Source organism: Patescibacteria group bacterium (genome assembly GCA_028716665.1).
In the GTDB taxonomy this organism is placed as follows: domain Bacteria; phylum Patescibacteriota; class Patescibacteriia; order UBA2591; family JAQUPP01; genus JAQUPP01.
Genome location: JAQUPP010000001.1, coordinates 230,686 through 346,028, shown reverse-complemented (window position 1 = coordinate 346,028; position 115,343 = coordinate 230,686). Strand labels below are relative to the sequence as shown.

The window sequence follows — 115,343 nt, the reverse complement described above, 5'->3', positions numbered from 1 at the left end:
ACCGGTCTGAAACGGCAAAAAAACGCACAAATCATAAATAACGATAATATTTTTGCCGAAGAAATTCAGAGCGGGAATAATATAGCTTATTGGCGCGAAAAATAAATTCGGCTTTTTAAAAATTAAATCAATTAACACAAAAAAGTGCCAAAAAATATCCGGCACTTTAATTATTCGCGGAGAAAAATTAGTCGGCAAGGGCTTCTTATATTCTTGATTTAAATAAAGAATATATTGGTTAGATTTATCCAATCTAAATAACTCCTCCAAAACATTAATAGTAAATTTTTCTTTGCCGACCGGTTCCCCTGCCGTTAACGGTCGGGCATCAATGGCAATTTTCATAATCAATAAATAATTAAAATTTGTGAGCAATTTACGGCATTATCGGAGTCATAACATGCTAAAAATGAATTTTAAATTTACGCCTTAATTTGTTGATTATATTTTTAAATAAAAAATATTGATCTCTTAAATTCAATCTGTTGTATTTCCAAGTCAATAAACAGGCTTGTTTTAAATATTGCAGAAAAGGCGTGTTTTTGGGAATCAACACGCCAAAGCGTCCGAATTTGGTATTTACCATTTCATAAACCAATGCTTTGTCTTCTTTGGAAAAATCTTTTGTTTCAAAAATAATATTGACTTTATCTTTACTGTCGGCAAAATGAAGCGCGTCTTGCGGATTGCCGATAAAAAAATTATTTCTATGCGCCCAATTCCAAACTTCTGTTTTGGGATAAGGAACCAACATGCTGAAAAAAGCATCTATGCCGAGTTGGTGGGCAAAATCTATGGATTTTTTCTGAGACTCGATTGAATCGTCAGGTAAGCCGATTATAAAAAATCCCGTAACAAGTAAACCGGCTTGTTTGAAAATTTCAATTCCCTTTTTAATCTGATCTAAAGTTTCTCCTTTTTTAATATTAGTAAAAACCTTTGGGTCGCCGCTCTCTATGCCGACATTAACGCTGTAACAACCTGATTTAAACATCAGATCGGCCAATTCTTTATCAACGCGATCCGCTCTCACGCCATTTGGGCAAGACCATTTAAATTTAAAATCGTTTTGAATCAATAACCGGCAAATTTCTTTAGTTCGGTCAACGTCAAAATTAAAATTATCATCAATAATCTCAAATCCTTTAATATTATATTTATCAATCGCCCATTTTAACTCTTCAATAACGTTTTGGGGCGATCTTTTCCTGAAAATTCTTCCGCTGATTAAGGGGACACTGCAATAGATACAATTGTAGACACATCCCCGACTGGTTAATAACGGATAAGCAGAACGAATAAATTCTTGGATATTTTTTGGAAAAAAATCGTAGTCCGGAAAAGCAAGTTCATCTAAATTTTCAATCAGAGGCGGAACTGAATTTAATTTATTTTGAAAATTTTTTTTCGTAATCACTCCTGGCAAATCTTCAATTGGTTTTTGTTCGTCCAAATATTGACAGACAACCGGAATTACTTGTTCTCCTTCGCCGACAAAAACTATATCAAAAATATCTTTTTGTATTAATTCTTGCCAACACAAGGTTGCGTGAGAACCGCCGACCATTAAAGGCAATTTCGGCCATTTCTTTTTTATTTCTTTGGCCAATAATTCTGCGTTTTTCATGGTGGCTGTTTTTACCGAGAATCCGACAAGATCAGCCGCTCCGTCTTCTATAATCTTAAATACCTGTTGATAATCAAGATCTTTATTATTTAAATCAATAATTGACGGATTATGACCGTTTTTTTGCAACGCCGAAGCAAGATAAGCAATTCCTATATTAGGATATGCTATTTGTTTATTGACCGCTCCCTGCCAACCTTGGGGATCAATAAGTATTATTTTAGCCATTGTTTTTTCGAAAAAATAAAAATTAACTAATTCAAACGGCGAACAAAAGCAGATTCTATGTCGCAGGCTTCATTGCAAGGCAAAGAGCAAATGACGGGTTTGTTCCAAAATTTGAATGTACCCGAAAAAAGATTGCCTAAACAAAAATCCTTGCTGACGTCAAAATGTTTATATAATTTTGACGTATTGTAATAAAATCCGGATTGACAAGCGTAACAATCACCGTTGGGCAAAATTATAAAATGCATTGAACCGGCATAACATTTTTGAGGACCCGTATTATCTTTAAAACCCATTTTGCGAAATTTTTTAGCATATTTCTTTATTAATTCAATTTCTTGAGATGAATATTTATAAGCGGGGTCAATATACGGATCAACATTAAAATGGACTCCGTGTTTTTCAAAAAATAATTTTAATTCCGGTATGAGAGAAATCTTTTGAGGATAACCGACAAAATTAATGAATACGCTAAAATTCGCTTTTTTTAATTTCAATACCCTCTCTTTAAAAATTTCCACGTCTGCTTCATAAAGATGAAGACTTGCCGTTATCTGTATTTTTCTAGAAACCCTATTAATAAATTCATCAACCGGCAGAGATAAATTGGTGGTAATATTGACAATATGTTTGGAGGGTAAATTATTGATCAAATCAATGATGCCCAGATTAAGAAATGGCTCTCCGCCGCTCAAACTAATAATCAATGGCGGCAATTTTTTAAAAATATCCACCCACTCGCTCCAAGAATGTTCACATTTCTTCGGATATATATCCGAATAGCCGGCGCGACTGATAATACAGTAAGGACATTTGTAATTACATTGATAAGAAAGATAAAAAACCGCGCTTTTCCGCCGAACAACATATCTGCGATAGAAATATTTAAATTGACGAAAACAATTTTCCGGGAGTATATTTTTAATCTTTTTTTTAATTCCAAATAAATTCATAAACATTATTTAATAATTTATACTTATTTTAATTTTTCTAAAAATTCTTTAATTTGAGGATCTTCCGGCACTAATTTCAAAGCTTCTTGTCCATATTTGCGAGCCATTTCTAAATTACCTTTTTCTTTATAAAGCACACCGATCGCCAATGGCCATGTCGGATCTTCAAGATTTAAATCATAACCGTGCATATTTTTTTGAATAGCCGTATCCAAATCGCCTCGAATATAATAAATGTCGGCGATCTTTTTCCAAACATCAATCCGACCCAAAGGCATAAGTTCTAGAACCTGACTATACGCTTCTTCTGATTTTTTATAATCTTTTAAATTAAAATAAATTTGGCCGAATTTATCATAGAGAGTGGATAATTCAGACTTCACCATCTCGCGATGAAGATCATTCATTTGAGGATTATTCAAATCAGGATATAAAGAAAGTGATTTTTCGCACATTTTCAAAGCTTGAGACCAATTTTCCTGATAAATTTTTACCTGGCACCAATCATTGTAAATTGCCGCCATTTTGGGCGACATTTCCGCCGCTTGTTCAAGGGTATTTTCGGCCAATAAAAAATCATTTTGATTCTTAGTTAATTTCGCTTTTTGACCATATATTCTGGCCAAATACGTTTTAACCTCAAAAACCTGGTCTCTCTCAGGAATTTTTTTCATCTGGTCAATGGCCAAGTCGAGAATTTTAATTTTTGAATCAGTGCTTTTATAAAAATCCAACCCGCTTAATAAATTCATTGCCCAAAATTGCTGATAATACGGTTCTTTGGGTTGATATAATAAAACTTTCTCATAATTTAATAAAGAAACCGGCCAGCTGTTCCCCTTACGATAAGCAATTGCTTCTTTTAAATAATGATCAGCCAGTAAAATTTTAACATTAAAAAACCACAGGCTTGAGCCGAATAAAATAATTATTACTGCTATTAAAATAATTTTATTAATTCTCATAGTTATTCATCTTTTTCTTCCGTTAATAAATACGATTTCAATACAATCGCCAGGTAACCCCAAAAATAAACAGCCGTTGGAATGACATGGAAAGAAAACTGCAAAGAAACAAAATAACCGATTAGGCCCGTAAGCAGAACTAATATGGCGGCCCGGTTAACCGGTTGTTTGATTAATTGATTTATTTTTCTTAACCCAAAATAAAAAGCGCTGCCAATCAAGAACAAATAACTGATTAAGCCCAAAAAACCTGAGATTAAAAGCGTGTCCAAAATGTCATTATGCGCCCGATCCGGATAACTGTTAATCGCTTCCAAAACCGCAAAATCAGGCTGATAATAAGGAATAAAAAGAAATCTTTGAATTTCCGGTCCATATCCTAAAATCGGCGCTTTCTCGATCAGACCCAAACTTATTTTCCACCAAATTAACCTAAGCTGGCCGGTCTCGGAAAAATTAGTCAGAGTTTTCAAACGAGAGATTAAAAAAGAATCGCTCTCTCGCGGAGTGACGGGATTAAAATTCAAATAAATAACAAATAAAATAATTACTGCCAATAAAATCAATAAAATCAATGATAAACGTTTTTGTTTTTGAAAATAAGCCCAAATAATACTGAAAAAGAAAAAAGCAATAAAAAAACCAATCCATCCTCCGCGACTTTGAGTTAAAACTAAAATAATAACAGATCCGAATAGCAAACAAGCAATCAGGGGTCTTTTAAAAATTCTATCAAAAAGATTATTGTTTGATAAATGTTCTTTGGCTTTCAATAATGCCCAAAAAATTATCGGCATCACCAATAAAAGCCAAGAAGCTAAAAAATTGGGTTGTCCTAATGTGGAAAAAATTCTGTAACTGAAAAATGGCGACTCACTCCAATAAAACGGATCAAATCCCAAAATTTGCAAAAAACCGTAAATAACCACGGCGGTTAGAGCGCCAATAATGACATAAAAAATTCTGTCGATCTGTTTTTTATTTTTAAGATTAAAAAATAAAATCGAAAAAAAAGCAAAAAAATGAAGCCAGCTGATATACCCCATTTTACGTTGATAATAACCCCAAAAACTATGGTAAGGAGATCTGGAAAAAATTGTCGCCAGACCGAGAATAATGATAAAAATAATCGCCGGCAAAATAAATTTAATTTTTTGCCAGTATTTCTTATATATTTCCATCCAAGGCAAATCAGACTTGGGCTGAATAATGATTCTTATCAGCCAGACAAATAAAATAATTTCCGTTAAAACTTGAAATAAAAAATATTCTCCGACTTGCCAAGTGCCGTAAACCCAAGGACAAAAAAATATCGGGCTTAAACCAAAAATTAGAAGCCAGCCGGCTTCTATAATTTTATCTAACGTCTTTGATAAATTCTTGAAATTAATAACCATATTCGCGCAAATTAACGGACAATTACGGATCAGCGATATTTTTGGAAGTTGCCCAGTGCAAACCGGCTTTCATATTAGCCACTTTCTTTGCCAAACAATATCTGATTGCGTAACTTGAGCCATCGAATTTGGCAAAATAAGTATAGTCTTGATCGTAAGAATTATTTTCTTGGCCGCATACTCCCTCTGTTCTTGGAAATGGAGCAGTTGGAACTATTTCCATATAAACAACTTGTCCGCAAGATTCATTAAAACCTTGCGGACTATTGTCTAAACATTTTCCACCTAAACCTTGCGGAATATTATTAATTGGATATATTCCTTGATCTAAATAATAAAGTTGTAAAGCATTTCTGAGTCGTCTAATATCGGAAAGGCGTTCCGCATCTCTAAGCCCCATTTCTCCGCCAATAATCGCTTTAACAATAACAACAGTTAAACCGATTATAATAATAATAACAATGAATACTTTCAAAAAACCAAATCCGCTTTTTTTCATGAGAGAAATTTAAATCTGTTCTAGATTATAAACCATCGACTAAACCGGCCGGAGTAGCATGATGAATTCCAGCGCCTAATTCGCCAGTTTTGGCACCAAGACACCATCGGATATGATAACTTGTGTTAGTAGCGCCACCATCAATCGCGTAAGTATAACTTGAGTTAGGAGTAGAGCAAGAGCCATCATTCATCGGAGCAGGATTTGTCGGGATTAAACCCATATAAATAGGAGCGGTGCAAGAACCTTGTGCGGCAAAACCACCGTTACCTAAACATTTACTTCCATCCAAAACAGTAGGAGCAGGAGCATCTGGATATTTATCTTTATCCATATAATACAATTCTAACGCGGTCTGGATTTGTTTAACATCCGCGACGCGACGAGCATCTCGAGCTTTGGCTCTGGCTTGATTTAAAGAAATAATAGCTAAGGCAGCCATTAAACCCATAATCGCCACGACAACTAACAACTCAATTAAGGTAAAACCTTTTTTATTCTTCTTTTCCATAAATAATTTAAAATTAAAAAACCTTTACTAAAATAGGACTCTTTAAATCTTATTATAAACTTATCCACGATTAAAACAACCAGGTTATCCACAGTCCTTTGTTTTCTTGCTACGAATTACAAATTTAATATTCCTTGCTCAATTTTGATTTTTTGCTATAATATTACTACTGTTATTATGTTTAAAAATGACTCTCGATGACAAGCCATAAAATTGATTTAATTAAAAATCTTGAGGATAACCAAGATATTCCTCAAGCTAAAATTCAACCAAAAAAAATCAGACTGTCTCGTCCGATTTTTAGAATACTGGTAGTGTTGGCAGTAATTATTGCTTTATTCTCAACCAATACCATTATTTCGCAAAGCAGTTTAATAAACGATATGGGACGAATTTCTTTTTGGAAAAACGCGGTCAATCTGATTATCAGCAGAGATCAAATACTTCAAGGAGAACTTTCAAACCGAGTTAACATTTTAATTCTTGGCATTGGCGGAGAGAATCATGACGGACCTTATTTGACCGATACCATGATTTTAGCCAGCTATAAACCATCAACAAAACAACTGTCTCTTTTGTCCATCCCCCGCGATTTATATGTGCCGATTCCCGGTTATGATTGGCAAAAAATAAATGCTGCCAATTCATTGGGGATGAAAAATGGCAATGGAGGCAAATTGGCTTCGCAAGTCGTGAGTAATATCTTCAATATTCCCATTCATTATTGGGTAAGAGTTGATTTCAATATTTTTAAAAAAATCGTTGACGAATTGGGAGGAGTTGAAGTGAACGTTGATAAAACTTTTGTTGATTATCAATTTCCCGGCGCGGGATACAACTATCGGGTGATAAAATTTGAAAAAGGCTTGCAAACAATGGATGGCGACAGAGCCCTGGTATTCGCCCGTTCAAGACACGGATCAAATAATGAAGGTTCTGATTTCGCCCGCTCCAAGCGGCAGCAAAAAATAATTTCCGCCATTAAACAAAAAGTGGAAAAATTGAATTTACTGTCCCAGCCGGCGAAAATTTTAAGATTTTATAATCTTTTCAAAGATAACGTCAGTTCAAATCTAAGTTTTAATGAAACCGTCAAATTGGCCAAATTGCTTTTAGCCGTGGAACAAGGAAATATCAGCAGTCAAATAATCGAAATTGACCCAAAGGGACCGCTGAAAAATGAAATTGCTTCAAATGGCGCTTATATTTTAAAAACAAGAACCGGAGATTTCAAAGAATTGGCCGCGATGGCTAAAAATATTTTCAATCCGGAAACATTTGTTTCCAACACCACCCCTGAAACACCGGAAATTATTGCCATTCCAAAGATTATTGTTTTAAACGGCACTACGATCAATAATTTGGCTAAAGAAATCGGAGATACGCTTTTGTCCGACAGTTATGAAGTTGTCTTTACCGGCAATACTCCGACCCAAGATTGGACAAAAACCGTTATTTTCCCGAAAAAATCCAATCAACCGGGAGCGCTCAGCCAGCTTCAAGAAAATTTAAATGCCGAAATTATTCAAGAAATGCCGGCTAATTTAAAAACTCTTACCAGTAGTTATGATTATGACTTTTTAATTGTTCTGGGGGAAAAATAAAAAAAATATTATGTATAAAGTTGCTTTAGTGGGTCAAGTCAATGTCGGAAAATCGAGTTTATTTAATCGCCTGATTTCAAAATCAAAGGCGCTTGTTTCGTCAATGCCCGGAACAACCAGGGACAGAAATTATGATATCTGTTCTTGGCAAACCAAAAAATTCATTTTGATTGACACCGGCGGATTGATTAATGAAAAATCAGAACCGTCGAGTCTGGAAAGAGAAGTTGAAAAACAAGTTTCCGTAGCGATTAAAGAAGCGGATCTTCTTCTTTTTGTTTTGGATGTTAATGAAAAAATTTCTCACTTTGAATTAAAATTAAGCCAGATAATAAAAAAATCCAAAAAACCGTTTTTTGTAATTTTCAATAAAGCGGATTCTTTGAAAAAAAGAAATTTTCTTGACGAACTCAAATGGCAAAGATTAGGAACCAATCAAGCTTACCCTGTTTCGGCCGTTACCGGCATCGGGACCGGAGATTTATTGGATGAAATCATAAAAACGCTTGAATCTTTCGGCGATCAACCGGAAAAATTTGAAACATCCGCGCCGTCCAGCACGAAAGTTGCGATTTTCGGCAAACCGAATGTCGGCAAATCAACTTTGATAAATAAATTAATCGGAGAAGAACGGGTAATCGTTTCCAATATCCCCCACACCACCCGCGAGCCGCAAGATATTTTAATTTGCCATAATGAAAAATTCATCACTTTGGTTGACACGGCCGGTGTTCGCAGAAAAAGAAAAATTCAATCAGAGATTGAACAAACCGGAGTTAAAAAATCAATTTTTGCCGCTCAAAAAGCCGATATTATTATTGATGTTTTTGATGTTAAAGAAATTATCAGCCACCAAGACAAATCATTGTTAAACTTGGCCACGGAAACGGGCAAGGGATTGATTTTGGTCATTAACAAATGCGATGAAATTTCCAATTTTGAAGCTAAATTTGACAAGTTTATCAGATATTACCAGCAAGTTTTCGCTCAAGCCAGCTTTGCGCCGATCGTCTTTATCTCGGCCAAAACGGGAAAAAATGTAAACATAATTTTCAATCTTATTGAGCAAGTGGAAAAAAATTCCAACCGCTTGATTGAGAAAGAAGAACTTACTGAATTTTTCAAAAAAGTTATCAGCGATAAAAAATTCGAGCAAAAAATTTGGAAAAAAATCAAAATCAGTCAAAACTCGGCAAAGCCTCCGACATTCAATCTAAAAGCTTCGCGCAATACATTAAAAAGAAAATTAATCAATCCGGCTCAAATAAATATTTTGGAAAAAGAAATAAGAAAGCACTGGCAATTTGAAGGAACTCCCATTAGAATGAATTTAATAGGTTAATAATAAATATTATGATTTTTATTATCGGTCTGGGAAATCCGGGCGAACAATATAAAAATACCCGCCATAATATCGGGCAAAAAATAGTAATGGATTTTGCCAAAACTTTTGATTTTCCAACTTTCAAATTGAACAAAAATTTTAAAGCTGAAATCTCAAAAAAAGGCGAAGTTTGTTTGGTTATTCCAACCACATTTATGAACGAATCCGGACTGGCGGTTAAAATTCTAAATTCTAAATTCCAAATTCCAAATTCCAATCTGTGGGTTATTCATGATGATATGGATTTGCCATTGGGAAAAATTCGGATTTCCATAAATCGCTCGTCTGCCGGTCATAATGGCGTTCAGTCAATTATTGATAATTTAAAAACGAAAAATTTCGTCAGATTCAGAATCGGCATTAATCACTCCGCTCAAAATCAATCCCGACGCCAAGGGGTCGGGACTCCGACCAAAGCGTCGGAGAAAGCTATGGATTTAGTTTTAAAAAATTTCTCTGTCGGCGAAAAAAAACTTCTCAAACAAACAGAAGAATCAACTGTTGAAGCAATCTCTGCGGCTCTGGAACAAGGAATAGAAAAAACCATGAGTTTATACAATTAGTTTTTGTAAGAAAAAAGAGCTCTCAATTTTAATCTTACTTGATTAAAATCTCGAGCTCTTTATTATTACGGAGTTACATATCCTGTTCGAGTAACTTCTTCGCATTTAATGGTTATTTTGTGTTTTTTCCCTGGTATGAATTCTTTGTTTTTAATAACCGAGGAATTTCCTCCTATGTTTTCATGAAAGACATTTAGCCACTCCTCATATTCATTTGTCTCCTTCTCAATCAGGACATCTGCGCCATTTTCATTATGATTATCTATTTTAATCTTTGGCAATTCTCCTGGTTTGGCATAATAAAAAGTAACGGTTATGTCAAGATCGGGAAATTCCACTATTTTTGACTCTGGCGTGGTTGTCACCTGTGTTGGAGTTTGTGTACACCCTGCAAAAAGACATATCACTAATATACCCATTACTATCAAAAGTTTTTTCATTTTATCCTCCTTTTTCTCCTATTTTTTCTATTCTCTAATGTAAAATGAATTACTAATATAAAAATTATTAAAATTACTATCAGATAATTCATTCCTGGCATCTTTGTCCTCCTCCTTCTTCTTCGAAACTACTTTTTTAGTTTTTAATTTTAAATGAACTTTGTACAAATACCCGCCATTGGATTTGAACCCCAGTAGTAGAACTTCGACAAGCTCAGTTCACTACGGGGCAAGGCCAATGACCTCTTCCCTTAAATCCTCCACTTTTATGTCTATCAGCCCAAGGCCTACGCTTGACAAACAAGATCAACCTTGAATTGCGACTACTTCCCAGTTAGGAGGGATGACTGGTTTTGTCGCTGATAGACAGAAAAGTGAAGAATTTATTTTATTTTCTATATAAATATTAGCATATTTTTTGATTTTTGTCAAGCCCCTCACCTAGAATACTGATGAATACTACGTTTTATTATTTACTAATTTCTACATAAAATATTTACATTTTTATATGAATAAAAAAACGGGCAGGTTTTCATCCTGCCCGCAACATAATAAGTAATCATCATATCAAAACTAATTTCTTCACCATAGTTTTATCGCCAATTTTAAAACTTGCAAAATACATTCCTCTTGGCAATTTTTTGCCATTTTCATCCCGGCCGTTCCAAGAAAAATTCTTAATCATCTTAACTTTTTGACCGCTGAGGTTGTAAATCTCAATCAAAGAATTTGCCGGCGCATTGAATTTGCAAAAATCGTAGAACGGATTTGGGAAAGCAGAAACTAAATCCTTTATTTTCCCCGGTTCTTCCGCGGCAATATCTTCTCCACAAGAATCAATTATAACCTGTTCCCCATTAGAGTCCAGATACCAAATATTATCCATGTAAATACCATAAGGATTAGAAACATCATTTACCAATATGTTAATAGTAAAAAATAGAGTATCTATCGTTCTAGGAAAAAGACCATAATTGTATTCTTTCCTGAATGGCCCGCATTCCTCTTGTGTCCAAGACGTATCTGTCCACATGGAATTGTCGGCCTCAAAAATACTATCATTATTTAACATGAAGGGATGTACCCTGATTTGATAAACTGAATCGTCATTTTGGAAACCTTTAATCTCGGCATTCAAAAAAAGAGTATCACTTTGAATCTGAATTGGCGGGTTAAACACTTTCATAAACATACAGTCCCCGCATTGCATATTCCCTGATATATAGGTGATTTTTAGGCTTTGCCGGCTGTTAAAAAGATTCCCGTGTTCTTGAGAAATCTCTACAGTATTTGTGTTGCGAAACCAATCCTTTGAATAACGCGCTTTAATAGCTGATGGCGCATTATTTGAATCTACTCCTACCCAATCAGATTGTGAAAAAACAGATCCTGATAATAAAACCGATAAAACTACAATTAGTAAAATTTTAAAGAACATTTTTCCTCCTTCTTGCCACGCCGTAACTTTCTAAGCGTAGGCGAGTTTTATTTAGCTAAACATTATTGTTCAAGCTATTTATTATATCATTTAAGCATATTTTAGACGTTTTGTCAAGCCCGTTATTATCTTTTTAGGCTTTAGGAATTAATTTGCAGCTTTACAAAAAGAAAAGGGCAAGCCCATTACCGACCCACCCTTTTAAAATATCTTAAATTTAAATATTTGACAATCTTATCCAATTCGTTCCATCTGAAACCATTGTTCTTGTCTGCCATTGAGTGCCTAATTGATAAGTCAGCGCAACTCCATCTATTGTCTGACCTGATGTCGTGGTATAACCGCACTGATTTGCTGAACTGTCTATTTTTTTTATCGTATATTCTCTTCCGGCAATACCCACTGCGGTGGGAAGAGTAATTACAAAACCTCCTCCGGATGCATCACATAATATAATATCGTCCGAAGCGGTTGCCGTATAAGTTGAAGTTTTGGTTACTATTGCTCTCGTGAAAGAACCATTAACATGAAGAGTGGAATTCGGCGCGGTTGTTCCGATACCGACTTTGCCGGTAGCATTTATCGTCACGTTCGGGCCGCTGCCATTATTGTAAAAATTTATAGAATTATCCGCCGGCTTAAGATAAATTAATTCTTTGTAAGTATCCGCATCAGTTATGCCGGAGCCGCCACTATCCGCATACATATACAAACTTTTATCTCCGCTGGTGCCTCCCGTAAATCTTGCGACTTTTGCTCCATGACCGCCCGTAACATCAAGTATGTACGAAGGCGCCATTCCAATACCGACATTACCCGCGCTGTCTATAACCATTCTTTCAGACAAGACCGTTCCGGCAGTAGAACCCGCATTGGTAAAAAAATGAATTTGTCCTTGCCCGGGATCGGGAGCAAATCCGATCGCTCCTCCTCGATAACCATTTACACTGGTTTTGGGTTTTCCAGTAGTCGTATCTAAATCAATATTTGAACCAATAAAATTTTCACGCCAATAGGCTCCCACATTTGTACCGCCAACTATATTTACCGGAACATAAGATCCGCCAAATTTAAAACTCGCCCCAATATAACTGCCAGTGTCAGCCATACTTAATTTATATCCGGGATTCGTCACGCCAATACCAATATTACCGGCAACAGTCAAAGAACTGGTAAATGTATTTGCGCCAAGATCAAGATGATAATTTGAATTAACGCGATCATAAAGAATATTCAATTGAGCATTACCGTTAATATCCAAATCAGCGGCCGGTGTTGTCGATCCAAGACCGACATTGCCTTCAAAATAATTTTTACTTAAATTTCCTTGAGAATAAATGCCATACCCTTCAACACCGGTTAATACAGTTGCCCTTATTGCTACCCCAGAATTACCTGATGAACAATTAGTCACACCAACAATAGCGCCACCCGTTGCATCATCAAGAGGCCAAGAGCATTCTCCGCTTCCCATTTCTCCCAAAATACCATAGCCACTTCCTCCATTGGCTCGCGCCACTCCCCAAACACCTCGAGTATAACCTTCGCCATAAAGACCGGCTGAATTAACATTGCTGGCTTGAATAAAAACACCCGCCGGTTGAAAAGGCAAAACACCATGACTCCAATCTCCATATCCATCATTTCTCTCAATAACTTCCAAATGATGCGTTGGTCCGGTTGTTCCGATACCGACATTATAGTTAAAATAACCTATTCCCGCTACTTCCAATTTACCAACAATTGCCAAATCATCTGCGCCGCTTGCAAGACTTGGAGAAAAACCGGTCGGACCGATTCGGGTATATGTATTGGCAGTTTCGGGATATAAAATTGCAATACCCTCATTCTGAGTATTTATGAGAAAACTTGAAATTCCTTTTGAACGAATATCTCCCGCAACATCCAGTTTGGCAGAAGGTATTGTTGATCCGATACCGACGTTGCCGGAATTATTATTATAAATATCAACACCATTGGACATCCAAAGACCAATCGCGCCCGTGCCCGTGGCAATTGAATCAACATATTGTTTTGTCGTGGCATCCGTGGATTCTTCCGGAGTGCCTAAATTAAAAATTTTCAAGGGCGTGGTATTTCCCATTTTTATCGCTTTGTCGGAAATAATATATTGACTCGGCACGGTTGCTCCCGCTCTTTCTATTCCCAAACAAATAACAAATAAAAAAACCAGAAAATAAATAAGTTTTGAAGATAAAATTAATTTTTTTCCACTTTTGCCAAGGGCTTTGGCGGACTTCATTTTATTGCGCATAATATTTTTATAAATAATAAATCTTATTAGTTCAACTATTATCATTTAAGCATATTTTAATGGTTTTGTCAGCCCCCTTTTTCTTTTTAACCCTGAAAAGGCTTTATTGTCGATCTTTTAAGGGATTGACAAAATCAAAATTTTATGCTAAGATTAATTTATAAAGGGTACTAGACCCTGTGTTGCCAGCGCTCGCTCGGAAAAGAAAATAAATTTTCTTTTCCCTCGCTCGCTTGGCAATAAATGACTCGAAAAAGGGTCATTTTCAAACAAAGGGGGATAAAATGTTTAACCTGTTCTTTACAATTTTATTACAAGTTTCTAACTTTACACCAAAAGCAACAGCAGATTGGACAATGCTTTTCTATATCTGTGGGGATGGTAATTTACAAGAAATTACTGAAAAATATTGTAAATCCATAATTAGTAATATGGATTTCGTGGGTAAATCTTATCCAGTAAATGTCGCCATAGAAATAGATGCTTTTGACGACAGCATACCAACTCGAAGATATTATTTATTTGGGGATTCATCAGTAGAAGAAATTATTGATTCTGAAATTAATATGGCTGATGAAAACGAACTGATAAAATTTTCGCAAGCGGCGATTCAAAAAATGGGTACCACATCTAAATATGCCCTAATACTCTACGGCCATGGCTGTAATTGGCATGGTATCATTCAGGATAAAAATCCTTTTGATTGGATGAGTATTCCCAATAAAAGATTTAAAACAGCGATTACGGGAGTAAAACAAGCAATCGGTCAAAACATCAATATTCTCGGATTAATGGCCTGTCAGATGCAGCAGTGGGAAGTTCAACAAGAATTATTAAGTCTCGTAGATTTGACAGTAGGTTGCTGGACAACTGCTAATGCCCCCCAGAGATTGACTTATTTCATTAGACTGCTTGAAAATCCATCTTGGTGTCAAGAAAGTTTGGCCGTAGCGCTTGCTAAGACAGATGGATTCTCGGCAATCAAAACTTCGGGAATAGATCAATTAACTCAGGATATTAACAGTTTAGCATTGATTCTAAAAACAGAATCAGATAGTGTTAAACAACAAATTATCGATGATGAAATTCTAATTAACGACGTAGGATATATTAACGAAAGAACAAGATTGGGAAGTTTTGCTATAAAACTTCGCGATGATCCATTACTTTCTGTTTCAATCAGAGCAATAGCTAATAACATCGTCAAAGATATTGATGAGATGATTGTTTATGATCCAGCCTCACAAAAACTTCAAGAAGTAATTGGTATTTATTTCCCGCAGACAGCTAGAAATTACGATACGACTTATAATGGGCTTTCATCCAGTGTAAATACCAATTGGGACGAGTATCTGAAAACTAATAATTTCCCATATTATTGGTACTTTGGTCGGTCGGATGATTATTATCATCCATATTGGAATCCTACTATCAATGACACGATTAAAGAAAAACATTATTGTTTCTCAAATGGCGGAATCAAGGGCACAAGATTTCATTTCAATTATCTTGATTTGGCAGATGGAGATACGATTGTAATTTCTGATAACAAAGGAAAAACTTTCCGATATACGGGCAAAAAAGGAGAATTTTTTACTCCAAGAATGGATACTATCGTCACAGTTGAATTCAGGGGACAATTTCCCATACCGCAAAATTGTTTTTGTTTAGACAATTTTAGCTGGACATCGGATGAAGAAATTATCGGCATCGCAGAAACGGAAGAAAAAATTCAGATAACCACAGATTTCTCCGTTTGGCCAAACCCATTCCAAAAAGAACTGCATATTGTAAATATGGGTTCAGAATCGGAAGCGACTATCTATGACATATCCGGAAGGGTTGTCAAAAAATTATCGCCGAAAGAATCAGTTTGGGATGGCGAAGATGAGTTAGGGAAAACGATTAATTCAGGAATTTATTTCCTGAAAATCGGAAAGAAAAGTTTGAAATTTGTAAAACTTGTAAATTAAAACAATCCCTCCGCTTCAAAATATCAAGTGGAGGGATTTTAAATTAATTCAAATTAAATAGAGGATGTGGCTTAAAAAAGCTCATCCTCTATTTTAATTAAATTGTTAATTATGAATTAACGTATTAACGAGTTATAAATTCTTTAATTCATTAATCCGTTAACTCGTTAATCTATTTAACATGCATCACGCCTTTCTCGCCTCTCTGGGAATGACCCGGAACATCACAAAAGAAAGAATAATCTCCCTTGGCTGGTGCTTTAAAAGTAATCGCCCGAGTTTCGTGTCCGGCAATACCGATTGCCACGGCGGATAAACTGGCGTCATCAAATTTAAAAACGTGAGTTTTCTCATCACCGGCAGTAACGGTTAAAGTGACAACTTGACCGGCTTTGACGGAAAATTCATTCGGAGTAAAACCGCTGGCAGTTACGTTTAATTGAACTGAACCGGCGGGAATTTCTGTTTCAGTTAAAGATTTTGATTGTTTCGGCGCTTCAGGCGCACCAGGCAAAGCATCTTGCTTAACCGGCGTTCCTTCCGGAGTAACAACTTCGCCTTCCTTGGTGACAAAACTTGTCCCAGGCGCGGCTTGTTTGGCTCCTTCAACCGGAGCGATCGGGGTTTCAACATTTGGAGTTGTCCCTGGCGTAACCGTTTCTTTTGGCACGGTTGTTTTAATGGTTTTTTGCGCAGGCATATTCTTCACGAGAATAATACCAACCACCACGAGTATCACGATAATGACGATTGTCAAAATTGTTTTTTTGTTCATAACTTTAATTAGATTATTAATTTATAAATTAACGGATTATAAATACTTAATTAATTTTCAATTTCTAATTTTTAATTTTTATTAAATTTTCAATTCTTTAATTTTTAAACTTTTTTATCCAGGGTGTTGGTAATTTTCTGAAAAATCAGATGAAATTCATGGGCTTCTTGCCAAAAAATTCTTATTTTTTCTTTCAATTCAGGATGATATTTAGCCAATATCCTTAACCAATATTTTGCTTCATTGGCCTCTTTTTTTGCAAATATATATTTTATTGCGAAAATCCTTTTTTGAGCTGGAAGCATTAGCTTCGCAATAATTAGCGCCGATTGAAGTTATGGCACGCGCTAATTGAGTAATAATATTACGATTAATATCGTCTCTCTTAATGCTTCTTATGAATTCTATTATGTCTTCGCTGAATTTGGCTGTTCTTTCTTCTAAATTATATTCCTTGTTTTTCGGGTTTGAAAATTGATTCATTTAAAATTCAATAGAAATTAGAAATTGAAAATTAGAAATTAGCTTATGTTCTTTATTTTCATAACTCGTTAATTCTTTAATAATCAATAGATTACTTATTGCAGACATCTGCATCGGGTTTTAATTGACAGACAACATTTTTCAAATCTTCGATTTCTTTTTGTTGTTCTTTGATGGCATTTACAGTTAATGCCGTAATTGATGTATCGTCCAAGCTCCAATAACCGCTATCCTGCAAGGCGCTGGCTTCAGGTAAAACACTTTTTACATTCTGCGCCGAGAATCCCACATGAACGAAATCTTCTCCTTTATAAGAAAATTTTATCGGATTAATTGCGGAAAGCGCGGCAAGTCCGCCTTGATAATATCCATAAATATTTTTCAATCGCTCATCAGATGTACAAATAATATCACCTGAAGTATTTGCGGAAAGAGTACCGGCTGTTTTACAAGCTGATTGGCGAATAGTTCCAGTAACATCCAATGCTTGTCCCGGATTTGTTATCCCGATACCGACTTTGCCAGCGGTTGTTACTCTTAATCTTTCTGTTGGAAGCGTTGCTCCATCTGTCGAATCTCTTGTCCCGATATAAAAATCTCCCTTTGTAGCACCGGAACCGTCTATAACTTTACTTCCGATAATAACTGGTGCTACTGTATTGGCTACTCCGAAATCAATTTCACTAATTGTATTAGTGGTTCCATCTCCTGCTCTGACATTCAATAGATGACCGGTAAATTGTGTTGTGTTATTTGTCGCCGAATAAACATTAAATTTAGAACCAAGTGATCCGTTATATCCTACTGTTACTGTATTTGCCCCACCATCAACAAAAAACATATTTGCGTTATCATTGCTTTCTACGCGAAAATCCAAGTCAGCGCTGTTGTCATTCAAGATTGTTCCTGTTCCGCCTAATAACCTCATATAAACTGTACCTGTATTTAAAAAATCGAAATAATTCACTCCGCCCGAACGCATAGGATAAATCCCGCAAGTCTCGGCCGCTGTTTCGCTGTCCTTCCATGCAATTCCACCATAGATTGATGAAGCATCATTTGTCATATTAATCTTTATCGCTGTTGCGGCATCTCCGTAGCTTCCGGCAACTTGTGTTCCTTTGATGTCTAAATATGTTGCTGGCGTAGCTGTTCCGATTCCAAGCTTACCATCACTCGTAAATGTAACTTTTTCAGATCCTGAGGTCAAAAAATGATGCCCACCCACTACGCTGTCATAATAAGTTTCCGAGCTTGCTTTGTATAATTGCCATCCATTTGTATTGGGCGATGAAAAAGTTCCAGCTCCTATTGAATAAGTATAATAATAATCGTCAACTCTCAATGGAATTACAGAAGATGATGACGAATAAATATGAAGTGGATTTACCGGCCCGGTTGTTCCAATTCCAACCTTACCATCTGAAGCGATTCTTATTCTTTCTGAATTATTAGTCATTACTTTTAAATTACCATCACTCGCCCAATCTAAACCGGTATCAGTATCGCCAATAGCTAAATCTATTCCCGGTGCTGTTGTTCCAATACCAATATTGCCACTAACTATTAAACTATTTGAAGGTGCGGCGCTAGCCCCGGCATAAGAACCAATAGCCATATTACCCGACACGTCCAGTTTGGATAACGGAGTATGATTTGCTAATCCAATTCCAACCTTACCGGAGCCAGTCATTACAATTTGTGTCTGTCCATTATCTTCACTACCATAAGTAAGCTTAAATTTTCCTTCATCAGAATAATCTATTCCCATTTTATAAAGCGCTCCCGAAGTATGAAATTGCATCATTGCATCATCGCTAGCTGAAGCGCTATATCCTTCAATTAATAGACCATCGGTTCCGTCAAAATTATAAGCACCTATTGTGCCTCCATAAACACTTAATTTATTACCCGGATTTGTCACGCCAATACCGACATTACCGCCCGCAGTTGTGGGGTTTAACACTAAGGGCACAGAATTATAAGTTTGAACTTGTCCATAAGCTCCGGATCCTTCCACTGACATTCTAATAGCCGATGTAAGCAACGGACTCCCACCAGCAGGACCCGTAGACATAATAGAACCATTAACTCTTAATTTATCTATAGAAGCAGTTGTATAACCGATACCGACATTGCCTTCAATTATTGCTCCGCCGTCGGGAGCAGCTACAGCAGCATAAGTTTCATCAGTGCCGATTGAAATTCCGCCAACACCCGCTCCGGATAAAATTGCTAATTTACTAACTGGATCCGTCACCCCGATACCGACATTGCCGGAAATAATAGCTCCCTCTGTCGGTGGGGTAATGTCCAGTCCACCTACAGTCAAACTGGGTGCATAAACATAACCTCCAAAACTAGAATGACCACCACTATCAAGTCCTAAAGTAGCACCTGAACCATTATTGGATTCTAAATACAAATCACCATAAGACGTGATACGATTAATATCACCATTGTCAGTTCTAAAAACCATTCCTTCACTGGAAGCTCCAGTCGTAGAAAGAATCAACCATTTTTGTCCACTACCGCCAGTGGATTTATTAATTTGTAAAATTGCCGTCGGATCCGTTGTCCCAATACCGACGTTGCCGGAAACAGCAGAATATTGATTATTGCCGGAAATTGTCCAGTCGCCATCGCTGATAGAAGTGGCAGGAGACCAAGTAGCTAAACCAACTGCATCCGAAATTAAAATTTTACCAGCGCCAGGTACCCCTCCTCTGATTTTTATTTGGCCATTAACATCAAGATTTGTTGATGGGATTGTTGTTCCAATGCCGACATAACCAGTAGAAAGCAAAGTTTCAGTAATAACGGCTCCTGGAGCAAGATGAAGTTTTTGAGTACCTTCTGTTCTAATAACTAAATCATTTTGACCACTGTTTGTAGCTAAATTACCAGCTGCACCCGCAATACCAATACGAGCATAAGCAGTACCTGCCGAAGTTGCGAATTTAAGTACAGGACTAATATTTGATGCTGCTCCTTGAATTTGAATACCTTGATCATTAGTACTCGTATTAACTGTTAATACCATGCCTGGAATCGTCGTCCCAATACCGACATTGCCGGTAGTTTTTTTGACTGTCAAATAATCAGCAACTCCTGTCTCTCTGATTGTAAAATCTCCCACATTCGGATATCCGCTAAATAATCCCCAGCGTACATCTCCGCTCTGACCACCTTTAATATATTGAGCTGAATAATTATTAGTGCTTACAATTTGCGATGCCACAACCCCTGAACCATAAACATCAAGATTAAAACCCGGAATTGTTGTTCCTATTCCGACATAACCGTCTGTTTTTAAATATATTCCACTAGGCATGGTATTATCCGCACCTGTGGCAGTAATTCCTATACCCTTACGAACTCCTGAACCATTTTTATTGGAAGTAAATATAAAATCATCAACAGTTTGATATAAAGAAAGATATTCATTATTTGCACCACCGTTATTAGACCATATTGTTGAATAATTGGTATCCGGTGTTACGATTGAAAGTTTTGCTCCCGGATTTGTTATTCCAATTCCGACGCTTCCGGCAAAATAATTATCATCACTTCCAGAAGCATATACAGAACCATTGGAATATAATCCCCAACCCGTACCACCTGCGGCAGGATTAAGAAAATAACCGATTGGATCACCACGAGAATAATAGGTATTCGCCGCAATATTGCCATTAACATCTAATTTTGTAGCCGGTATTGATGATCCGATTCCGACAGTACCATCCAAAATAGCCGCATAATCATTTCCATAAGCATAAATACCAATCGCTTTATTTCTATTACTGCTATAAGTGCCATAAAAATAACCGCCATAACTGTTATAAGAAGCGTCATTGGTTTTTCCTTGTCCATAGACACCAATAACATCAGCGCCGGAACCTGTATAATTACGCCCAACTATACCAATATTAGCCGAAGGTAGCGTTGCCGTGCTGCTATAATTATTGGCAACTTCCAATTTTGCGACCGGAATTGTTGTTCCAATACCGACGCTATTACCAATAGTAGTTAAATAAATATAGCTGTCAGTAGCCGTCCAACCAGTATTTGTTAAAACTACTGATTTAACATATCCTTGTGTCGCGGCGTTATCATCATCTACCGGAGTAGCTAAATTAAAAATCCCGTGCTCATTCATGTCTAAATATTTCAGCATATCAATCTGATCATTGTCCAGCGGATCAGCTGCCCTTACTTTTTCTACTCCCCAATAAGAAAAACAAATTAAAATTAAAAAAATCGAAAAATAAATAATTTTTGAAGAAAATATTTGTTTTTTCATATATTTAAACAATCAATTTTATACTTAAAAATACTAACTTTACTCTTATATTGTATCCCCTTTTTATGGGTGGGTCAATAATATAAAGTGGATAATTAAAAAATGCAAAATGTAAATATCAAAAATTAAAATTACAATTCAAAATGTCAAAATTATTTCTTACCCTTGAGAGTTAAAATGCTGGAAGCCAGAATATTGGCTATTTCTATCAGTTCTTTTAATGACCACTGCAATTCATTTTTATCTCCTTTGTCAGTATCTCTTAATAATGTCAGCCAAACCTTAGATTCATTGGCTGATTTTAAAGAATGAGTGAAAAAATTAATAAAATCTTTCTTTGAGCTGGCTGAGTTTGCCTCAATATAATTTGCCAAAATGCTTGTTCCACTTCTTAGAAGCTGTTTTCCCAAGACATTACATACGGAGTCTTTGGGAAGCTTGTCTATAAACTTGATTAATCTTAAAACCCAGTTATAAAGGCGTTTTTTGAATTCATTTTTAAAATTTACATTGTCATTTTCCATTTTGATTTTTCAATTTTAAATTATCAGAAAATTCTATTTATACCAATACCAAAGATAGATTGAGTTTAAAACCGGGACAGTATAAGAATCATTGGAATTTGGCGTTAAAATAATTTTATAGCGAAGGTCATTGCCAACTGTCTTAAAAATAACCGGCTTGCCTATTTCCGCTTTTTCCCAATTTTTTCCGCCATCATTTGAAAGCCAATATTCTGTTTGAGCGCTGTCTATTTTGCCTTGTAAATTGGTGATTTGAGCCGCTTTAATTTCAGTTACGGAAAAATTAATTTTAGCGGAAACGATTTGGCGAGGTTTGGATAAATCAAAACCCAAATCGTTAAATTGATAAATTTTTGTTCCGCCTGACGGTACCCCGGCAATAAGATAGCCTGAATCTTGATTTTGAGGATAAGGAATAATTTTTAAAAAATCGGGATTAAAAGTAAACCAAAATTTCGGATCAATTCTGACATTGGTTCCGCCTCCCCAGCGAATAATGGAACGGTCTTCATTTTTTATGTAAATTGAATGAGAAAGTTGATAAAGATGAAACGGCTTATTGGCTGAAATTCGCCAACCAAAATCGCCGGATAAATCAATCAGTTTATTTTGAGGAGTAATTTCATAGGCCTGAGTAAAATAACTTCCCCAAAAAAGAAAAATGTTTTTATTTTTTAAAATTAAAAGTGACGGCCGGCCCGGATATTCGGCCGTAAAAGTGATACCTTTGTTATTTAGAGTTTCATTTTTAATTTCATTAATCTCATATTGATACAAAGGCGCGGACTCAGACGGACTTGACGCGGACTGACGCGGAATTTTCTTAGATAGAACCACCAGCCAATTTTCCGCTGATAATCCCTTAGAAATAACCACTTGATCAGGATTATTTTCTTTTAAAGATTTTGTCAAATTTTCTAAAGTCGTTAAACTGCCATTAGTGTCAACTTTAAAAATAGTTAACGGCTCGCTGATGGCAATTAAACAATTTTTTTCGCCGCATTCTATTTGAATATCTTTAAAAGATGAAATCGGCCATGATTTTTCAGCTATTAATTCAATCCGTGGATGATCTGTTTCTGAATCCGTAATTTTTAAAATATCAATTTTAAGATTGTTGGCTTGCCCTGAGCCGTTTGGCACTGAGCTCACGGCCGAAGTGTTGGTTGAAGGGTCTTGGCTGAAAAGCAGCCAATTTGAAGATGAAGTAATTTTTTCCAAACCGAGAATTGACGCGGTATCACTAAGACCTAAAGTTGAAAAGTCAACCCGTTCGGCAGACTCAGGGTTGATGTTGAGCAAAGTCGAAACATCAAATTTTGACCAGTGATTTTCTTTAATCTGCCAAATCAACAATTGTTTTTTCTGACTGATGCGGTGAGTGCCGACAAACAGAGCAAAATCACCTTCAGAACTGATTTTTTCCGGAATAAAATTAATTAAAAAATCACCGGCCGAAACTTCTTCAGTATCTAAAACCGGCGGGAAAATAAGATTTTGGCTGGTCCAATCAAAATATAAATTGGTCCGAGTTGTATCCAACCAAGCCTGGCCCGAGAATGAATCACTAAAAGTGGCCGAAGAATATTCGGAAAGAGAATTTTTCGCCCCTTCGACGGGCTCAGAGTTAGTCCCTTTGACAGGCTCAGGGTTAGATTTTGTTTCCGGCTGCGGTTCAGTATTATAAAAAAATCCCGGCGCTTGAGCGTTTTTGGCAAGCAAAATTATCGCAAGCAAAACTAAAATTATAAAAATAAAAAATAGTAAAAAATGTTTTATTCTAAATTTTTTACTATTTTTTTTAATCATAAGGGCAAAACCCTTTAAAGTTACTCTGTAATAAACATTTGGCCAACTTCCTTGGAATGATCCGGATTGCTGCAAGCAAATTCATAAGTTCCCGCGATCGGCGCATTAAAGGTAAGACATCTTGTTTCTGTTCCAATAATAGTAATCACCAGCCCGCTTAAACTCGGATGACGAAAATTAAGACTATGCGATTTATCATCAAGTCCCACTAAGCAAAGAGTTACTACTTGGCCGGCCTTGGCCCGAAATTGAGAAGGTTCATAACCATTTTGAGCGCTCACTTTTATCGTCAAAGCTGATTTAGGAATTTTATTTTCTTCAATCGGCGCGGATGGTTTTGGGGTTTCTTTCGCCCCCGGGGCAACGCCCTCCGGACTGGCTATTTTTCCTTCATCAGTTAAAATTTTTCCTTCTCCGGTAACCGGACTGGCACCAGGCACAATCGCTTTCGGTTCTACAATTTGCGAAAGATTTAATTCCGGGGCGGCTACAGTTCCTTCAGGAACTACCACGGGAGTTGTTTTTTCTCCCTGGCCTGTGGCAGGAATAGTTGATTTTTTGGGAAGATTTAAAATAACGATAACTGCGCCAATAATCACCACGACAATTATAATTATCCAAATAATTTTTTTGTTCATATATTTTATAATTAGATTATTAATTATTCTATTTGATAATAAATGAAGCTTTTTCATTTTGGTCTTTAGATAAGGTTGGCCAATTTTGCCAATCAAATCTTTTGCCGGTTAAACGGTAAGAAAATTCAACCATTTTGTCGCCGCGAATAATTATTTTATCGCCTTCAATCAAATAATATATATCAGCTGATTCTCCATAAGGGGTAATCAATATATCCACGTTATCGCGCGAGAAATCCACTGCATTCCTCCAAACCCATAAGTCAGAGCCAATCTCTATTTTATTAAAATCAATTATGTATTCGTATTCTGAAGTTTTTGTTTCAAAAAGTTTTGCTTTGCCGGTGTATTCTTCTTTCACTCCGCCAGCAATTGAAGCGGCATAAGTCGCATACTTTTTACCATTAATTTCATAGACCGGATCAATGGTTGCAACGGTAAGTTTATTAACATTTGTAATATTTCTATCACCATCAGGAGCATCTAGCATGTCTATTTCACCAACAGCCAATTGCCCCCAAACACTTAAAAGATTAGAAGGTACCGTTGTCCCAATACCAACATTGCCGGCAAAATAATCATAAGTTTCTCCAGTACTATAAATACCATATTTTGTATTACCTCCTGCCCCAGAAAAATTAGACAAATCAGAATAAAAACCAAAGGCATTACTGTTAGTTGGACTTCCTCGTAAAATAGAAACAACACCTGCCGCATTAGTATTCCCCTCGGTTGCAGCAGTAACATCTGACCAAGCACCTATATAACCGCCATAACCACTTTTCCAGTCAGTAAGGCCATATAAATTAACATTACCCGTAACAGGTCCGGCTATCACCCCAAATCCCAAATCTCTAGGATATTGACCAGCCGGAGCATAAAAATCATAGTTCCCCTTTGTATTAACAACGCTTGTACCAGTAGTATTATACCCATTTACTTGTAAATTATGTGTCGGGCCTGTCGTTCCAATACCGACATAGCCGGTAGAATATTTAATTGCCATGTGGTCGGTAGCGCCTGCTCGGAATCTTAAATCAGATGCGCTATCATTTGTTGTATAGGTTCTCCATAAATCAGTGCCTGCTTGAGCGTAAAGATAGCCCATGGTGGTGCTATTATCCGGTCGGTGAGTACGAATATTCCCAGAATATACTTCAAGTTTTTCTAAGGGGTTTGTTGTTCCGATGCCGACATAACCAGTACTATTAATTCGAACCTTTTCACTATTACCTCCTGTAGCAAATTTAATAATTCCCGCAGCATTATCTGCCATTAGGGTTAATCCACCAGCCCCATTAAAATATGTAAATCCACCATTTGCAGAAACGGCACCATAGGCGTCATGAGTAGAACCATATAGTCCTTGAGTGTAGGCACTACCTAAATCATTAATCATAAATACCTGCGCAGCTCCAGCAGAATTGGCATTTTCAATTTTTATATTTGTATAAGCTGCTTGGTCTTTTTTAAGATGCAATAATTCTACTGGCACTGTCGTTCCGATGCCGACATTGCCGGAATTAGCCTTATAAATATTGCCAGTCATACTACCTTGCCAAAGACCAACACTGCCCGTTGCGATAGCATCAACATAACCTTTATTCGCGGCATAAGTATCAGGATCGCCAGCTCCCAATGGCGTTAAACCGGTAATATAATGAGAACCGCCGCCTTGAAAAGTAAGTCCGCCGCCATCAACAACTAATTTATTAGCACTTGGTCCAGTTGTCCCAATACCGACATTGCCCGTATTCGGTTGAAGAATTAAATTTCCGCCATAAGCCAAGCCACTATCGCTGGTTTGTAAAATTGCCGCTCGATTGGCTATGGTGGCCGCTCCTGTAATTGAAAAATTCAGTTTAAAGGGATTTGTATCATTGGTCACCATGTTAATTGCATCGCGCTCTGTGGTATCGGTTTTTGCGTATGGTATGGCTACGGATAATTGCGATATTGGCGCGGTTGTTCCAATGCCGACATAACCGCTCGTGCTGATTACCATATCATCAGTAGTGCCTGCTCGCCTGAATACTAAATTATCATTACTGGCAGTGGCATTCATACCCACAAACCATTTCTCTGAAGCTTCTCTGTCTAATCGCAAACCGGTATAGTAATGGGTTGTGTTATTATTATTAATTCTGGTTATAGCCGCATCTCCGGAATCCCAAACATCAAGTTTATATCCCGGTATTGTCGTCCCGATGCCGACTTTGCCGTTATTTGCTATTCTGACTCGTTCTAATAATCCATCTGAACCTCTTGTTGTAAATCTTAAAGAAGCATACGCACCTGCCGCATCGCGCACCCCTGCAATTTTAGTTCCCACAGTTGCCGTATCTGTTGAAGTAATAAAATCAATAGCTGAACCATCTTCATTGGTTCCGCTATGCGGATCTAATGTAAGAAAAGTAGTAATACCTCCACCGCCAACTGCTTTATAAATATGCAACGGTGAAACCGGTACTGTTGTCCCAATACCGACATTACCCGTTGACAATAAAGTCATTACATCTGGAGATGCTGCTCCAGTAGCTTGTAATGTTAAAGTTTTACTGCCAGCTGTAAGTTGTCCAATTTTCCACTCTTGTTGTCCATCTTGATATAAATCAAGATAAGGAGTGGTTGAACGACTTTGGACATAACTATCACTGCGAATATAGCTAGTGGCTAAAATTTGTCCATTTACATTTAATTTATACGCTCCCGGATCCGTTGTTCCAATTCCGACATTGCCGCCATTTGGTTGCAACACGATATCCCGATAACCAGTATTCTGCTCGACTGATTGGAGTGAGTAATAAGAATCTGCTCCTGCCGCAGACCTACCAATAATAAATTGAAAAGGATTTGTCGCATCAGAACTGCTAATCGCGACTAACGCATTATCAGCCCCGGATTTTGCTGTATTGTTGATCTGTAATTTATACCCCGGAACCGTTGTCCCGATACCGACTTTGTCAGTAAGAGTCGTAGAATAAAGATATCCATTTCCACTATCGCGGGTCCAATAATTTCCACCCACAAGATTAGTATAAACGCCACCATGTTCTGAAACCTTAAATACATTGGCCGTTGAATCAAAATATATTCTGCCTTGACCCGCAGGTGAAGTTGAAGGAGCAGCCATACCTCGAGCGGTTAAAGCACCATTAATATCTAAGACCGTAGTCGGGATTGTTGTCCCGATGCCGATGTTGCCACCGGATAATACTGTCATTCTATTTGAACCTGCTGTATAAATATTAAAGGAATCGGCAGTATCTCCGAAATTTCCCAATTTCCAAGTATCAGCCCCCGATGTCTTATATATAACACCACCATAGGTAGTGTGAGTACCTTCTAATCTAAGATAAACGGCTTTAGAAGCAGCCGTTGCGCGAACTCCAACATTAATATCATTTGTATTATCTACCACATCTAACTTGTATGCCGGAATTGTTGTCCCGATACCCAAATTCGCGCCTGTCATTCTCATCATTTCGCGATTTGAACCGTCATTGCCGTAAAATGAAATAAAACCACCGCCGCCGAGGCTTCCAATCCTTAATTCACTCCCTGAGGCATAAAGATATTTTGTCGTTCCGCCATTAAGATATAAATTAGTTCCAATTTGGACAATGCCATTGACTGTCAATGGATATCCTGGAACTGTTGTTCCGATGCCGACATTGCCAGTAGAATATTGAATTGTCATATGGTCGGTAGCGCCTGCCCGGAATCTTAAGTCAGATGCGCTATCATTGGTTATATAAGTTCTCCATAAATCATTAACTCCTTGAGAAAAAAGAAGGCCCATAGTAGCGCTATTATCCGGACGGCGAATATTAATATTTCCGGAATATATTTCAAGTTTTTCTATCGGACTTGTTGTTCCAACACCTAAATTACCCAGCTTGCCCTGGCTGGTTAAACCCTCATTAATCGGCGGCGAAGTATTTCCGTCCGGCGGACTTAAAGTCGGTTCTGTCCAGGCAAAAACAACCATTGCGCTGGCACTGATAATTAAAATAGCGATAAAAAAACTTTTTACTAAAAATTTATTAGTTATCGCTTTATTGGAAATTTTCATATTTTTATTAAAAATTCTTTCTGAGAATTTTAATTATTATACTATTAAGTATATTACTAATTATAAAATTTACAATTCTTTAAGGGTGGATAAAAACATTAAAAAAATTATATCCCGAATTTCTGCCACTTCGGATAATTGTCATTTATCTGACGTTCGTAACCGCCATAGAATCCTTCCGCCGTGATATTTACACCAATCGGCAGGGTAGCGGAATTTGGTTTTAAAGTATAAGTGCCGGTTCCGCCTGAATTATTTATTCTAATTCGATAATAATTTGTCGGAATAGACGGACTAAAAGTAATATCCTGTCCGGTAAAATTCGAGTAAAAAATTTGATTTTCCGTAGAAGAACATCCGTTACTGGAAGCGGTACATTGATAAAAAATCAAATCACCAAAACCATCGCCCGTCCGATCAATTCTCAAGGCCGTAGGATAAGCCGTGCTGTTTAGATCCAAATTCAATTGAAAGGATTCTCCTTCTCCCAAAGAAATTATCCAAGGATCACTATTTGTTATATCAATACCCGTATCGGGATTTTCAACGTCGATGCTAACACTGGCTGAATAAGTCGCGGAAGTCGCGCCATAAATTATACTGCCCTCGGTAACGGTGGTAACACTGGCGTAATTTTTAAACACTCCATAAATCGCTTTTTCAACCGCGGTTTCAGCGGCAAAAAAGGCTTTTTCGGAAACTTCAGCGCCTTTGACTATCTGCGTATGTCTAACAATAGTTTCTCCAACGATAACCGTGCCCGTTAAAATAGAAGAAATAATCAAAAGAATTAAAATTATGGAAAGACCATCTTTACTAGAATTTGGTCCGCCAGCTGGCGGATTGGAATTTGGAACCAGTTTTAGTATATTTTTATTTTCCATATTTTATGTTATTTTCTTATTTTTATTTTTTCTAAATTCTATATTCTAAATTCCAAATTCTATTTTTTGAGCTCGTATCTCTGGGGAACCGTCTGCTCAAGAATTATTTGTTTTTCACCGGGTTTCTCAATTAAAGATTTTAATTTTAAAATTATAGTAACCCGAGGATGAATATAAGTAATAGAACCGGCCGTAAAAGGATTAGTAAACGGATTGATATAAAAATCAAGGCGCTCAACACCCAAATTAGCCATAGTTATTGTTTGATAAGTATCGCCCGTGGAGGGACAATCATTGGTCGTGCAGTCAACACCTCTGCATATTTTTAGGACACCTCTGTTTGCATTATTCGGATCAAGACATCTTTTATATCTGATTTTATTCGGCGTCGCACTAAAATCAAGTAAACATAATTTTGCCACTCTTGATGAAGTATTGTCTCCTACTTTCAGGGTGCTCACGTTTATAATTCCGCAATCTTTCTCATCACTATCGCCATATTCATCATAATCTATTTTATTGGCGCGGATATCTTTCACAATCAAGCTCATGATATACTGCCCATCTTCCTGAAGATTCAATTGCCCCAAACTTTTACTGCGCGTGCCGATAATATTAATATAAATACCAACTGCTGATAAGATCACTACTACTAAAATACTTAAAGAAATCAAAAGCTCAATGAGGGTGAAACCCTTATTACTAGAATTTGGAATTTGGAATTTGGAATTTGGATTAGAACTTAGAATCAATTTAGATTTTTTAATAAAAGCATTCAATAATTTATGAACGCTTGTTATTTGCCCAATAGCTTCTCTAAACTCTATTTGATCTAAATATTTTAAATCTTTGGCTATTAAAAATTGATTTTGGACTTCAGTCAGTGAGCCAAGAGCCATATAATAAAACTGTAATTTTTCTTTAAAACTTTGTCTGGAAAATCCTTCAGCGATATTAGACGTAATTGAAACTCCGGCTCGACGCATTTGATTTGTTAAACCAAAAAGTTCTTCTTTTGGAAATTTTTTGGTAATTTTATAAATCAATAAAATAAGCTTATGGCTTTCCTGCCACACCATCAAATCAGTAAATGATTTTATTATTGTTCTTTCTTCCATATTTTAAATTTTTTGTTTTTTATTCTAAATTCTAAATTCCATATTCTAGATTCCATCTTTATCTCCAATCTGTTAAATGAGTTTTAAGTTCAATACTGTGCGGTCTTCCTCTCTCTGTCCAATAAACCGTGGAGGTAATTATTTTTTCGCAATCTCCCACGTTAAGACAATTTCCGCCTAAAATATCGCCATCAGAAATATTAATTAATCTGCGATAAATCGTTAATGTATTACTGCCGGAATCACGAGTATAAACATCATTACCGGTTATATAAAGACTGCAATTATCACATGCACCAATTGTAGCGGAATCGGCTGCGGTTAAACTGGAATCGTCGTAATCAACTATCCAATTGCCATTTGTCATACCATAAGGCCAGGTTTGATCCGGATCCAATCTTTGGCTACTCCTGATGGCATTAATAATTTCAACCCCTTCGCGAGCCAAATTTGTCGCTATCACTCTTTCCGAGGTTTGTCCGCTTAACATTAAATTGCTTAAACCTACAGATAAAATAGCCACTATGGCGACCGTGATCATGCCAATAGCAACAATGGTCTCAATTAAACTTTGCGCGCTGCGTTTCATAATTTATAATTTTGATTTCTAAAATAATTTTTAAGATTTTGATTACTATGGCGACTTGCGGACATCAACTTCGCCATAAGCCTTAATTCTCACATAAGCATTTAAATTTTCTTGAGTTTGAGTGAGGATTAATGTTTTCGGATCCCCAAGTTGGCTTCCATCAACATAAATTGTACTCTGAGGTGGAATAAAAATTATGGTCGTTCCGGTCGGACTCGCTTCCACATACTGAGTAAAATCAAAAGATTGAACAACCGTATCTTCGGCTTCATATAAATGACTGGAGCCTAAATTATCATTAACAAAAAGTTTATAAGAATTAGTTGTAATATAAACGCCGTATCCATCGTCCGGCCTGATCCCATTAATTTGCTGGCCGCTTAAAGACATCATTTGGGCCTGTTTAATAACTCCTGCTAATTTTTCCGCGTCGGAATTAATATTTACGGAACGACCGCCGCTTCTCATATTGGCAAAAACCATCCCGGCAATTAAAGCTGTAATACTGATAACAACAACAAGCTCAATAAGAGTGAAAGCTCTTTTACCGGAATTTGGTCCGCCAGCTGGCGGATTGGAATTTGGAATCGGTTTTAGTATATTTTTATTTGCCATATTCTAAATTCTAATACAAGTACCAATTAATTATTTGTTGACCGTAAAAAATTGCGGCAAATGTTCCGATAGCCAAAAACGGCCCCAGGGGAATCATGCTTTTTATTCCTTTCTTTTTGCCAATCAATAAAATTAAACTGATTAAAGTGCCGACAATGTAAGAAATAAAAATCGCCACTGCCAACTGTGACCAATTACCCAAAGCCATGCCCATAAAAATACCGATTCTATAATCGCCCAGTCCAACTCCTTTGCCTTTGGTTATCCAATATTGGAGAAGAAAAAAAAGAACAGCGATTAAAACAGTTAAAAATATTTTAATCGCCGAATAACCGAGCAATAAATCCAAGACAAAAACTATTCCGGCCGAAGGCAGAAGAACAACATCTTCAATTTCAAGATATTTAAAATCATAAACAAAAGTAAAGATTAAAACGGCTGAGATAATCCAATAGCGAAAAAGTGAAATATAAAATATAGAGTCTAAAATATGAAGCCTGGAATCTAAAATTAAAAAAGAAAATACAAAAAGAAGACCAGTCGCCAATTCAACTATCGGATACTGCCAAGAAATTTTTTGATGGCAATGACGGCAACGCCCTTTTAAAAAAATAAAACTTAAAACAGGAATATTATCATACCCGGCAATTTGATGGCCGCAATCAGGACAAACAGAACGTCCTTGAATTGATTTTTTAATATGCAAACGCCAAATCAAACAGTTCAAAAAACTGCCGATTGACAAGCCAAAAATAAAACTGAAGAACCAATAAAAAACATTCATAATGACTTAATTATAACAAATTTTCCTCTTTCTTACCACCCTTATAAAGCAGGCCTGCCAAAAAAACGGTTAACGGCATAATAACCAATAAATTGCGGCTGCTGGCCGTGCTATCTATCACAAATTGATAAGCCGAAGTAAAAAGATAAATAAATAAAAAACCGGTCAAAGCGCCAAAAATAATTAAAAACAAATAAATATTAGGTTTAATAAAAACTTGTCGCCAATTTAAAATTAAAATTATCAAAAAAATGCCAGGCCAAATATGGAAAGAATGAAAAATAAATAATTGCTCCAAAATTTTTGAAAAAATTTCGGGATGAAAACCGTTTAAAAATACGGCCTCCGGAGAAAGATTGCTGTAACCGAAACCGAAAATTATTTTAAAAAGAAACCATGGCAAAAAGAAAATCAAAAAACAAAAAATAAACAACAAAAAACTTTTAAATTTAAATTTTATTATTTTTTCAAGAATCAAATAAATTACGAAAACAATAATTAAAATACCGGCCAAAATCAATCCTTCGTTTTTAATCCAGGTTGTTAATCCGGCAAAAATACCGGCCAAAATCAGGTCGGTTTTGTTTTTATTTTTAAAATATTTAAACAAGGAAATGGCGGCCACGGTAAAATAAAAAGCCAAGGGCAAATCGCAATAAGCGTTAAAACCGTGATAATTTAAAAGCGGCAGAGTAGCCAAAAACATGGTAAAAATCAAAGAATTTTGACGGCCGATTTTTTCTTTTAAACTTAAATAAACAAAACCGATTAAAGCCAAAAAATAAAAAGCAAAAATTATGTTTACTAAAACATCATTTACCTGGCCCATGCCGAAATAAGTCCAAGCCATCAACAAAGGAATATGAAGAGGATAATTAATATGCGAATCGCCGCCTAAAAATATATTGGAATCCAAGTTGAAAAAGTTTTTAATTTCATAAAAAATCATTTTTGCCTTAAGACCGTAATTGGCTACAGCGTCAAAATTTATAATCGGCCGCATCATACTGGTGGAAAAAACATAAAAAACCTGGAAAAGAATAATTAAAATTAAAATCATTTCCAACCAATTAAAATCAAACCGGCGCATTTTAATTTTCGGCATTTTCCAACGCCCGCCCAAGAATATGTAAAATATTAAAATCAAACCGGCCAAAATTGAAATAAAAATTATAAAATATTTAATAGGCAAATTTAAAAATCCCCAAAAAAACATTAAAAAAGTAAGTATTCCGGTGCCCAAGCCAAAAGACAAAATCATTAATTTAAAAAAATTAAATTTTTCTTTTTGACCTATTAATGGTCTTAAAATACCCCAGCCTAATAAACCGGGAATGAATAAAAATAAAATTAATTTCAATATATTCATATCTAAATCTTTTTTAAAATGAATTGATTTGGCGCAAATTCGCGATATTTTTCAAAATTTTTAGGTATTTCTTTTATTTCTAAATTAAAAACAAGAATATAATCTGCCCTGAACAAATAGGTAGTTTCAACCCATAAATTCGGATAAAGCCAATATTTTGTCCAAAATTTTAAAGTATTATCATCGGGTAAAAAATAAGCGGTCTTTCCAACAGGAATTTCTTTTTGGACAAATTGCAAAAAATCATACAAATCATACCAATTTGGCGGTAATTCCGTTGACCGCATTGCTCTTATTGTTAAATTGGTGCGTTGAACAGCTAAATTTTGTCCGAATAATTCTTTAAAATCTTTTTTTAACAATTCTGCTTCAATACCAAACCAGCGTAAAGAAGTAATCAGCCAAAAAATCAACAGAAAATATAAAAAAGTTTTATTAAAATTTATCTTGTGGCGATATTTAATTAAAAAAATTCTACTAAAAATAATAATTATAACAATAGCCAAAATAATAATAAAATAAAAATATAAAGAATCAAAAATTCCGGCAATATTATACTCCGGAATAACGTTAATATAAAAATATTGTTTAATCGGTAAAGAAAAATAATTTTTAAAAAATTCAATCATGAAATTTATACTTAATAATAGTAAAAATAGCCTTTATTCCATCAATCCATTTGATTTTTTTTCCTTCAGTATAAGTTCGGCTTCGATATGAAATAGGCAGTTCTAAAATTTTATAACCTCTACGCAAAAATTTAGCCGTCATCTCAAGCTCCATCTCAAAACCATTTGATTCTAATTTTAAATTTTGGGTAATTGATTTTTTAAAAACTTTATAGCAAGTCCAGGGATCGGTAATTTTCTGACCGTAAAAAAGAAAAAACAAAAAGGCGATCAAACGATTACCCCAATAAAATATTTTATATTTTGCTTTTTGTTTAATTAAAAACCGCGAACCGTAAACTATATCCGTTTTTCCTTCCAGAATCAGTTGAATAAGTTTTGGTAAATCTTGTGGATTATATTCCAAATCCGCGTCCTGAACAACAATTATTTCACCGCTCGCCTCTTGGAATCCGCGTCTCAATGCCGCTCCCTTGCCAGAATTTTTATTTTGAAAAAAAATTCTGATTTTAGAATTTAGAATTTGGAATTTGGAATTTGTTTCGGATTTTGGATTTAGAATTTCGGATTTTAATAAAGCAGCAGTGCCGTCAGTAGAACAATCGTCAATAATAATAATTTCGTAATCACAGCCAAAATTTACCACTTCAAGGCGTTTTAAAATTTCCAAAATCGTTTTCTTTTCATTGTAAACCGGGATAACAATGGACAATGTCATAAGAGATATTTTATAACAATCACACGATTAATCAATGGCCGAAATATGAATTATTTCTCAATTTTTAAGATTAATTTCCCGTTTTTGTCAATAAAAACAATGTCGCCGTTTTGATCTGTTCTTAATATTTCTGCGCCAACTTCTTCCAAGCTTGTTAAAGCCCTCAAGCTGGGATGTCCGAATTTATTATTTTGGCCAACCGAAATAACGCCGTAAATCGGGCTGATTTTTTCCAAAAAATTCAAATCCGAAGAATATTTGGAACCGTGATGCCCGACTTTTAAAACCTGTGATTGCAAATCATAATTATTGTCCAATAATATTTTTTCTATTTCACTGGTGGCGTCGCCGGTAAAAAGAATTTTATTTTGATTATCAACCAACTTAAAAACCAAAGAATTGGGATTATTATCGTCTTTATTGGATTGACCGGCCAACTCTTGAATCGGCCACAAAAAATCCAAATAAATTTTATCATTCAACCAAATTTTTCGCTGTTCTGAAATAATAACAGGCGTAATATTTTTTTCTTGAATTAATTTCTTCCATTCGAAATAAAGAGAGTCAGTTTCTTCAGTATTGTTGGTTACGATTTGATCAACCGGCCAGCGTCGCAGAACTTCAACCAGGCCGATCAGATGATCGGGGTCCGGATGAGTCAAAATCATTAAATCAATTTTTCGGCGAGTAATGGGAATATATTTATCCAATTTATAAATAACATTTTTGTCCGGCCCGCCGTCTATTAGAATATTCTTCCCTTCCGGCGTCTGTATCAAGGCTGAGTCGCCTTGCCCGACATCAAAAAAAACAACTCTTAAAGAATTATAATTATTCTGGGTCAAAATCAACCAATAACCCAAAATAACCAGATTAATCAATAAAAGTCCGGTGACTGAGAAAATGATTATTTTAAGAATTTTTGGACTGAGTTTTTTGAGCATAAATTAACCACCAAACAATAAAAAAATATAAAATTAAAGCGGCAATCAAAGGAAAATTGATAATGATGGGCGAAAAATAAAAAATCTTGGCGATTATTTTCACCGTTAAAATCAAAAAGGTTAGACCGAGCCAAATCGGCCAAAATAAAATTTTCGCCAAAAAAACAGAAATTGTTCCGAATAAAATAAAAAATATTCCCAAAAACATTAAAACCGGAATAATGGGCAAAATTAAAATATTCGCCAAAGGCGCGGCTAGCGATAAGGTGCCGAAATAATATAAAATCAAAGGAAAGACAAAAACCTGAGCGCTGAAAGTGGCTGACAAGCAATCCTTAATCGGTAAATACCTAAGATTGGGTATTTTTTTAAAATATTGATTAAAAATCGGAGTAAAAAATATTAAACCCAAAATTGAAGCGAACGATAATTGGAAGCCGATGTCTAGAACTAAAAGTTTCGGATTAATTAAAAGCATAATCGCCGCAGCCCAAATAACAATTCTTAATCCTGACTGGGGACGGCCGATTTTCTGGGCATAGAGAATACCCAAGCCCATAATCGCCGCTCGAACTGCCGCGGCGGGCGCACCAACCAAAATAACAAAAAATATAATTAATATTGCCGCCAGCCAAAAAGCTATTTGACGGCGAATCAATAAAACACTGACAATAAAAATCATTATCAATTGAGATAAAATCGCCACATGCAATCCGGAAACTGATAAAATATGGGTTGTACCGGTTGTAGAAAACCAATTTCTGACTTCTTGAGGAATTTGGCGCTGAAGCCCCAATAATAAAGCGGAAAAAACAGATCCTTGGGGTTCGGAAAAACTTTGGTCAATTAGATTCTTTACCTGATTTTTAAATAAAAATATTTTTTGATATAAAAAATTTCCCTGATTATGATTTAAGTTTGTTATTTTTGGAAAATAACAAACCGAATAAATATCATTAACAATTGCCGCATTATTTTTAAATCCATTATCAAGCACGCCCTTAAGTTGACAATCAACTTCCAATAAATCGCCATATTGATAATCAGAATAAAGCGGTGCAGAAATTAGAACCTTACCTTTAAATTGATTATTATTTATTTTACCGACAGTCAGTTGGGTTTTGTCCGTTTTCACATCCGGCTCACTGATAACTTGTCCCTCAAAAATAAGATTTGTGTTATTGTAAAAAGCCACGTTATTTTCATCAATTTTTGGAAAACTTAAATTATAACGAATAACACCCAAAGTAAAAAAGATGACAAAAAAGACAAAAGGCCAAATATTTCTAAATGGCCTTTTTAAAACGCAAAAAAATAAAATTAATAAAAATACCGGCAAATAAACGAAAAATGGCAGATAGAAAAAAGAGGCTAATCCAATGCCCCCGATAAAAAATAGCAAACAATAAAAAACTATTCTCGAAACAGCCATATAACTCTCTTGAAAAAGAAAAACAAAACACCCAAAGCAATGCCGCCGCTGTCCAGCCAAAGATCTAAAAACGAAGGATCACAGCAAACTCCTTCCGCCACATATTCATGAAAAATATTAAATATGACAACAATCAATAACGTATACCAGATATTAATACGGAATAAATATAAAAGGACAAGAGTCAAAATAAAGAATCCGACAAAATGAAAAATATTTTCCGCCGCCGTATTTCCATCACAAGTAATAAATTCTTTTAAATTACTGAATGTTTGAGCAATAGGCGGAGATATCCAAAAAATAAAAAAGTTTTTAAAATTATATTGAATTCTTTCTAACCCGAATTGAGCGACAGGTTTAAATGTTACCCCATCAGAAAAATAATTGTAATTATAACCTTTATGCTGGCGGCAAATCGAATCATAATTTCCCACTACAAAAAAATCAACTAAAAATAGAAGGATTAATAAAACAAAAAATAATATTTTAAATCTCATTTTAGGCATATTTTATTCTACAGTCACACTCTTGGCTAAATTTCTGGGTTTATCCACATCACAGCCTCTTAAAACAGCCATATGATAAGCCAATAATTGAAGCGGGATAACGCTTAAAAGCGGGGTTAAAAATCCATTGGTTTTGGGAACATAAATGACATTTTCCGCCATTTTATTAATTTCTCCATTCCCTTCAGTGGCAATGGCGATAATATTTCCCCCTCGAGCTTTCACTTCTTCAATATTACTGACGACTTTTTGATAAATAACATCCTCTGTGTCAGTGGCGATGACCACTACCGGCATATTTTTATCAATCAGGGCAATCGGCCCATGTTTCATTTCCGCCGCCGGATAACCTTCGGCATGAATATAAGAAATTTCTTTTAATTTTAAAGCTCCTTCCAAGGCGGTTGGAAAATTATAACCGCGACCCAAGTAAAGAAAATTATTAAACTTATAATATTTTTTGGCGATTTTTTTAATTTCTTCATTTTTATCAAGAATTATTTTTATTTTTTCCGGAATCTCACTGATTGCTTTAATTCTTGATTCTATTTCTTCTTTCTTTATTTTATTCCTATTTATTCCCAAGAGCAAGGCCAATTCCGCCAAAACCGTAACTTGCGAAGTAAAGGCTTTGGTTGAGGCAACTCCGATTTCCGGTCCGGCATGCAAATAAATTCCGGCATCGGTTTCCCGAGCAATTGTTGAACCAACCGTGTTTACAATTCCAAAAACGTGTCCACCGGCTTTTTTTATTTTTCGAAGCGACTCCAACGTGTCCGCCGTTTCTCCGGATTGAGAAATAACAAAATAAGCCGTTTCATTATTAATGGGTACATTTTTATATCTGAATTCAGAAGCATATTCAATTTCGGCCGGTAAAGAGGCTAAATGCTCAAATAAATATTCGCCGATCATTCCGGCATGCCAAGAAGTTCCGCAGGCCAAAAACACCACTCTTTTTACATTGGTTAAAAAATCCAACCAATCCGTGATACCGCCCAATTGAATTTTATTTTCATTTATTAAAACTCTGCCGCGAATAGCATTTTTAATCGTTTCCGGCTGCTCAAAAATTTCTTTCAACATAAAATGATCAAAACCGCCTTTTTCTATTTGCGACAGATCACAAGAAACTTCATCCGCTTTTTTCTGAATCGGTTGATTGTCAACCGTAGTAACCTGATAACCGTCTCGAGTTAAAACAGCGATTTCTCCGTCAGCCAAATAAATTACCTTACGAGTATATTCAACAACTGCGGCCGGATCCGAAGCCACCAGATATTCTCCCTCCCCTATTAAACCGATAATCAAAGGACTGCCCATTTTTGCGACAACCAATTTATCCGGTTCGCGGGAAGAAATAATAGCCAAACCATAAGCGCCGTCAATCAAACTTAGAGCTTTTTGCGTTGCGGTTAATAAATCTTTTTGATAATATTCTTCAATTAAATGCGCAATCACCTCTGTGTCGGTTTCTGAATAAAAATTATGACCGCGTTGTTCCAGCCATTTTTTTAAAGTTCGATAATTTTCAATAATTCCATTATGAACCAAGAATATTTCTTTTTTACAATCAAAATGCGGATGAGCGTTAATTTCATTCGGTTCTCCGTGAGTGGCCCAGCGAGTGTGGGCAATTACCAAATTACTGGATAATTGTTCTTGCCCGATTTTTTCTTCCAAATCTTTGACTCTGCCCTTAACTTTGATTGAATTAATTCCATTTTTTGTTAGCACGGCTAAACCGGCCGAGTCATATCCTCGGTATTCCAATCTTTTGAGTCCTTGCATCGCAATTGGCACTCCATTTTTCAAGCCAATATAACCTACAATTCCACACATAATAAATTATTTTAAAAAATTATACATTACGAATATCTAGCAAAAAACTTGTCTTTTATATTCTTCTAAAAATTGATTTAATATATTTTTCAAGTGTTTCTTTTCTGTTTCATTTAATTTCAAAACTCTTTTTGTTTTTCTTAAAACAAGCGCTTCTCTGATATACTTTATGCCCCTAAAATACGGATAATATTTGGCCAGCATTTTCGGTATATCGTCTTTCTTGGATATTACTCCCTTGCTTAACAAGAGCCTATCACTGAGATTGATAATATAATTAACCCACTTTCTCGGTTCTCTTCTGTAAATATTCCAACTGGGATTCAGATTTGTGGCATGATAATATTCCGCTCTTAATTCGCAACCTAAATCCCTCTTAATTATTTTTTTAATATCGGGCACCGAATTAGCGATATTCATTCCGACCAATAATCTTGTTTTTTTCTTTTTTATATTGATTAAGTCCAAATTACCGATAAATCTTGTGGCTTTATGATTATTTTTTACTCTATTTTGAAAATCTTCATATGACCTAACAACGCATTGAATATCTATATGATATCTCTCAGATATATCTGTAAAATTAATTTCTTTAATTTTATTAAAATTTTTAACAAAAATTGAAAGATCATAATCGCTATACCCTTCCACAAAATCATAACTGCCATAACTTCCTTCCGCCAATAAAGCAACTAAATTTTTACCCAAAAAACTTTTAGCGCGTCGAATAATTTCTTTCTCCATTTGATTGACAGTCTTTCGGCTTGTTGGATACATATAAAATCAATTATTGAGTCAATTGTATTATTTTTTAAATTTAAGATAACTTTCAATTATTTCATCCAGTTCGCCGTCTAAAATTTTTTGAGCATCTGATGTTTCATAACCGGTCCGCAAATCTTTAACCATTTTATACGGATGAATAACATAAGAACGAATTTGATTCCCCCAAGACGCGGATTTGAATTCACCCCTCAGCCGTTCTTTTTCTTCTTCCTGCTCAGCCTGATAATATCTGAAAAGTTTTGATTTTAAAATTTTAAGAGCTTTTTCTTTGTTTTGAGATTGACTTCTTTCTGATTGGCAACTGACGGAAATTTTTGTCGGCAAATGAGTGATTCTGATGGCCGATTCTGTTTTTTGAACGTTTTGTCCGCCGTGTCCGGAAGCCAAAAAAGTATCCATTCTTAAATCATCAGGATTAATTTCAATTTCCACCTCTTCTATTTCCGGTAAAATTTCAATCAAAGCGAAAGAAGTGTGGCGCATTTTTTCCGCATCAAAAGGAGAAATGCGCACCAAACGATGAACTCCTGCTTCGCCTTTTAAAAAACCGTAAACATAATTTCCCTGAATTTCCAAAGTAACGCTTTTTATTCCCGCTTCAGTGCCGCGCGATTGATCAATAATCGCCGCCCGCCAATTTTTTTTCTCAATATATCTCAAATACATTCTCAAAAGCATTTCTGCCCAATCTTGCGCATCCACTCCGCCCGCGCCGGCAAAAATTGATAAAATCACATTTTCTTTGTCGTATTTTCCGCTGAAAAAAGTGGTTTTTTCCAAATTTTCCAATTCTTTTCTGATTAAATTCAATTGCTCTTTAATGTCTTCTCTTAAATTTACTGATTGATCTTTCTCGTCTTCTTGGGCTATTTCCAAGAAATCTCTAACCGACTTTTCTATTTTCTCCCATTTTTCCACTTCTTCTTTTAATTGGCTGAATTCACGCGATTTTTTTTCCGCCACTGTTCTGTTTTGCCAAAAATCCGGTTCAGCCATTTCAAATTCAATTTCCTTTATTTTTTGCTTTTTTTTATCAATGTCAAAGACAGTCTCGGACCTTTCCGAGCCTCTGCTTAAAATCTTTTAATTCAGCGATTAATTCCTGCATATTAATTATTATAAATCATTGTAAGAGAAAAGCAATCCCCTGTTAATTTGACTTTTTTTTAGCTTCATTTATAATTGAAAACAGTTATTTTCAAAAAGGAGGAAAAGATGAAAAAGTTAAAGAAGGTGACGAAATTAGGAAAATTAAAAGAAATACTTAAAAACATTTCTGTCAGTGAAAAACGAAAAAACTTTTTAAAAGGATTCCGCCCAATTTCTAAGGAAGAAAGAAACTATAGATGCGCGATATCTGCTCAAGCTGAACTAGAAAAAGATTCTTCAAAATTACCTTGGGAAACAAAAAGATTCATTGGTTGAGTTAAATGTATGGGAGGAAGAATGAAAAAACTGATTTCAATTCTGGTCCACTGTATTCCAACTGCCGTAATTATGGCAATCTTGTTCACCCCAATCAGCACTCTGTTGTTTATCGCCTTTGTTGTCCCTTTTATCGCGCCCCCTAAAATCTGGATCGTCTTTGTTATTCTTGCCATTCTTATTATTGCCACCATTATTGTCAGGGTTATTGCCATTGCCACTGAACTCAGGGTTAAAAAATGGGTAGTGTTTGTTTTATTATTTTTTGAAACAGCGGTATTCTGGTGGATATTCTATTTATATGCTGTATATTTTTCATCCTAAATAAACAAAAAGAGTCCTTATAATCAGGACTCTTTTTTAATTTAGAGATTCGAAAAATACAAAATTAATTGTTTATCAGCGTTTTAGGCGAGAGGGTTGACAAAAACCGAAAAATTTGCTTAAATAATAGTAACCAAACAAAAATGGTTTGGGGAAATATAGTACTTTTACAAAAGGAGGAAAGATGAGAATCAATAAGATAAAGATTTTTTGCGTACTTATCGCTTTATTTGTATTGACTTTACCGCTAAGGGCGATTGATTTTGAAATAGGCGCGATGTATAACCAGGGAAAAACAAATCGCTTGGTTACATTAAGCCAGCCATATAAAGAAGGAAAATTGAATTTAAGGCTGAAAGCAGAAAAAATAGAAAATTCACTTTTGGATTTTCAAGCAATCTGCGCTTATCCTTTAAGTAAGGGATATTCTTTAAGTGCTGTTGAAAAAATAAATGTGGACCCTTCGTTTGAACCCATACAATACACAACAAGTATTGGAATTGGAAAAACTATCGGTAAAGGAGATATCTCGATCAATGAGGCAATTAGCTTTAAAGCGTACTCAAATAAAAAGAGTTACTCGACTCTGATTGGTTCTTCATACAAGCTTGGAGGAAAAGCGAAGCTTTGCTTAACAATAATAATTCCTTCAGCAACTCCAAACAAACAGGCATTTAAAGGAACTATTATTTATAGTTTAAAATAAAAGGAGGAAAAAATGAGAAAAATTCTCACAATACTGGTAATTTCAGTAATAAGTTTATGCGCGATTGGAACGGTTTCATTTGTATCTGCAACCGAATGTCGCAAGGATACAAATAATCCCTTTATTACTCAATCTGTTAATAATCAGTCTAAACCAAGTACATCAGCTACTGCGTGGCCCACTCGCCAGAAAAGGATTATTCCTATAATAAAGCCCAGGTCAACTTCTTTACCGATCATCTCCTCTAAGACAGATCATAATCAGTTGGAGAAAATGGACGCGTTACAAATAGCAGAACATCAGAGGAAGATGATAACTAAGATAGATGGGGATAATCGTCCATGTAATATGTATGATCTTGCCACTATAGATTATCTTAGAGCTATTTATTATCAAAATGAACAGATAGTACAACAGCATGATCAAATGATAAAACAAAACGAAGAAGTTATTGGTCTTCTCAAAAAATTCTTTTTTCAATAACGTAAATCAAAAGAGTCCCAAAAAATCGGGACTCTTTTTTAATTTGTCAGAATGATTTTATCCTTTGCCCCATCAGAAATTCATCAATCGATTCCTGATGCAGAAAGTCCAAGAGCGAAGACGCCTCTGGCTCTGGTTGTTTTAAAAAGAAAATTTTTTGTTAAATTTCTAACGGGGTAAATATTCTTCTAATTCCACCTTAACTGTTTTTTCCGCGCCTTTGTGTAAAATTTTTAATTCCACTTCATCTCCGGGTTTAAGATTTTGAATCGTTTTGCTTAAAGAATTCTCTTCAGTAATTTTTGCGCCATTAACTTCTAAAATAATATCGCCTTCTTCAATACCCGCTTTATCGGCCGGTCCGCCCGGGATAATGGCCAATTCAGTCTGATCACTGCCGCGCAAAACTAAAGCCCCGTAATTAACGGATAAATTATTTTTTTTAACTATTTCTTCATTAATTAAAACATACCTTACGCCCAAATACGGCCTGACAATCTTACCGTATTTTTTGACGCTTTCAATCACTTGCTTGGCCTGATTGATCGGAATGGCAAAACCTATCATTTGCCCCTGACTGTTAATGGCGGTATTGATACCAATCACTTCGCCATGAGTATTAATTAATGGTCCGCCGGAATTACCCAAATTAATCGCCGCATCTGTTTGGATTACATTTTCCAAGACTTCTGACAGACCGGCATTATCACCAGCCACCACCCGTCTGCCGACACCGCTGATCACGCCCTTGGTAACCGTGTTTCTGTATTCGCCCAAAGCATTACCGATAGCAATAACTGTTTGACCAATTTGAATTTTTTCAGAATCACCCAATTTAACTTCAGGTAAATCCTTAATTTCAATCTTTAAAATGGCAATGTCATTAAATGGATCTTGGGCTAAAATTTTCGCGTCATATTTTTTCCCGTCATTTGTCACAACCGTGTATTCTGCGGTTTCATCGCTGGCCACATGCTTGTTGGTCAAAATCAAACCATCCTTGGAAGAAACAACAAATCCTGTTCCGCCGCCGACTTCTTGTTTTTGTTTTTGACTGCTATTTGGAGTTGGAGTAGGCGTGCTCTGTCCAAACCAGTCATTGAATAATTCATCAAAAGGACTGGTAGTATCGCTATAATAAGTGGTTACATATTTTGAAACAATAACATTAACCACGGCTGGGCTGGTTTTTTTAACTGCGGAAACAATGTCGCTCTCCTCTTGATTGCCTAAAATAATCGGTGCGATTGTATTGGTTGGATCTATTTGGCTTTGAGTCGCAACCTGAGACGAAGAGTGAAGAATAGTCGGAGTAGAGTAAGAAACAAATTTAGTCAATGCGTAACTGCCGGCATAAAATCCTGTTACCGCGCCAGCGGCAGCACCGATTAAAATACTGATCATAATTATCACTACCACCGGTCGAAGCGCCAAAGTAAAAGTTAAAAAGGGTGGTGATTTTTTTTGTTCTCTCGGTTTTTCCGTCCAGATAACTTGGGCTTCATCTGCCCCCAAAGAATTATCTATTGGTTCATTGTTCCTAAATATTTTTTTGAACATAAATTTTAAGATAATTTTATTAACTTTAACTAATAATTATATTATAAACCCTTATTTCAAAGGATACAATCCCAGTTTTTGAACAATCATATTCTCGCTTCTATTTGAAGACAATACGGTTTTATTTTTTTAGCAGTTTCATTAAACCATTTTTTGGAATACGGTTTTATCAATCCTGTCTTTTTATCTATTACGTCTTTAGGATTAAATTGGTTCAAGGCATATTTCTTGGCGCCTTTTATTTGTTTGGCAATTTTTAAAATATCATCTTGATTCAACAAGCCCGGGACAACCGTAGTTCTAAATTCATAATCAAGTTTTGAGGCGATAATCATTTTAATGCTTTTTTTGATATTTCCCAAATTAACCGATTTTTGAGAAAGCTGTTGATATTTTTTTGATTCCAGCGGCGCTTTAATATCCATGGCTATGTAATCAATCAGTTTATTTTTTATCAAATATTCAATCGCGGCCGGATTTGTCCCGTTGGTTTCAATCCCAACTACCAATTCTAATTCTTTAACTTTTTTAATAAATTCAATCAAAGGAGACTTCAAATTAAATGAAGTAAGCGGTTCTCCTCCGGTGATTACCACACCTTCAATCATTTTTTTATTTTCTTCCAAATATTGCAGAACCTCTTTCTCGTCAATGTCAGGTAATTCTTGAGGATGCAAGACTAAAGTTCTATTATAACAAAAAGGGCAGCAAAAATTACATCCTCCGACAAAAACGACCGTCGTAATTTTGCCCGGCCATTCAATAAAAGACTCTTTTCGCCAACCCTTGAATATCATAATAATGCTGTTTAAATCCAATCCGCCACTATTTTAAAGTTGGCGGATTGAAAATTTAAAATTAAAAATTCTATTATAGAGTAATATCAAATTCTTGTCTGTCTTGATATTCTTCTTGCTTCCCTTTGTTCCATTGTTGAACCGGACGATAATAACCGACCACGCGAGAATAAACTTCGTTTTCAGCGCCGCATTGCGGACATTTGAATTGTTCACCGCTTAAATAACCGTGATTCGGACAAATACTGAATGTCGGCGACAAGGTAAAATACGGTAAACGGAAATTCTCAAAAACTTTTTTAATTATTGTTTTTACCACCGAGATATCATTGATTCTTTCTCCCAAAAAAGCATGAAAAACCGTGCCACCGTTATATTTTGTCTGAAAACCATCTTGAGCTTTTAAAATCTCAAATAATCCGTTTTGATCATTAACCGGGAATTGAGTGGAGTTAGTATAATACGGCACTTCTTTTCCGGCAGTGATAATATCCGGATATATTTTTTTGTCTTGTCTAGCCAAGCGATAACTTGTCCCTTCAGCCGGAGTAGCTTCCAAATTATAAATATTACCGGTCTCATTTTGGTATGTCACCAATTTCTCGCGCATAAAATCTAAAACTTTTAGAGCGAATTCTCTGCCTGGCTTTGAAACAATATTTTCGCCCATAAAATTAATCAATGCTTCATTCATGCCGATTAATCCGATGGTTGAGAAATGATTGGCCCAATAATTGCCGCGCAATTGTTTGATATTTCGCAAATAAAATTTGGAATAAGGATAAAGTCCTTTTTCAATCAATTCTTCCAAAGTTTTTCTTTTAATTTCCAAACTTTCTCTGGCTAAATCCATCACTCGACCAAGTTTCTCAAAAAATTCTTGATCAGTTTTGGCCAAATAACCGATTCTTGGAAGATTAATTGTTACCACACCGATAGAACCGGTCAATGGAGCTGAACCAAAAAGTCCGCCGCCGCGATGATGAAGTGTTTTTGTTTCCAATCTGAGACGGCAGCACATTGAACGGACATCTTCCGGGTTTAAATCAGAATTAATAAAATTAGAAAAATAAGGTATGCCGAATTTTGCCGTCATTTCCCAAAGAGGTTTTAAGGCCGGATTTTCCCAATCAAAATTTTTAGTGATATTGTAAGTCGGAATCGGAAAAGTAAAAATTCTGGAATGAGCATCTCCCTCGCACATTACTTCGGCAAAAGCCCGATTAAACATATCCATTTCTTTTTGGAATTCACCATAAGTTTCTTTTTGAAGTTTGCCCCCGATAATTACCGGTGATTTTGCCAGGGCCTCGGGCGGAGTCAAATCAATAGTTACATTTTCAAAAGGCGTCTGGAAACCAACTCTAGTTGGAACATTGCAATTAAATAAAAATTCCTGCATTGCTTGTTTGACTTGCGGATAAGTTAATTTGTCATATCTGATAAAAGGAGCAAGGAAAGTATCGAAAGAAGAAAAAGCGACCGCGCCGGCGCATTCCCCTTGAACAGTATAAATAAAATTAACTATCTGACCCAAGGCAGCTCTGAAATGTTTCGGCGGTTTTGAAGAAATTTTTCCAAAAACACCAGTGAAACCCTGAGATAAAAAATCATAGAGATCCCAACCCATGCAATAAGGAGCCAAAATGCCTAAATTATGAAGATGAAAATCGCCGCTTTTAACCGCATCGCGAATTTCCCCCGGATAAATTTTATGCAACCAATAATTTTTTGTAATGGTGTTTGAAATATAGTTATTCAAGCCTTGAAGAGAATAACTCATATTGGCATTTTCTTTCACTTCCCAATCTTTTTCGCCCAAATATTGATCCACGACTGCCACGTTTTCCATGGACAAAGCCATGTCTCTTATATTACTGTGTTGTTCTCGATATAAAATATAAGCTTTAGCTTCTTTAACCAAATCCGATAAAATTAAAACTTCTTCAACGATATTTTGAATGTCTTCCACGCTTGGAATAATATCTCTAAAACGTCGTCCAATAATTTTAACCACTTTAGCGGATAATTTTTTTGATATGTTCCCGTCTTTTCCGGAAACAGCCGTAATGGCCTTAAAAATTGCGTTTTCAATTCGACTTTGATCAAACGGCGCCAATTGGCCATCTCTTTTTTTTACTTTGGTTAAAGGAGCGATTTTTTTCATAGGCTTAATTTTAAATTATTATCAAATTATATTAAAGATTTAATTTGTTTGAAAACTTCGGGCAAAAGCGGAGATAAAATATGACTGAATTTTACCAGAATCGGAGCAATATTTGAAGAGGCTAAAAGTTTAGCCAACCAATTCCCCCAAGGAAATTTGCTTAAAAAATCTAAAACTAGACCAATCGACAGTCCTCCTTCTATTAAACCAAAAATTCCTCCGCCTAAATGATTAATGGGTTGTAGAAACGGAATCAGAGACAGTAAATCAAAAATTTTATTTATAATTTTGAATATTAAAATTACAATAAAACGAGCAATAATAAAAATCAGAATAAAAGCAATAAGCCTTGAAATATTCTGATTATGAATTATTGAAACTAAAAAATTTGAAGCAATTATATCATACCAACGGGTGGCAAAAGTTACGCCCAAAATTAAACTGATAATTCCGCCCAGACTGGTAACCAAGCCTTGCCAAAAATTAAACCAAATAAAACCAAAAAGGACTAATAATAAAACTAAATCAAAAAATGTCATAAATTTTAAAATTAGTTAATTATTTAACACTCTCAATTTTCGGAAATAAAACTTTTCCTTGGCTGACTTTTTCAAAATTTACTTCACCGAATTTTTTTATTTCTGAAAGACTTTTCTTGTGTTCCTGATTTAAAATTCCCAAAGATTCCAATATTAAATTACTCTTATCCGGCATAAACGGCCAAGCCAAACATGATAAATGTCGTAAAGATTCAAGTAGATTATATAATACATCTTTCAGTTTTTCCGGATTTGTTTTTGACAATTTCCAAGGTTCTTCCTGATTGATATATTTATCGCAGAAAAAAATCAAATCATTGATTTGCGCAATAGCTATTTCAAAATGCAGTCCGTCCAAAGCTTTTTCGTATTTTTGCCAAACAGAATCAATTTTTTCTTTGAATTCAACATTAATAATTTTGGAAGAGACAAATTCCGAGCCGTCTTGAGCTAAAGTCAAAACTCGTCTGACTAAATTTCCTAAACCATTGGATAAATCGGAATTATATTTATCATAAAGTCTTGACTCTGAGAGATCTCCGTCCTGGCCAAAAGGAAATAAAGAAAGCAATAACCATCTTAGAGAATCAGCGCCAAAAGTTACAGCTAATTCTTCCGGATTAACTCCCGTGCCTAAAGATTTGGACATTTTTTGGCCATTAACGGTAAAAAATCCGTGAGCAAAAAGTTTTTTCGGCAAAGGCAATTCCAGAGCCAAAAGAAGTGCCGGCCACATTACGGCATGAAAACGTAAAATATCCTTGCCGATTAATTGCACCTCCGGCGGCCAAAATTTCGGCAATTTTTTAACGTCGCCATCCCAATCAATACCTGATAAATAATTAAACAATGCGTCAACCCAAACATAAATAGTTTGTTCTTTGTTCAGTGGGAATTCAATACCCCATTTTACCTTTTTTCTGGAAACAGCCAAGTCTTCTAATTTTTCAGATTTTAAAAAACCTAAAATTTCATTTTTTCTTTCTTCCGGTTCAATTAAAAATTCATTACTGGAAATCAATTTTAACAAAATATCCTGAAAGGCTGATAATTTAAAAAAGTAACAATCTTCTGAGAGTGTTACTAATTCATGATGATGAAACGGACATTTACCGTCAACCAATTCTTTGGGCGTATAATATCTTTCGCAATCTATACAATAAAGCCCCTGGTAGGTTCCTGTATAAATTAATTTTTTTTCAAATAATTTTTCCAAAACTTTCACTACTGCTTTTTCATGCTTTGGATCCGTGGTTCTGATAAAATTATCATGAGAAATTTTTAAAACATCCCAAGCTTCTTCATATTTGGCGGAATTTTCATCGCACCATTCTTTTGGAGTTTTATGATTGGCTTCAGCGGAAATAGCTATTTTTTCACCATGCTCGTCAGTGCCGGTCAAGAAAAAAACTTGATCGCCTTTCATTCGATGAAATCGCGCTAAAACATCAGCCGCGATTGTCGTGTATGCTCCTCCGACATGAGGCTTATCATTAACGTAATAAATGGGAGTAGTGATATAAAATTTATTATTCATATTTGATTATTTTATATAGTTTGTTATAGTTTAAATAGATCTTTAAAAGGAGGAAAAAATGAATAAAATTCTATTTTGGGGATTAATCATTATCAGTTTAATTATTCCTGTTAAGACTGCCTGTTTTATTTTCACACCGACTGAAGAAGATTCTTGGGCCTCAGATAAAGCTTGGCACTGTTTCGCTCATCTTGGTTTTACTTCATATATTTGCCTTGCCGATAAATCAGAATGGCCGACAGAACAATATTCTCAACTGCTTTCTTACGCGTTTATGAGTTCTGTTGTTTTCGGAATAACCTATGAAACAACAAGCGGTTTTTATCCTTTGATAAATGATGGATTTTCTGTAAGAGATTTTATCTCCGATGTAGGGGGGTCTTTTATCGGGGTAGGTATTATGCTCGTATATCGTAAACCCGAATCTCACTTTTTGCAACAAATCACCACAGAATACAGAAAAAATAATTGGCTGAGATTTGGGGTGAATGGCATAATCAGCGGAGCTCATTATGCTATGGAAAAAACTATTGAACCACCGGGCGTTATTTCTGATAAAGATTTATTTTGTTACACTTTTTTTGCCACTACTATTCCTGATATTTCTTGGACTGCAAATCAACTGCTGTTTTTCCCAAAAAAAGAAAATATTCATTGGCAAAATACTGTTTTTGATATTGTCGGCTCACTTGTCGGAGTGGCAATCGCCAGTCAATTCAGCGCTTATAATCCGAAAATAGCTGAAAAAATTACTCCGACCTGGAATTCTCATTTGTAATTCTTATCAAACCCGTGCTATATAATAGCGCGGGTTTTAAATTACAATAATTTTTAAAAAACAAAAAATTATTTTTTAGCCCTGACCACGACCACAAATTCTCCTTTGATTTCGTTCTTGGGCAGGTTGTTTATTATATTCTCAGCCGTTCCCCGATAAATACTTTCAAATTTTTTCGTCAATTCTCTGGCAACCATTAATTCCCTGTCTTTAAAATTTTCCAAATTCGCCATTTCATTTAAAGCTTTTAAAATCCGATAAGGCGATTCATAAAAAGCAAGAGTATATTTGAATTCAGCTGCTTGTTCAAAAAATGTTTTCCTCCCCTTTTTATGAGGAGGAAAACCTAAAAAAATAAATTTGTCGGTTTCAAATCCGGAGATGCTTAAAGCTGAAATAACAGCAGCCGGTCCGGGAATGGAAATAATTTTCAAATCAGGTAATTGCGCAACCAAATGACTGATTAGTTTATTTCCCGGGTCGGAAATACCGGGTGTGCCGGCATCACAAATCAAGGCCAAATTTTTACCCTGTTGAATCAATTCCAAAATATAGTCCATTTTAGATAATTTGGAATGCTGGTGATAACTGATGGTTGGAATTTTTATTTGATAATGATCTAAAAAAATTCGGCTATGACGAGTGTCTTCGCAAAGTATAAAATCTGCCTCTTTCAATATTTCTAATGCTCTTAGGGTAACGTCCTGTAAATTTCCAATAGGAGTGGCAACAATATATAACATAAAATTATTTTGTTGGTAAACTAAATGGCGGTTCTCCTCGTTTACTGCCTGTTTTCTTAACCAAAGGAACTCTTGAAGCAATAACCGGAAAATGATAAAGCGTTGCCAATTCTTCAATATTTAAAATATCTTTTTTACTTGGTGATGAAATAGTCAAAAAATCTAAAAACTTTTTCCAATCTTTTTGGGATTGCGATTCAATTTTCCAGTTACCCCCTCTTTTCTTATAAGCGGCCATAATCGCCGTCTGTTTGGGACTGGAAGACTTGCTGGTTTCATACATATTAATAAGCGTTTTTGCCGTTTTATCCGGCATCAATCCATTCATATCCAAAGTATTAACCGTATTTAAAGCACCCAAAACACCAATTACTCCTCTGGATTTATTGAATACTTCTTTTTCCGCGATATAAATTATTCTCATTTTTGTTTCAAAAGAAATTTTAGAAGCTTTATTTTGAATCGCTTCAATAATTTTTCTTTCTCCCGGAGAAACCGTTTTTTGTTTTTCCGGCGAACTTGAACCCGCAGTCGGAGGAGTTATAATAGTCGCGGCTTGTAAAAATTCAATCGGTATATTAATTAACTGTTCGGAAATTGTTTTTTGCGATTTAACTTTTTCTCCCATTATTTTTTTAATCACAGTTTCTGATTCTTTTTTGGTTCCCTTGGCAGAAACTTTAATAATAATCTGTATCCAAACTTGTTCGCCTTCTTGCAGTTTTCCTAAAATTTCCAACATATCAATCATTGGATCTTTTAACTCTCCGCTCATGGTATGTTCGAAATTTGTATATGTCCTGATCGGATAAGCATTTTTATTGTAAAGAGTGAAATCCGCTCCCCATAAATCATATTTATCATTCGGAAATTTATCGGGCATTTCTTTTGTGTAATCTTCCACTTCTACTATCTCAGCGTCCGGATAAGACGCATAAATCGCCGCTTCGGCCAAATCTCGAAATTGAGACGCAATTCTGATAAGAAATTGAATATGGGATGCCACACTAATAATTTCTACGGAAATAGGAAGTTCTGCCGGTCCGGTACCTTTGGCGCCGGACAGATAAGCGAACATTCTTTCCACTGCTTCCGGTCCTTGCTCGTTATTCCTTGGCACATCAAGAGCCAATAGAACATATTCTTGTTTGGACACGTATTGATCCTGAAGACGCTTACTATAATTATGCATAGTAATCCTGAAAATCAATGATAAAAATAATAGCCCTAAAATAGCTAAAATCATCATCGAAATCAGCGGAAAAAGCGGATGAGTGATGATTGTTACTAACCATTCTGCATTGATGGTAATATCCATACCCAGTATATCATCTTCCAGAGCCAAACGCTTTCTGATTGCGTTTATACTCTTGAAGTCTTAAACCAAGGAATCGACGTCCTTGGGTGCCTTTTAGATATTGTTCACGGCGTTTGGCATCTTGTAAATTTGAGCATGCCTCATAATAAATAAGCTTTAAGGGTAAACGTAGTTTAGTGGCGGAAGATAGGCCTTTTTTATGTTCTTCTATCCTTTTCTTGAGATTTGAGGTAAACCCAATATACTTTTCCCTATCTTTGGAGCTTTCCAAAACATAAACGTAATAGAAGAATATACTGGAAGTTGTATTACTGGGCATATTATATTATTTTAACATTAACAAAAAAAATTACAATCCTTCTTTGGACAAGGTTTCTAAAATATCTTTTTGCTTTCTGGTTAATGACTTGGGTATTTGAATTTTAACCGTAACAATATGATCGCCTCGGCCGTGAGAATTCAAATGAATAACTCCTCTTCCTTTTAAACGGATTTCTTGACCCGATGTAGTACCGGGCGCAATTTTTAATTTTACCATTCCGTCAATGGTTTCCACTTCAACCACTCCGCCCAAAATTGCTTGAGAAACGGAAATTTCTTTTTCGGATAAAATATCATCTCCTTGGCGATTGAAACGAATATCTGAAGTTACTTTAACTCTAACATATAAATCTCCGGCTCGGCCGCTTTTTTTACCCGCTTCGCCCTGACCCGATAATCTGATTGTCTGCCCGCTGCTGATTCCGGCTGGAATTTTTATTTTAATTTTTGAAAATTGTTTTACTCTGCCTTCGCCCCGGCAATGACTGCATTTTTTTTCCGCAATTTGTCCTTCGCCGTGACATGACGAGCAAACTTCAGCGCTTTGAAAAGTTCCTAAAAATGTTGATTGAGTTTTAATTACTTGTCCTTGTCCGTTGCAAGTTTTACAAGTGGAAAATTTGCTGCCCGGTTCCAAACCGTTGCCACTGCATTTTTCGCATTTAACATATTTTTCAAATTCAATATCTTTTTCAACACCAAAAACCGATTCAAAAAAATTAACCGTTATTTCTATTTCAATATTCCTGCCATGTTGTGTCCTTGATTGATGGGTTTGACCGAAGCCCCAGCCCGAGGCTGGTCGTCCTTGGGACGAAAAAAAACTGTTGAAAATATCTCCCAAATCTCCAAAACCAAAATCTTCTCCGCCATAAGCATTTCCTCTTTCGCCTTGATTTTTCATTGCCTCGGCATAACTGGCAAAATCACGGAAATTATCAAAACCGCTAAAACCGCCTTGAGTTTTGGCATTTTTAAAAGCCGAGCCGTATTCTTCATACAACTTTCTTTTTTCAGGATCAGAAAGAGTTTGATAAGCTTCGCTTATTTCTTTGAATTTTTCCGCATTACCACCCGGTTTATCCGGATGATATTTTTGCGCCGCCTGGCGATAAGCCCTCTTTATTTCTTCTTCCGAAGCGCCCTTATCAACCCCCAATATTTTGTAGTAGTCAGTCATAAATTAGAATTCTAAATTAATATTTATTTTAATTATACTATTTTTTTTCTTAAAGTCAACACCTACATTACTTTTTAAAAAAGTAATAAGAACTCGTAATAAATAGATTTTTATTTTTATTAAAATTAGTAATTTATTTTCTATACTTCTTTATGAAAATATCTATATCTACATTTATCTTGAAACTTTTTTCCAAATGCAAAAGGAGCCTTCCATTATGTATAGAAAGGCTCCTGATTATTTACTTATTATTTTGAGCGAGTTTTAAGCGGGTCTTCTGAAAAACCTCGAGCGAAATTCTTAAGCTGGAAAAGAAACTGCTTCCTCCCATGACTATTCATGTTCTCAGGTTCATTGGGCATAGAGGAAAGAAGAACCATCTTTTCTGTGTCACTTAGCTCCGTTACACTGCAACCCATAAGCATTGAAATAGCCACAGTAAATCCCTTTTTGAAGTACAACTCGGGGAAAACCCGTTGACGGTATTCCCAATCTGACTCACCCTCTTGTCTCGGAAGATCAAGTCCCTTAAGGTTATACGTCAGAGTGTCTCCCTCATATAAACTTGGAATTATACCTGTTTTAGTAGATCCAATAAGATTAGCTTCTTTAATCTTTTTAAGTTTTAATATACTCATCTTAAAAAAGAACAAAAAAAGAACTGTCCAAGCTATTAAAAAGCAAAACCCCACCTTATCGCCATGTTTAAACTCAAAAATACTCATCATAACAGTAGTAGCAACCGACGTACCTATGGCAATTATGCAGACCTTCCAACTTATACTTTTGTTGTTCCTTGCCACAACACATACAATCCAACAGCTCACAACAACCACTAGTGCTGCTATTTTCACTATTAGTAATATCTGATTAAACATTTTCCCCTCCCTTTTTTAAGAACGGTTATTATGTTTAAATAATAGCATATTTTTTGGGTTTTGTCAATAGAAAAAGAGGCGGTTTTGATGACCGCCTCTTTTGTTTTAATTTTTATTTTTCAATTACTGTGCCGTTGAAAGGTCTTCCTTCCAAAAAATTGGCTAAATTCTGGAGATCAGTCCCCTTTAAACAAGCGACTGTAAGGCCTAATTTCTCTGCCAATTTACTGGCAATTGGGTCAAAAGGCTTATTTAAACCCGGCACCCATTTTGTGCCAACAATTTCCTTGCGAAAACGGCTCCAATTAATTTTTTTAATTGGCTGAGCGTCAGAAAATTTCCGCGGATCTTTGTCATAAACATAATCAGTATTGCTCAGATTTATTACCGTATTTGCCTCATAAACCTCGGCTAATTTTGTCGCCACAAAATCAGTGGATCGGCCCGGTTTCCAACCGCCGGACAAAAGAATTTTTTTGTTAAAAACAATTTTCTTTGTCGGGTCAGTAACTACTTCCGGCATCACCAAATCGCCAAAAACAATTTTTATTAATTGAGCGTTAACTCTGGTGACGCTAATACCCAACCAATCCAAATTTTCCGGAGAAACGGAGAAATCTTTTGCCATTTCTTCATTAAGAATACGGCAAAGTGATCCACCGCCGGTAACAATAATAAACTGTTTCCCTTTTTTAATTTCAGTTTCAATTAATTCCTTGAAACTTTTTAAAAAGGGAATGTCCGGCCGACCTTCTTTAGTGAGGATAATTGATCCTCCTAAACTTAAAACTACAATTTCCTTTCTTTTCATAAAAATACCTCCTATTTTGCCCAATTTTTCGAAATTTTTTCTTTTAAAAATTTCGCTACAAATTGGAGCACCCCGTACAAATCAATTAATAAACTATTTTTTAAAATAGATGAAGCCGAAGGCGTGTACCGCGCAAATGGCTTTCTATTTTTAAAAATTTTATTCGGATTTGCTGCGTGGGTTGTTTTAGTTATTGAAACTATAACATTTTATCAGAATTTGTCAAGAAAAAATAAAAACGGAAATAAAAGAAATTATATTTCCGATAATAATTACCCGCCAATGCCACGGGGGTGGAAGGAATCGAACCCTCATCAACGGTTTTGGAGACCGCTATTCTACCATTGAACGACACCCCCAAAGCTCTGGCGGGGTTTATTTTACCATTAAATAAAACTACTATTTCGTTTCTTTGTGCAAAACGTGTTTTCGGCAAGAACGGCAATATTTTTTCAATTGAAGACGTTCCTTAATTGTCTTTTTATTCTTTTTAGAATAATAGTTTATCTTGTGGCACTCTGTACATTCTAATTTAATCAAATTTTCTTGAGACATATATTTGAATTAACAATTAAATAAAATTAAAAAATTATTTATAAGCCGTCCCTCGGGATCGGACCGAGAACCTACAGTTTACAAAACTGTTGCTCTACCATTGAGCTAGGACGGCAAAAAATTTAAATCATAATAAATTTCCTGTCCATCCCGACGCTCCATTGGAGGTCGGGACTCCGACTCTAAAACGTCGGAGTTGAGCTAGGACGGCAAAGTGGGTGGGGTAGGATTTGCACCTACGAAGACCGAAGCCAGCAGATTTACAGTCTGCCGCATTTGACTACTTTGCTACCCACCCAAAAAAGCCCAAGGTCGGGATTGAACCGACGACCTACTCCTTACCATGGAGTTGCTCTACCACTGAGCTACTTGGGCAAATCGGATAACTATTTTAAATATTCTACTTCTTTTTTCTAAAAAAAGCAAGGGCCTTGAAGGCAATTTTTGATGATAAATTTTTCAGTTTCCAAAAAACATTTTTCGTGTTTATTTTCAAATTATCTCTTTTTATTCTAAGCCTATACACCACTTCAATAATTTGCCTGTCTATTTTTTTATCTAAAAGATCTTTTTTAACTTGAGCAATTTTTTCCTGGGGGACTTGAGATAAATCAAGATTGGATATCAAGGGCAATTTCGGTTTAATTATAAAAATAATGCCTCCGAGAGAAAATATAAAAATAATGAAGAGAATAATATTGATTAACATTTGAAATTTAAATTATTATTTAGTTTTAAGACCGATAGCCTCAATCATTTTAACGAATTCTTCCGCTTTTAAACTCGTATTGCCGACTAAAATTCCGTCAATAATGTCTTTCTCAATAAATTGACCGACATTTGTTGAGTCAATTCCGCCGCCGTAAAGTAAACGAATGTTATTTTTTATTAACGGTAAAGGATAAAAATCAATCATTCTTTGTTGAATAACTTGATTTGTGTATTGGGCTTCTTCTTGGGTCACGACTTGGCCGCTGCCAATAACCCAAATCGGTTCGTAAGCGACAATTATTTCCTGATCCGCTTTTAAAACATTTCCCTCTAGAGCTCTGGTAACTTGATTGATAATCACGTAATCTTTGGCTCCATTTTGACGTTCTTCAAAAGTCTCGCCAACACAAAGAATCGGAGTTAATTCGCTTTCCAAAACTGTTTTTATTTTGTGATGAACCATTTCATCGGTTTCTCCCAAATTCTGTCTGCGCTCCGAATGGCCGATAATAACATATTGACAACCTAATTCTTTTAATTGATCAGGAGAAATTTCTCCGGTAAAAGCTCCTTTATGCTCCCAAAAACAATCCTGTGCTCCCAAAAATAAATTAGTCATTTGATTTTTTCTGTTAAGCAAAGAGAAGCTGCCTTTTAATTTTTTTGAAATAGATTCCAAGGCAAAAAATGGCGGACAAAAAATAATATCAACTTTTTCCGCAATTGTTTTTATTTTTCCAAGACGATTCAAAATGTCATCCATTAAGGACTCTCCTTCCTTTAATCCCAGTTGCATTTTCCAATTAGCGATGACAATCGGACGTTTCATATATATTTAAAATTATTTGTTTATTTGTTCAATTGTTGATTAGCCCAAAAAATTAAACTTTTTGCTTCTTGAAATCTATTTTCACTTGTTTTTGCCCCCAAAATTATTACTGCCAAATTATGATTGTCTATTTGGCTTAAAGCGGCTAAACAATAATCACTTTCATTAATATAACCGGTTTTAGCTCCTTTAATATTGATAAAACTTCCCAGCAATTTGTCAGTGTTTTGAATATGAAGATGAGTCAAAGATTTATCCGATTTTATTATTTGAACATCATAATCTTTTTTTTCAAGCGCTTCTCTGATTTCCGACCTCTCCATTGCTTCAACAATTAATTTTGCCAAATCTCGAGCCGTAGAATAATTTTTCGGATCAAGTCCGGTCGGTTCTTCAAAGTGCGTGTTAAGCATTGATAAATCTTGCGCTTTATTATTCATTAAGTCAATAAAATTTTTTCCGCTGTCATTTGATACTACGCGAGCTAAAATTTTCATGGCATTATTGGCTGATTTTATCAGTCCTCCGTAAAAAATATCTTTAACTGTTAAAATATCTCCTTCTTTGACCGCCAAACTTGCCGGTTCGAGTTGATTTGACAATCCTCCACTTCCCACCGAATCTTCTTTTTTTACTTCTATCGTATCATTCCAAGTTTTTGTTTTATTTTCCAAAAAAACCAAGGCAGTCATCAATTTGGTAATACTGGCAATGGGCAATTTTTCTTCAGAATTTTTTTCAAATAGAACTTTACCCGAATCAACATCTATAACAATGGCACTCTTGGCCGTTAATTTTGGACCGAATGAATAAGGAAACTCGGAAATATTAACCGGTGTTTTAACTGCGTCTTTTAAAAAATTAAAATTACTCAAATTATTTGATGGAAAAAAACCGATAATTATTGACAGAAGCAAGGAGACCATAATAGTTTGTAGTTTTTAGTTGACGGTTATGGTTATTTGGTTATTCATTTTGAAACTGGAAACTAATAAACTAAAACTAAGAACTAATAACCAAAAACTGTTTAATTTATATCTTTTTTACTACCCTTCCGACCCTATATATAGTGTACCAAAAATTAGAAAATGGTAAATCAAAAGTTCCCGGATAAATAACTTCTTCACCGTTAAATCCTTTTTTAAAACGAGTTACACCCGGCCATTTTTTTTCGTCTATTCCCCAAAAATCATAATAAAAATAACCGTTTTTAACAGCTTCCTGAATAATAAACCAATGCAAAAGATAAGGTGCCATCACATTGCGATGAAGATTTGAAGAAGCGCCGTGAAGATAAGTCACCGTTTTTGAAGAGAAAATCATCAAATTGGCTGCCAAAATTTTATTTTCATATTCGGCCACGTACAATCTGACAAATTGCGGATTAAAATTCAAAAGATGAGAATAATAATTATCCGGGTGCGCCCTGAATTGATCGCGCAGAGAAGTTTCTTTAAGAAGTTTTAAAAAAACTTCCGCTCCTTCTCCTGTTTTTTCATATATTTTTACGCCTTGTTTTTCGGCTAAACGAATATTATATCTGGTTTTAGAATGCATTTTGGTAAAAATTTCATCACTTGTCTTTTTTAAATCCAGAATCACTGTTTTTGACGGTTGGACATCAGAAATCCGCTTAGAATTTGGAATATAGAATTTGGAATTTGGAGACTCAATTCGCCAAAAAATCGCATTTTCTTGCTTAGCCAATTCTTTTATTTTTTCCAATAATATTCCATATTCTAAATTCCATATTCCAGATTCTTTCAGTATTGGCCCGCGCGGAGAATAAAAATAATTTTTATTAAATGGCAATTGATATTTTATGATTAAAGCGGCGGCGATAATTTCATTGCCTTCGTAAACAGCCATACGCCAAATTTTTCGGCCGAGATTTTTTTGGAATTCTCCCCATTGCCAAGATTGTAAAAATTGTTCTCCGTTTAAGAGAACAAAATCGTCCCATTCTTTTTGATTATTGATAGAAGCAATTGTCATCTTGATTTCATAATACAAGAAAAAAAGCATTATGTCAACTAATAAAATTAATCACAAAAAAGAATCCCAACGCAAAACGTTGGGATTCTTTAAGACGCCAGCTAGCGGATCGGAACAAAATTGAAGCATAAATGCTAAGTAGTCATCCAGTCTACTTAAATAATTTTTAATTTATCTTGTATTTCTATAGAAGCTTCAATAATAGCGTCTGGATTTTCTCTCACCGCCGCTAAAATAATTTCTTTATTATTCTAATATCCATAGAGGCCATCATCTAAATTGTGCTTTGTCCTTTCGTCATCCGTCGGGTAGCCACATTTCTCTGCCGCCAAAATAACTTCTTTATCATTCCTAAGTTCCTCTGAGGCATATAGAAAGGTATTGACTGTTTTTGTCATTGCTGCCAAAACAAATTTTTTATCACTCCTAAGTTCCTTTGAGGCATGTTCAAAGGCATAGTAGTCTTGTTTTATTGCTGCCAAAACAATATCTTTGTCATTTTTAAGTTCCTCTGAGGCATATTGAAGAGCATGGCCATCTTGTTTCACTGCTGCCAAAACAATATCTTTGTCATTTTTAAGTTCCTCTGAGGCATATCCAAGACCCAAATCGTCAGAAGAGTTAGAAAAATTAGCTGCTCTTGCTTTTATTACCGCTAAAATAATTTCTTTATCATTTCTAAATTCATCTGAAGAATATTCAAGAGCCCTACTATCTTGTTTCACTGCTGCCAAAACAATATCTTTGTCATTTTTAAGTTCCTCTGAGGCATATTGAAGAATATAACGCTTAGAAGGGCCATCTGCTTTTATTGCCGCTAAAATAAATTCTTTATCATTCCTAAGTTCCTTTGAGGCATGTTGAAGAGCCTGACTATCTTGTTTTATTGCTGCCAAAATAACTTCTTTATCATTTCTAAGTTCAGCCGAGACATCCATAAGGGCGAACTCATCTTTTTCTATTGCTGCCAACAACTTGTCTCTTTCTAAATCATATCCTTTTGCTTCTTCTTTAACATTTTTTTTAACATTCCCACCACCTTCAATGTTATTAGTAAATTCTTTATGGATTAAATGATTTTTTTCCATATATTTTTTATTTACTTTTAAAAATTTAATGATATCTTTAACCTTTAATTTGTGCTTCTATTTTACTCTAAAATTGTAGCAAATTTTAAACTTTTTGTCAATCCTATAGTTATACGCCTATCATATTTTTTAAACTCCCCTTCTTCCTTTTAGCGCTTCGGTTAAAGTAATTTCGTCCGCATATTCTAGTTCTCCTCCCAAAGGCAAGCCGCGCGCTATTCTGGTTAGTTTTATTTTACTGCTTAAAATTTTATCTTCCTTGATTAAATTAGTAATATAAAGTATTGTGCTTTCGCCTTCTATGGTGGCGTTTAAAGCAAAAATTAATTCTTTAATCGGAGAATTTTTCAATCTTGTCAATAATTCTTTTATTTTAATTTGTTCCGGACTTTTGTTTTCAATCATGTCAATCAAGCCGCCAAGAACGTGATAAGTTCCTTGATATTCTCCTGTTTTTTCTATGGCCATTAAATCTTGCGGCTCGGCAATGACCGCCACCACCGAATGATCGCGATTTTTATCTTGGCAAATGGAACAAATATTTTGATCGGAAAAATTTCCGCAAACGCTGCAAATGTGAATATTTTTAATTCCTTCAAGACTCAAAATCAATTTTTTTATATCTTCCGGACTTTTTCTTAATAAATAAAAAACGAACCGCTGAGCTGACTTCGGTCCTATGCCGGGGAATTTACTGAATTCCTCAATTAAATTTTTTATGTCTTTTGGGTAGAACATACTAAATTTGTCGAAATTTACGCCCCCTCCTTTACTCCATCGAAAGCCTTTTATTTTACAATATTCCGTAAGCGAAGCGGCTTCGCCTTTTATCCTAACGATTATCGAAAATTTATCATTGGGATAAAGGAGGGGGAAGGTTTTGTTGCTCCGACTTAACGTCCGAAGACAAAACTCTTTAGAATGGCCCTGATTCTTCAATATCACTGCTATCTCCTTCCAAATTATCTAACATTTTTTTGTCTAAATTTTTATAACTGGCTGTTTCCGCTTCAAAATATAATTTAACAATTCCTCCGGCCGGGCCGTGACGATGTTTGCCAATATGAATTTCCGCAACATTTTTTTCTTCAGGCGGACAAAATTTAATGCTTTTATCCATTGCTTTCCGATAAATAAAGAGAACCACGTCAGCGTCTTGTTCCAAACTGCCGCTTTCTCTTAAGTCAGCCAATTTGGGAATAGCCGGAGTTCTCGCTTCCGTGGCGCGGGAAAGCTGAGAAAGAGCCAAGACCGGAATATTAAGTTCACGGGCAATAGCTTTAAGCGCTCGAGAAATTTCTGAAACTTCTTGAACACGATTTTCAGTACCGCTGGCGCCTTCCATTAATTGTAAATAATCTATAATCAATAAACCGAGTCCGTGTTCTGATTGCAATCTTCTGGCTTTTGTTCTGATTTCATTCACGCTCGCGGTTGGCGAATCATCAATAAAAATAGGCGTTTCAGCCAAAACACTGAAAGCTTCTCCCAATTTTTTAAAATCTCCGTCGCCGTCTTTGGCAATATTTCCTGTTCTGATTTTCCAAAGATTAACCCCTGCTTGAGCGCAAATTATTCTGTCGCAAATTTGATCTTTTGACATTTCAAAACTGAAAATTCCCACCGGAATTTTATGATAAACGGCCGCGCGTCTGGCAATATCAAGAGCCAAGGCGCTTTTTCCGATAGAAGGTCTGGCGGCCAAAATAATCAGCTCAGATGCTTGAAGTCCGGCTAGAACACTATCAAGATCCGTAAATCCGGTCGGAACTCCTCTTAATTTTTGATCGCCGCGATGCAAAGCGTCCATTCTTTCGAAAGCTTCATCAAGGGTATCTTTTAAAGAAACAAAGTTTTGTTTTAAAAATTTTTGAGAAATATTAAAAAATTTATGTTCAGCCCGATCCAAGACATTTGATGTGTCAAGATCTTCTTGGTAAGCCATTTGATTGACTTCTGTCGTAGCTCTGATAATCTTTCTTAGGGTTGATTTCTTCTGAACAATCTGAGCGTAAGAAACTATATGACTTGAAGTCGGAACGCTGGAAGCCAAAGTAGCTAGATAGCTTCGTCCTCCCACCATATCCAATTGTCCTCTTTCTTCCAAACGATTAACAATGCTTAAAATATCAACCGGCGTATGCTGAGCCCAAACTTCGAGCATTGACTCAAAAATTATTTTATTGATATCTTTATAAAAATCTTCGGCATTGATAATATCGGCAATTTTAATAATCGCTTCTTTATCAATCAAGAGAGAACCGAGAAGAGCCATTTCGGCCTCAATATTTTGCGGCGGCAGTTTTTCAAACACCGGAGTGATATCTGGCATAAAAATGAGTTTTAGGACTTTACAAATTATTTTTCTATTGTATAATAATTGAATAATTAATTCAAGTTTTTTTTACACATCTTGTTAACATTTAAAAACATCAATATGTTGCAAAAAATTGTAAAAGGATACGAAATTAATTTTGAAGAGGATGCCGTCAAAGGTGTTGATCATCTGGCCTATATTCTTTCATATGAAGAATCGGGTTCTCTTTTCCAAGCCGCTCGTTTAGCCGGACACACGGACTTTGAAGATCGAGGCGGCCGAAATTTCATTTTGGTTCATAACCCGAATGGAAGTTTTGAATTAAAAGTCAGGAACGAGTAAAAATAATCCCGCCACTTTTGCCCCCATAGCTCAACTCCGACGTCTTAAGAGTCGGAGTCCCGACCTCTAGAATAGAGTGTCGGGGTGGATATAAAATTTATTATAATTAAAATTTGCCCCCATAGCTCAATGGTAGAGCAGCTGCCTTTTAAGCAGTTGATATAGGTTCGATTCCTATTGGGGGTATAAAACAAAAAATCACAGAATTTTATCTGTGATTTTTTGTTTTTTTAAAATTACATTTTGACAATTCATTCTTTAATTGCTAATATTATTAGATTATGATTTGGCTATATATTTTAATCATTATTGGCTGCTGCGTAGTTTTATTCAGAAGCAGCATGTGGATGGTAAAATCTTTAAATTTTTTGGCGAATTATTACCAAGTGCCGGAGTTCGCCATGGCTTTTGTTTTGGCCGGTTTGGCCACTTCCTTGCCTGAATTAACCGTGGGTATTTTATCCGGCTTGAATAAAGTTTCCATTCTTTCTTTCGGAAATGTTTTAGGCGCCAATTTTGCCGATATTACTTTGGTTTTGGGCCTGCCTATTCTTTTGATCAAAGGAGTTAAAATAGAAACAAAATTTATTAAATCCGATATCATATACACTTTTCTTGTCCTTATTTGCCCCTTAATACTTTTGTTGGACGGGCGAATTTCCAGACTGGACGGCGCGGCTTTAATTATCATTTACATTTTATATGTCATTTTCTTGTTCCAGCGAAAATCAGAATCGTCTGAAACATTTGTAAAAAAATCAAAAAAAGATCTTTGGAAAAATATTTCTTTGTTTATTTTGGGAATAATTTTTCTTTTAATCAGCGCTAAAATAATCGTCTGGGCTTCTCAATTAATCGCCCAACAACTGAATGTCCGCCTTTTCATTATCGGAGCATTTTTACTGGCCTTGGGCACGACTATGCCCGAATTGTCTTTTAATCTAAAAGCGGCTAAAAATCACCCTGATATGATTCTGGGTAATATTTTGGGATCAGTGGCGGTTAATTCTTCTTTGACTTTGGGAATCGTGGCAGTTATTTCGCCAATTGTTATTTTAAATATTCAAATGGTTTTAACCACTGTCATTTTTCTGCTTGGCGCTTTCATTTTTCTTCTTCTTTTCAGCCGAACTCAAAAACAACTTTCTTGGCGCGAAGGATTGGTACTGATTTTCATTTATGTCGGATTTTTAATCACTACATTAATAAGACAATAATTTAAAATACACAGAAAAATAAAACCGCATCTTGCTTTTTTGCAAGATGCGGGATTTTTTAATTTCTTAAACTCTAAGGATTTTTAGGCTGAATGGCCGTTGTAATCCCGGTATGATCATATCGATTATCCTCTCCTTTGTCCCCATAACAGACAACCATCAGCTTACCGTTACCCTCCGTACCAATATGAACGCGGCTTTTATATCTATCCGTAGAAGACGTACGAATCAAAATTCTTTCAAACAAATGTTGATTATTGGCCATAAAATATCCAATAATAGTATAGACCATTGCTTGAGCGGTAGGAATTTCTTCATCGCCTCTAAGAAGTATCTGTTGTTCTTGCCAATTCTTGGAAAACGAGCTTTCAATGGGTGTTTTGCGGATTAAATGCCATCCTGTTCTGCAAAAATTTTTGATAAGAAATGGTTGATTTTTAGCATTTGCCAATATATCTGTGTCAAACAATTCTGGATGCCTAGTTTCAATCTCCATGATTGAAAGCGGAAAAATAGCTACTAGAATATGAGTTTTCCTACACTCTTTAAGTATTGCCTCGGAAAATGGAACTCCTGAAAATATCGCACATTGCTGACGACTCGGATCAACTCCGAAATGTTTAATTGCTTCATCAACCCCAAAAAAGTTTTCATCGCCCATAATTTCGAGAGCTCGTTTTTGGGAAGTTGTCGGTTCAAATCCGCCATTAATCATAAGTCTTGCTATCTGTCTAGTAAAAGATTTGTCCGTGCGAAGACGGTCAAAAATTTTACACGGATCGCCCCCCTGTAAAAAAATATCTGCTTCCAACATCCTAATACTCTCTTCAAAGGCTCCCTTGGTCATATTCCAAACGCCCTTGGCTTTTTGGCTTGTGTTCATCACACATCACCTCTTTTTGTTTTTTCCCATGTCTCGCCTTGACGAGACTTCAGGAAGATTTTACCTGATTCCGTCAGGATAACGGTTTATCTCATCCCTGAGATAAATTTTTTTAAAAGAACTTTTACAAAAATTATAATTACATTATAACAAAAAATTCAAAAATGTCAACCCCTCGACAGAAAAATTAAAAATGTTAGAATATTATCATATTAAAATGCTAATATTGATTTAATATGGATTATATTTTTTTAAGAGATGCTAAAGATTATCTGAATAAAACAGTCGTTTTAAAGGGCTGGGCTTTTAATTTTCGTTCTTCGGGCAATATTTATTTTCTCCAATTTCGAGACGGCACAGGCGAAGTTCAAGGCATAATTTCCAAAAAAGAGGTCTCGCCTGAAAGCTGGGAAGAATGCCAAAAAATAACTTTGGAAACGAGCGTGGAAATAACCGGGAAAATTTACGAAGAAAAACGCTCGCCTTACGGAATTGAAATGTCTGTGGAAAATTTAAAAATCATTCAACTGGCCCAAGAATATCCGATTGGCAAAAAAGAGCACGGCACTGATTTTTTAATGGACAACCGCCATCTTTGGATTCGTTCCTCGCGCCAAGCTTCCATTTTAAAAGTCAGAAATGAAATTGTCTGGGCCATCCGTTCTTTTTTCAGACAAGAAGGTTTTATTTTAACCGACTCGCCCATTCTCACTCCCACTTCCTGTGAAGGCACAACCAATCTTTTTGAAACAGAATATTTTGGCGAAAAAGCTTATCTTTCGCAATCCGGCCAATTATATATTGAAGCCCTGATTTATTCATTGGGAAAAGTTTACGATTTCGGCCCGACTTTCAGAGCTGAAAAATCAAAAACTCGCCGCCATTTAACCGAATTTTGGATGATGGACGCCGAGGCCGCTTTTGTGGAACACGAAGAAAATATGAAAACTCAGGAAAAATTGGTTTCTTATATTGTCGCTCAAGTTCTGAAAAATTGCGAAAAAGAATTGAAAATTTTAGAAAGAGATTTGGAACCGCTTAAAAAAATAGTGCCGCCATTTCCAAAAATATCTTACAGCGAAGCCATAAAAATACTGCAAAAAAACGGCGTTGAGGCAAAAGAAGGAGACGATTTCGGCGGAGATGAAGAAACGATTATTTCTAAACAATTTGACAAGCCTGTTTTCATAGAAAAATATCCGGCAAAAATCAAGGCTTTTTACATGCAGCCTGATCCGAAAAATCCTGATTTGGTTTTAAATGACGACTTGATCGCTCCGGAAGGTTTTGGAGAAATCATCGGCGGTTCACAGAGAATTGACGATTTGGAAACCTTAGAAAAAAAACTAAAAGAATTCAAATTAAAACCCGAGCCGTTCCAATGGTATTTGGATTTACGTCGCTATGGTTCAGTGCCGCATTCCGGATTTGGCATCGGTTTGGAAAGAACCGTGGCTTGGCTTTGCGGACTCTCGCATATTCGCGAAACAATCCCATTCCCAAGATTAATCAATCGCTTAAAACCATAAATTGTCACAAAAATTGATTTATTTCGTCTTATATTATAGAAAGGATATGACAATATTAATTTCAAAATTATCTAACAATAATAACAACCGTCTTTGGCGGAGTTAGTTAGTATTGTTTCAATACTAAAAAATCCGCCTTTATAAGGCGGATTTTTTGTTTATATTCTGGGGTAGTTTCCGCCCGAGGCGGATCGGCTTTGGGCCGACAATTGGCCCCTCGCCATTATTCTCCTGTAGTTCAACTGGCAGAACGCTGCACTGTTAATGCAGAGGTTGGAGGTTCGACTCCTCCCGGGAGAGTAATGGTACGGGGTAAATGCCATGCCGCACTATTAATGCGGAGGTTGCTGGTCCGAGTCCAGCCCCCAGAGCCAATTTTAAAAGTCCTTAGTAAATTTACGAAGGACTTTTAAAATTTTAATGGCTACTTAGCTTGAAAACTAATAAGTCTTGGATATTCCATTGGAATAAAAGGTTTATCTTTTGAACTCACCAAAATCTTATCAATCGCTGAATGCAATGATTCGATGTCATTCGGTGAATTTTTCTCTTTTTCTCCAATAACCACCGGAAAAGGTATAATATCCTGATGCGCATATTTAATTTTTTTACTCACACTTTCATGTCGATCATCAATCTCGACTCTAACTGGCAAATCCTTGTATTTCTCAATTAACTTTTCACAAAAAGAGACAAAATTATCATTAACCGGAATCAATCTTATTTGTGCTGGATATAGCCATAGTGGAAATCGTTTTTTAAAATCATCAAATAGCATATAAATATAACGTTCTATTCCACCTGGTATAGCAGCATGAATAATTATTGGATTAATCTTATTTCTCTCTGCATCGATAAATGAAATATCAAGTCTTTTTGCATTCTCGACATCAATTTGAATACAGCAAATTTCGCGCGACTGACCGAATTTATCAATGATTTTATAATCAACATTGACTATAAAATATCTGTCTTTATCATCTCGCAAAATCGCAACCAAAACATTACGGTCGAGACGATTGGCAATTTCTAAAATCCTATCCTTATATTTCTCCCAATTCTTATCAGAAGAAACTTCAATAACGACTTGATAATTTACGTTTACTTCCTGAGAAGACTCTAGTAATTTCTTTTCAATTTTTGGGTACCATTCGAAAGCCTCTTCAACATCTTTAAAATAAGGATGTATATCCGGCATATAGAAACGTCTCTGACGATAAAGTAACATACACTCGCCGCTTTGCTCGTGCCGGTAGCAATCTGAAATAGAGAAATGTCCAAAAGGAATATGACGATGATTTATTTTATATTTTCCGGCAAGATTGAATTGAGGATAACTCGCATCATAACTCATTACCACTTTTTTCTTACCGGATTCAAATTGAAATAATCTATCACCATACAATTTCGCGTATGCTTCGACAACAGGGTGGGAAAGATCAAAAACATTGGAACCTTGAATTTCGTAAATTGGAAAACCGATTTGGTGTATTAATTTTCGTGCGTATTCTTTTACCAGACGCATAATGAGATTAGCGCGATAATCGTATTGAACAAAACCAATGTCCGCATTCGATTCCCAATTAAAACCAAATTTTTGGGCATATAAAAGATAGTCAGATTTTTGCTCGTCAATTTTTATATTGTGACCCAGGGCTTCTCTTTTTACGAATATATCAAAATCACCGGAGTCCCTAGACTCTTTTAAATACTCTTCGGCGTTTACAATTTCGCCGCCTTTCTTAATAACTAGATATTTGTTGTCCATATAATTTTTGTTAATTTTATAAATTGATAAATAATTTTAATCTAAAAAAACAACCTCCGCTATCGGGAGGTTGTTTTTTATAAATTCTTTGAACAAATACAACTACCCGACAGCGAAAACTGTGGTAGTAGTTATGGTAATAAATTTTATAATCTTCTTAACCATATTAATAGTATACTCTCTTTAATCATATTTGTCAAGTTCGGTGGGATTGACCCCCGCACCTGAACGGCGATAAAATGCTCAGTAATGTATTTTTAAACTTTTTTTAAAATAGAATAAATTTTAGAATTTAGAACAGATTAATCAAATATAATGAATAATTCATCACATTTTAAAAATATATCGCCGTTTGGTATGGGGGTTGACTTTTTTATAAAATTAAGTAAAATAATTAATAAGAAAATTGACAAAGGAGGAATAGTGAAAATTACAAAAGAAAGTATAAAAGAATATGCCGAAAAGTATGACCAACGCCATAAAGGCACCAGCGACGAAATTATTGAAAAAGAAATAAAAAAATGGCTGGCGAAAAATCGTTATTTAAACAGAGAGCAATTCATTAAAATAGGTTTGTGGAAATCGAAAAGACCGAAAAAGAAATATGAAAATAATGACGATTTGACGGTCAGAAAAATCACTCGATTCAGTTTTGCAACAAATGACGAACAAGCCAGAATAAAATTTCTTTTACTTCTTAATGGCGTCGCTTTTCCGGTTGCTTCCGCAATTTTACATTTTGCTTTTCCGGATAAATACCCCATTCTGGATTTTCGGGCGATTTGGTCTCTCGGCTGGAAACAACCAAAATCTTACACTTTTGATTTTTGGCAAAAGTATTGCAATGAAATGGAAAAAATTTCCAAAAAAACCGGAGAAAGCATCAGAACGATTGATAAAGCATTTTGGGAATATTCCAAGGAAAATCAAGTTTTATAAAATAAAGAGCCCTCGACAATCAGTCGAGGGCTTATTTTTTTCTTTACCTAAAAATCTTGTTTTCGGGCTGCGGCAACTCCTATTTCGATATAACGATGATCCCACATTGTTTTCAAAATACGAAGTCCGGGGGTCGTAAAATTGCCAATATAAACACCGGAGATCTTAGAAATAAAGTCAGTGCAACGCACGTAATCATACTCAAATAACCTTTCACAGCTATTCAGAAAATGTCCGATAATGGCATAAGTCATTTCCTGGGCTGTTGGCACATATTCATCTTTAGAAAGCAAGCGTTGCTGTTCTTTCCAGTCTTTATTGCGAGATTCCGGCACCTCTGTTTTCCTAATTAGAATCCATCCAACCTGACCAATTTCCCCGGTAAATTTCTGTTTGAGATACCAATTATCCATTGGATGAGCGCCTGGAATTTCTGAAAATAATTTATCTCCCACTTTATTTCTGATATCAAAAATAGATAAACCGAAATTTGCCACCAAGATATAATCTTTTTTACAGGCATTAATTGTGTCATCAGAAAATGGAATCACCTCTAAGGCGGCAAGTTGTTGAATAGTCGGAGTGATACCTAAATATTTAACTGCCTGCGGTATACCGAACATATTCTTTTCGCCCATCTTTATGCGAATGGATTTATGCAATGGCGGCTCTTGAATACCGGAATTACATATAAATTCTGCCACTTGCTTGGCAAATTTGCCGTCCGAACGAAGCAAAGTCAAATGTTTTCGCTCCACCCCAAGATGATCTAAAAGTTCTATGGTCGCCGTAATTTCAGAGAGCGGCGTCTCTTTTGAAAGGTTTCCCATTTGGGCCTCCTTTGTTACTTTTTTGGTTCGCCTGAATCAGGCTCACCGATTTTCCATTTTCCCGAAATGGCACGGTCTTGTCTTTTTTCAGACAAATATTTTCCCAAAATAAAACTTTATTTGTAAATAACTATATTGTAAATTATAGTAAAATTTTTAAAAATGTCAACCCTTTCACATTGGAAATTATAAAAATTATTTGTCTTTTGTTTTTTTATACACACTGATTTTATCTTAACTAGACGTTTATTTTAATTTTATATTTAATTAAATCGCAATTTTTAAAAAAGACTATAATTTCCTTGTGAGAGGGTTAAGATTAAAAAAATAAATAGGGACGGATTTTTATTCCGTCCCTTATAAAACATTCATTTAAATTTTATTAATCAAGTCTTGGGAAACACATATTTGCCTCAACTCTCCATTAGAATAATCTTGGCTCTTCCATTCTATGGGTTTCACTGTCACCATCCAATCATGACGATTTTCCGGCACTCTAAAACCAACTAATCCCTGACCTTGCCCGTCTCTTCTAAATTTAAAACGGGTGCCTTTTTTCTCTTTATAATGCTGCTCTACTGGCGATTTTATATCTATCACTTTACCTAAAGCGAACTCTTGACCTATTTGTTCTATGCCTGCGCCTACCGGAAATACGGCCTTAACCGTTTCACCAATAGTGAAACGTTTTTTTGGAATTTTTTTGGTACAGGAATGCTCTCTCGCTTCTTTTTTGGAAGCATGGATACTTCCGCAAAAATCACACTTTAAAAGCGTAGCTTTTACTGAAATTTTCTTTAACATTACGTCCTCCTATTTTTTAAATTACTTTGTTTAATTATAATTATTTAAGCATATTTTTTGCTTTTTGTCAAATGATTTTGATTTGACAGAATGTATACAAGGACTAAAGTTAAAAGTAGAAAGGAGGCAAAAATGATCGGCATAGAATCAAGAGATTTATTAGTTTTAGAAGAAGGACAGCTTATAGAAATTATACATGTTACGGAAAAAAATCAGGTAATGGAATGCGGATATTTTATCAGCGTCTTTGAAAAAGACGGAGAAGAAATAATTCAGATATCTGATCAGCAAAAAATCATACCGGGCGTTGAAACCCTCCCTGACAAAGATATGGTGAAAAATATCTTTTTGAAAAAAGTCATTCTGGTAAAACAATGTGTAGTTTCCAGTATTCTTACCGATGCTTCGTAAATAAAATTGGGTCCGATATAATCTCGAACCCAATTTTTTGTTTTTATTAAACTTCTAATCTTTCGTGACAAGTTGGTACTCCTAAAAAACCGGAATAACAAAGATCAATATTTACTGCTTCGACAATTACCTGGTCATTTTCCAATTTTATTATTGGAGTTCTCATACCCAGAGTAGTGCCCATAACCAAAACATTATAATGCTGCAATATTTCTTCCTTATTCATTACTAAAGCGCCAGTTTCTAAAAGAGTCAGAACATGTCTGTGGGGTTTCTCGGAAATTTTCTTAAGCAGTTTATGATATTGAATATTATCAACCTCAATATTGTAAGATCTCCACTTTTTAGATTTTAATACCGCTACATCGAAAATATAATAAACAGTACCGTCATATCCATTTAATGGAGTTTTTTCCCACGTAACTTTATGGAGAGAAGAATCATAATTAAGATCACTAAGACCCGGCGCTACCAATAAAAAAGGAATATGGCCTTTCTGATAAACTCTTTTAAGCGCCTTTTCAATAATCCTTCTTCTCTGATTTAAAAGAAAAACCCTAAAATCTGGGTGACAATTTGGCCGAGAGCAAATAATGTCTATTTGTCTTTCAAAAAGCATATTAAGATAAAGTTCATAGATTTTTTTGTAAAAAAATCTACTGCTTTTTGTGGTCGGTTTTCTTTGTTTATCCAAAAATTCTTTTTCCAATATTACCATTGTTTTGGGAGTATTGGGAAAAGTTACATGATAATCAAACATGTCCTTTTGCATTTTTCCTCCTTTTTAAGAACTGTTTATCAGTATAAATTAAATATTTTTTTTGTCAAGAGTGTTAAGACTTTCCCTGTGACTTGATATCCTTTACTTTTATGTTATAATAGAATAGTTCTTGGTTATTGGTTTAAAGTTTTGATTTTAACTGATAACCAAATAACTATGACTAATAACTATCAACTAAAAAACTACTTCTGTATGAAAAGAACATGGATAAAAGATACAATTAATAATGTTGGACAAGAAATCAAGCTTTGCGGCTGGGTTAATACCCGCCGGAATATGGGTCAAATGGTTTTTATCGACTTGCGCGACCGTTCCGGATTGGCCCAAATTGTTTTTATTCCAAAAGAGCTGGATGAAACTTCCCAAGAAGCGGCAAAAAAAATCCGCCCTGAATTTGTGGTGGAAATTGAAGGAATAGTAAATGCCCGGCCGAAAAATCAAGTTAATCCTAATTTAGCAACCGGCACTGTGGAAATTTTGGCCAAAAAATTAACCATTCTTTCCGAAGCAAAAACACCGCCTTTTGAAATTGACAATGAAACCTTAAAAGCCAACGAAGAATTGCGGCTTAAATACCGCTATCTTGATTTGCGCCATGAAAGAATGAGAAACAATCTGATTCTCCGCAGCCAAGTCACAAATTTTTTCCGCGAATATTTGAATAAAAATGATTTTTTGGAAATAGACACGCCGATTCTGACAAAAGGAACTCCGGAAGGAGCCCGCGAATATATTATTCCTTCCAGATTATATCCGGGAAGTTTTTACGTTTTACCGCAATCTCCTCAACAATTCAAGCAACTTTTGATGGTTGCCGGCGTAGACCGTTATTTCCAGCTTGCCCGCTGTTTTCGCGATGAAGACACTCGCGGCGATCGTCAACCTGAATTCACTCAGCTTGACATTGAAATGAGTTTTATTGACGAAGAAGATATTTTATCTCTGATTGAAAAAATGATGATTGATTTGATTGAAAAAATATTACCCGCGAAAAAAATAACCACCAAACCTTTTCCCCGCCTGACTTATGCCGAAGCAATGGAAAAATATAAAACTGATAAGCCTGATTTAAGACTTGCCCACCGAAGCCTTGGCGAAGGCGGGAATGATAAAAATGATCCTGATGAACTGGCTTTTTGCTGGGTTGTTGATATGCCTCTTTTTGAATATTCAGAAATAGAGAAAAAATTTGTTTCCTGCCATCACCCTTTCACTCATCCTAAAGATGAAGATTTAAATACTTTTGAAAAAGAACCATTGAAAGCCAGAGCCAAGGCTTATGACCTTGCCTTAAACGGCACGGAAATTTTTGGCGGCAGCATCAGAATTCATCAACCTGATTTACAAAATAAAATTTTCAAAATTCTCGGCATTGAATCAAGCGAAATTGAACGCCGATTCGGCCATATCTTGGAAGCTTTTCAATATGGCGCCCCTCCTCACGGCGGAATTGCCTTAGGTCTTGATAGATTGATAATGATTTTAACGAATGAACCGAATATTCGCGAAGTTATTCCTTTTCCAAAAACAGCCGACGCCAAAGATTTAATGATGGGCGCGCCTACGCCATTGAATAAAAAAAGTCTTCAAGAAAATCATCTTGAAATTACCAAATAGTCGATTAAAATGCGTATTATAAAATTAGCTTTCCAAAATTTTTTCCGCAATCTTCCTTTATCTTTAACCAGCATTTTGATAATGCTTTTAATGCTTTTTTCTTTAAGTTTTCTTTCCATTATCAATATTTTAGCTCAAGAAACACTGAATTCTTTCAAAGACAAATTTGATTTAAGCGTCTATTTCAAGCAAAATGTTGATGAAAATCAAATTAATTTATTCCGCTCGGAACTGGAAAATATGGTTGAAGTCAAAGAAGTTCATTACATCACTCCGCAACAAGCCTTGGAGCAATTCAAAAGCAAACATCAAGATGTTCTAACCCAAAAATCTTTAGAAGAACTGAATGACAATCCTCTCAGTTCGGCGATAACAATCAAACTTCGCGATCCGAACGATTATAATACCGTATTCAATGTTACTCAAAAACCCGAATTCAACGCCTTGATTCAAGACCAAGATTTTTACGATTATCAACAAATCATGGATGCTTTTAATAAATTCAATAAAAAAATCCATTATGTCGGCTGGGCCTTTAGCGGACTTTTTGTTTTTATCGCCATTTTGGTGATATTCAATACGATCAAGCTCGGCATTTGGGCGCAAGAAAAAGAAATTAAAATAATGCGGCTGGTGGGCGCCACTTCTTGGTTTGTTCAAGGACCATTTTTGTTTGAAGGTTTTCTTTATGGTTTTATCGCTTGGATTTTAAATGCCTTGATTATTATTCCCCTTATTACTTATGCCCAACCTTATATCAAGCAATTTTTTGAATTGGATTTCAGTTTGCTTGATTATTTAAAGAATAATATTTTAAGTTTTGGCGGCGGATTTTTATTATTTGCTTTGATTGTCGGTATTCTCGCTTCCGGCGCAGCAACTAAAAAATATCTGAAGGCGTAAATTAATGGTTGTTAGTTATTAGTTTTTAGTTTTAGTTTATCAGTTTCTGGTTTTAAATACCCAATAACTGAATAACTATAACCAATAACCACAAACTATAAACTATGATAAACCTACAAGAATTTAACTACGACTTACCAAAAGAATTAATCGCTCAAAAACCATGTCAGCCCCGAGATCATTCGAGGCTGATGATTTTAAATAGGAAAAATAAAAGCATTACTCACGATTATTTTTATAATTTAGGAAAATATTTAAAACCAACTGATATTTTGGTCGCCAATGATTCAAAAGTTATTCCTGCCAGAATTCAGGGTAAAAAACCGACCGGCGGGAAAATAGAAATTTTATTAATCAGACTCATTAACGCGCATCAATGGGAAATTATGGTTAAAGGCAAAGTCAGTTCGGGCTTAAAAATTATTTTTTCCAAAAATCTTAACGGAATTTTGGAAAAAAAACTTTCCGAGCAAACATGGCAAATCAATTTTAATCTTTCCAAATCTTTGTTTGACCAAACTATCAATAAATTAGGACAAACCCCCACTCCTCCCTATATCAAACGTTTATCAAATCTCAAAGAATATCAAACGATTTATGCCGCTTCTCCCGGTTCATCCGCCGCGCCGACCGCCGGTTTCCATTTTACTGAAAAATTAATCAATAATTTAAAAAAACAAAAAATATCTTTTGAATTTGTAACTCTCCATGTCGGTCCGGGAACCTTTTTGCCGGTCAGAGAAGAAAATATTAAAAAACATAAAATGCATGCCGAATGGGCTGAGGTTTCAAAAAAAACAGCTGATATCTTAAATAAGGCTAAAAATAATCAGCAAAGAATCATTGCTGTCGGAACCACCAGCGCGCGGACTTTGGAGGCTTTTATTAAAAATGGTCAATTAAAATCGGGGACAAAATGGGTTGATCTATTTATTTATCCAGGTTATCAATTTTCGGCCCAAGGCCGATCCGCCTCGGGCGAAAAATTCATTGACGGTTTGATTACCAACTTCCACATACCTGAATCAACTTTATTAATGTTAATTTCCGCCTTCGCTGACCGCGATTTTATCCTAACTGCCTATCAAGAAGCTATCAGAAAAAAATACAGATTTTATTCCTTCGGCGACGCCATGCTGATTATCTAAGGGCTTGATTTTTTTAGAAAAAAGATTAAAATAAAAAGTAATGGCCAGGTAGCCCCTCACATGGAAATTATATGTTCTACGTATATATTTTAAAAAGTATAAAAGATAAAAAATCATATATTGGCTATACAGACGATTTACAAAGAAGATTTCAAGAGCATAATCAAGGGTTGGTAGAATCCACAAAACCTAGAATTCCCTTCAAATTAGTTTATTATGAAGCATATTCGTCTAAAAAAGACGCCAAACACAGAGAAAATATGCTTAAAAAATATTCAGGATCTTGCACGCATTTAAAAAAAAGAATCAAAAATTCTTTGATAATTTCCATGTGAGGGGCCAGGTAGCCAAGCGGTAAGGCGGCAGTCTGCAAAACTGCTATGCAGGGGTTCGATTCCCCTCCTGGCCTTAAAGATTTTGTCTGTGAGGACAAGCCCATAGGGCGTAGGCTGAGCAGTAACAAAACTTTAACCCCCTCTTTTACTCCATCGAAAGTTTACTTTTTTAAGATACGCCGTAAGCGAAGCGGCTTCGCCTTTTATTCTAACGATTATCGAAAGTTTATCGTTGAGATAAAGGAGGGGGTGCTCATAATTGTAGCGAAATTTATTTCGCTACACTCAATAAATTCCGACAATTATGGCAATATTTATCATTGTTGATGCGAATGCGGTTTTACACCGCGCTTGGCACGCTTTACCAAAATTGACCGATCCCAAGGGTCGTATTGTTAATGCCGTTTATGGCTTTACTGCTCTTCTATTAAAATTAATCCACGAACAAAATCCAAGTTATCTTGCCATTACTTTTGACACCAAGGCGCCAACCTTCAGACATTTGCAATATAAAGAATATAAGGCTGGAAGAACTCCTCAGCCGCAAGAATTCTACGACCAAATTCCCATTACCAAAGAAGTAATTAACGCTCTGGGGGTCCAATTTTACGCCAAAGACGGATTTGAATCTGACGATTTAATCGGCGCGCTTGATAATCTAAAATCAAGACAACCAAATCTTAAAGTTTTAATTGTTACTGGCGATCGCGACATGTTTCAATTAATTGATGACACAACCAGTGTCTATTATTTTTTAAAAGGAGGATTAAGCCAATTTCAAATTTACGATAAAGAATCCGTTTATCAACATTTCGGCATTATGCCCGATAAATTGATTGATTTAAAAGCATTGGCTGGCGATCCCTCGGATAACATTCCGGGAGTGAAAAATGTCGGTCCTAAAACCGCCCTAAAACTAATCAAAGCTTTTGATTCCACGGAAAATCTGTATCGCCATCTTAAAAATTGCCAACAAAATAAAGAAGAATGTAAAATCAAAAAAAATCTGGCCGAACTTTTGATTAAAAGCGAAGAAGAAGTTATTTTAAATAAAAAATTACTGGCTATTTTAAAAAATATTGACGGAGTGGACGACCTTGAAATATGCCGTTTTGAAAATATCAATTTTGAAGAGACCGAAGATATACTTAAAAAATTAGGTTTTGCAAGTCTGATTAAAAGATTAAATAGCAAACCTGAGAAAAAAAATAACGACCAACAAAATAAATTGTTTTAAATTTATGATCATATTTATTTACGGGCCGGATACTTTCAGATCGCGAGAAAAATTATCCTCCCTAAAACAAGAATTTACCCGAAAAAAAGACAAAGAAAACATTAATATTTCTGTTTTTCAGATTAATGATTTGACAATGGATGAATTAAGAAAAGCCACTTTAAGCAAGGGGCTTTTTAAAAATCAAAGGCTTATTATTTTCCAACGCTTTCTTTCCGCCAAGGCTATTGCAAAACAAGAGCCGATTATCGCGGAGATGATCAATTTGCTTAAAAAAATACAGCAAGATGAGGACAATATTGTTATTTTCGCGGATGAAGACGTTAAAGAAAAAAATCTTTCTTTGGCTCAAAAAAAACTATATCATCTGCTTAAAAAAGAAAAATATATTTTTGAATTTCCTTATCTCAAACCGGCTGAATTGAAAAAATGGCTTAAAAAAGAAACAGAAAAAAATAAAACCGAAATAGAAAGCTCTGCCATAGATCTCTTGATTGAATTGGTAGGCGCTGATATTTGGACGCTAAAGAATGAATTGGATAAGCTTATCGCCTTAAACGGAGACAATATTATCAAATCAACTGATGTTCAAAATAATGTTTTAAATTTTGACCAGCAGAATATCTGGAAGCTGGTGGACGCCATTGGCGCCAAAGACAAAAAAACCGCCCTTAATCTTTTGACCGGGCAGATAAAAAACGGGGTTAATATTGACTGGCTTATTTCCATGCTTGCCTATCAATATCGCCTGCTTTTAAAAATAAAGTTCTGTTTATTGGATAATCCCGGCAATCATCCCGACCAATTAGCCAAGCAATTATCGCTTCATCCTTTTGTTTTTTCCAAGGGCTTGCAGCAAGAAAAAAAATACGGCCTGGAGGAAATAAAAAAGACCTATCAACAACTTTTGAAGATAGATCTTCTACGAAAAACTCGTCCTGTTGATTCGGAGACCCTTTTAGATCTCTTGATCGCTAGGAACTAGCTATTTCATTGCGTTCACCTTTTGACTTAACCGTGATTTATATCTAGACACGGTATTTTTTTTGAGAATATTTTTTTGAACGGCCTTATCCAAGGCTTTTTGTAATTTTAAATAAAATTCTTTGGATTTTTCTTTGTCTTTCAAGGCCATGAATTTAGTCAATTGGTGTTTAATCCAATGAACATTTGCTTGAATTTTTTTATTATGGAGTGTGCGTTTTTTTGTTTGTCGAACGGCTTTGAAAGCTGATCTTTTAATAGGCATAATAATTTTTAGTTTTTAATTTAAAATTCGTCTTCATTATTTTTATCTTCTTCATCAAATTCTTCATTTAACATCGCTTCTTCTTGAGAAATTAACTTTTCCCATTTATCGCGGCCGTTAATCAAGATATTCAATTTAGCTTTAAAATTATCATTAAAATCATTAACTAATTTTTTATGTTTTTGCCAAAGCTGGCAAAGCTCTTTTAATGTTTCCTCGGGTAAAATAGGTAAAAAAATAAGCAGATCATTCTGATCGGCTAACGGAATGGTCGAAGATGTGATAATTTCGTTTAATTGTTCTAATGTTTTAGACATGAGTTTCAGTCAAATCAAAAATTCTTGAAATTATAAAATCATTTCGGCTTTTATGATGCTTTAATAATTTTCTCGGGGTTTTGTCCTACTGCCTTAACTAATTTGGTAGATATTTGAAAGTTCTTTTTCTCTACAACATTCTTGGCATTATCAAACACTTCTGGTTCTGCACCAAAAAATTTCCCGTAAGTTTCTTGTTCTCCAATAATAATTCCCTTATTCTTTCTTGCTTTCACTTCTTCAATAACTTTCTTGCTTTCTCCGCTTAACTCCATTTTTTCTGTTTTTTGTTCTATTGTTGGATAATGATAATGTTCTGGGTTTGTCATATTATATTATTTATAAACCCCCTTTGATTTAATAATTATAGTATACACTATTTTTATATTTTGTCAAGTGTGGATAAACTGTGCTATGACTGTAAGATTATAAGTGATAACATTACTAATATGATTTACTCCTTGGAAGGAAAAATTATTGAAAAAGGAACTGACTATATTGCCATTGAAATAAACGGCATATCTTATCAGGTATTCGTGACTGATTTTTTCTTGGAAAAAATTGAAACCGATCAAACCTTGAAGCTGTTCACTTATTTGCATTTGAGAGAAAATTTAGTCATGCTTTTCGGTTTTGAAAACTGCCAAGAACGTGAATATTTCAAAAAACTCAACGATATCTCCGGAATCGGACCGAAATCAGCCATTAATGTTCTGTCAATGATAAAAATTAAAGATCTGGAACAGGCTATTTTGGAAGAAAATTTGGCCATTTTAACCAAGGTTTCCGGAATCGGCAGAAAAACCGCGGAAAGAATTATTCTTGAGTTAAAAGGTAAAATCGGAAAAATGACTCAGACAACTTCCAATGATGACGGTGTCATTATTGACGCCTTGATTTCCATGGGTTATACCATTTCACAAGCGCGTTTGGCTGTCAGAAAAATTTCTCCGGAAATAACAAAAACGGAAAAAAGAATCAAAGAAGCTTTAAAAGCGTTAAGCCGCACTCCGGTTTAATCTTTTTTAATACCAAGAATTTTAACTCTCGTATACAACTGGCGATGGCCAGTTTTTTTATGATAACGAACTTTTGGTTTATATTTGACTACGTAAATCTTTTCTCCTTTTTCCTGATCTAAAACTTTGGCTTCAATTTTGAAACCCTTGAGATAAGGTTTACCGACGACAAGACCGTCTTTTTCTGAATCAAAAACCGCAAGAACTTCTTCAAATAAAAATTTTTCTCCTGGTTCCTTGATAATTTTTTCTATTAAAAGAATATCTCCTTCTTTTACTAGATATTGTTTTCCTCCTGTTTTTATAATTGCTAATTCCATATTGATAAATAATAACACTTATTAAAAATTTTGTCAAATACTGACCGCCTTTTCAACTCTGATTTCCCCTCCCTTATCAAGAACCACCACATCTCTTCGTCCAAGTTTACCGGTCAATAAAAATTGCGCCAAAGCATCATTAACTTTTGTTTGAATAACTCTCTGAAGCGGACGAGCGCCAAAAATCGGATCAAAACCGGCTTGAGCCAATTCATTAACCGCATCCTCGGTAACTTTTAGAGCAATACCTTTTTGCTCCAATTGACTAGCCAATTTATTCAGTGTTAATTTGGCAATCTGTCTGACTTCTTCTATGCCTAATGGTTTAAAAACAATAACTCCGTCAAAACGATTTAAAAATTCAGGCCTGAAAAACGGTTTTAATTTTTCTCTGATTAAAACTTCCTGAATGGTTTGAACCGAGGTGCCCTTGCGTATTTCTTCCTGAATAAAATCAGTTCCGGCATTGGATGTTCCGATTAAAATTACATTTGTAAAATCGATGGTTTTACCCAAAGCGTCGGTCAAACGGCCATCATCCATAACCTGCAAGAAAACATTTAAAATATCCGGATGGGCTTTTTCAATTTCATCAAGCAAAAGAATCGCTGACGGGTTTGCTCTGATACTTTCGGTAAGCTGGCCTCCTTTTTCTCCTCCCGGTATACCGATTAAACGATTAATACTGTCTTTTTCTTGGTATTCACTCATATCAAGCCTGATCATTTTATTTTCATCGCCGAAATAAACAGCCGCTACCGTCTTGGCCAATTCCGTTTTACCAACACCGGTCGGACCCAAAAATAATAAATTAACAATCGGCTTTTTCATACTGCGAAGTTCTGTTCTTGCCCGACGCAAAGCCGTTGCCACCATACCCACTGCTTCATTTTGATCAATAAGCCGTTTATGAATCAACTCTTCCATGTGAAGTAATTTCTCCGTTTCTTTTTCCGTAATTTTTGCAATCGGTATTTTGGTTTTTTGAGAAATGAGTTCGGCCACATCTTCTCCTTGAACAATAGCTCTTTCTCCTTTTACATTTTTTACGAAAATCGCCACTTCCTGCAAAAGATTGATGGCTTTTTCCGGCAAATAACGTTCGTTCAAATAACGTACTGATAAATCAATTGCCTGATTTAATGCGCCGTATGAAAAATAAACTCTTTCTCTGCCTTCTGTCACGGCCATATTGGCTTCCAAAATTTGAATGGTTGTATTTTTATCAGGCTCGGAAATTTCTATTTTTTCAAGAACTTGACCCAAAGATTTGGTTTCAATAAGCCGCTTATATTCATTGGGCGTGGAGGTGGCAATAACCAAAAATAATTTATTTTTTAAAGCATTGGCTAAAATTTCCGCGATATCAAGTTCGCCTTTTGTCGTTTGAACACCACTCATATTGTGGATATCTTTGATGAAGAGAATAATATTTCTTGATCTGGCAATTTCACTCATAATAATTTGAATTCTCTCTTCAATTTCCCCTGGTTGAGAAGCTCCTGAAATTAAAGCCGGGATACTGATACTTACTAGTCTTTTATCTTGTAAAAATGGCGGTACGTCTTCGGTAACCATTCTTCGGGCAATTCCGTGAATAATTGTTGTTTTTCCGACACCTGGTGGACTGACTAAAACTATGCTCTGTCGGCCGCTTTCAAAAATCCTGAATATCCCTTCAGTTTCCTGCTCTCGATCTATGCAAACGCTTAAATAACCGTTTCTGGCTAGAAGAGTCAAATCTTCGCCATAAGCGTCAAGATAAGGCGTCGCCGTGGCTGTATAGGCCCTATTAATGGATCCCTTTGGTTTTAAACGAGCCTGAGAGAAAAAATAACCATGTTCGTGTCTTAAATCTTCGTAAATTTTAATCCAAAGACAAACATTTTTTATTTCAGTAATTCCTATTTCCAAATCATAAAGAATTTCTTTAATCGGTCCTTCAAAACTCGCCAATGATTCCAAAATATCAAGAGAACTTAATGATTTGGACTTTTTTTGACCGGCCAAATCATAAGCATTAATCAAAACTTTTTTCGCTTCCAAAGAATAATAAATTTCTCTTTTCTTTTTATTAATAGAAATTTTTGATAAAACACTGCTCACTCTTTCTTTCAAAGCATCCCAATTTAATCCCAAACGATTAATCACCAGGGCAACGTTTGGAACTTGCAAAGAAGCGAGAAAAAGATGAATCGGTTCTATTTTTTCATGACCGAGTCGGCAAGCTAATACCCACGCTTTTTCCATTAAAATTCTTGCTTCACCGGAAAGAGACTCAACAACTTCTATTTTTAAACTATGCGACAAAACGCTGATTTCCGGCCAAGCAAATGGCAGCCATTCTGATTTTCTTTTTGTTTTCGGAGAAATTTTTTGTTTTTCTTCGTTAGTGCGTTCTATGGAATAAACAAGATAAGCATCAGTGATAATTGATATCCAAAAAAGTAAAAATAAAACTTCTTTAGATAAAATAAAATATGACCATCCTCCTTTCTGTATGTCCCAAAGTGCTTTTAATAAAGACAATATTCCTATAATACCGAAAGTGATCAATAAAAATCTGCCTACGCAATGCAAAATTTTCCTGATTCTGTCTATTAATATTTCTTCTCTGTCTAAAACTTTTTTGGAATAAATCAAATATCCGCCCGACCAGGCATATATGCCGCGGCCATTGCAAGTTCGGCACAATTTACCGCCGAACGATCCTTCTCCATTGCAAGTTGGACAAATAATAAATTCCATATTGTTCAAAATTTTATTACGCGACAGATAAAAGACTTATTATTTCCATAACCGCCACTATTGGCAGAACAATCCATAAAATCAATAGAATAAATAATCCAATTGTTCCCAATATAAATAAAAACAAAAGCCAAGCAAGTAAAATTATTCTCATGAAAAAACTGATTATTCTCCCCGACTTGGTTGTCTCCCCGAACATCGGACTGAAGAGATGGGTCACCATAATTTTCAAACTGAGATCATGAGCCAAACGAAAAACACCCGAGGAAAAATCAAAAATTCTTTTGACTAAACCTTTCGTGTACCACCAAATAGGAAAATAAATAATTTTCCAAATACCTTGTAAAAATATAGATTGAAAAACTGGCATATTTTATTTTTTAGCGGAAAAAATCATTTTTTGTTCCAAGAGAGTCAATAAAAGATTTACAAACCAATAAAGCATCAGACCGCTTGGCAAGGAAATACCGATAAAAATAGTCATAATCGGCATCATAAATTGCATTTGTTTATTCATCATGGTCATCATATTCTCGTCTTTTGCTCCCGGAGTTTTAGCAACACTGGAATCAGGTTTTGCAGCCGTAAGCATTTTGGTCTGAAAATATTGTGAAACAGCGGTAACTAAAGCTAAAAGTATGTTTGGTTTAGCTAAATTTAAAAAACCAAAAGCGAAAGAATTTAAATGGCCCGGATTATAGATAAAAGAATAAACCGGCAGATTAGTGCTGGTTAAACCGGTGTTAAAAACTTGATAAACGGCGATCAAAATAGGAAGTTGGATTAAAAGCGGCAAACAAGAAGAAAAGGGATTAATTTTGTTCTCCTTATAAAGCTCCATGGTCATTTTGGCTTGCTTTTCTTTTTGATCCGGATATTTCTTTTTAATTTCCTCCATTTTGGGCTGAAGACTTTGAAGCGCTTTTTGAGATTTAAGCGATTGACGGGAAAGAGGAAAAAGTATTAATTTTAAAATCACAGTCAAAGTAATAATTGCCACGCCTAAATCATGGCCTGGAATTACATTGTAGAAAAATACTAAAAGATTAAGCAATGGCTGATAAAGAATGGTGTTAAAAAATTGAATCATACCAAATTTTTTTAAATTTTTAAGTTATTTATAACGCAAAAAATTTTACTAAAAATTTGCGTACCCTGTTAAATAAGATTTGAGGCGATTTTTTAGAAACATTTTGCCGTGATAGGTTTTAAAATATTTTTCTCTATGCATAGCATCTTTTTTATTCAAACAACCTTCGAAATAAATCAACTTTAACGGTCTTCTGTCTTTTGTTGAACTAACATGTCCTTTTCTATGTTCCTCAAATCTTAATTTTAAATTTTCTGTATAACCTGCGTAAAGTTTATTATCTTTCAATGATTGCAGGATATATACATAATAAAGCATATCTATATGGAAAATTTAAAATTATTTAACAGGGTAAAGGTTTTGTTGCTGAATTTTCTGCTCCCTCGCAAACTCGGGATTGAAAATTCAGACAAAGCCCTTTAAGGCTTATCCCATCCGCCTTTTGACCAAGGATTACAGCGGCAAATGCGATTAATTGCCTTAATAGATCCTTTCAATAATCCGTATTTTTCAATAGCTTGATAAGCATATTCGGAACAAGTCGGTCTGAATTTGCAAGTGCCGGACCAAGGATGAATTAAAGAAAAAGGACCGTGATCAGGCGAAAAAGTTTTTTGATAAAAACTGATTAATTTCAAAACCGACAGTTTAAGCAAGATGGAAATATTATTTTTCATTGGTGAATAAATTTTCTTTATGAAGAATGTTTTTTAAAATATCGTCTATCTGCCAATAGTCCAAATTTTTGATTTCCGTTCTGGTTAAAATCATAAAATCAAAACCGCTTTTAATATCTTTCTTTCTTATGTCTAAAATCGCTCTGATTCTTCTTTTAATCCTGTTGCGGACCACCGCTTTCTTGTCAACTTTCAAAGAAACAACAATGCCGAAACGCGAATTTTTTAAATCATTTTTTAACCATTTTAAACCAAAATATTGAGTCCAAGCCTGCTTGCCGAATTTCGCCACTTTTCCGAAATCCTTATTTTTGGTTAAACGATACTCTCTTGAAAGCATGTATATATCTTACCAAAAATAAAATTATTTGCCAACCCCCGTAAAACCGCTCTTGACAAATTTTAAATTTGTGCTATACTATAAATAGTGAATCACTCGTCAAAAATGAGTGATTTTTACAAAGGGGGAAACGTGAAAAAAATTTTAGCTATTTTATGTAAGATTTTTGTTCCGATTTTTATTGGTTGCTTTATTGGTGATCTTATTGGTGCTATTACTTACACGGTCAGCTTTCATGGTGACATTCACAATATCATACAAGAAGCGGAAAAAACTAAACTGGAATGGACTGCCTTTAATCCAATTTTCATCTATGGCGAGATTAATAAAGAAACGGCCCTGCAGACTATTAAAGAAATCAAAATACTCGAACGAGACTCAGCGGTTAATGAAATTAAAATTTCTCTCTGGTCTTTGGGGGGAGATGTTCGATCAGCTTGTGCTATCTGCCGAGTAATGGAAAATTGCCAGAAACCAATTACAATTGAAAGTTCTCAAGCATCTTCAGCTGCGGCTTTGATTCTTTGCTCTGGAACGAAAGGAAGAAGATATGTTGAAGGTCCAGAACAAGAAGCAGTTATGATTCATCCTACTGCAACTTATTACGAAGACGGATCAGTTTCGGTTAAGGAAAATTACAGAAGACTTCTATCTCATTACACTGCTGACAAAATTTGTGATATATTCTCTACATGGATAATAGCTAAAAATACGGGTCAAAATTTTCTACAGACGTGGAAAGATAAACATAAGAATGGTCAAGTAGGGACTTATTTTTCTGCTCAAGAAGCCATTGAATACGGCTTTGCTGATAGCCTTACAGCCTTATGACCCTAGCTTTATGACTTCTAAAGTTTGAGCCACTCAATATTGAGTGGCTCAATTATATTTTCTCTAATAAAAAACAACTCTTTAAAAAGTTGTTTTTTATTTATTAAAAACTAAAATCCCGCCTAGACGGTTAATCTTTTTCTGCCCTTGGCTCTTCTTCTCTTTAAAACGTCTCGACCGGCTTTAGTGCGCATTCTCTTTAAAAAACCATGGGTGCGAACTCTTTTCTTTTTTTTAGGTTGATATGTTCTTTTGACCATAAAGTTAGCTTTTTAGCTTTTTAGCTTTTTAGGCCAAAAAGTATTTTATAATATTTTTATTTAATTTACAAGCCTACAAACTATAAGCTAGTTTATCATATTTCCACTTCTTTGGCAACCCTTTGAATACTGTTTGCGCGGCCGGTTTTATCATTAATCTCAATTAAAACGGCATTAACAACCACTGTTCCCGTTTCCGGTATTTCCATAACTCGCTTGCATCCGGTTAAATAATGTTCAATAATCGGCTCTATTTTATTACCAATGCTTGAATCTTTGACTCCAACCATTCCCACATCAGTGATAAATGCCGTACCATTTTTTAAAATCTGTTCGTCAGCTGTCGGAATATGAGTATGCGTTCCCAAAAATACAGAAACGCGACCGTCCAAATAACGCCCCAATACCGCTTTTTCCGCCGTGGCTTCAGCATGAAAATCAACTAAAATAATTTTTGTTTTCTTGTTTGCCTTAAGAATCTTGTCAATTTTCTTAAAAGGGCTGGTAGTCTCGCCATATTTATCTTTAATAAAAACTTGACCGAGCAAATTAATTATTAAAGCTTTTTTCTTTCCTTTTTTCAAAATCATCTGACTGTTGCCAAAAAGTTTTTTCAGATAATTAGCCGGTCTGATGACTGGCAGTTTTTCCGAAACAACTTTTTTAAAGTCAGCTCTCTTTGACCAAATATGATTGCCGCTGGTTAATCCATCAACGCCGGCGTTTAAAATCTCTTTGACTATTTTCAGAGTCACGCCTTTGCCATGAGCTAAATTTTCACCATTGGCCAATATCAAATCCGGCTCAAATTCTTTTTTAAGTTCTGGCAGAATTTTTATGATTGCCTTGCGGCCGATTTTTCCGACAATGTCGCCGATGAATAATATTTTCATACCAAAATTATTTTAAAATTTAAGTTCGGAGAACGCAAAATTTTTAACTATAATTTTGAGTACCCCCTCCTTTTAGATGCTTTTAGTATTCCTTTTAAATCTCTCAGAGAATCCGATATATCGTTTATTGAGTTATTTCACAAGACAATTTATAAATATATAAATTCAAAAGCACTCAAAAGGAGGGGGTAAAGGTTTTGTTGCTCCAACTTAACGTCCGGAGACAAAGCCCTTTACCTCGCGTACTCAGTAATTCTATTTTCTCTGATAACCAATACTTTTATTTCTCCCGGATATTTCAAGTCATTTTCAATTCTATCGGCAATTTTTCGAGCCAATTTATTGGCTGCCAAATCATCAATTTCTTGCGGTCTGACAAAAACCCTTAATTCTCTGCCTGCTTGAATGGCGTAAACTTTTTCCACTCCGGGGAAGGTTTTTGCAATATCCTCCAACTCTCCCAATCTTTTTAAATATTCTTCATAAGTATCTCTTCTCGCACCCGGTCTGGCTCCGGAAATTGCATCAGCCACTTTAACGATTACCGCTTCCAATGTCGGCGGATGATCTTCATGATGAGTGGCGATCGGGATGGTTATTTCTTTCGGTAAACCGTATTTTTCAGCCAAATCTCTGCCTAATTCAGGATGCGTGCCTTGAACTTCAAAATCAACCGCTTTGCCGATATCGTGAAGCAAGCCGGCTTTTTTGGCCACGGAAACATTGGCTCCCAATTCAACGGCCAGCATTGACGCTAAATTCGCCACTTCCAAAGAATGTTGAAGGACATTTTGTCCATAACTTGTTCTGTATTTTAATCTGCCCAAAAAGAAAATTAATTTCGGATCAAGTCCGGTGACACCCATTTGATAAACCGCTTCCTCGCCGATTTTTTTAATTTCATGAGCCAAATCTTTTTTTATTTCTTCCACCACTTTTTCAATTCTGGCCGGTTGTATTCTTCCGTCACTGATTAATTTTTCCAAAACTCTTTTTGCCAATTGTCGTCTGATTGGATTAAAAGCTGAGACTAAAACTGTTTCCGGCGTATCGTCAATAATAATTTCCGTTCCGGTCAATTGTTCGATAACTTTAATATTTCTGCCTTCTCGTCCGATAATTCTTCCTTTCACTTCATCTGAAGGCAGGGCCACGGAAGAAGTGGAAACTTCAACCGTATGAGAAGCCGCATAACGTTCAATAACGGCGGTAATTAAATTTTTTGTTTTTTTATCAATTTCGTCCGATCCATATTGATCAAGTTTTTTAATTCTGACAAAAATGTCATCTTTCATTTCTTTCTCGAGATTTTCCAAAAGCTCTTTTTTCGCCTCATCAATGCTTAATCCTGCAACTCTTTCCAATTCTTGTTTTGCCTGATCATAAAGAGTACGAATTTTAATTTTTGCTTCTTCAAGTTTTTGAGTGGTTTTGGCAATTTCTTTATGTTGGTCTTCTATTTCTAAAATTTTCTTTTCAAAAACAGATTGTCTTTTTTCCAATCTTTCTTCCGCTATTTTCAATTCTTGACGCCAAACCAATTCTTCTTTTTTGGCTCTTTCAAGAATTTCCAAACTTTCTTCTTTGGCCTTGAAAAACATTTCCTGCTCTCTTGTTTTAGCCTTGGCTAAAATATTTTTCGCCTTGGCTTCGGCGGAGTCAACTTGATATTGACCGATTTGCCGACGCAATAAATAACCGACAAAAACTCCAAAAGCAAGAACAAAAATAATCATCAAATAAATCATAATTTTAAATTAAATAAATAAAAAACCCAGTGTTATACTCGGTTTTCAAAGAAAAAAATTAGATAATACTCGCCTTTTGTGACTTTCTGCCCTTTTTATTTTAAGAAAATTTAATTTTAAAATATTTTCCAAACCCTCTTAATAAGAGAAGTTGAGAGGCAAAAATTGTTATTTCAGGCTAAAATATATTATAATAATTTAATTATAGATTTAATTTCAGAAATCAACTGATTGAATTGAATTCACCTATTTTTTTCTTTGAAAACCGATAAAACGTTCTTCAACTGACATTTTAAAGTCAAAAGCAATAAATGCTTAAGATTTCACTAACTGTAAACAACATAACACATCCAATCCAAATTGTCAATTTAAATTAAATGTGGATAACTATTTATAGTTTAGGATTCTTTTTTGATTTTATTCAAAACATGTTCAATTTGGCTGGCTTTTTCTTCTGTTTCATCTATGACAAATCTTATTCTCGGCAAAGGGCGCATTGCCAAACGACGATTTAAAAAACCCTGTATCTCGCCAATCCTTTTCAATAATATAAAAAGTACTTTCTTGCTATGATTAAAAGGAAAGATGCTGATTAATATTTTCGCGTCACTTAAATCCTCGGATGTTTCCACTCTGGTGATGGTAATTAAAGATCCGTCCGGCGCTTCAATTTCCCGAACTATGATTTGACTCATTTCTCGTTTTATCAATTCATTGATTTTTTCAATTCTTTGTTTCATATTATATTTATTTTAAAGCCGATTCAATTTTAGAATAATTATTGGAGGCATTCCATAAAAGCCAGCCATAACCTTCACCGTCAGTCACGGCTTGTTTTTGTTTTAAAATCATATCCGGCGTATATTTGGCGCCGATATCAAAAGCTTGAATCCACGGCCTGACTTTCGGTTTGACAATTCTCTTGCCTTCGGAATCCATAAAAAGCGGTTCAGCTGATTTCAAACTTTGAGAAATTATTTCATAAGGATATTCAGCCGGATTTTTAAATCCGTTAAAATTATTTGGAAAATGAGACGGGTAAAGCATCGGGCATATAAAATCAAAATACGGCAACGCATCCTCCAATCTTTGACCGATATTCATATCACTATCATCCGTGGTGTGCCAAAAAGTCATACCGAAAAGATCAACCGAGGTTGGCCCTAAATTTACCAATTCTTTATTTTGATATTCGAAAAACTTTTTAATAACTTCATTTTTGGGAGTTTTATTATCCCAAAAAGGATAAACAATGTTTGTAATTTTACCGTCGGAAGGAAAACGAACATAATCAAAATTAACTTCGTCAAAGCCCTGCGCAAATACTTCTTTGGCCAGTTCTATGTTATAAGCCCAAACTTCTTCCGAGGCCGGATCAACCCATGACAAACCTTTATTATCTTTCCAAATTTGCCCTTGCCCATTTTTTAAAGCCAAGGCCGGATTTTTTTGAGCCAAAATTGGATCTTGAAAAATAGGAATTCTGGCAATAACATAAATTTTATAAAAATGAAGTTTTCTGATCAAACCACCTAAATCTCTAATTTTTATTTCTTTGGTTCCTAATTTTTCAACTTGAGGAATTTTACTGTTATAAGTTATTTTTCCGCTTGAATCTTTAATATCTATGACAATAGCGTTTAGTTCCGTTCGATCAACCAAATTTATCAATTCTTCCATCATTTTCGGTTCACTGGCTGTCCAGCCGGAAACATAAATGCCTTTTGTGAGAACAGGACCTCGATGACCTATTCGCTTTATTTCAAGTCCCATTCCTTGTTCTAATTTTTTAATATCCATTTCTGCCTTTTTTGAAAAAACCAATAAAAAACTCAAAAGTCCGATAAAAATAACAAAAACTAGAATTAACCTCAGATTTCTTGGCGAGAAATCCGGTATAAATTTTAGTTTTTTTAAATTCATAAAAATTTTTATCTTATAATTTTAGGCGGACTGACAGTCAAATCAATAATTGTTGAAGCCTTATTGCTTAAATTTTTTCCTTTTAAAATCAATTCTACTTTTTTATCACCAAAAATATTCGCTAATTTTTTAACATCCAGGGTCTGTTTTTGGCCTGAAATATTGGCGCTGGTAGCGGTTATTGGCATTTTGTAAGAAAGTTTTTGGCAAATTTTTGAGTCCGGTATGCGAATGCCGATCGTATTCTTTCCGCCGGTCAAAATCTTATTTATATTTTTTTTCTTTTTTAAAATAACAGTAAACGGTCCGGGTAAAAGAGCTTGAATAAAACGTTCTTGATTTTTATTAACCAGAGCTATTTTTTTAATATCTCCAACACTTGAGACCATGACTGAAATCGGCTGTTGAAAATTTCTTCCTTTCAGAATAAAAACTTTTTTAATCGCTTCTTGATTGAAAATATCAGCTCCCAAACCGTAAAGCGTATCAGTCGGATAAATAATCACTTCGCCATTTTTTAAAATCTTCCGCGCTTTTTTAATATTTTTTTCCGTTGTTGATAAAATCATATTACAATCCTATTTCTTGAGCCGCGCCCTGCATCGCCTCTAAACTGATTTTAAAAAATTCTTCCTGCGACAAATTCAAATCATCGCAGGCAGCAATATGTTCTCGATTTGCTCCTTTGGCAAATCCTTTTTCTTTATAACGATTTAAAATATTTTCTACGGTTAAATCTGATATTTTTTTATTTGGCAAAACCAAAGTTGAAGCAACAATCAAACCTGTTATCGGGTCGGAACAAAATAGCGCCTTAGCCATTCGGCTTTGGCGCGGCAGTCCGTGCATGACATTATGCGCTTTTATTGCTTCAATGATTTCCAATTCAATACCTTTCTCGGCTAAAAATTTCGCTCCAATCAAACTGTGATTTACAGGGTCTGTTTTGGTTTCTTCGTAATCAATATCGTGCAAAAGTCCGGCTAGAGCCCATTTTTCTTCATTTTCGAAAAAATATTTCGCCAAATTTTTCATCACCACCTCCACGGCTAAACAGTGTTTTATCAAATTCGGCGTTTTTATTTTTTCTTCAACCAATTTAAACGCTTCTTCGCGAACCATATTAAAGCAGTTTAAAATTATTAATAATCAAGCCGAATTTATAGCCCAAATAATTGGCCGCCTCGCGGCAATAAGTCATTCTTTCGGTAAAAATTTCAAAATACTCCATAATTGAACAAAATTTAGTGTCAATTTTCAAAACTAAGGTAATTCTTTTTTTCTTAGGATCAATTTTATGAACTGATTTGGTTGTTGCATAATTAACTCTGTCATGGATATCCGCTTTCGCGCTTTTAACATTAACCGTTACTCTGGAACGATGAACATCTGATTTATCGGCCAAGATAAGAATTGCGGAAATTTTATTTACTATTTTCATTGTTTGTTTGTCATGATTGACCATCGCTTGTAAAATATAAGCTAATTCTTGGGGAGAAAAATCTTTTTGAAAAAGTTGATTAAAAAGAAGGGCGCTCCAATAATGGTGTTGTTGACGACCCAAAAAATTGCCCATATCATGGCAGAATCCGGCAATAGCCGCTATATCTTGTTCTTTTTTACTTAACCCGATTTTTTTGGCTATTTCCTCTGATCTCTGAGAGACTAGATTAGCATGACGAAAAGCATGCTCGGTATATTCTAAAGCTTCCAAAGTAATTTCTGTTTGATAAATAAATTCCTGGACATAAGAATTATTTTTGATTTCTTTAATGCTTATCATATTGATTCAATTTATATTTTAAATTTGGTACCCCAGACGCTTCAAAATTGGAATCAATTGATTGAAACCTTAAAGTTGTGGAGCAATATTATAGCTAATTATAAAGAGAATTTCGCAAGTGTCAATGAGTAAAAATGGGGCTAGTAATAAATTATGTTTTTCTAAGAATAAACATATATACTACTGTATGTTATTTGAATCAGTAATTAAATAATTTTTATCTCATTTTAAATTCATTATAAATCTTGTCTAAAGTTTTAATTTAGTTTCAATTTGTAAATCATTCTGTTACCAACAATACTATCCCGAATAAAATGCGATTCAATCATCTGGTCGAAAGTATTATATAATTTTTGACCAACCAATAATGCTCTTGATAAGAGCTTAAATGAATTAATCCTGCTAGATAACAAATTATGAGTAAAATCATTCCTTTTATCTTTAAAGCCTCTTAATTGTTTTACAATTTTATCTTTATCTGAAAAATTATCCGTGCAATTCTCAAAAATATGGAGAATATCCCCCAGGCCACATCCAGCGATATAAAATAGTACATGGGGACTAAAAAGATTTGAATCATCATTTTTCATTTCTCTTTTTAAGAGTTTCTCAGTTTCTTTTTTAGTGATCAATCTTCTATATTTTTTGCATGTTTCCAAAATATGTTTATACGCTTCTGACCTTACCAATTTTCCCTCTTTTAAAAATAATTCAAGTATCATGGTTAATTTATATTCTATTTTAATGGTTAAATTAAATAATTTGTATTCGTTAAATGATTGATTTTTAAAATTTGATGAAATTTTATATCTTTCTAAATTTTCAAATAACTCTTCCCATGAATTTGAATCAACAACAAGGTCCGCATTAAAATATCTATTCATACCTCTGAAAGCATTTTTATCACTATGTTTTTTAATTTCTTTTCTCATATATTTTAATCAAATTTCCTAGGGGGGGTATTCCCCTAAAAAATTGTTTTGGTCGGTAAGAATACAGTCCCTGTGCTAGAAATTTTTTTAAAATTATAAAATTTTAGGCGATAGCGATGTCGTGTATTAAATATAAAGTTTTTTAATGGTTAGCACTGATATTAAAGGCGACATCACAGGAAAATAATGATAATGCTCTAAAAGTCTTTATTATAAGGCAAAAACAGTTATTTAGCCACTATTCGCCCTCGTAGGAAATATATTAATCCTCTGATTGAGAAAATAAAATAATTTAAGATTGATGACTATCAAGATAGCATCAACTTTTTGAGATTTTCTCGGTAGAGATTTAAATTTGATATAAACTATCAACTATCGCTTAATACTAGCCCTCAAATTCGACCTTGCGTAGCTGCTTCTCTTCTTGGATTCTCTGACGTTCTCTTTTTGCACTATCCTTAAGACTTTTAATCATTTTTTTGGCAAATTTTTTCACTTGCTTATTCCCGTCGTTTAAATATTTTTTTAAGGTCTCTGCTTTTGCTTCATGGACGCGTGCGATTCCATCCTCTCCCGAAACTACACCAGTGGAAAATAACATCCCTTCAATATGGCCTATATTTTTCTTACTTTTAGTTTTTTTAATTATTTCGATACTTAATTCTATATTGCCACCTTCAAATTGATCCATTAATTGCACAGCCTTGGTCAAATTATTTTCATCTCCACATTCAATCATATTTTTAATTACAACTGTTAATGAGTTTATCTTTTTAAGAAAATGACCGATATTCCAATTATATGGCGACCAAGTAAGAGTGACTTTGTTAAGCCATTTCTTAATTAAAACCTGAAATTGCGGATAAGTAGAAAGATATCTTTTCAAATCATCATTAAAATAGTAAGGAATTGCCTGATAACGTTCCACCTCAGCAAAAATTTTTTTACCCTTTCTTTTCTTTGAACCTTTCTCGATTCTATCCCAAAATATGTCGAAGATTATTTGAATATCCTTTTTGCCAAGATTCAATAATAGGTGCTGGGCGTCCCAATCTAAATTATCTAATTCCACAAGTAATGATTTTAAAAGATTAATACCCTTTTTACTAAATTCGCTATAATCAACCCCTCCCCTTATAATCCCGAACTCCAATTCTCTAACAAGAGAGTCTTTTTTTTCTTGATATTTTTGAATCATTTCAAGTATAAGAGCTTCAATACGGATAGGATCACGCTTGAAATTCCTTGTGAGCGCATTAATAATGGCGTACTGTAAGGTCCAATTATTTCCTTCTTGATTAGTGAGAAAAGTGAAATTCCCAGTTAGTCTGACAATGTCTTCAAGTAATATTAAATCCTGTTCCCGAATTTCTTTTGACAAATCAAATCCTTCTCTATTGATATTAAGTGAATATATAATTGCACTGATTAAATTAATTTCTTGCTTATCTATTATTTTTTCAACAGTTGTATCCCATAAATCAAGACGACCAATATCACGAAAACCATCTAAAATATGCGTAGCAAGATTTTTCATCGGTTTATTATTATCTAGAGCATCATTAAATATCGTTGAGGCTATGTCTGGTTTTTTTGCGGCTAATTTTCTTAGAAACATTTTAAAAGGATTAAATTGCCAATCGGCTACAAAACCAATTTGTTCTGCAACTTTATTAAGAGTATTAATCCATTTATTTAAATTAGAGTCATCAATCTCTGCGACTTTAGTATCAATAGCTTGACCACGCCTTGATTCTGCTTTGTCTCGGCCTTCTTCTTCACGAAAAACAATATCATCGCCAGCAAATAAACGAAATATAGAATAGAAAGAATCTGTCAAAATATCTTTCCTTAATTTTCTAGCTTCAAGTGTATCTAATTTTCCACTTCTATAAAACCAATGAAACCTCTTCTCTATTTCTTCAGCGACTGGAATACTACCAACTAATTTACCGTCCTTAAAAAGCATCTCTCTATAAATAGTTAATAAATATTGAGCGTCATCAATAATCATTTTTCTTACGTTTTCACTATAAACTACATTAATCGGTGTCCTTACTGCCTCTTCAAGAATTTTTACTAATCTTATCTTTTTCTGTTCGTCAGTTACGTTTTTATAAAGATTGAATATTAAATTAATCGTCTCACGGCGAATATTTTTTAAAAAATCAGTTGGCTGAACAACTCCAAAATGCATTGTTAAGGTATATTGTGACTCTTTATTTATTCCCGATGTCGTCCCCTCTACTGACGATCCTAAAAGTTCTTGTGTGGCTACTTCAATAAAATCAAAATTTTCAATTTGTTTTTCAATCGACCATACCAAAATGTAATCAAGGATTTTCCTTTGTGCTCCATACCCAATTTTTGATTTAGAAAGAACATTAAAATCATACTTTGTAAAATGTTTTACAATTTCAATGGCTTTATTTTTTTCATCTTTACCCCCAGTCAAAATAATTTCTTCTAATATAGGTAAAACACCATCGGCGTAGATATAACGAAGTTGGTCAAGTAATTCTAATGCTTTTATAACCACATCCAAATGGCTTTTACCATAGAAAAACCTTATTGGATTTTTTATTAATTTCGGCTCTTTCGGATTGTGAATGATATGATTAACTATCTTAATAGTCTGCTTTGGAACTTTATAAACAAACTCACGAAGAATATCAATTGCTTCAAATATTTTATCATTATCCTTACTGGAAATGATTCTTTTTTTAATTTCATTAGCAAAATTAGACAGATACTTATCAGCCTGTTTATTATCAAGATTCATTAATTTTGATAAAATTTGTTTCTGATTTTTCATAATTCAACAAATTTTTTGATAAGCTTATTTATTTCAATTTTATGAGAATTTATTAATTCGTTAAGAGCTGTCTTTGCATCATCCTTATTTTTCAGGATAATCAAACCTCCAATAATCTCAATTAAATCAAGTCTAATAAGGTGGGTGATAATCATATTTTCTTCATCTGAAGATAAATTTAGTAAATCCCTCACCACAGCCCTAATTTCTTCGCCACGCTTATCAATATAAAATTCTGGGATAAGAAAAACAAAAGACTGATAAAAAATTAATTTATCTCCGTAATCATTTAATAGGTTTTGATATTTAAATTTTAATTTTCCAAAATCGCTTGAGATACTGATTTGTTTTGAACCTAAAAGGTAACTTACCGCTTCTCTTAATTTAATCAATTCTTCGTCACCTTCTTTTACTTTACGCTTGTATTCACGTAGTTCAATCGCTGTGATTTTCCCATCATGCACCATGCCGTGACAATTACTACATATGTTAATAATATTATCGGAGTCATTATTTTCACGATTCCCATCTATGTGATGTAAAACTAAAGAAACTCTTTCCTTGCAAACTAAACAAGAATGACGAGCCTCAATCTTAATTTCTCGTTTAGTTGCTACAGGTATTTGGGGTCTCGGATTTGTATATTTTTTATTCCTCATATTTGCTAATTTTTCTAATATTTATGAATAGTTTTTATCTTTTTTATAATTATATAAACTCTTTTTATTATAGCATTTTTAACGAAAAAGTTAATAAAAAAACTGCTTGAATAAAGCATTTTTTAAATACCCCTGCCCTCAAAATTATTCAAACTATTTAGAAAATTACCTTGTTGTGCTACTCACTGTTCAATTCAGAAAATAAGTGGAGTAAACCATATTCCTCTTTCAATTTTTCCAGTGGTGTAGATTCGCCGAGATCTTTAATTTCATGACCATCATTTTCATCAATAATATACCAATGGTCATAAGAACCTCCTTCTTCGTAATATTTATGTTTTGAGGTAAACAATTTTCCTTTATATACTCCTTTGGTTATAACGTCAAATGGATCGCCAACTGAAATATCTTTTAATACGCCAGTAGAAATATCAGCAACATAAATTTCATCATTTTGTCCATCATTATAATTATTAAAATAAATTTTTTTTGCATCAAAAGAAAAAACTATTGAGGAAAAATCACAGAGAACATCATTTTCAAACATATTCCCTACTAATAATTTTTCCGTGTGATTCTTTTTGTCTCGTATCCAAATTTCATTAAGCTTGAAACTAGGTCTGTCCGGATAATTTTGTACAAAAACCGATAATTCGCCATTGGGAGATAGTACTTCTTTTCCGTCAGAATATGGCTCGTTGGGATGTAATTCGCCATAATGCAGCGCATCCTCGGCTTCTTGGTGAGCTTTTTCCCAAGATTGGATTCTGATCGCTTCTTTTTGTTCTTTTTCTTTTTTGTTTATTGAATCAATATTGTATTGATGATAAAAAATAATTAAACCAAAAATTACGATGAATGAGCATATGTAAATTCTTGTGGCTAATTTTAGTTTCATTTTATTTTTTATCTCTCCTGGGTAAATATCTATTTGCTAAAATAACTATTCCTAAGGCCAAAATAATCCACCCTATGCCCAATGCTCCTTTATTGTAAGTATTCCAACATGTCCACGTCTCTCCTTCCCCTCCTCCCAATATATGTGAAAAAAAAGGTGACCCACTATAAGAATCGCATTGTTGTTTGGGAGTGGAATTTATCCCAACAAGATAAGCACCCAAAATTACAAACATTTCTGCCATGTATCTTTTTATTAAAAAATATAACTTAATTATTAATTGTTTTATTTTTTGCGGCTTTTTAATTATTGGTTGTTTTACTTCCTTTGTCCATTTTGGTCGAAAGGCAAATAAAATGCCAAGCGGTATAGATAAAAAAATACTTAATAATAGGGCATAAGGAAGGTTTGCGTCTTTATCGCTCACTCCATAAAGAAAGAAAAAAAGAATTAAAAACCAAATGCTTGTCCATATAAATACAGTCTGCCAAAGAGATATAGTTTTATTATTTTTTTCTTTCATAAATTTATCATCTTTTTTAATTATTGGTTGTTTTACTTCCTTTGTCCATTTTGGTCGAAAGGCAAATAAAATGCCAAGCGGTACAAATAAGTATAACGTGGTTGCCAAGATATAGATTAGGGTACCATAAGGATTATCTATTTTTTCCATAAATTCTTCATAATAAATAAAGGGGAGAAATAGCAAAATCAGAATCCATCCCCAAAAAAATAAAGAAGATACAATCTGCCAAAGAGATATAGTTCCATCTTTTTCTTCTAATCTATAAATATTATTTATTGGTAATTCTTCTAAAATTTTTAATATCTTAGATAGATTTTCTTCAGTAAATGACAACTTTGTAATTTCTTCAACTTTATTTTTGATATCTTCTGCGTTTTTTCCTCCTAATTTACTAATGGCGAGTTTAGTAATTTTTTCTATAAAAACATCTTCTAAACTTCTTGGGCATTTTTTTATTAATTGTTTTATTTTCATATTTTTATAACGTCAAATTTTACTACACGGTGCTATTTACCATCCTGACTTACAGTTCTCATCAACTGCTTTTTGCGAGCTAGAGCCATTGTAGCTTCCAAGGGTTTGCCAAATAGTATTATATTGTAGCGTCCCTTTTGGAAAATAACAGTCACTTATTAAAATATTATTCATCTTTGCCTGAAAATGACAAGTTTCATTTTCTTTCCCTAAAATTGTTATCTCTATAAAATTTCCTGAGTCGTCTGTGTCCATCATTTTTTCGGTTACGGGCAAGCATTCATTCATTCTGTTTAAAAAACATGAAGGATATGCTGTTGTCTCACCACAATCAACAAATCCTTTAGGTGCTTGTGTTTCTTTTCGCACATCATTGTTACCCAAAAAGAAAAAAAGTCCGCCACCGATAATAATTAAAACTAAAACAGTAATAATGATGTATAAAACTTTATGGTTTTTACTTTTTAAAAAATTATTGTCGCTAAGTTTTTTAACTTTAGTTTCTTCTTCGATAGACTTTTCTTCAAGAGCTTCTTCAAGAGATGAAATATATTCATCCTTTTCTTGAATAGTAGTCTTTTGTTCATCTACAAGATCAGTAAGTCTTTTCTCTTCTTCACTACCCTTAAAATGATGTGCAGAGGAAGAAGAGTCAAAAGTTTCAGGGCTGTTATTATTAGTAATAAGTTTCTTTTCTTCTTTGTCCATATAAATAAAAATTAATTATTAATTATGTTAACTCAACTTTTATTTTTTTAAATTTTTTGGCGGGAATACATAAAGCCCGCCGCTAGCGATGACTTGCGTCACCCTACACCCTTTCGGATATAGACCTGTGATGGTGCTCTAACGACGAGCTCAATATCCATCACAGGTTTTATTGCCATGCCCACAGAAAATCCATGAGTTTAGGCAAATTAAATTGTTATTTTCATGATAACATAAAAATAACAAATGTCCAGAGGCGACAAAATTTTTATATATGATATTATATATCTATATAAACATTTTTGTTAAAGATTTAATATGGACTCAATAGAAGAATTTAGCGACAAAGGAAGATTTAAAAAATTCTTAAAAATCCTCCCCGAAGAAGGCATATATTGTTTACTTAATGAATTGTATAATAATGGATATTCTATTAATCCTCATAGTGAAATATTTTTTCAATATGCGGGATATTCAAAAACTATTCTATCAGAATATGGAGACCTTGGATTAAATAAAAATTATAAAGATTTTAACAAATCATTTGACTCTTTGTGGAAATTTATAGAGACACATTTTTCTGATAACGAACTTAAGTTTGAAGAGGGCCCTGTCGATATATACGAATTACACCCCAAAATGAGACATGCTGGAGGGGAAAAAGAGAAATTGTGGAATAAATATTATAAAGAATTAAAAAAATTGGTTATAGATTGCAGGGATAAATACAAAGAGTTTCTCAGAATGGCTAATGAAAAATTATTTTTAGACACCATTATTCAAGAGAATAAATCATCAAATGAAGGTAAGTTCCCTTATAAACTGCCAGCTGGAACAATATGGGAAAATTTCATTATTAAATTTGAAGATAAAGAGAATATTTTAATTCAAGTTAGACAATATAAAGAAAGGTTGAGCTATAAAACAATGGGGTTTGAAGACAAGAGGCAAACAAAACCAGATATACAATGGACATTTTTAAAGATTTTAGCAGATAATTATGGAGAAATAACCCCTCAAAATTCAGAAGCAAAGGATTCATATATAAAAGCTAAAGAAAAATTAGCAAAAAATCTTCAAGATTATTTTAAAATAGATTATGACCCATTTTTCCCATATAATCATTACAATCCCCTTAAAAAGAAAAAAGTAAATTCATATCAGATAAAAATTACATTAATTCCTCTCAAATCGGAAGATGTAGAAAAAAAAGATTCAAAAAATAGGAATGATAAAGATGATTTAGGTATAGAAGAATTTTATAAGGAACAAACGCCAAAAATACGCGATGACAATGAATAATTAATCACCTTAATAAGTTATAATAGTTGTCATTAAAACTCTCATAAATATGAGGGTTTTTTATTTTTGGGGTAAAGAGGGCGAATTTTCGCCATCTATCTATAGAGAGATAATTAATTCAAAATTTAAAATTATGAAACTATCAAAACAACAATTAATTTGTCGGATAGACGAGGATTTAGAAGTTTGGGCAGATGAACGTCAATATATTCTCCGAAAAAATCATAATCAAAACAATGATTGGTTTTATATAGACTTGGAGTCGGTTATTCGGGACATTTTTGACTTGAAAACAAAAGAACTTGCCATTCTTAGCGACGAGAAAACGTTAAGGTCTGTAGGGCAAGCTATCGCGCAAGCTAGAAATTATATACATGAGGTTATAAGACCAATGCTGGACGGCTATCAGTCGCAGGGAGCATCGACAGAGCGTGAGAGAGCGTGATAGACGCGATTTTAGGGTCGAATGTATCTTTATTAGTTAAAATTATATGCTTGATTTAGAAAAATGCCGAGAGATTATCGGCAAAGAAGCCAAAAATTTAACAGATCAACAAATAGAGAGTATAAGAGATAATCTTTATGCTCAAGCTTATATTATTTTTGATTTTTGGCAGAAAGATGAAATTAAGCATAATAAAAAAGGGGCGACATCGCTGTCGTCTTGACGATAGCTTGCAAGTCGCTATAATTAACAGTGGACACAATCAACAAGAATATTTTTTATTCAATACGACTTCGGTCGTTTTGATAAATAGGGGTTAACACCTGCTTTAATAATCTATTCTTGAAATAGATTGTGTCCAAGTAAGGGTTAACCCTTTATTATTTAAAAAATAAATTTATGAATGGAATAATTTATTGTCGTGTTTCATCAAAAGAACAGGTACAAGGGACCAGCCTTGATATGCAAGAAAAGGCTTGTCTTGAATATGCCAAAGATAAAGGAATTCAAGTTTTTAAAAAATTTATAGAAGAAGGAGAATCGGCTAAATTCAAGGAAAGAACTCAATTGCTTAAACTTTTAGAATTTTGTCAGGCGAATAAAGGCAAAGTAGATGCCCTTATTGTTTGGAAAGTTGACAGACTTGCCAGAAATGCTTCCGACCATTTTGGTATTAAAGTCTTATTAACTAAATATGGAGTAAGTATCCACTCTGTAACCGAACCTATTGGTGACGACCCTCAAGGGCATTTAATGGAAACTGTATTAGCTGGTTTTGCTCAGTTTGATAATGACATAAGAACAATAAGAACTATTGGCGGTATGCAAAAAAGAATTGAAGAAGGCATCTGGCCGTGGGTGCCTCCCACCGGATATAAGGCGAGTAGAGACAGAACAGAAAGAAAAATTGATATTCCTGATGAAAAAAGATTTAAATTAGTTAAAAAACTTTGGAAAGAATATTTAAAAGGCATCTATTCTATTACTGATATCGCCAAGATGGCAAACCAATGGAAGCTAACAACAAAAAAGGGTCATACAATGTATCCCCAAACAATAAAAAAAATGTTTAATAATAAATTTTATGCTGGAATACTGATTAATCCTTGGACCAAGGAAGAAATAGAAGGAAAACACCAGTCGATGGTAAATATGGAAGAATTTATGAAAGCGCAATTAATTATGCGGGGCAGATCCGTTAACTCAGGGTCAAGAAATGGACAAAATCCAGAATTTCCCTTAAGACATTTTGTCATTTGTGGTTATTGCGGAAAACCCCTAACGGCCAGTTGGTCTCGAGGAAGAAACAAAAGATACCCCTATTATCATTGTCATAATCGGGAATGTTCCCATTACGCTAAAGCTATTCATAAAGTCAAAATAGAAAAAGATTTTATAAAGTTTTTAAAAAAAATTACTCCCAAGGAAAATTATATAAAATTATTTAAACAAATTGTTCTTGATGTTTGGCAGGAAAAATATAAAGATTTAAATCAGGACAATTTATTATATAAAAAAGAGTTAGAAAAATTAGAGAAAGAAAAAGAAAAAATTATTGAGATGAAAAAGAAAGAATTATTCACCGACGAAGAATTTCTTAAAGAAAAAGAGAGTATAAACGAAAAAATAGCCGTGACTAGGCTATCTATGAACGAGTCCATTATTGAAGAGTTTGATATTAAATCAGCTCTTGATTATGCTCTAGAATTTATTAAGAATATTCCAAGATTGTGGTTCGATATGAATTTAGAACAGAAACAGCGATTTCAAAATCTTATATTTCCTCAAAGAGTGACATATAAAGCTGGGAAGTTTGGAACCGCCGAAATATCGCTTATCTATCAGCTGATTGAGCAATCTACGCATCAAAAAGTAGGTTTGGTACCGCTACGGGGAATCGAACCCCGGTTACCAGGATGAAAACCTGGTGTCCTAACCACTAGACGATAGCGGCATAATTTATTCATATTATCATAATTAAATAAATTTGTCAAAAGGAAAATTTGTGATAAGATAAAGTCATGATTATTTTAGGCATTGAAACATCTTGCGATGAAACAGCCGCCTCGGTTATTAAAACTTCGGGCGGTAAAATTGAAATTTTATCAAATATCATTTCTTCGCAAATACCGATTCATCGTAAATACGGCGGCATTATTCCGGAAATAGCGGCTCGGGCTCATATTGAAAATATATTGCCCGTTATTCAAAAATCATTGGAAATTCTGAAAAATAAAAAAATTGATTTAATCGCCGTTACTCAAGGACCGGGATTGGTAACTTCGCTTTTGGTCGGCATAGAAACCGCCAAGACTTTTTCTTATGCCAAAAAAATTCCTTTAATGGGTATTAATCATTTAAAAGGGCATATCTGCGCTAATTTCATTAATAACGAAAAAATTAAATTTCCGGCTCTTTGTCTGATTGTTTCCGGAGGACACACTGAATTGATTTTAATGTCCAGTCAAACAAAATACAAAAAAATCGGCCAAACGCGCGATGACGCGGCCGGAGAATGTTTTGACAAGATAGCCAAACTTCTTAATATCGGATATCCGGGGGGGCCGGCCATTGCCGCTAAAGCGGCAAAACCGCAAACTATAAACCAAAAACTACAAGTTAGTCTTCCTCGTCCGATGTTTAATTCGCCTGATTTTGATTTCAGTTTTTCCGGATTAAAAACAGCTGTTTTCTACCTGGTCCAAAAAAATAAAAATATTCTGACAAATGACAAAACAAAAAATGAATTCATTCAAGCCGTATGTGCCGAAGCGCAGCAATCAATTATTGATGTTTTAATCAAAAAAACTCTCAATGCCGGACAAAAATTCAAAGTAAAATCAATTGTTCTTTGCGGTGGTGTGGCATCAAACAACGAATTAAGAAAACAATTTGAAGAAAAAATTAAAAATCTGACAACAAAAATAGATTTCCATGTTCCCGAGAGAAAATTGTGCACTGATAACGCGGTTATGATTGCCACAGCGGCTTATTTACAGTATAAAAACATGCAATCAGGACAAATCAAAAAACTCACAAAAAATTTCCAAGCCATCAAAGTTAATCCTAACTTGGAAATTTAAAAAACAAGTATTATTTAAATACTTGTTTTTTTATTCCGCCTAAAAGGCGGTTTTTATTTACGAAAAATTAATAAGGGTTTCTCTTGCTCTACGTCGCTAATAAATTTCGTCCTTCTGACTTTTGATAAAACCTCTTAAATTTTCCAAAAAGATAAAGAAAATTTGCAAAGGCACTTCGATTAATAAATCAAAAACAAGAATAACAAAATTAAATTTAGATAAAACAGAAGCACCCCATTTACCGACCGCGATCAACGGCATGGCAAATAAGTCAATCAGAAAAGTGGAAATATTGCCTTTTTCTTTTTCCAAACTTAATTCCCGAGAACGATTATAAGCTTTTGTTCCGGTCGCAGCCACCAATGAAATAAAAAACAAGAAAATGACAATGCTGGCTATACTGAAGTCAAATGTTAATAATAATTTAGTCAAAACCCCAAATGTAACAAAAAACATTATTAGAGAAAAAATCTGAACAATAGCGAGACCAAGCCAAGATTTTTTGATCGGTAATTTTAAGGCATAATTTTTAGCCTTATCCCCATAAACCACGGCCTTACTTTCTTCTATAACCAATTTCAAATTTCCTCCCGAGGGCATTCTAATCGTTAAAACAATAATCAACATTAAAAGAGGCGGTACGACAATGCTGATCATGACATTAAGCCAAGAAAACTGATCAATTATATATTTGTCCAAAGGAATTTCTATACCGAACGCAATGGCAACTTTAGTGATAAAAAATGAAATAACACTTAGAAAAGCCAAACGGGTGAGCTTCCCTCTCTCCGTCTCATAACGCTTATTATAATTATTCTTAATCGCTTTTTCAAAAAGTTCAGATTTTTCAAAAGCAACATTCATTTCTTCATTATTTCGACTATTGGAAATAATATCACTGATTAAATAAAAAATGGTATTATATTGATTGCAAAGTTGGAAAAAAATCGGACCCAAAGGATTTTTAAGATGACGCTTGATTTCTTTTTTATAAAAGAATAATTTTTCAGCTATTTGGGGAAAAGTCTCGGGATTCAGTTCCATCCAACTGGGATTTAAAAATTTTAAAAGACGATAGTCGAGCTGGGAATCATCTACTCTTAGAAGTGCCCTCTGAATATTAATAAAAAGCTGGGTATTTTTTGTTTCATCTGGAATCTGTCCTCTCTGAATTACCAAACGTTCTTGTAAAATTTGATACATCAAAGCCGCCAAGTTATTATCTTTAAACGGCGGGTCCAATTTTTCTTCTATTTCGCAAGTTCCTATTTTGATAAGCCAATCTATAATTTCCCGGCGGTTTGACCTGGAGGACTCTTTGGCCTTATCCATTAAAAACACGTATTTATCAATAATTTTTTGAGTTTCTTTTATTTTTGTTTCCGGGATAGTATCGTTCGGCAAATGACCAACTCTAATAATATCTTGAATTAACAATTCGGCAAAATTTTGATTGTCTCCACGAACAAAAAGCCGACGTTTAAAAACTCTTTCAATTGCTCCTTTGCGCAAAAGGTGTTCTTCCCGATAAGCGACAACATTCCTTATTTTCTCATAAAAAGAGGCAATGGCGCTGGATATCTCGTCAACATGAATTTTAGGTATTGTTTCCGAAGGCGCTTTTTCGGCCAAAAAAGCCTGATATTTATCAAGAAATTCCCTGATTAATGGCGAAATTTCACTTGTACTTTTATCTGGTAAAGACATAAAATAGGTTAAATATTAGCTTATTTAGTATAGTTTAAGGCCTAAAAATGTCAACCCGCTTGAAAGAATATCAAGTTTGTGCTATATTATTGTAATGAAAAAGATTATCACCCATTCTGAGAAACAAACCCTTAATTTGGGCAAAAAAATAGCCAAAAAACTTGTTGGCGGCGAAGTTTTGGCTTTAAACGGAGAATTGGGCAGCGGCAAAACAGTTTTAATCAAGGGAATTGCCGCTGAGTTGGGTATTAAAAAACATATTACCAGTCCGACTTTTGTGGTGATGAAAATATATTCTGTTAAATCTTTAAAAATATGCCATATTGACGCTTACCGACTAAATTCCGGTCAAGATTTAATTAATATTGGAGTAAAAGATTGGTCGGCTAAACCGAATACTGTAACCGTTATTGAATGGGCCGAACGAGTTAAAAATATCTTGCCAAAAGATACAATAACCATTAAACTTAAATTGGGAAAAAAGAAAAACGAAAGAATAATAACCGTAAATAATAATTTGTAGATTTATGGAATCGGCTTACGAACCAAAAAAATACGAATCAAAAATTTATAAACTCTGGGAAGAGAGCGGTTTTTTTAATCCGGATAATTTACCTAACCAAGATGGAGAAGCCTACAGCATAATGATTGCTCCGCCAAACATCACCGGTTCTCTTCATATGGGTCATGCCTTGGAGAATACCATTTCCGATATTTTAATTCGCCATTACAGAATGAAAGGATTTAAAACTCTTTGGCTCCCGGGCACGGATCACGCCGGCATTGCCACTCAAAATGTAGTGGAGAAAGATTTAAAAAAACAAAATTTAACCCGCATTGATTTGGGCAAGGAAAAATTTTTGGAAAAAATTTGGGAATGGCGGGAAAAATACGGCGACATAATTTTAAATCAGCTTAAACAATTGGGTTGTTCATTGGATTGGAGCCGCACCCGTTTCACCATGGATGAAAATTATCAAGCAGCGGTCAAAAAAGCCTTTGAACATTATTTGGAAAAAGGCATGATTTACCAGGGCGAAAAAGTGATTAATTGGTGCATTAAAGATCAAACCGCGCTTTCTGATTTGGAATTGGAATACGTGGAAGAAAAAGGCAAACTTTGGCATATTAAATATCCGATTAAAGATTCAAATGATTTTATTGAAGTGGCCACCACCCGTCCGGAAACAATGCTCGGAGACACGGCCGTGGCCGTAAATCCGGCTGATTTGCGCTATAAAAAATTAATCGGCCAAACAGTAATCGTGCCGATTATAAATCGCGAAGTGCCGATTATCGCCGATCAAATGGTGGACAAAGATTTTGGCACCGGAGCGGTAAAAATTACGCCGGCTCACGACATGGCTGACAGTGACACTGGCGAACGCCATAATTTAAAATTTATCAAAGTAATCAATGAAATCGGAAAAATTATCAATGTTAATGATGAATTTAACGGCAAAAAAATTATTGAAGCGCGAGAGTTGGTAATCAGTAAATTGAAAGAACTGGGATTATTGGTTAAAGAAGAAGAGATAACTCATAATGTGGCCAAATGCTATCGCTGCGGTTCTACGGTGGAACCAATGCTTTCAAAACAATGGTTTTTAAAGACAAAACTTTTGGCTGAAAAAGTTTTAACAGCCATAGAAAAAAATGAAGTGGTTTACAAACCTGAACGATGGAAAAAAATCGCCGAAGAATGGCTGAAAAATATTCGCGATTGGTGCATTTCTCGCCAAATTTGGTGGGGGCACAATATTCCCATGGAAGGCAATTCAAACACTTTTGATACTTGGTTTTCTTCCGCTCTCTGGCCTTTCGCCACTTTGGGCTGGCCAAAACAAACTGAAGATTTAAAAAAATTTTATCCCTCAAATGTGATCACTTCAGCCAGAGATATTTTGCATCTTTGGATTACGCGCATGATTTTTTCCGGAATTGAATTTATGGGCGAAGTGCCGTTTAAAGAAGTTTATATCCACCCCACAATTCTCGCTTTGGACGGGAAACGAATGTCCAAATCATTGGGTACAGGCATTGATCCCTTGGTGCTGATTGAAAAATACGGCGCTGATGCGACTCGCTTCGGTTTGATTCTCCAAATAAATCATGATCAACAAGCGGTTCGTTTTGACGAGAGATCTTTAATTTCATCAAAAAATTTCATCAATAAACTCTGGAATATAAGTCGCTTTATTCAAATGAAATGCGAAGAAAATAAATCTGATTCCATTTCATCCTTAAAGCCTATAACATTGGCTGACCAATGGATTCTCTCGCGAATGAGTTCTCTTACGGATTCAATCACGAAAAAAATAGAAAAATACGAACTCGGCGAAGCGGCTAAAGAACTTTATGAATTTACTTGGCATGAGTTCGCTGATTGGTATTTGGAAATATCAAAATTCCAAAATGAAAATCCGGAAACGCAAAACAATACAGTCTTTATTCTAAAATCCGCCATTTTGAATTTACTGAAACTTCTCCATCCGTTTATCCCGTTTGTTACCGAGGAAATTTACGGCCAATTGACCGGCTTGAAACAAAATAATGATTTGCTGATAATCGCAAAATGGCCAGAGATTGACAAAGAACTTATCAACCCGGCCTCGGAAGAAGAATTTGAAAAAATAAAAAATCTGGTCATAAAAATCAGAAATTGGAGAATGGAACAGAAAATCACTTTTAAAGAAATCGTTGATTATAATCTTGAGTCAGAAGACAAAAAAACATCAACAAATCCGGAATTAAAAGATTTAATTGAGAAATTGACCAAGGTAACGCTAAAAAATTAATTTAGACTATTCTTAAAAAATTTAACTGATAAATTTAAAAAATGATAAAGCCTAAATTTCATCAATTCAATTGTCGCGAACAAAACAGAGTAGATCTTCGTCAGGCCCGGGCGGTTTTAAAATATAAACCGGATATTATTATTTTTGAGCAACCGGAAAAAGATGGGAACCCTGAAAGTATATTTAATAAGTATGACTGTAAAAACAAACCATTCAGGAAGGTCTCGATTATTAAAAAAAATTTGAAAGAAGTGTCGCGTGAATTTCGGTACGCGCTTTCGATGGTGAAAACATTTGAAAATATAGAGCGGCTGTGGCACGACGGCCATGATATTTTGCTTTATAATGTCGATGGTCCACAAGAATTACGTGCCGATTTTTTTGAAGTGTGGTATAATATGTATCCCTGCGCGACTAAAAATTGGTTATGGTGGGTCTATATTTACCTTCGGGAACGAATTATGGCAAACCATATTCATTTAATTCTTAAAAAATATAAAATTAAAAATAACCCCAAAATCCTTATTTTTATTCAATCTTTTCATTGGAAACACGTTAAATTTCTTTTAAGTAACCCTTCAAAAAAAGAAATTTGGAATTATTATTTTGGTAAATTTTCTGAAATTACACCCCCTACAATCGCCAAGAGAATAAGAAAAAATAATGAATTATTTTACAAATACTGGGAAAAATATTCTGATTTTTAAATTTTATTTTTGAGACTTTGATAAAAATTAAAACAAAAAAATCTCTGTTAAACAGAGATTTTTTTGTTTCCCCTGGGGTGGCTAAGAAAAATTTATTAGAACCTGTTTAAGGGAATTAAAGGAGTGTTTGAGAGGGGAAATGGGTCATTCCCAGTTTGTCGTTAATTGGTAAAACCCTACAAACCGTTCACAAGTGTTCACTACACAGGGTCAGATTTGCTTGATTTATTATTTTACTCTAAAAATTCCGTCTCACTATTTCTTAATTCTTAAGTTTTTCTTTGGTGGCAAATTTTTTCAAAGAGAAATATCAAACCCATCTGAATTATAAATCTTCATTGATTTTGGTAAATATAGCTTAAGGACATCTTTCAAAGTTGGATGATCAATCCCAAGTTTTTGCGAAAATGCTTGCTCTACATATTGGGACATAGATTTTTCCATTTGTGCAAAAATATCTTTTCTTTGTTTGTCTTTTTCAAAATAATCAATTTCTTGGTTCTCAAGTTCTTCTTTCTTTTCTATAAGTTTTTCCAATTCTGTGGTATCAGATCGGTATCCAGTTTCGGTTTCTAAATCGCTTATTATTTTTTTACAGCGTTTATCTGTATAATTGTAACCCATTTCGGCAAGATTTAAAGGTAAATCTGCAAGTGGTGCATCTAGTAAATCAGCAGGCACCATAACACCAGTTATATTTTTTCTTTCCACCTCATGCTTAATAAATGCCTCATCTAGATAGCCACTATCTTGCGAAGATCCTTTGGGTGCTTTAAATGCATGTTCGTCCGCAATAACAAAACTAATTCCACCCTTGATATAATTATTAAAACATCCGAAAGTAAATGAATTATTTATTGCCGGTGATTCCGCTACGGAAACACTATCGCTCAGGTTATAACCGCCAAAATTTCTTGTTAATTCTAACCCCTTCGCTTGAGCTGCCTGTTCTGACAAAATACCCTTTTCTAAAATAGAACGGAGTCTAGTTAGGTCAAAACCAACACCGTGAAAAACTAATGATTTATCATATAATATTTCGCCGTATCTTGGTTCCTCTTCTTTAGTTAGACCTTCTTTTTTTTCTGATTTATTAATTGTTGTTTTATTTGGATTAATTTCTAATGCTTCCTGAGATCTAAATGTTTCACCCATATATTTACCTTATTAAGATTGTTTAAGAAACAATCTTTTGATTGATTATTTATCTATAATTACTATAACAATAATTATGATTTTTTGTCAATACTTCTCTATTAAAAAAACGAGTCTAAACTCGTTTTTTTAATGGGGTGGCTAAGAAAAATTTATTAGAACCTGTTTAAAGGAGTGTTTAAGGGGGAAACAAGCTTTGTTGCTACTCTACAAACTATTCACAAGTGTTTATAGTGCTCACTAAATAGAGACGTCGCCATTGGGTGTGGGATAGAATTAAAAGCCGGCAAAATATCGGCTTTAAATTCTCTGATAAAAAATTAATTTTCAACGAATATTTAAACCTGCTTATTTCCTTCTGGAAGCTTTAATTCAATTCCTTCTTTTTTAGCCAGTGCTTCTATTTTTTTAGCATTATTAAAATCCTCTACGCTTAAGAGATTTTCATGTATTTTTTGTAGGGTTTCTTTAGTATCCAATTTAAATCCTTTTTGCGAAGCAGACTCTATTGTACTAGAAATATGATTGATATAATATTCTAACCTATCTTGTAATGCTTCTTTTAAGAGGTTTTTTTTCAGAGTTTCTCCTTGCTTTATTAGGGGAAAAATCTCAAAGATTTCTAGCATATCATCTTCAAACATGCTATCTAATTCTTTTTGAAGACGTTCTTTTTTAAAAACATCTTCTAAGGATTCTTTAAGAAATTTTAATTTTTCCTGGCACTTTGGATTTATGTCTCTTCTTAATTCCAGACCCTTCATTTGAGTTTCAATGCTGAGAATAAAATATTCAAATAATTTCTTTTCGTATTCAGAGGTAGAATTAAATTCAAAATTTTTAATTCCTTCTTCTAGTTGTTTCTCGGGGAGGGCAAGGTAAAAAAGAGGAATATTATCAATGGCTTTTGGCTGTATTTTTCCATTTTCATCCATAGAAAAACCGTATTTTAGAGAAGCGCCATTCTTATTTCTTTCCATTATTTTTTCCACCTTTTCTTTATAACGGCGATCAGTAACATCTCCGACTGCATCAAAGAGCCCAAAAATCTCTTCCTCGTTGGTTCCTTTCTTTATAATAACATTATCAACTTTTCTATCCACGTCATCTATCTCAGATGATCGGACAACAATAAATTTATCTTTAAGAAATTTATGAAAAATCGCAGTTGTTAACATTTCCAGTTTTTCACCGGTTGTTTGATTTTTCTGTTCTTCAAGATTCCATTTTGATTTATAAAAATTTATTCTCTCCGTATCATTTTTTATTTCTTCTTCAGAATAAATTTCTTTAAAACTATTCTCGTCAATCTTGCAATTATCATTAACTGGAATTCCTTCCGCTCTCAAATTTTCGGCTATTGTTTTAAGAAATTTTTCCATTTCTTTGACTTTCTCTGTTTCAACATCTTTCTCTTCTTGCCTTTCCATTCTGTCTAAATTTTGATCTCTCATAATTTTAATAAAATAATTAATAATCACTAATAGCGAAATCTACCTGAACGAAGTCGCGGAAAAGCTTTAAAAAATTAAAGAATTTTGTAGAAAAATTCATCTGTTTGACGATCCCACTATAGTCGGGAGAGGAGTTGTGAATTTTTCGTTAAGCAAAATGGTTATAATTTTTAAAGTTTTGGAGCGTTGAGTGAGGGTAAATTTCGCGGAATTTTATTCAATAACCCTGAACACTTCTTCAACAGAAGTGATGCCATCCAAGGCCTTTAATAAACCGTCTTGAACCATAGTAACCATTCCTTGTTTTTGAGCCAATTCTTTTATTTTATATTCAGAAATTTCTCCTTTTGAAATACTTTCTTCAATCGCCGGATTCATGGTAAAAATTTCATAAATGCCGAGTCGGCCGAAATATCCCAATCCTTGGCACTCCGGACATCCTTTGCTTTGATAAAATTTGGGAGTCCATGGCTGATTTATATCTTCTGGAAAATTAATTTTCTTTTTTTCTTCTTGAGGCAGTTCTGATAAAATCTTTTTCACTCTTTCCAAGACCGTTGGTTCCAAAGTTATTTCTTCTCTGCATTTTTGACAAATTTTTCTGACCAATCGCTGTCCGATAATGGCGTTAATGGCCGGAGTTAAAAGATACGGTTTGACTCCCAAAGCGAAAAATCTGGGAATGGCGCCAGCCGCGTCATTGGTATGCAAGGTGGAAATAACCAGATGCCCGGTTAAAGCCGCTTGAATGGCGATTTCCGCTGTTTCCAGGTCCCTAATTTCGCCTACCATAACCACATCAGGATCTTGGCGCAGAATTGAGCGCAAACCTTTGGCAAAGGTATAATCTTTTGTTATGTCAATTTGACTCTGATTTATGCCTTTTAAATGATATTCAACCGGATCTTCCAAAGTGATTATTTTTGTTCCCGGATTATTTAATTTATTTAAAACAGCGTAAAGAGTGGTGGTTTTACCGGAACCGGTCGGACCGGTGGTGACAATCATTCCATTTGGTCTTTCCACTTCTTTTTTTAAAAGTTCAAAAGCGGAATCTCTTAATCCCAAATTTTCAAAACTCAATTCCGCGACTGATGAACGCAACAATCTCATTACCACGCTTTCTCCATAGGCCGTGGGCAAACAAGAAACGCGGACATCAACTTTATCTTTAACCAAATCAATTGTAAATCTCCCATCTTGCGGCTGGTCAGTGATATTGATTTTTAAACTGGAAAGAAGTTTGATGCGGGAAATAATTTTTTCCCATAATTTTTTATCAATTTCCGCCGCGTCAATCAAGACGCCGTCAATTCTGAATCTTATTTTTACATCATGTTCTTCCGCCTCAATGTGAATATCGGAAGCGCGAGAAGAAATGGCCGAAGCCACCACTAAGGTGACCAGCTCGGAAATATTCACTTTTTGAATTTCGTGATTCAAATCTTTAACGGTTTTAATTTTTGATTTAAAATTTTCTATATCTTCGGCGGTTATTTTAACGCCCTTGATGGAAGGAGTAATTTTTGGCAAAGTACTGTAAAGTTTATAAGCCAGATTAAAACTGTTTTCCGAAACTAAAAAGAGCTCTGTTTTTAAATCAAAAGCTCCTTCTATTTTTTCCCTGAATTTGGCCAAATTTTCATCTTCCGCTTGATATGAAGCTATCTTCGCTTCTCTGTCGGTTCGATAAAAACAAATAATTTTGTAGTTCATCGCATCCTGAGAAGAAATCAAACTTATCGCTTCGGGCGAAATTGGAAATCCGGTTAAATTAATATAAGGCACGCCGGATTGATATGCTTTTTGAGAAGCCTCTTCCTCTTTTTCTTTTATTCTGATTTCTGATAACTTATCTTTAAGTTTTTCTTCTTCATTTTCTTCCGCCACCTGAGGTTTTTTTGAACTTGTTTGTTGATTTAATAAATCATCTAAGTTAAACATATTAATTACAGTTTAACATTGTTTTCCAAACCTGACAATACTAAAATTTAAT

At 34.7% G+C, this 115,343-nt stretch carries 112 protein-coding genes and 9 tRNA genes (1 of these 121 running past the window's edge); 33 read left to right on the top strand and 88 right to left on the bottom strand.

The window, feature by feature from the left end; genetic code table 11:
* The 7 genes in view from PHF10_01800 to PHF10_01770 are tightly spaced (at most 58 nt apart) and all read right to left on the bottom strand, a layout consistent with a single transcriptional unit that may run on beyond the window.
* Positions 1–345 carry the beginning of a glycosyltransferase family 1 protein gene (locus tag PHF10_01800; GenBank protein MDD5534463.1) on the bottom strand. It extends 750 nt beyond the left edge of the window, so 345 of the gene's 1,095 nt are visible here — the first part of the coding sequence; its start codon is at positions 343–345; the stop codon falls past the left edge of the window.
* A 58-nt stretch (positions 346–403) separates the two neighbouring features.
* Positions 404–1,855, bottom strand: coding sequence for a radical SAM protein (locus tag PHF10_01795; protein ID MDD5534462.1), 1,452 nt, complete (start codon positions 1,853–1,855; stop codon positions 404–406).
* A gap of 26 nt (positions 1,856–1,881) precedes the next feature.
* On the bottom strand, positions 1,882–2,808 hold the full coding sequence (locus tag PHF10_01790) for a hypothetical protein (protein MDD5534461.1): 927 nt from the start codon (positions 2,806–2,808) through the stop codon (positions 1,882–1,884).
* Positions 2,809–2,831: 23 nt separating this feature from the next.
* On the bottom strand, positions 2,832–3,773 hold the full coding sequence (locus PHF10_01785; protein MDD5534460.1) for a hypothetical protein: 942 nt from the start codon (positions 3,771–3,773) through the stop codon (positions 2,832–2,834).
* Positions 3,774–3,775: 2 nt separating this feature from the next.
* Positions 3,776–5,170, bottom strand: a complete 1,395-nt coding sequence (locus tag PHF10_01780) for an O-antigen ligase family protein (protein ID MDD5534459.1) — start codon at positions 5,168–5,170, stop codon at positions 3,776–3,778.
* Positions 5,171–5,192: 22 nt separating this feature from the next.
* Complete coding sequence (locus PHF10_01775; protein ID MDD5534458.1) at positions 5,193–5,669, bottom strand: hypothetical protein; 477 nt, start codon at positions 5,667–5,669, stop codon at positions 5,193–5,195.
* 25 nt (positions 5,670–5,694) lie between these two features.
* Positions 5,695–6,180, bottom strand: coding sequence for a type II secretion system protein (locus PHF10_01770; GenBank protein ID MDD5534457.1), 486 nt, complete (start codon positions 6,178–6,180; stop codon positions 5,695–5,697).
* Positions 6,181–6,377: 197 nt separating this feature from the next.
* Between PHF10_01770 and PHF10_01765 the strand changes: the two genes are divergently transcribed.
* From PHF10_01765 to pth, 3 genes are read left to right on the top strand one after another with little or no spacing between them, the layout of a single operon-like run.
* Positions 6,378–7,784: an LCP family protein gene (locus tag PHF10_01765; protein ID MDD5534456.1), complete on the top strand. Its 1,407-nt coding sequence runs from the start codon at positions 6,378–6,380 to the stop codon at positions 7,782–7,784.
* 10 nt (positions 7,785–7,794) lie between these two features.
* The gene (gene der, locus PHF10_01760; protein MDD5534455.1) at positions 7,795–9,126 is read left to right on the top strand and encodes a ribosome biogenesis GTPase Der; all 1,332 of its coding nucleotides are present in this window, start codon (positions 7,795–7,797) and stop codon (positions 9,124–9,126) included.
* An 11-nt stretch (positions 9,127–9,137) separates the two neighbouring features.
* Positions 9,138–9,731, top strand: a complete 594-nt coding sequence (gene pth / locus PHF10_01755; protein ID MDD5534454.1) for an aminoacyl-tRNA hydrolase — start codon at positions 9,138–9,140, stop codon at positions 9,729–9,731.
* 65 nt (positions 9,732–9,796) lie between these two features.
* Here pth and PHF10_01750 read toward each other — a convergent pair whose 3' ends face one another.
* The 3 genes from PHF10_01750 to PHF10_01740 all read right to left on the bottom strand — a co-directional run bounded on the left by PHF10_01750 (position 9,797) and on the right by PHF10_01740 (position 13,884).
* A complete protein-coding gene (locus PHF10_01750) occupies positions 9,797–10,171 on the bottom strand; it encodes a hypothetical protein (GenBank protein MDD5534453.1) in 375 nt (124 codons plus the stop codon).
* 562 nt (positions 10,172–10,733) lie between these two features.
* A complete protein-coding gene (locus PHF10_01745; GenBank protein ID MDD5534452.1) occupies positions 10,734–11,609 on the bottom strand; it encodes a T9SS type A sorting domain-containing protein in 876 nt (291 codons plus the stop codon).
* Between the two features lie 217 nt (positions 11,610–11,826).
* Complete coding sequence (locus tag PHF10_01740) at positions 11,827–13,884, bottom strand: hypothetical protein (GenBank protein ID MDD5534451.1); 2,058 nt, start codon at positions 13,882–13,884, stop codon at positions 11,827–11,829.
* A 284-nt stretch (positions 13,885–14,168) separates the two neighbouring features.
* On the opposite strand from PHF10_01740, the gene PHF10_01735 reads away from it, so the two are divergent.
* Complete coding sequence (locus PHF10_01735) at positions 14,169–15,857, top strand: clostripain-related cysteine peptidase (protein MDD5534450.1); 1,689 nt, start codon at positions 14,169–14,171, stop codon at positions 15,855–15,857.
* A gap of 172 nt (positions 15,858–16,029) precedes the next feature.
* On the opposite strand, the gene PHF10_01730 is transcribed toward PHF10_01735, so the two are convergent.
* From PHF10_01730 to prfB, 21 genes are all read right to left on the bottom strand, one after another.
* Positions 16,030–16,632 (bottom strand): cupredoxin domain-containing protein, encoded by a 603-nt coding sequence (locus PHF10_01730; protein MDD5534449.1) that lies wholly within the window; start codon positions 16,630–16,632, stop codon positions 16,030–16,032.
* A 240-nt stretch (positions 16,633–16,872) separates the two neighbouring features.
* On the bottom strand, positions 16,873–17,115 hold the full coding sequence (locus PHF10_01725; protein ID MDD5534448.1) for a four helix bundle protein: 243 nt from the start codon (positions 17,113–17,115) through the stop codon (positions 16,873–16,875).
* A gap of 91 nt (positions 17,116–17,206) precedes the next feature.
* Entirely contained in the window at positions 17,207–21,418 is a 4,212-nt protein-coding gene (locus tag PHF10_01720) for a tail fiber domain-containing protein (GenBank protein MDD5534447.1), read from the bottom strand.
* Positions 21,419–21,570: 152 nt separating this feature from the next.
* Positions 21,571–21,942 (bottom strand): four helix bundle protein, encoded by a 372-nt coding sequence (locus tag PHF10_01715; protein MDD5534446.1) that lies wholly within the window; start codon positions 21,940–21,942, stop codon positions 21,571–21,573.
* Between the two features lie 33 nt (positions 21,943–21,975).
* Positions 21,976–23,751, bottom strand: coding sequence for a hypothetical protein (locus PHF10_01710; GenBank protein MDD5534445.1), 1,776 nt, complete (start codon positions 23,749–23,751; stop codon positions 21,976–21,978).
* Positions 23,752–23,771: 20 nt separating this feature from the next.
* Entirely contained in the window at positions 23,772–24,389 is a 618-nt protein-coding gene (locus tag PHF10_01705; protein MDD5534444.1) for a cupredoxin domain-containing protein, read from the bottom strand.
* Positions 24,390–24,417: 28 nt separating this feature from the next.
* Positions 24,418–28,464: a hypothetical protein gene (locus PHF10_01700; GenBank protein ID MDD5534443.1), complete on the bottom strand. Its 4,047-nt coding sequence runs from the start codon at positions 28,462–28,464 to the stop codon at positions 24,418–24,420.
* Between the two features lie 107 nt (positions 28,465–28,571).
* On the bottom strand, positions 28,572–29,348 hold the full coding sequence (locus tag PHF10_01695; protein ID MDD5534442.1) for a hypothetical protein: 777 nt from the start codon (positions 29,346–29,348) through the stop codon (positions 28,572–28,574).
* Positions 29,349–29,407: 59 nt separating this feature from the next.
* The gene (locus tag PHF10_01690) at positions 29,408–30,466 is read right to left on the bottom strand and encodes a four helix bundle protein (GenBank protein MDD5534441.1); all 1,059 of its coding nucleotides are present in this window, start codon (positions 30,464–30,466) and stop codon (positions 29,408–29,410) included.
* Positions 30,467–30,524: 58 nt separating this feature from the next.
* Entirely contained in the window at positions 30,525–31,055 is a 531-nt protein-coding gene (locus tag PHF10_01685) for a hypothetical protein (protein MDD5534440.1), read from the bottom strand.
* 45 nt (positions 31,056–31,100) lie between these two features.
* Positions 31,101–31,670 (bottom strand): prepilin-type N-terminal cleavage/methylation domain-containing protein, encoded by a 570-nt coding sequence (locus PHF10_01680; protein MDD5534439.1) that lies wholly within the window; start codon positions 31,668–31,670, stop codon positions 31,101–31,103.
* A 10-nt stretch (positions 31,671–31,680) separates the two neighbouring features.
* Positions 31,681–32,454: a prepilin peptidase gene (locus PHF10_01675; GenBank protein MDD5534438.1), complete on the bottom strand. Its 774-nt coding sequence runs from the start codon at positions 32,452–32,454 to the stop codon at positions 31,681–31,683.
* 10 nt (positions 32,455–32,464) lie between these two features.
* Positions 32,465–33,823 (bottom strand): glycosyltransferase family 39 protein, encoded by a 1,359-nt coding sequence (locus PHF10_01670; GenBank protein ID MDD5534437.1) that lies wholly within the window; start codon positions 33,821–33,823, stop codon positions 32,465–32,467.
* Positions 33,824–33,825: 2 nt separating this feature from the next.
* Positions 33,826–34,452 carry a hypothetical protein gene (locus PHF10_01665; GenBank protein ID MDD5534436.1) on the bottom strand — a complete coding sequence of 209 codons (627 nt, stop codon included), beginning with the start codon at positions 34,450–34,452 and terminating at the stop codon, positions 33,826–33,828.
* Positions 34,445–35,170 (bottom strand): glycosyltransferase family 2 protein, encoded by a 726-nt coding sequence (locus PHF10_01660; protein MDD5534435.1) that lies wholly within the window; start codon positions 35,168–35,170, stop codon positions 34,445–34,447. Before PHF10_01660 ends, PHF10_01665 begins: the two co-directional genes overlap by 8 nt.
* 50 nt (positions 35,171–35,220) lie before the next feature.
* Positions 35,221–36,114: an MBL fold metallo-hydrolase gene (locus PHF10_01655; GenBank protein ID MDD5534434.1), complete on the bottom strand. Its 894-nt coding sequence runs from the start codon at positions 36,112–36,114 to the stop codon at positions 35,221–35,223.
* Positions 36,083–37,546, bottom strand: a complete 1,464-nt coding sequence (locus PHF10_01650) for a ComEC/Rec2 family competence protein (protein MDD5534433.1) — start codon at positions 37,544–37,546, stop codon at positions 36,083–36,085. The genes PHF10_01655 and PHF10_01650 overlap by 32 nt, the downstream gene beginning before the upstream one ends.
* Complete coding sequence (locus PHF10_01645) at positions 37,528–38,052, bottom strand: hypothetical protein (protein ID MDD5534432.1); 525 nt, start codon at positions 38,050–38,052, stop codon at positions 37,528–37,530. Before PHF10_01645 ends, PHF10_01650 begins: the two co-directional genes overlap by 19 nt.
* 3 nt (positions 38,053–38,055) lie before the next feature.
* Entirely contained in the window at positions 38,056–39,894 is a 1,839-nt protein-coding gene (glmS, locus tag PHF10_01640) for a glutamine--fructose-6-phosphate transaminase (isomerizing) (protein MDD5534431.1), read from the bottom strand.
* A 36-nt stretch (positions 39,895–39,930) separates the two neighbouring features.
* Positions 39,931–40,671 (bottom strand): hypothetical protein, encoded by a 741-nt coding sequence (locus tag PHF10_01635; protein MDD5534430.1) that lies wholly within the window; start codon positions 40,669–40,671, stop codon positions 39,931–39,933.
* 27 nt (positions 40,672–40,698) lie between these two features.
* The gene (gene prfB, locus PHF10_01630) at positions 40,699–41,760 is read right to left on the bottom strand and encodes a peptide chain release factor 2 (protein MDD5534429.1); all 1,062 of its coding nucleotides are present in this window, start codon (positions 41,758–41,760) and stop codon (positions 40,699–40,701) included.
* Between the two features lie 135 nt (positions 41,761–41,895).
* Here prfB and PHF10_01625 point away from each other — a divergent pair, with 135 nt between their 5' ends.
* The 4 genes from PHF10_01625 to PHF10_01610 all read left to right on the top strand — a co-directional run bounded on the left by PHF10_01625 (position 41,896) and on the right by PHF10_01610 (position 43,618).
* Positions 41,896–42,105, top strand: a complete 210-nt coding sequence (locus tag PHF10_01625) for a hypothetical protein (GenBank protein ID MDD5534428.1) — start codon at positions 41,896–41,898, stop codon at positions 42,103–42,105.
* Between the two features lie 9 nt (positions 42,106–42,114).
* Positions 42,115–42,429 (top strand): hypothetical protein, encoded by a 315-nt coding sequence (locus PHF10_01620; protein MDD5534427.1) that lies wholly within the window; start codon positions 42,115–42,117, stop codon positions 42,427–42,429.
* A gap of 184 nt (positions 42,430–42,613) precedes the next feature.
* The gene (locus PHF10_01615; protein ID MDD5534426.1) at positions 42,614–43,135 is read left to right on the top strand and encodes a hypothetical protein; all 522 of its coding nucleotides are present in this window, start codon (positions 42,614–42,616) and stop codon (positions 43,133–43,135) included.
* Between the two features lie 12 nt (positions 43,136–43,147).
* Positions 43,148–43,618, top strand: coding sequence for a hypothetical protein (locus PHF10_01610; protein MDD5534425.1), 471 nt, complete (start codon positions 43,148–43,150; stop codon positions 43,616–43,618).
* Positions 43,619–43,786: 168 nt separating this feature from the next.
* Here PHF10_01610 and PHF10_01605 read toward each other — a convergent pair whose 3' ends face one another.
* The 5 genes from PHF10_01605 to metG all read right to left on the bottom strand — a co-directional run bounded on the left by PHF10_01605 (position 43,787) and on the right by metG (position 50,218).
* The gene (locus tag PHF10_01605) at positions 43,787–45,178 is read right to left on the bottom strand and encodes a trypsin-like peptidase domain-containing protein (GenBank protein ID MDD5534424.1); all 1,392 of its coding nucleotides are present in this window, start codon (positions 45,176–45,178) and stop codon (positions 43,787–43,789) included.
* A gap of 86 nt (positions 45,179–45,264) precedes the next feature.
* Complete coding sequence (locus tag PHF10_01600; GenBank protein ID MDD5534423.1) at positions 45,265–45,975, bottom strand: anaerobic ribonucleoside-triphosphate reductase activating protein; 711 nt, start codon at positions 45,973–45,975, stop codon at positions 45,265–45,267.
* A gap of 73 nt (positions 45,976–46,048) precedes the next feature.
* Positions 46,049–48,142, bottom strand: a complete 2,094-nt coding sequence (locus PHF10_01595; protein ID MDD5534422.1) for a ribonucleoside triphosphate reductase — start codon at positions 48,140–48,142, stop codon at positions 46,049–46,051.
* Positions 48,143–48,168: 26 nt separating this feature from the next.
* A complete protein-coding gene (locus tag PHF10_01590; GenBank protein MDD5534421.1) occupies positions 48,169–48,681 on the bottom strand; it encodes a CvpA family protein in 513 nt (170 codons plus the stop codon).
* A 19-nt stretch (positions 48,682–48,700) separates the two neighbouring features.
* Entirely contained in the window at positions 48,701–50,218 is a 1,518-nt protein-coding gene (metG, locus tag PHF10_01585; protein MDD5534420.1) for a methionine--tRNA ligase, read from the bottom strand.
* 58 nt (positions 50,219–50,276) lie between these two features.
* Between metG and PHF10_01580 the strand changes: the two genes are divergently transcribed.
* Entirely contained in the window at positions 50,277–50,996 is a 720-nt protein-coding gene (locus tag PHF10_01580) for a hypothetical protein (GenBank protein ID MDD5534419.1), read from the top strand.
* A 68-nt stretch (positions 50,997–51,064) separates the two neighbouring features.
* On the opposite strand, the gene rsmI is transcribed toward PHF10_01580, so the two are convergent.
* The 18 genes from rsmI to dnaB all read right to left on the bottom strand — a co-directional run bounded on the left by rsmI (position 51,065) and on the right by dnaB (position 63,757).
* Complete coding sequence (gene rsmI, locus PHF10_01575; protein MDD5534418.1) at positions 51,065–51,739, bottom strand: 16S rRNA (cytidine(1402)-2'-O)-methyltransferase; 675 nt, start codon at positions 51,737–51,739, stop codon at positions 51,065–51,067.
* 4 nt (positions 51,740–51,743) lie between these two features.
* Entirely contained in the window at positions 51,744–53,057 is a 1,314-nt protein-coding gene (locus tag PHF10_01570) for a hypothetical protein (protein ID MDD5534417.1), read from the bottom strand.
* A 10-nt stretch (positions 53,058–53,067) separates the two neighbouring features.
* A complete protein-coding gene (locus PHF10_01565; protein ID MDD5534416.1) occupies positions 53,068–53,376 on the bottom strand; it encodes a GIY-YIG nuclease family protein in 309 nt (102 codons plus the stop codon).
* A 30-nt stretch (positions 53,377–53,406) separates the two neighbouring features.
* Positions 53,407–54,558, bottom strand: a complete 1,152-nt coding sequence (gene dnaJ, locus PHF10_01560; GenBank protein ID MDD5534415.1) for a molecular chaperone DnaJ — start codon at positions 54,556–54,558, stop codon at positions 53,407–53,409.
* A 248-nt stretch (positions 54,559–54,806) separates the two neighbouring features.
* Entirely contained in the window at positions 54,807–55,436 is a 630-nt protein-coding gene (locus tag PHF10_01555; GenBank protein ID MDD5534414.1) for a hypothetical protein, read from the bottom strand.
* Between the two features lie 112 nt (positions 55,437–55,548).
* Positions 55,549–56,247, bottom strand: coding sequence for a UMP kinase (gene pyrH / locus PHF10_01550; GenBank protein MDD5534413.1), 699 nt, complete (start codon positions 56,245–56,247; stop codon positions 55,549–55,551).
* Between the two features lie 288 nt (positions 56,248–56,535).
* Positions 56,536–56,606 (bottom strand) — tRNA-Trp (locus tag PHF10_01545).
* 40 nt (positions 56,607–56,646) lie between these two features.
* Positions 56,647–56,802, bottom strand: a complete 156-nt coding sequence (gene rpmG, locus PHF10_01540) for a 50S ribosomal protein L33 (protein MDD5534412.1) — start codon at positions 56,800–56,802, stop codon at positions 56,647–56,649.
* 43 nt (positions 56,803–56,845) lie between these two features.
* Positions 56,846–56,917: transfer RNA gene (locus tag PHF10_01535), tRNA-Thr, on the bottom strand.
* 100 nt (positions 56,918–57,017) lie between these two features.
* Positions 57,018–57,100: transfer RNA gene (locus tag PHF10_01530), tRNA-Tyr, on the bottom strand.
* Positions 57,101–57,105: 5 nt separating this feature from the next.
* Positions 57,106–57,177: transfer RNA gene (locus PHF10_01525), tRNA-Thr, on the bottom strand.
* 25 nt (positions 57,178–57,202) lie between these two features.
* Positions 57,203–57,511 carry a hypothetical protein gene (locus PHF10_01520; protein ID MDD5534411.1) on the bottom strand — a complete coding sequence of 103 codons (309 nt, stop codon included), beginning with the start codon at positions 57,509–57,511 and terminating at the stop codon, positions 57,203–57,205.
* Positions 57,512–57,526: 15 nt separating this feature from the next.
* Positions 57,527–58,342: a triose-phosphate isomerase gene (gene tpiA / locus PHF10_01515; protein ID MDD5534410.1), complete on the bottom strand. Its 816-nt coding sequence runs from the start codon at positions 58,340–58,342 to the stop codon at positions 57,527–57,529.
* A gap of 20 nt (positions 58,343–58,362) precedes the next feature.
* The gene (locus PHF10_01510) at positions 58,363–59,268 is read right to left on the bottom strand and encodes a serine hydrolase (protein MDD5534409.1); all 906 of its coding nucleotides are present in this window, start codon (positions 59,266–59,268) and stop codon (positions 58,363–58,365) included.
* 106 nt (positions 59,269–59,374) lie between these two features.
* Positions 59,375–60,337 carry a peptidoglycan bridge formation glycyltransferase FemA/FemB family protein gene (locus tag PHF10_01505; protein ID MDD5534408.1) on the bottom strand — a complete coding sequence of 321 codons (963 nt, stop codon included), beginning with the start codon at positions 60,335–60,337 and terminating at the stop codon, positions 59,375–59,377.
* Positions 60,338–60,588: 251 nt separating this feature from the next.
* The gene (locus tag PHF10_01500; protein MDD5534407.1) at positions 60,589–61,425 is read right to left on the bottom strand and encodes a DUF4116 domain-containing protein; all 837 of its coding nucleotides are present in this window, start codon (positions 61,423–61,425) and stop codon (positions 60,589–60,591) included.
* 129 nt (positions 61,426–61,554) lie between these two features.
* Positions 61,555–62,163 (bottom strand): recombination mediator RecR, encoded by a 609-nt coding sequence (gene recR, locus PHF10_01495; protein ID MDD5534406.1) that lies wholly within the window; start codon positions 62,161–62,163, stop codon positions 61,555–61,557.
* Between the two features lie 178 nt (positions 62,164–62,341).
* On the bottom strand, positions 62,342–63,757 hold the full coding sequence (dnaB, locus tag PHF10_01490) for a replicative DNA helicase (GenBank protein MDD5534405.1): 1,416 nt from the start codon (positions 63,755–63,757) through the stop codon (positions 62,342–62,344).
* A 105-nt stretch (positions 63,758–63,862) separates the two neighbouring features.
* On the opposite strand from dnaB, the gene PHF10_01485 reads away from it, so the two are divergent.
* From PHF10_01485 to PHF10_01475, 3 genes are all read left to right on the top strand, one after another.
* Complete coding sequence (locus PHF10_01485; protein MDD5534404.1) at positions 63,863–64,084, top strand: hypothetical protein; 222 nt, start codon at positions 63,863–63,865, stop codon at positions 64,082–64,084.
* 115 nt (positions 64,085–64,199) lie between these two features.
* A tRNA-Lys gene (locus PHF10_01480) sits at positions 64,200–64,270 on the top strand.
* Positions 64,271–64,365: 95 nt separating this feature from the next.
* On the top strand, positions 64,366–65,301 hold the full coding sequence (locus PHF10_01475; GenBank protein MDD5534403.1) for a sodium:calcium antiporter: 936 nt from the start codon (positions 64,366–64,368) through the stop codon (positions 65,299–65,301).
* Positions 65,302–65,374: 73 nt separating this feature from the next.
* Here the strand turns inward: PHF10_01475 and PHF10_01470 are convergent, their stop codons facing one another.
* The gene (locus tag PHF10_01470; GenBank protein ID MDD5534402.1) at positions 65,375–66,184 is read right to left on the bottom strand and encodes a hypothetical protein; all 810 of its coding nucleotides are present in this window, start codon (positions 66,182–66,184) and stop codon (positions 65,375–65,377) included.
* Positions 66,185–66,420: 236 nt separating this feature from the next.
* Here PHF10_01470 and asnS point away from each other — a divergent pair, with 236 nt between their 5' ends.
* The 3 genes from asnS to PHF10_01455 all read left to right on the top strand — a co-directional run bounded on the left by asnS (position 66,421) and on the right by PHF10_01455 (position 68,087).
* Positions 66,421–67,713, top strand: a complete 1,293-nt coding sequence (asnS, locus tag PHF10_01465; GenBank protein ID MDD5534401.1) for an asparagine--tRNA ligase — start codon at positions 66,421–66,423, stop codon at positions 67,711–67,713.
* Between the two features lie 227 nt (positions 67,714–67,940).
* A tRNA-Asn gene (locus tag PHF10_01460) sits at positions 67,941–68,013 on the top strand.
* Positions 68,004–68,087, top strand: a tRNA-Asn gene (locus PHF10_01455). The genes PHF10_01460 and PHF10_01455 overlap by 10 nt, the downstream gene beginning before the upstream one ends.
* Before the next feature lie 50 nt (positions 68,088–68,137).
* Here the strand turns inward: PHF10_01455 and PHF10_01450 are convergent.
* Positions 68,138–69,481 (bottom strand): His/Gly/Thr/Pro-type tRNA ligase C-terminal domain-containing protein, encoded by a 1,344-nt coding sequence (locus tag PHF10_01450; GenBank protein ID MDD5534400.1) that lies wholly within the window; start codon positions 69,479–69,481, stop codon positions 68,138–68,140.
* 357 nt (positions 69,482–69,838) lie between these two features.
* Between PHF10_01450 and PHF10_01445 the strand changes: the two genes are divergently transcribed.
* Positions 69,839–70,420, top strand: coding sequence for a hypothetical protein (locus PHF10_01445; GenBank protein ID MDD5534399.1), 582 nt, complete (start codon positions 69,839–69,841; stop codon positions 70,418–70,420).
* A 47-nt stretch (positions 70,421–70,467) separates the two neighbouring features.
* On the opposite strand, the gene PHF10_01440 is transcribed toward PHF10_01445, so the two are convergent.
* Positions 70,468–71,250: a hypothetical protein gene (locus PHF10_01440; GenBank protein MDD5534398.1), complete on the bottom strand. Its 783-nt coding sequence runs from the start codon at positions 71,248–71,250 to the stop codon at positions 70,468–70,470.
* Positions 71,251–71,622: 372 nt separating this feature from the next.
* Positions 71,623–72,054 (bottom strand): hypothetical protein, encoded by a 432-nt coding sequence (locus tag PHF10_01435; protein MDD5534397.1) that lies wholly within the window; start codon positions 72,052–72,054, stop codon positions 71,623–71,625.
* Positions 72,055–72,144: 90 nt separating this feature from the next.
* Here PHF10_01435 and PHF10_01430 point away from each other — a divergent pair, with 90 nt between their 5' ends.
* Entirely contained in the window at positions 72,145–72,465 is a 321-nt protein-coding gene (locus tag PHF10_01430) for a hypothetical protein (protein MDD5534396.1), read from the top strand.
* A 46-nt stretch (positions 72,466–72,511) separates the two neighbouring features.
* Here PHF10_01430 and PHF10_01425 read toward each other — a convergent pair whose 3' ends face one another.
* Positions 72,512–73,237, bottom strand: coding sequence for a hypothetical protein (locus PHF10_01425; GenBank protein ID MDD5534395.1), 726 nt, complete (start codon positions 73,235–73,237; stop codon positions 72,512–72,514).
* 201 nt (positions 73,238–73,438) lie between these two features.
* Here PHF10_01425 and aspS point away from each other — a divergent pair, with 201 nt between their 5' ends.
* From aspS to holA, 7 genes are all read left to right on the top strand, one after another.
* The gene (gene aspS / locus PHF10_01420) at positions 73,439–74,863 is read left to right on the top strand and encodes an aspartate--tRNA ligase (GenBank protein MDD5534394.1); all 1,425 of its coding nucleotides are present in this window, start codon (positions 73,439–73,441) and stop codon (positions 74,861–74,863) included.
* Between the two features lie 9 nt (positions 74,864–74,872).
* Complete coding sequence (locus PHF10_01415; GenBank protein ID MDD5534393.1) at positions 74,873–75,766, top strand: permease-like cell division protein FtsX; 894 nt, start codon at positions 74,873–74,875, stop codon at positions 75,764–75,766.
* A 107-nt stretch (positions 75,767–75,873) separates the two neighbouring features.
* Positions 75,874–76,914 carry a tRNA preQ1(34) S-adenosylmethionine ribosyltransferase-isomerase QueA gene (gene queA / locus PHF10_01410; protein MDD5534392.1) on the top strand — a complete coding sequence of 347 codons (1,041 nt, stop codon included), beginning with the start codon at positions 75,874–75,876 and terminating at the stop codon, positions 76,912–76,914.
* A gap of 71 nt (positions 76,915–76,985) precedes the next feature.
* Complete coding sequence (locus PHF10_01405; GenBank protein ID MDD5534391.1) at positions 76,986–77,249, top strand: GIY-YIG nuclease family protein; 264 nt, start codon at positions 76,986–76,988, stop codon at positions 77,247–77,249.
* Positions 77,250–77,251: 2 nt separating this feature from the next.
* Positions 77,252–77,323, top strand: a tRNA-Cys gene (locus tag PHF10_01400).
* A gap of 230 nt (positions 77,324–77,553) precedes the next feature.
* The gene (locus PHF10_01395; GenBank protein MDD5534390.1) at positions 77,554–78,486 is read left to right on the top strand and encodes a 5'-3' exonuclease H3TH domain-containing protein; all 933 of its coding nucleotides are present in this window, start codon (positions 77,554–77,556) and stop codon (positions 78,484–78,486) included.
* 4 nt (positions 78,487–78,490) lie between these two features.
* Positions 78,491–79,471 carry a DNA polymerase III subunit delta gene (holA, locus tag PHF10_01390; protein ID MDD5534389.1) on the top strand — a complete coding sequence of 327 codons (981 nt, stop codon included), beginning with the start codon at positions 78,491–78,493 and terminating at the stop codon, positions 79,469–79,471.
* On the opposite strand, the gene rpsT is transcribed toward holA, so the two are convergent.
* From rpsT to PHF10_01375, 3 genes are read right to left on the bottom strand one after another with little or no spacing between them, the layout of a single operon-like run.
* Positions 79,472–79,735 carry a 30S ribosomal protein S20 gene (gene rpsT / locus PHF10_01385; GenBank protein ID MDD5534388.1) on the bottom strand — a complete coding sequence of 88 codons (264 nt, stop codon included), beginning with the start codon at positions 79,733–79,735 and terminating at the stop codon, positions 79,472–79,474.
* A gap of 20 nt (positions 79,736–79,755) precedes the next feature.
* Complete coding sequence (locus tag PHF10_01380) at positions 79,756–80,052, bottom strand: hypothetical protein (protein ID MDD5534387.1); 297 nt, start codon at positions 80,050–80,052, stop codon at positions 79,756–79,758.
* A gap of 50 nt (positions 80,053–80,102) precedes the next feature.
* Entirely contained in the window at positions 80,103–80,381 is a 279-nt protein-coding gene (locus tag PHF10_01375; GenBank protein ID MDD5534386.1) for a hypothetical protein, read from the bottom strand.
* A gap of 120 nt (positions 80,382–80,501) precedes the next feature.
* Between PHF10_01375 and ruvA the strand changes: the two genes are divergently transcribed.
* Positions 80,502–81,071: a Holliday junction branch migration protein RuvA gene (ruvA, locus tag PHF10_01370; protein MDD5534385.1), complete on the top strand. Its 570-nt coding sequence runs from the start codon at positions 80,502–80,504 to the stop codon at positions 81,069–81,071.
* On the opposite strand, the gene rplU is transcribed toward ruvA, so the two are convergent.
* The 7 genes from rplU to rnpA all read right to left on the bottom strand — a co-directional run bounded on the left by rplU (position 81,068) and on the right by rnpA (position 86,246).
* On the bottom strand, positions 81,068–81,391 hold the full coding sequence (rplU, locus tag PHF10_01365) for a 50S ribosomal protein L21 (GenBank protein MDD5534384.1): 324 nt from the start codon (positions 81,389–81,391) through the stop codon (positions 81,068–81,070). The genes ruvA and rplU overlap by 4 nt on opposite strands.
* Before the next feature lie 33 nt (positions 81,392–81,424).
* On the bottom strand, positions 81,425–84,139 hold the full coding sequence (locus PHF10_01360) for an AAA family ATPase (GenBank protein ID MDD5534383.1): 2,715 nt from the start codon (positions 84,137–84,139) through the stop codon (positions 81,425–81,427).
* A 16-nt stretch (positions 84,140–84,155) separates the two neighbouring features.
* Positions 84,156–84,509, bottom strand: coding sequence for a hypothetical protein (locus tag PHF10_01355; GenBank protein MDD5534382.1), 354 nt, complete (start codon positions 84,507–84,509; stop codon positions 84,156–84,158).
* Between the two features lie 3 nt (positions 84,510–84,512).
* Positions 84,513–85,229 carry a YidC/Oxa1 family membrane protein insertase gene (locus PHF10_01350; GenBank protein MDD5534381.1) on the bottom strand — a complete coding sequence of 239 codons (717 nt, stop codon included), beginning with the start codon at positions 85,227–85,229 and terminating at the stop codon, positions 84,513–84,515.
* A gap of 48 nt (positions 85,230–85,277) precedes the next feature.
* Positions 85,278–85,547 (bottom strand): GIY-YIG nuclease family protein, encoded by a 270-nt coding sequence (locus PHF10_01345; GenBank protein ID MDD5534380.1) that lies wholly within the window; start codon positions 85,545–85,547, stop codon positions 85,278–85,280.
* Between the two features lie 101 nt (positions 85,548–85,648).
* Positions 85,649–85,906: a membrane protein insertion efficiency factor YidD gene (yidD, locus tag PHF10_01340; GenBank protein ID MDD5534379.1), complete on the bottom strand. Its 258-nt coding sequence runs from the start codon at positions 85,904–85,906 to the stop codon at positions 85,649–85,651.
* A complete protein-coding gene (gene rnpA / locus PHF10_01335) occupies positions 85,896–86,246 on the bottom strand; it encodes a ribonuclease P protein component (GenBank protein ID MDD5534378.1) in 351 nt (116 codons plus the stop codon). Before rnpA ends, yidD begins: the two co-directional genes overlap by 11 nt.
* A 105-nt stretch (positions 86,247–86,351) precedes the next feature.
* On the opposite strand from rnpA, the gene PHF10_01330 reads away from it, so the two are divergent.
* Entirely contained in the window at positions 86,352–87,077 is a 726-nt protein-coding gene (locus PHF10_01330) for an ATP-dependent Clp protease proteolytic subunit (GenBank protein ID MDD5534377.1), read from the top strand.
* A 122-nt stretch (positions 87,078–87,199) separates the two neighbouring features.
* On the opposite strand, the gene rpmH is transcribed toward PHF10_01330, so the two are convergent.
* From rpmH to PHF10_01260, 14 genes are all read right to left on the bottom strand, one after another.
* The gene (rpmH, locus tag PHF10_01325; GenBank protein MDD5534376.1) at positions 87,200–87,337 is read right to left on the bottom strand and encodes a 50S ribosomal protein L34; all 138 of its coding nucleotides are present in this window, start codon (positions 87,335–87,337) and stop codon (positions 87,200–87,202) included.
* 95 nt (positions 87,338–87,432) lie between these two features.
* Positions 87,433–88,230, bottom strand: a complete 798-nt coding sequence (locus PHF10_01320; protein MDD5534375.1) for a TIGR00282 family metallophosphoesterase — start codon at positions 88,228–88,230, stop codon at positions 87,433–87,435.
* A gap of 233 nt (positions 88,231–88,463) precedes the next feature.
* Positions 88,464–89,978 (bottom strand): ribonuclease Y, encoded by a 1,515-nt coding sequence (gene rny / locus PHF10_01315; GenBank protein ID MDD5534374.1) that lies wholly within the window; start codon positions 89,976–89,978, stop codon positions 88,464–88,466.
* Positions 89,979–90,376: 398 nt separating this feature from the next.
* Positions 90,377–90,718 carry a 30S ribosome-binding factor RbfA gene (gene rbfA, locus PHF10_01310; GenBank protein MDD5534373.1) on the bottom strand — a complete coding sequence of 114 codons (342 nt, stop codon included), beginning with the start codon at positions 90,716–90,718 and terminating at the stop codon, positions 90,377–90,379.
* 7 nt (positions 90,719–90,725) lie between these two features.
* Positions 90,726–91,901: a putative glycoside hydrolase gene (locus PHF10_01305; GenBank protein MDD5534372.1), complete on the bottom strand. Its 1,176-nt coding sequence runs from the start codon at positions 91,899–91,901 to the stop codon at positions 90,726–90,728.
* 8 nt (positions 91,902–91,909) lie between these two features.
* Complete coding sequence (locus PHF10_01300; protein ID MDD5534371.1) at positions 91,910–92,470, bottom strand: L-threonylcarbamoyladenylate synthase; 561 nt, start codon at positions 92,468–92,470, stop codon at positions 91,910–91,912.
* A 1-nt stretch (position 92,471) separates the two neighbouring features.
* Positions 92,472–93,023: an HDIG domain-containing protein gene (locus PHF10_01295; GenBank protein ID MDD5534370.1), complete on the bottom strand. Its 552-nt coding sequence runs from the start codon at positions 93,021–93,023 to the stop codon at positions 92,472–92,474.
* A 1-nt stretch (position 93,024) separates the two neighbouring features.
* The gene (locus PHF10_01290) at positions 93,025–93,684 is read right to left on the bottom strand and encodes a phosphohydrolase (protein ID MDD5534369.1); all 660 of its coding nucleotides are present in this window, start codon (positions 93,682–93,684) and stop codon (positions 93,025–93,027) included.
* Positions 93,685–93,941: 257 nt separating this feature from the next.
* Positions 93,942–94,616 (bottom strand): hypothetical protein, encoded by a 675-nt coding sequence (locus tag PHF10_01285; GenBank protein ID MDD5534368.1) that lies wholly within the window; start codon positions 94,614–94,616, stop codon positions 93,942–93,944.
* A 385-nt stretch (positions 94,617–95,001) separates the two neighbouring features.
* Positions 95,002–97,431: a hypothetical protein gene (locus PHF10_01280; GenBank protein MDD5534367.1), complete on the bottom strand. Its 2,430-nt coding sequence runs from the start codon at positions 97,429–97,431 to the stop codon at positions 95,002–95,004.
* Positions 97,428–98,090, bottom strand: a complete 663-nt coding sequence (locus PHF10_01275) for an HNH endonuclease signature motif containing protein (protein MDD5534366.1) — start codon at positions 98,088–98,090, stop codon at positions 97,428–97,430. The genes PHF10_01280 and PHF10_01275 overlap by 4 nt, the downstream gene beginning before the upstream one ends.
* A 178-nt stretch (positions 98,091–98,268) precedes the next feature.
* On the bottom strand, positions 98,269–98,988 hold the full coding sequence (locus tag PHF10_01270) for a hypothetical protein (GenBank protein ID MDD5534365.1): 720 nt from the start codon (positions 98,986–98,988) through the stop codon (positions 98,269–98,271).
* 1 nt (position 98,989) lies between these two features.
* The gene (locus PHF10_01265; protein ID MDD5534364.1) at positions 98,990–99,988 is read right to left on the bottom strand and encodes a hypothetical protein; all 999 of its coding nucleotides are present in this window, start codon (positions 99,986–99,988) and stop codon (positions 98,990–98,992) included.
* Positions 99,989–100,024: 36 nt separating this feature from the next.
* On the bottom strand, positions 100,025–100,696 hold the full coding sequence (locus PHF10_01260; GenBank protein MDD5534363.1) for a hypothetical protein: 672 nt from the start codon (positions 100,694–100,696) through the stop codon (positions 100,025–100,027).
* 318 nt (positions 100,697–101,014) lie between these two features.
* On the opposite strand from PHF10_01260, the gene PHF10_01255 reads away from it, so the two are divergent.
* The 3 genes from PHF10_01255 to PHF10_01245 all read left to right on the top strand — a co-directional run bounded on the left by PHF10_01255 (position 101,015) and on the right by PHF10_01245 (position 102,666).
* Positions 101,015–101,998 carry a hypothetical protein gene (locus tag PHF10_01255; GenBank protein ID MDD5534362.1) on the top strand — a complete coding sequence of 328 codons (984 nt, stop codon included), beginning with the start codon at positions 101,015–101,017 and terminating at the stop codon, positions 101,996–101,998.
* 133 nt (positions 101,999–102,131) lie between these two features.
* Positions 102,132–102,443: a hypothetical protein gene (locus tag PHF10_01250; GenBank protein MDD5534361.1), complete on the top strand. Its 312-nt coding sequence runs from the start codon at positions 102,132–102,134 to the stop codon at positions 102,441–102,443.
* A 46-nt stretch (positions 102,444–102,489) separates the two neighbouring features.
* Positions 102,490–102,666, top strand: a complete 177-nt coding sequence (locus PHF10_01245) for a hypothetical protein (GenBank protein ID MDD5534360.1) — start codon at positions 102,490–102,492, stop codon at positions 102,664–102,666.
* A 1,656-nt stretch (positions 102,667–104,322) separates the two neighbouring features.
* On the opposite strand, the gene PHF10_01240 is transcribed toward PHF10_01245, so the two are convergent.
* Positions 104,323–104,397: transfer RNA gene (locus PHF10_01240), tRNA-Glu, on the bottom strand.
* A gap of 67 nt (positions 104,398–104,464) precedes the next feature.
* On the opposite strand from PHF10_01240, the gene tsaD reads away from it, so the two are divergent.
* Positions 104,465–105,526, top strand: a complete 1,062-nt coding sequence (gene tsaD / locus PHF10_01235) for a tRNA (adenosine(37)-N6)-threonylcarbamoyltransferase complex transferase subunit TsaD (GenBank protein ID MDD5534359.1) — start codon at positions 104,465–104,467, stop codon at positions 105,524–105,526.
* A 96-nt stretch (positions 105,527–105,622) separates the two neighbouring features.
* On the opposite strand, the gene PHF10_01230 is transcribed toward tsaD, so the two are convergent.
* Positions 105,623–107,233: a hypothetical protein gene (locus tag PHF10_01230; GenBank protein ID MDD5534358.1), complete on the bottom strand. Its 1,611-nt coding sequence runs from the start codon at positions 107,231–107,233 to the stop codon at positions 105,623–105,625.
* 94 nt (positions 107,234–107,327) lie between these two features.
* On the opposite strand from PHF10_01230, the gene tsaE reads away from it, so the two are divergent.
* From tsaE to PHF10_01215, 3 genes are read left to right on the top strand one after another with little or no spacing between them, the layout of a single operon-like run.
* Positions 107,328–107,756, top strand: coding sequence for a tRNA (adenosine(37)-N6)-threonylcarbamoyltransferase complex ATPase subunit type 1 TsaE (tsaE, locus tag PHF10_01225; GenBank protein MDD5534357.1), 429 nt, complete (start codon positions 107,328–107,330; stop codon positions 107,754–107,756).
* Between the two features lie 4 nt (positions 107,757–107,760).
* A complete protein-coding gene (locus PHF10_01220) occupies positions 107,761–110,031 on the top strand; it encodes a valine--tRNA ligase (protein ID MDD5534356.1) in 2,271 nt (756 codons plus the stop codon).
* Between the two features lie 41 nt (positions 110,032–110,072).
* Complete coding sequence (locus PHF10_01215; GenBank protein MDD5534355.1) at positions 110,073–110,738, top strand: hypothetical protein; 666 nt, start codon at positions 110,073–110,075, stop codon at positions 110,736–110,738.
* Positions 110,739–111,035: 297 nt separating this feature from the next.
* Here the strand turns inward: PHF10_01215 and PHF10_01210 are convergent, their stop codons facing one another.
* The 3 genes from PHF10_01210 to PHF10_01200 all read right to left on the bottom strand — a co-directional run bounded on the left by PHF10_01210 (position 111,036) and on the right by PHF10_01200 (position 115,291).
* Positions 111,036–111,893, bottom strand: a complete 858-nt coding sequence (locus PHF10_01210; GenBank protein ID MDD5534354.1) for a hypothetical protein — start codon at positions 111,891–111,893, stop codon at positions 111,036–111,038.
* Positions 111,894–112,231: 338 nt separating this feature from the next.
* Positions 112,232–113,347 (bottom strand): hypothetical protein, encoded by a 1,116-nt coding sequence (locus PHF10_01205; protein ID MDD5534353.1) that lies wholly within the window; start codon positions 113,345–113,347, stop codon positions 112,232–112,234.
* A 213-nt stretch (positions 113,348–113,560) separates the two neighbouring features.
* Positions 113,561–115,291 (bottom strand): GspE/PulE family protein, encoded by a 1,731-nt coding sequence (locus PHF10_01200; GenBank protein MDD5534352.1) that lies wholly within the window; start codon positions 115,289–115,291, stop codon positions 113,561–113,563.
* Positions 115,292–115,343: the final 52 nt, after the last annotated feature.

Excerpts from the sequence above, each read along its gene's own strand:
- tsaE (MDD5534357.1), top strand. The coding sequence starts at position 107,328 with ATGAAAAAGATTATCACCCATTCTGAGAAACAAACCCTTAATTTGGGC.
- PHF10_01360 (MDD5534383.1), bottom strand. The coding sequence starts at position 84,139 with ATGGAATTTATTATTTGTCCAACTTGCAATGGAGAAGGATCGTTCGGC.
- PHF10_01265 (MDD5534364.1), bottom strand. The coding sequence starts at position 99,988 with ATGAAAATAAAACAATTAATAAAAAAATGCCCAAGAAGTTTAGAAGAT.
- PHF10_01500 (MDD5534407.1), bottom strand. The coding sequence starts at position 61,425 with ATGGAAAAAAATCATTTAATCCATAAAGAATTTACTAATAACATTGAA.
- PHF10_01740 (MDD5534451.1), bottom strand. The coding sequence starts at position 13,884 with ATGCGCAATAAAATGAAGTCCGCCAAAGCCCTTGGCAAAAGTGGAAAA.
- PHF10_01645 (MDD5534432.1), bottom strand. The coding sequence starts at position 38,052 with ATGCCTAAAATGAGATTTAAAATATTATTTTTTGTTTTATTAATCCTT.
- PHF10_01520 (MDD5534411.1), bottom strand. The coding sequence starts at position 57,511 with ATGTTAATCAATATTATTCTCTTCATTATTTTTATATTTTCTCTCGGA.
- PHF10_01230 (MDD5534358.1), bottom strand. The coding sequence starts at position 107,233 with ATGTCTTTACCAGATAAAAGTACAAGTGAAATTTCGCCATTAATCAGG.
- PHF10_01510 (MDD5534409.1), bottom strand. The coding sequence starts at position 59,268 with ATGGTCTCCTTGCTTCTGTCAATAATTATCGGTTTTTTTCCATCAAAT.
- rbfA (MDD5534373.1), bottom strand. The coding sequence starts at position 90,718 with ATGAAACAAAGAATTGAAAAAATCAATGAATTGATAAAACGAGAAATG.
- PHF10_01565 (MDD5534416.1), bottom strand. The coding sequence starts at position 53,376 with ATGCCCAGTAATACAACTTCCAGTATATTCTTCTATTACGTTTATGTT.
- PHF10_01610 (MDD5534425.1), top strand. The coding sequence starts at position 43,148 with ATGAGAAAAATTCTCACAATACTGGTAATTTCAGTAATAAGTTTATGC.
- PHF10_01750 (MDD5534453.1), bottom strand. The coding sequence starts at position 10,171 with ATGAAAAAACTTTTGATAGTAATGGGTATATTAGTGATATGTCTTTTT.
- PHF10_01475 (MDD5534403.1), top strand. The coding sequence starts at position 64,366 with ATGATTTGGCTATATATTTTAATCATTATTGGCTGCTGCGTAGTTTTA.
- PHF10_01275 (MDD5534366.1), bottom strand. The coding sequence starts at position 98,090 with ATGAGGAATAAAAAATATACAAATCCGAGACCCCAAATACCTGTAGCA.
- PHF10_01320 (MDD5534375.1), bottom strand. The coding sequence starts at position 88,230 with ATGAAAATATTATTCATCGGCGACATTGTCGGAAAAATCGGCCGCAAG.
- PHF10_01700 (MDD5534443.1), bottom strand. The coding sequence starts at position 28,464 with ATGAAAATTTCCAATAAAGCGATAACTAATAAATTTTTAGTAAAAAGT.
- dnaJ (MDD5534415.1), bottom strand. The coding sequence starts at position 54,558 with ATGACTGACTACTACAAAATATTGGGGGTTGATAAGGGCGCTTCGGAA.
- PHF10_01440 (MDD5534398.1), bottom strand. The coding sequence starts at position 71,250 with ATGGGAAACCTTTCAAAAGAGACGCCGCTCTCTGAAATTACGGCGACC.
- PHF10_01220 (MDD5534356.1), top strand. The coding sequence starts at position 107,761 with ATGGAATCGGCTTACGAACCAAAAAAATACGAATCAAAAATTTATAAA.
- holA (MDD5534389.1), top strand. The coding sequence starts at position 78,491 with ATGATCATATTTATTTACGGGCCGGATACTTTCAGATCGCGAGAAAAA.
- PHF10_01430 (MDD5534396.1), top strand. The coding sequence starts at position 72,145 with ATGTATACAAGGACTAAAGTTAAAAGTAGAAAGGAGGCAAAAATGATC.
- PHF10_01425 (MDD5534395.1), bottom strand. The coding sequence starts at position 73,237 with ATGCAAAAGGACATGTTTGATTATCATGTAACTTTTCCCAATACTCCC.
- PHF10_01580 (MDD5534419.1), top strand. The coding sequence starts at position 50,277 with ATGAATAAAATTCTATTTTGGGGATTAATCATTATCAGTTTAATTATT.
- PHF10_01380 (MDD5534387.1), bottom strand. The coding sequence starts at position 80,052 with ATGTCTAAAACATTAGAACAATTAAACGAAATTATCACATCTTCGACC.
- PHF10_01715 (MDD5534446.1), bottom strand. The coding sequence starts at position 21,942 with ATGGAAAATGACAATGTAAATTTTAAAAATGAATTCAAAAAACGCCTT.
- PHF10_01705 (MDD5534444.1), bottom strand. The coding sequence starts at position 24,389 with ATGAACAAAAAAATTATTTGGATAATTATAATTGTCGTGGTGATTATT.
- PHF10_01745 (MDD5534452.1), bottom strand. The coding sequence starts at position 11,609 with ATGTTCTTTAAAATTTTACTAATTGTAGTTTTATCGGTTTTATTATCA.
- PHF10_01660 (MDD5534435.1), bottom strand. The coding sequence starts at position 35,170 with ATGACATTGTCCATTGTTATCCCGGTTTACAATGAAAAGAAAACGATT.
- PHF10_01710 (MDD5534445.1), bottom strand. The coding sequence starts at position 23,751 with ATGATTAAAAAAAATAGTAAAAAATTTAGAATAAAACATTTTTTACTA.
- PHF10_01685 (MDD5534440.1), bottom strand. The coding sequence starts at position 31,055 with ATGAAACGCAGCGCGCAAAGTTTAATTGAGACCATTGTTGCTATTGGC.
- PHF10_01505 (MDD5534408.1), bottom strand. The coding sequence starts at position 60,337 with ATGACAATTGCTTCTATCAATAATCAAAAAGAATGGGACGATTTTGTT.
- PHF10_01445 (MDD5534399.1), top strand. The coding sequence starts at position 69,839 with ATGGGGGTTGACTTTTTTATAAAATTAAGTAAAATAATTAATAAGAAA.
- PHF10_01625 (MDD5534428.1), top strand. The coding sequence starts at position 41,896 with ATGAAAAAGTTAAAGAAGGTGACGAAATTAGGAAAATTAAAAGAAATA.
- PHF10_01295 (MDD5534370.1), bottom strand. The coding sequence starts at position 93,023 with ATGGTTCGCGAAGAAGCGTTTAAATTGGTTGAAGAAAAAATAAAAACG.
- PHF10_01635 (MDD5534430.1), bottom strand. The coding sequence starts at position 40,671 with ATGTATCCAACAAGCCGAAAGACTGTCAATCAAATGGAGAAAGAAATT.
- PHF10_01620 (MDD5534427.1), top strand. The coding sequence starts at position 42,115 with ATGGGAGGAAGAATGAAAAAACTGATTTCAATTCTGGTCCACTGTATT.
- asnS (MDD5534401.1), top strand. The coding sequence starts at position 66,421 with ATGGATTATATTTTTTTAAGAGATGCTAAAGATTATCTGAATAAAACA.
- PHF10_01280 (MDD5534367.1), bottom strand. The coding sequence starts at position 97,431 with ATGAAAAATCAGAAACAAATTTTATCAAAATTAATGAATCTTGATAAT.
- PHF10_01570 (MDD5534417.1), bottom strand. The coding sequence starts at position 53,057 with ATGGATATTACCATCAATGCAGAATGGTTAGTAACAATCATCACTCAT.
- PHF10_01785 (MDD5534460.1), bottom strand. The coding sequence starts at position 3,773 with ATGAGAATTAATAAAATTATTTTAATAGCAGTAATAATTATTTTATTC.
- PHF10_01435 (MDD5534397.1), bottom strand. The coding sequence starts at position 72,054 with ATGTTAAAGAAAATTTCAGTAAAAGCTACGCTTTTAAAGTGTGATTTT.
- PHF10_01255 (MDD5534362.1), top strand. The coding sequence starts at position 101,015 with ATGGACTCAATAGAAGAATTTAGCGACAAAGGAAGATTTAAAAAATTC.
- PHF10_01680 (MDD5534439.1), bottom strand. The coding sequence starts at position 31,670 with ATGGCAAATAAAAATATACTAAAACCGATTCCAAATTCCAATCCGCCA.
- rsmI (MDD5534418.1), bottom strand. The coding sequence starts at position 51,739 with ATGTTATATATTGTTGCCACTCCTATTGGAAATTTACAGGACGTTACC.
- rpmG (MDD5534412.1), bottom strand. The coding sequence starts at position 56,802 with ATGTCTCAAGAAAATTTGATTAAATTAGAATGTACAGAGTGCCACAAG.
- PHF10_01210 (MDD5534354.1), bottom strand. The coding sequence starts at position 111,893 with ATGGGTGAAACATTTAGATCTCAGGAAGCATTAGAAATTAATCCAAAT.
- rny (MDD5534374.1), bottom strand. The coding sequence starts at position 89,978 with ATGATTTATTTGATGATTATTTTTGTTCTTGCTTTTGGAGTTTTTGTC.
- rpsT (MDD5534388.1), bottom strand. The coding sequence starts at position 79,735 with ATGCCTATTAAAAGATCAGCTTTCAAAGCCGTTCGACAAACAAAAAAA.
- PHF10_01615 (MDD5534426.1), top strand. The coding sequence starts at position 42,614 with ATGAGAATCAATAAGATAAAGATTTTTTGCGTACTTATCGCTTTATTT.
- PHF10_01270 (MDD5534365.1), bottom strand. The coding sequence starts at position 98,988 with ATGAAACTAAAATTAGCCACAAGAATTTACATATGCTCATTCATCGTA.
- pth (MDD5534454.1), top strand. The coding sequence starts at position 9,138 with ATGATTTTTATTATCGGTCTGGGAAATCCGGGCGAACAATATAAAAAT.
- PHF10_01260 (MDD5534363.1), bottom strand. The coding sequence starts at position 100,696 with ATGGACAAAGAAGAAAAGAAACTTATTACTAATAATAACAGCCCTGAA.
- PHF10_01775 (MDD5534458.1), bottom strand. The coding sequence starts at position 5,669 with ATGAAAAAAAGCGGATTTGGTTTTTTGAAAGTATTCATTGTTATTATT.
- PHF10_01770 (MDD5534457.1), bottom strand. The coding sequence starts at position 6,180 with ATGGAAAAGAAGAATAAAAAAGGTTTTACCTTAATTGAGTTGTTAGTT.
- PHF10_01470 (MDD5534402.1), bottom strand. The coding sequence starts at position 66,184 with ATGAACACAAGCCAAAAAGCCAAGGGCGTTTGGAATATGACCAAGGGA.
- PHF10_01205 (MDD5534353.1), bottom strand. The coding sequence starts at position 113,347 with ATGAGAGATCAAAATTTAGACAGAATGGAAAGGCAAGAAGAGAAAGAT.
- pyrH (MDD5534413.1), bottom strand. The coding sequence starts at position 56,247 with ATGAAAAGAAAGGAAATTGTAGTTTTAAGTTTAGGAGGATCAATTATC.
- PHF10_01330 (MDD5534377.1), top strand. The coding sequence starts at position 86,352 with ATGAGTGATTTTTACAAAGGGGGAAACGTGAAAAAAATTTTAGCTATT.
- tsaD (MDD5534359.1), top strand. The coding sequence starts at position 104,465 with ATGATTATTTTAGGCATTGAAACATCTTGCGATGAAACAGCCGCCTCG.
- PHF10_01395 (MDD5534390.1), top strand. The coding sequence starts at position 77,554 with ATGGCAATATTTATCATTGTTGATGCGAATGCGGTTTTACACCGCGCT.
- rpmH (MDD5534376.1), bottom strand. The coding sequence starts at position 87,337 with ATGGTCAAAAGAACATATCAACCTAAAAAAAAGAAAAGAGTTCGCACC.
- PHF10_01250 (MDD5534361.1), top strand. The coding sequence starts at position 102,132 with ATGAAACTATCAAAACAACAATTAATTTGTCGGATAGACGAGGATTTA.
- PHF10_01695 (MDD5534442.1), bottom strand. The coding sequence starts at position 29,348 with ATGGAAAATAAAAATATACTAAAACTGGTTCCAAATTCCAATCCGCCA.
- PHF10_01790 (MDD5534461.1), bottom strand. The coding sequence starts at position 2,808 with ATGAATTTATTTGGAATTAAAAAAAAGATTAAAAATATACTCCCGGAA.
- PHF10_01405 (MDD5534391.1), top strand. The coding sequence starts at position 76,986 with ATGTTCTACGTATATATTTTAAAAAGTATAAAAGATAAAAAATCATAT.
- PHF10_01355 (MDD5534382.1), bottom strand. The coding sequence starts at position 84,509 with ATGCCAGTTTTTCAATCTATATTTTTACAAGGTATTTGGAAAATTATT.
- tpiA (MDD5534410.1), bottom strand. The coding sequence starts at position 58,342 with ATGAAACGTCCGATTGTCATCGCTAATTGGAAAATGCAACTGGGATTA.
- PHF10_01655 (MDD5534434.1), bottom strand. The coding sequence starts at position 36,114 with ATGCTCAAAAAACTCAGTCCAAAAATTCTTAAAATAATCATTTTCTCA.
- PHF10_01600 (MDD5534423.1), bottom strand. The coding sequence starts at position 45,975 with ATGATATTCAAGGGTTGGCGAAAAGAGTCTTTTATTGAATGGCCGGGC.
- PHF10_01670 (MDD5534437.1), bottom strand. The coding sequence starts at position 33,823 with ATGAATATATTGAAATTAATTTTATTTTTATTCATTCCCGGTTTATTA.
- PHF10_01375 (MDD5534386.1), bottom strand. The coding sequence starts at position 80,381 with ATGACAAACCCAGAACATTATCATTATCCAACAATAGAACAAAAAACA.
- PHF10_01735 (MDD5534450.1), top strand. The coding sequence starts at position 14,169 with ATGTTTAACCTGTTCTTTACAATTTTATTACAAGTTTCTAACTTTACA.
- rplU (MDD5534384.1), bottom strand. The coding sequence starts at position 81,391 with ATGGAATTAGCAATTATAAAAACAGGAGGAAAACAATATCTAGTAAAA.
- ruvA (MDD5534385.1), top strand. The coding sequence starts at position 80,502 with ATGATTTACTCCTTGGAAGGAAAAATTATTGAAAAAGGAACTGACTAT.
- glmS (MDD5534431.1), bottom strand. The coding sequence starts at position 39,894 with ATGTGTGGAATTGTAGGTTATATTGGCTTGAAAAATGGAGTGCCAATT.
- PHF10_01795 (MDD5534462.1), bottom strand. The coding sequence starts at position 1,855 with ATGGCTAAAATAATACTTATTGATCCCCAAGGTTGGCAGGGAGCGGTC.
- yidD (MDD5534379.1), bottom strand. The coding sequence starts at position 85,906 with ATGAAAAATAATATTTCCATCTTGCTTAAACTGTCGGTTTTGAAATTA.
- PHF10_01690 (MDD5534441.1), bottom strand. The coding sequence starts at position 30,466 with ATGGAAGAAAGAACAATAATAAAATCATTTACTGATTTGATGGTGTGG.
- PHF10_01305 (MDD5534372.1), bottom strand. The coding sequence starts at position 91,901 with ATGAATTTAAAAAAACTAAAATTTATACCGGATTTCTCGCCAAGAAAT.
- PHF10_01675 (MDD5534438.1), bottom strand. The coding sequence starts at position 32,454 with ATGAATGTTTTTTATTGGTTCTTCAGTTTTATTTTTGGCTTGTCAATC.
- PHF10_01725 (MDD5534448.1), bottom strand. The coding sequence starts at position 17,115 with ATGAATCAATTTTCAAACCCGAAAAACAAGGAATATAATTTAGAAGAA.
- PHF10_01350 (MDD5534381.1), bottom strand. The coding sequence starts at position 85,229 with ATGATTCAATTTTTTAACACCATTCTTTATCAGCCATTGCTTAATCTT.
- PHF10_01595 (MDD5534422.1), bottom strand. The coding sequence starts at position 48,142 with ATGAAAAAAATCGCTCCTTTAACCAAAGTAAAAAAAAGAGATGGCCAA.
- PHF10_01200 (MDD5534352.1), bottom strand. The coding sequence starts at position 115,291 with ATGTTTAACTTAGATGATTTATTAAATCAACAAACAAGTTCAAAAAAA.
- PHF10_01300 (MDD5534371.1), bottom strand. The coding sequence starts at position 92,470 with ATGATTTTATCAACAACGGAAAAAAATATTAAAAAAGCGCGGAAGATT.
- rnpA (MDD5534378.1), bottom strand. The coding sequence starts at position 86,246 with ATGCTTTCAAGAGAGTATCGTTTAACCAAAAATAAGGATTTCGGAAAA.
- PHF10_01720 (MDD5534447.1), bottom strand. The coding sequence starts at position 21,418 with ATGAAAAAACAAATATTTTCTTCAAAAATTATTTATTTTTCGATTTTT.
- PHF10_01415 (MDD5534393.1), top strand. The coding sequence starts at position 74,873 with ATGCGTATTATAAAATTAGCTTTCCAAAATTTTTTCCGCAATCTTCCT.
- PHF10_01285 (MDD5534368.1), bottom strand. The coding sequence starts at position 94,616 with ATGAGAAAAGAAATTAAAAAACATAGTGATAAAAATGCTTTCAGAGGT.
- PHF10_01665 (MDD5534436.1), bottom strand. The coding sequence starts at position 34,452 with ATGATTGAATTTTTTAAAAATTATTTTTCTTTACCGATTAAACAATAT.
- PHF10_01450 (MDD5534400.1), bottom strand. The coding sequence starts at position 69,481 with ATGGACAACAAATATCTAGTTATTAAGAAAGGCGGCGAAATTGTAAAC.
- PHF10_01730 (MDD5534449.1), bottom strand. The coding sequence starts at position 16,632 with ATGAACAAAAAAACAATTTTGACAATCGTCATTATCGTGATACTCGTG.
- PHF10_01485 (MDD5534404.1), top strand. The coding sequence starts at position 63,863 with ATGTTGCAAAAAATTGTAAAAGGATACGAAATTAATTTTGAAGAGGAT.
- recR (MDD5534406.1), bottom strand. The coding sequence starts at position 62,163 with ATGTTCTACCCAAAAGACATAAAAAATTTAATTGAGGAATTCAGTAAA.
- der (MDD5534455.1), top strand. The coding sequence starts at position 7,795 with ATGTATAAAGTTGCTTTAGTGGGTCAAGTCAATGTCGGAAAATCGAGT.
- PHF10_01605 (MDD5534424.1), bottom strand. The coding sequence starts at position 45,178 with ATGTTCAAAAAAATATTTAGGAACAATGAACCAATAGATAATTCTTTG.
- PHF10_01650 (MDD5534433.1), bottom strand. The coding sequence starts at position 37,546 with ATGGCTGTTTCGAGAATAGTTTTTTATTGTTTGCTATTTTTTATCGGG.
- PHF10_01290 (MDD5534369.1), bottom strand. The coding sequence starts at position 93,684 with ATGATAAGCATTAAAGAAATCAAAAATAATTCTTATGTCCAGGAATTT.
- aspS (MDD5534394.1), top strand. The coding sequence starts at position 73,439 with ATGAAAAGAACATGGATAAAAGATACAATTAATAATGTTGGACAAGAA.
- metG (MDD5534420.1), bottom strand. The coding sequence starts at position 50,218 with ATGAATAATAAATTTTATATCACTACTCCCATTTATTACGTTAATGAT.
- PHF10_01215 (MDD5534355.1), top strand. The coding sequence starts at position 110,073 with ATGATAAAGCCTAAATTTCATCAATTCAATTGTCGCGAACAAAACAGA.
- PHF10_01765 (MDD5534456.1), top strand. The coding sequence starts at position 6,378 with ATGACAAGCCATAAAATTGATTTAATTAAAAATCTTGAGGATAACCAA.
- PHF10_01780 (MDD5534459.1), bottom strand. The coding sequence starts at position 5,170 with ATGGTTATTAATTTCAAGAATTTATCAAAGACGTTAGATAAAATTATA.
- PHF10_01590 (MDD5534421.1), bottom strand. The coding sequence starts at position 48,681 with ATGACATTTTTTGATTTAGTTTTATTATTAGTCCTTTTTGGTTTTATT.
- PHF10_01555 (MDD5534414.1), bottom strand. The coding sequence starts at position 55,436 with ATGTTTAATCAGATATTACTAATAGTGAAAATAGCAGCACTAGTGGTT.
- PHF10_01245 (MDD5534360.1), top strand. The coding sequence starts at position 102,490 with ATGCTTGATTTAGAAAAATGCCGAGAGATTATCGGCAAAGAAGCCAAA.
- PHF10_01345 (MDD5534380.1), bottom strand. The coding sequence starts at position 85,547 with ATGCTTTATTATGTATATATCCTGCAATCATTGAAAGATAATAAACTT.
- dnaB (MDD5534405.1), bottom strand. The coding sequence starts at position 63,757 with ATGCCAGATATCACTCCGGTGTTTGAAAAACTGCCGCCGCAAAATATT.